Here is a 115,343-nt window from a genome sequence, read left to right as displayed (position 1 = left end):
GTTCGCTCAGCCTGTTCGACGCGGCGACCGACGTCATTTTTGTCCGCAACGATGTCGAGGCAGGCGGGAAGCCCTATCGAATCATCGTTGCGCGCGACGGGCAGGCTGTCCCTGCGGGCGCCGAAATCGTCCGCACGAATCACGATCGCGGGATCGCGCTGATCCGTCTTCTGCTGAAAGACCCCACGGAAATCGGTGCCCTCGATGCAGTCCGGCGCCAATCGTCGTGCCGGACGGTCACAAATCCGAAATAGGGGGTTGCGCCCCCGCCAAACGGGTCTTAAAGGCGCCTCTCCACGCACCCGTAGCTCAGCTGGATAGAGCATCAGACTACGAATCTGAGGGTCGGACGTTCGAATCGTTCCGGGTGCGCCATTTCCTTCCTCCCCTGATTTGAGAGGTGGGAGTGAAGGGTTTCTCTCACATCGACAATCGATTGAGCAGGCGCAAGCCGCTCGCTTGTTTCGGACACGGCCGGCTTGCATGTCGCCACGTCCGGGACGCGCGGCGACATGCGTGGGCCAAAGCTCGCGCTACATTTTGAAGCTGGCGCGAACGTAATAATAGCGACCGGGAAGATCGTAAGCGGTCGGATCGAAATTGTTGAGGTCGCAGCTGATGCAGCCCGGCGCCTTGACGTTGAACAGATTGTTCACGCCCAGCGCAAAACCGAACGCATCGGGCTCGTCCTCCGGAAACCAGCGCAGCTGGAAATCGGTATAGAAGCGCGCTTTCATCCGGTTGTCGTCGGCAAGGGGCTCGCGGATTGCCGAGACGTAACGGCCGGTCAGCGTCGCGCCGATCGATTTGCCGTCCCAGTCGAGGATGCCGACCGACTTCCATTTGGGGAAGGTCTGGCTGGGGCTGCCCTGCTCGGTTCCCTCGCGGCTGACGACGAGGCGGCCATCCGCGGTCGGCACGATCACATCATATTTCGTCAGGATCGTGTTGTTCCAGGTAAAGCCGAACCGGCCGGCCGAGGTCTCCTGCGTCCGGTACGTCAGATTGAGGTCGATGCCCTTGGTCCGGATCCCGGCGATATTCTGGAGCAGCCCCTCGACAAAGGTAAGCTGGCCGCCCGGTGCGCGGGTGACGAGTGCGCAGGCGTCTGCATCGGCCTGACCCACGCACTGCGCCAGCGTGATTTCGGCATTCACCGCCTGGATCGCACCCTTGATCTTGATGTCGTAATAATTGGCCTCGAGCGACAGGCCGGGGACAAAGCCCGGACTATAGACGCCGCCGAAGATCCAGCTACGCGAGCTTTCGGGGGCGAGGTCCTGATTGCCGCCGACGAGTACCGAGATCTGGGGATTGGCCTGAGCATAGCCCGCCGCGGGAACGCCTTGCGCGATGCAATTGGCGCGCACGGTCGTATTGTTGTTCCAGTTTTGCCCTGCGGTGGTCGAGGTCGAGCAGGGATCGTTGATCGACTGGTCGAAGCGCGACTGGGTGCCGAACAATTCACCGATCGACGGTGCGCGGAAGCCTTCGGCATAAGACGCGCGGAGACGGATATCCTGCACCGGCTTCCAGTTGACGCCGCCTTTCAGCGTCGTCGTCGAACCCGAAGTCGAATAATCCGACCAGCGCACCGCGCCGGTCAGTTCGAGCAGGTCGAAGAAGGGCGTATCGGCGAGGATCGGTGCGCTGAGTTCGGCATAGGCTTCCTTGACATTATAGCTGCCGCGTGTCGGCAGCGCCGGAATGTCCGAGCTGAAGCCCGCCGCGACGATCGGGTCTGGGTCGAAGCTGCCTTTCAGCTTGCGATATTCGACCCCGATCGCGACCCCGAGCGGCCCGCCCGGCAGGTCGAACAGGCTGCCGGTGACATTGGCCGAGGCACTGAACGTCGACTGGCGGCTGCGGTCGCGCTGATTGAACATCACATAGTCGAGCATCGGCTGGGTGATCGACCCGACCCCGCCGAAGATGTTGAACGGTACGCATTCGCCGGTGCAGTCGGCGACCGGGCCGAGCGCGCGGCGCAGGCGATCCGAATTGATATTGCCATACATCGTCTGCTTCGCCTTGTTCCGGCCATAGGCGGCATTGACGTCCCAATACCATTTGCCGCCGCCGACATCGAAGCTGCCGTCGAGCGTCGCAACGCCGTAGATCGTGGTCACCGTCTGGTTGAACCGGCGCGGGCCGCCCTCGACGAAGCGGCGATAGACGAAATCGGTGTTGCTCGCATCGAGCGTCACGCCGAACGGGTTGAACGGGTTGGTCGCATCGACGGTGATCGCGTCGAGCACCGGCGTCAGCCCTGCGGCAACGCCGAAGCCGAAGGGCAGGGGCGCGGCCTGGTTCTTCGACTTGCGCTGGTTCCAGATCCCGCGGACCGAAAAATTGATGCTGTCGCCGAGTTCCTGCCGTGCGTTGACGAAGGCGCCATAACGTTCGACCGGAATCTGCAGATAGTTGAATGGGCCGAAATTGAAGCGGTCGGCGTCGCCAAACGCCTTGAAATCGCTCGCCGGATCGGTTGGATTGCCGGGATTATAGACCGGTGTGCGGCCGATCACCGGACCGCGCAGCGTCAGGTCGTTGCCGAACACCGCGAACCGGCCAAGCGGGACAAAGCCCGAGCAGCCGCCGTCGAGGCAGGTGTCCGAATAGGGGGCAGGGAAGCGCGAGATTGCGCGGCTGCCCGCGAGAACCCCGTCTTGCTCGACATAGTTGGCGCCGACGACGATCTGCGTCGGGCCTCGACCGTTGCCCCAGCTGACCTGCGCGCTTTTGGTGAAGCCGTCGCCCTGGCCATAGCCACCAACCTGCGCGCTGGCGCGGAGGCCCTCTTGGCTGCGCTTGGTGATGATGTTGACGACCCCCGCGATCGCGTCGGAACCATAAATCGCCGAGGCGCCGTCCTGCAGCACTTCGATCCGCTCGATCGCGCTTTCGGGGATCGAGTTGAGGTCGGTGGAGCCGGGTACGCCGCTTGCCGACGCGCCGTTCACATAACGGATGCCGTCGACGAGAACGAGCACGCGGCGCGAGCCCAGATATCGGAGGTCGATTTCGGCCGCGCCCGCGCCGACGCCGCCGCCGTCGGGCGGGTTGCCGAGGTTGCCGCTGTTGTTGAACTTGCTGTTGAGCCCGCCGCCCGAACTCGGAAGGCGCTGGAGGACGTCGTTGACCGAATTGAGGCCGGTTTTCGCAATATCTTCCTGACCGATATGCGCGATGGGCGCGTCTTGGTCGAGCGGGTCGCGGCGGATGCGCGATCCGGTAACGACGATGGTTTCGCCGGACGTTTCCGCAGCGCTATCCTGCGGGATTTGCGCCGATTGCTGCGCGTTGCCGGGTGAAGCCCCCACCATAGCCGCCGCGATCGCGATGCCGGCCGTCCCTGACCGGGCAAAAATCTCGAATTTGGTCATGATCCTCTCCTCCTGTTATTTTTCAGGCATATGCGAGCGGTCCCCGGACCGGGCCCGACGACCTCAGCTGCAACGCTCCTGAACAGGGTTAGGATGAGAGGGGGATACGAATAGCGGCGCACTGTGGCGTGAAGGTCACAGTGCCTTTGCCGCGATGCGCGCGCCCTTGTCATCAATCCGCTATGTTTTCTTCATCAAATGGAAATGGTCGCGTCATGCCGCTGACGCGGCGCGTTCCTATTCGCCGCCCCGATAACAACACCTCATTGGGGAATCGCAAAAAATGAAATCGTCTCTCCCGAATTTCCGGGCCGCTTTGCTGTGCTCGGTGGTCCTGATCTCCACGCCGGCCCTCGCGCAGTCCGAAACGTCGGCCGATCCCGCGCTCGAAACCGAAGCAGGCATGGACGGCGATTCCATCGTCGTGACCGGCCAGCGCCGCGCGCAATATGAGGCGACGGCAGAAAAGCGCGATGCTTTCATCGTGATGGATGCGATCTCGTCGGACGATATTGGCAAGCTGCCGGACCATAATACGGCTGCCGCGCTGCGCCGCATTCCGGGCCTGTCGGTACAGGAAGATCAGGGCGAACCGCGCTTCCCCGTGCTCCGCGGCCTGCAGTCGACCTATAACCGCACGACCGTCGACGGCGCGCTGGTGTCGGGCGTGGACTCGACGGGCCGCACGGTGCCGCTCGACATCATTCCCTCGGTGATGGCGGCGCGGATCGAGGTCATCAAGACGGTGACCCCCGAAAATGACGCCAATGCCATCGGCGGCATCATCAACATCGCGACGCGCAGCGCCTTCGATGCGAAGCGCGCCTTTTTCAACGGCGTCGCCTCCTACGGCGTCTATGAACAGAATGGCGACGTGCGGAACAGCAAGCCGTCATATCGCGTGGCCTTTGCCGCCGGCACGACCTTTGGCGCGAATGACGAATGGGGCATCGTCATCGGCGCCAGCCAGGAACAGCTCGACTACGACATCCCGCAGATCGAAGTCGCAAGCCCCTCGGTGCGCGAATATACGGCGGGCGGAACGGCGGTGAATTCGGGCGATCCAACAGGTAACGGCATTCAGGTTCCGACGCAGCACCGCCTGTTCTGGTACAACAACACCAAACAGCGCACCGGCGGCAATGTGAAGCTCGAATGGCGCCCGTCGGACCGTTTCCGCTGGGAGCTTTCGGGCGTCGTCGCGCGCACCGAGGATGATGAAGAGCGGATCGAATATCGCATCGAACCGCTCGGCAATGTTGCGAACCAGACGCCGACCAGCGGCGATTTCGCGCGCGGCCGCATCATTGTCCAGCTCAACCAGCCGATCACCAAGCGCCTCGTCGCGCTCGGCCGCACCGCATTCGACTGGGATGCCGGCGAAAAGCTCAAGGTCGACGGCGACGCGGTCTTCTCGCTCGGCCGCCTCCGCGTCCCCAACGAAAGCATCGAATTCCGCACTCGCGACGCCGTTGCTGCGCGTTACGCCTTCCATTACGATACGTCGGACTTCTATCCGGTGTTCACCCCGACCAATGCGGCAGCTGCCGTCGATCCGGCGAACTTCTACCTCCAGCAGCAGCGCAGCGACCTTCAGAAGTCGCTGGAGAAGAGCGGCCAGTTCCGCCTTAATTTGACCTGGGGCGACGACAGCTACGACGGCGGCTTCAAGATCAAGACGGGTGGTGTCATCCGTCTGACCGATCGCGAGAACAGCAACCCTCGCACCGACTATAAGGCGGCGAGCGGCTTCGACTACGCGCTGGACGAGGTCGTCACCGACGGCCCGACCAAGCCGATCCAGGGCCAGTTCTATATCCCGATCCGCATCGATGCCGGCGCCTTCCCCGCTTTTTACGAAGCGAACAAGGGCAGCTTCACGACGACGGTCGCCTCGGCCGCGGGGACATACGATGTCAGCGAAGATGTCTATGCCGCCTATCTTCAGGGCAGCACGCGCATCGGCAATGTCACGTTGCTCGGCGGGCTGCGCTATGAACGCACCGATATCTCGTCCAACGCCTTCCGTGCGGTCGGTTCGACGCTGACCGAGATCACGACCGACGGCAGCTATGACAATTGGTTGCCCAGCTTTCATATCCGCTGGGATGTCGCCGATCGTTTCGTCGTGCGCGGAGCTTATACCAACACGATCGGTCGCCCCGACTATGGCTCGATCGCCGCGACTGAGACGCTCAGCTTCGATGGCAGCCAGCCGACGCTGTCGCGCGGCAACCCCGGACTTAAGCCGCGCGAGAGTCGCGGTTTCGACCTGTCGTTCGAATTCTATCCGAAGGACGGCGTAATTTCGGCCGCGCTCTTCCACAAGAAGATCAAGAACGAGATCTTCACCCTGTCCAACGTCGAGCGGATCGATGTGGGCCGCGGGGTCGAGGATGTGCTGGTGTCCGAACCGCGCAACGCCGAAAGCGCAACGATCCAGGGGCTGGAACTCAACCTGCAGCAGGCGCTGACCTTCCTGCCCGATCCGTTCGACGGCCTTGGCGTCAGCGCGAACGCGACCTTCCTCGACACGAAATTCACCTTCCTGACGAGCGTCGGCCCCCGCGTTACCGGCCTGTTCCTTCAGCCCGACACGGTCTGGAATGCGTCGGTCTATTATCAGAAGGACAAGTTCGAGGCGCGGCTGTCCTATAATTATATCGGCGGCTTCCTCGAAACGATCAACGACACCATCCCGAACGCCGATCAATATTGGAAAAGCCGCGGGACGCTCGACGCGAACATCAACTTCCGCCTGACCCCGAACTTCACGCTCTATGCCGAGGGCCAGAATCTGACCAACAAGGGCCGCCGCGAACTCGTCGGGCCGGGGCAGGCCTATCTCCAGGAATCGGCCGAATATGGCCGGACCTTCTGGTTCGGCGTGGCGGCGAATTTCTGATGCTCGGCCTGCTGCTGCTTCTCGCATCGACCGCCACGGCGCCTTCCCCTGCGGTTCCGCAGGGTGAGGCTGCCGAGACCGTCCGCCGCATTCCTGCCGCCGAAGCGCGGCAGGGCGTGGCGGCCGGCCCGGCGGGCATCTATGCCGTCGCGAACTGGACGATCGCGCGCTACGACCGCAAAACCGGCGAACGTTTGAATATGTGGGAGGGTGAGCCCGCGCGCTACCCGCACATCAACAGTTGCGCGCTGCTCAAAGGCGAGCTGGTATGCGCGGCATCGAACTTTCCCGCCGTGCCGCACGCGAGCTCGGTCGAGATCTTCGATCCGGTGACGCTGGCGCACAAGCGCACGGTGTCGTTGGGGCAAGGCACCGGCTCGCTGACCTGGGTCGACTGGCACGACGGCCATTGGTGGGGCATGTTCGCCAATTACGACAACAAGGGCGGCGAAGCGCCCCGCGACCACCGTCACACCACGCTGGTCAAATTCGATCCCGAATGGCGGCGCACCGAAAGCTGGGCGTTGCCCGCGACGATCCTCGAGCGGATCGCGCCGATGAGTATCTCGGGCGGCGGGTTCGGACCCGACGGCAATCTGTGGCTGTCGGGGCACGACCTTCCCGAGCTTTACGTCACCCGGCTGCCAAAGGGTGGCGCGACGCTCGACCACGTCGCAACCGTCCCGATGGAGGCCGAAGGACAGGCGATCGACTGGGACGAAAGCCGGCCCGGCATATTGTGGGGCATCAGCCGCAAGGGCCGGGCCATGCTGGAGATGCGAGTTCCGGGTTTGAAGCAATAGCAAGCGGGTGAAGTCTTCGAGCCTCTATGCCCGGGGCCACGCGCGTTCGAAGCTTTCGGCCCTAGGGCCGGCAGCTTCCAGAAGGCCAGCGGGGCCCCGGTTCACGGCAAATCCATAAGCAGAATTTCGGCTTCGGTATCGGCCCTGATGACCAGGCTTATTTCCTCTGTCATCGCCGCGCCATCGCCGGCCCGCATTTCCGTCCCGTTCAGGATGACGATTCCCTCGACAAGCTGAATCCAATATCCGCGGTGCGGGTCGAGTTCTCGTTCGATCTGGGCACCGTCGTCGAGCCGTGCGATCGCCATCATAGCGTCCTGGCGCAGCGTCAGCGATGCGTCGCGACCATCGCCGCTCGCGATCGTGATCCAGCGATTTCGATCTCCGGCGGCGAAGGACTTCTGCTCATAGGATGGCGGCCCGCCGAATTCGGCGGGGATGATCCATATCTGGAGCAGGTGGGTGCGTTCGTCGGAGCTCGGATTGCGTTCGCTGTGGCGGATACCGGTCCCGGCGCTCATCCGCTGGACCTCGCCCGCGCGGATGATGGCGCTGTTGCCGAGGTCGTCGCGATGCTCGACGGCACCTTTCAGCACGATCGTGACAATCTCCATATCCTCATGACCATGCTCGGGCAGGCCGGCGCCGGGGACGACCCTGTCCTCGTTGAGCACTCTGAGCGCGCGGAAACCTATATGTTTGGGATCGTTGTAATCGGCGAAGGAAAAGCTGTGATGGGCGTCGATCTGCCCGCCCTGATGGCGGCCGCGCGCGCCGCGGTCCCTGAAACGGATCATCGTCATTCTCTCCAAAGCAAGCGCCGCCCGTCGGGTAGCGCTCCGGTCATTGTCAGGCGACATCGACGAGGACGATTTCGCGGTCCTCGATCGTCGTCACGCCTGGCACGTCCATATCACTTATCTCGGCATCGTCTTGCGCAGTCTCGAAAATCGCTGCGAGCTATCGAAAACCACTAAATGCAACAGCTTGCAACTTGGTCCCCGGGGGCCGGGACCGGCAGGAAGGATGGCGATCGGGAGGGGCGCGGCATGCGTTCGGGAACCGGTCGCATCTACCCTTCCAGCCTTGAGGTACGATCGATGACCAAATCATTTTCCGCTGCGCGCCGGCATCGCGCCGGGTTGCTTGGCGCAACCGCCATAGTCGCGCTTTCGTTCACCACCCCGGCCTCGGCCCAATGCGCTGACCAGCCAGACGGGACCACGATTTGTTCGGGTGACAATAGCAGCGAGCAAAGCGTCAACAATGGCGCCGGCGCGGTCACGGTGACCACGACGCCGGGCTTCGGGATCGACAGCCCCGACAACGGGCTGCTCATATCGGGTGCGGGATCGCTCATCTATAATGACGCCAATGCCTCGACCATTATTGGCCGCGGACGCGACGGGATCGCGGTCGGCAATGGCGGCGGCGCATCGCGCGTCGAGATCCGCACCGCCGGAGACGTGACTGGCGGTGGCCGCGCGGGGATCATCACAAATAATCTGGGCACCGGTGGTGTGCTCGTCGAGGCGACGGGCACTGTCACCGGCGCGCAAACTGGCATCACCATTGTCGCACTGGCCGGCAGCGGCGGCGATTCCGAGGTAATCTCGAACAATGTCGCCGGCGGTACATCGGGCATTGCCGTCGAAAATCGCGGCGGCACGGGCGCCATCCGAATCACTTCGACCGGCACGGCTAGCGCGACCGGCAGCGAAGGTTTTGCGATCGTCGGCTTCAACAGCGTGCAGGGGGCTGGCGGCGATATCGTGATCGCGGCGAACAATGTTGCGGGCGTCGGCGGCGGGATCAATGTCAGCAATCTGGGCGGCGGATCGACCGATATCACGGTAAACGGCGCGGTTGATGTCGCCAGCCGGCAGGGCGTCTCGGCAGGAAATGGCGCGACGGCGCAGGATCTGATCGTCACGACGCGCGGCGCTGTCACCGCAGGGGCGAGCGCGATCTCGGTCAGCAATATTGGTCGAGGGCAGACGATCATTACTGCCGAGGGCCAAGTGCTCAGCAACAATACCCGGCCGCAGGAAAGCGCAATCAGCGGCAACGGCCTGAACATCGTCACCGGGGGGAGCGCGGGTGATGTGATGGCGAATGTTGCGGGCGTCGAAGGGCGCGCCGGCATATTGATCCGCAACCTCGGGCAGGGGGCGGCGACGCTGACCGCGACGGGCCGCGTCGAAGGGCGCGAAGGGCGCGGCGTCGAGATACTTTCCAGCTCGACTGCGGGGGCGATCAGCGCCAATCTGGCCGCCGTTACCGGCGCGACCGACGGCGTTATCGTCACCGCGCAAGGCAATGGTCCGGTCGACCTGGCGATAGCCGGGCCGGTCGTTGCGGGCGACAATGGCGTGCGCGTCGAACTGGCGAGCAACGGTGTCGGCGATGTCAATGTCGCGGTGAACGCGGTGACCGGAGGGAGCAACGGCGTCACCCTGACCGCGCTCGGTGCGGGCGATATCGCGCTCGAAGCCACGGGCGAACTGACAGGTACCGGTGGCACCGGCCTCATTATCTTCGGACGCGGCGCGGTCGATGCCGATGTCGTCGACGTGACCGGGATCAACGGCGTCGTCATGAGCACATCGGGCAGCGAGGGGAGCATCGATTTCACCTCGACCGGTACGCTGACCGGCACCGGCAGCGACGGATTGTTCGTCTCCAGTTCGGGTGCGATCCGCATCGACGCGACCAACAGCACGGGAGCACGTAACGGCCTGACGATGAGCTTTGGCGGACCGGGCGAGGCGGTGCTGCTGGTACGCGGGACTGCAACCGGCGACACCAATGGCGTTCGTGCGACGACATCTGCCGATGCGACGGGCAGCCTGTCGCTCGACGTCAACAATGCCGCGGGCGGGGAGTATGGCGTATCGATCGTGACGCGCGGTCTTGGCGGCGGTGGCGGCGGAGGGCCGCAACTGCTGCGTATCGCGGCGCTCGACGCAGTCACAGCCGGCGGCGCGACGCTGGTCACGCGCGGCACCGTAGAAGGCGGGATCGCGGCGATCGACGCCGGCACCGAAAGCGGGCAGGGATTCGCCCTGACCAACGAAGGCACCATCCGCAATCGTAGCGGGGCTTCGGCGGATCTCGCCATTCAGGCTTCGGGCGGTCCGGTGGAGATTCTCAATAATGGGACATTGCTTGGCACGGTTCGGCTCGACGCGGGGATTGTTGCGCCCGAACCTGAGCCGGAACCCGAGCCCGAGCCCGAGGATCCGGGTGAAGGCGCCCTCGGTCGCGCGGCGCGCGCGGGCTTCGTCATCGCCGAGGTTCCCGATATCGAGGCCAGCCATCGCTTCACCAATGCGGGGACATGGAATAGCATCGGCGGGGTCAATGTCTTCGGCGGCGCCGACGACATACTCAACAATGTTGCGGGCGGCCGGCTGATCGGCGGCGTGTCGGCGGCGACCGCCGAGACGACGACCTATTCGGGGCTCGAAACGCTGGCGAACAGCGGGACGATCATCATGATCGACGGCGGCTTCGGCGATGTCGTGCAGACGACCGGCGATGCGAGCTTCGCCGCCGGATCGGTGCTGGCGGTCGATGCGGGCGGGACGGGATCGGACCGCTTCGTCGCCGATGGTGCGACCACGATCGAAGCGGGCGCGCGGTTGCAGGTCAGCAATCCGCAACCGCTCGTGATCGGCACCCGATACACGGTGTTGGAATCGGCGGGCGGCGTGACGGGCAGCTTCACTTTCGACGACGCCTTTCTTTCGGCCTTCCTCGGCTATCGTCAGGGCAATACGCCGACGACGATCTTCATCGAACTGGCGCGTCTGCGCGCGTTCGCCGCGGCGGGGTTGACGCCCAACCAGATTGCGGTCGGTTCTGCGCTCGACGGGCAGGCGGCCAGCGATCCGCTTGCTGCAGCGGCGCTGTTGCTATCGACCGATGCCGCCGCACAGGCGGCGTTCGACGGGCTGTCGGGCGAGGTGCATCCCGCCGTCAGGACCGCGATGGTCGAGGACACGCGCCTGCCGCGCAACGCGGTGCTTGAGCGGCTGCGCGAGCCGCAGGGCGGCGCGGTGTGGGGCCAGCTCTTCGGCAACTGGGGCAAGAACGACGGAAGGGGCGGTACCGCCGACCTCGACCGCGATACGATCGGCGGGGTGCTCGGTGCCGATTTCGGGGTAGGGGACAAGGCGGTGCTCGGCGTCGCCGGGGCCTATCTCGAAACCGACCTGACCCTTGCGGCGCGCGCCAGCGATGCGAAGCTCAAGAGCTTCCACATCCTCGGCTATGCGGGCGGCAGCTTCGGCGCGCTCTCGCTGAAGGCCGGCGGCGGCTATGCGAGTTACGACATCGACACCGACCGCTTTACCGCCTTTCCGGGGGCCGGCGAGACGCTGCTCGGCGCTTATGACGGATCGGTGATCCACGGTTTTGCCGAGGCGGGTTATCGTGTCGCGCTTGGCGGCGGCTATGTCGAACCTTTCGCACAGCTTGTTGCCATCCGCGCGAAGACCGACGGCTTTGCCGAAACGGGCGGCAGCGCGGCGCTGACGGGCGTCGGCGAAAAGGAAAAGGCACTCGCCTCGACGCTTGGCATGCGGTTCGAAACCGCGCGGGTGGGCGCCTTTTCGGTCGCCGGCATGGCGGGGTGGCAGCACGGGTTCGGCACGCTTGAACCCGCCAGCCGGCTGCGCTTCGCGACCGGGCCGGCCTTTTCGGTCGTCGCGGCCGGCCAATCGCGCAACGCCGGGGTGGCCGCCATCGAGGGGCGTTTCCGGCCGAGCGAACGGATCAGCGCCAGCATCGGCTATGACGGCGTGATTGGGTCGGCAGGACAGGATCACAGCATCAAGGCTGGGCTGCGGATCGCCTTCTGACTCCGGCCCGGTCTCCGTCTGGCGGCGGGGACCGGGTTTGGATTGCGCGACCTGTTGCAGTGCGGCATAGCCAAGTCACGTGTTTCCGGTCGAATCCATCTATGATGCCGCCGCCGATGAGCGGCTGTTTCCCGATCTGCTGCGGCGGATCGTGGATCATTTCGGCGCGCAATCGGGCTTTCTCGGCTGGATGGGCGGTGCCAGCGGCGCGGGGTTCCAGGCCGAATATGGCAATGACCCCGCCTTCCTCAAAAGCTATGTCGAAACCTATGCGCCGCTCGACACGCTGCGTCCGGCGCTGATGGAAACCGCCGAGGGCGAACCGCGCCCGGCCTGGCCGCTGCTGCAATCGCCCGAGATACAAGCGAGCCGCTTCTACCGTGAATATATCGCGCCGCAGCGGATCGTCGACAATATGGCGACCAACCTGATCAAGCGCGACGGAATGTTCGCGACGATCGCCATCCTTCGCACCGGCGATGCCGCGCCTTTCGATGCCGGCGATATCGACGCGATGCGGCTGCTGGTTCCGCATCTGCGGCGTGCGGTCTATCTGTCGAGCCACCGCATCGGACAGGCCGACCTCATTTCGGCGTATCGCGAGGCGGCGGAGGGCGCGCGCGACGGGCTGGTGTTGCTTGGGGACGACGGGCGCATCCTCGACCTTGGCCCCGAAATCGGCCGAATGACCGGCTTCGGGTCGATCGAGGCCGCGGCGCGGTCGGCCTTTGGGCGGGCGCTTGCACGGGCGGCGCATGACGGAAAACCGATCCTGCACGAATTCACCTTCGATGGCCGGAAGGTCCGCCTGCTGCTCGCCGCGCGTTCGCTGTCGCGCAACCGCTATGGCGATCTGGGAGCGGGGCCGGGCCCCGCCCACGCCGTCAGCGTAACCGAGGTCGATCGCCGTTGGGGTCTTGCCTATGACGCGATCGCGGCCGCGCATGAACTCACCGCAGGCGAAACGCGGGTGCTGCAGGACGTGCTGACGCATGGCGAGATGATCGGAACCGCCGATCGACTGGGTATCGCCCGCGCGACCGCGCGCAGTCACCTGCACCGCATCTATGCAAAGACGGCAACCTCCGGTTTTCCCGACCTTTGTCTGTTCGCCCATCGGTTCATCGTAGCGGCGCCCTGACGCCTAAACAGATGATGGATGCAGGCTTGCGTCCGATCGCATAGGTCCCCCGCGCAAGCGATCCTTGGCGTCCGCCAGCGCAGAAGGGGTGGGTTCAGCGTGTTTTCGTTCGTCGTCCGACCTGTCCGTCCGTGACAGCCAGCAGCAAGTCCGCGGCCGCCCGCATCGACGGCTGGAAATCGATCGGGGCTCATTTCGGACGCGACCGGACCACCGCGATTCGCTGGGCGCGCGAGCGCGGCCTGCCCGTCCACCGTCTTCCGGGGGGGAAGACGGGGACGGTCTATGCGCTGCGCGACGAGCTCGATGCCTGGGCCGCGAGCTTACGCGACCCAAAGCCCGCGGACCGGGTATCGACCGCCGCTCCCGGCCGGCCATTATGGCAGCGTCCGGGGGCGGCGGCTTCGCTTTTGCTCCTTTTGGCAGTTGGCGCGGGGTTGTGGACGATGACCCAACCGGCGTCGTCGGCGCGCGCCATCGCCGCCGCGCCCGTGCTGCCGGTCGATCCCGGTGTGGCGCAGCGCTTTCTCGAGGCGCGCGACCTCGTCGCCGACAGGAATGCAGGATCGATCGAGCGCGCGATCGAAACGCTGCGCACGGTGACGCGCGACGACCCTGGCTATGGGCCCGGCTATGCCGCGCTGGCCGAAGCGCTGATCCTGTCGCGCGAATTCGGCAGCCGGAGCGATGCCGACGCCTTTCCGGAGGCGCGGGCGGCCGCGCTCGATGCCCTGCGCCTCAGCCCGTCGCTCGCCTCGGCCCAGCGCGTCAATGGCTTCGTCGCTTATTGGTGGGATCGGGATTTCGGTGCGGCCAAGCGCTATTTCGAACGGGCGCTGGCCCTCGCGCCGAACGACGCAAACGGCCATTTCTGGTTCGGCAACATCCTCGCCGATCATGGCGACGGGAAGGCCGCCCTGACGCATCTCAACGATGCCCGCACGTTGTTGCCGGGTTCGGTCGCGATCCAGACCGATCTCGCCTGGGCGCAATGGTCGATGGGCGACGAAGCGGCGGCGGTTGCGGCGCTGACCGACCTCGAACAGCGGCATGCCGACTTTGCGGTGATCCACGATTGCCTGAGCGTCATCCACCTTGCGAAAGGCGATTATCGGGGCTTCGTTACGGCGCAGCAGAGTTTTGCCAAGCTACGCCAGAATGCCGAACTTGCGGGGCGAATCGAGGCGGTCGGCGCGGCCCTCGACGAAGGCGATGCCCGCGCGCATGCGGTGCTGATGGAGCAGGCGCTCGCCGACCTCGCGGCGGGAGACCTCCGATCACGCGCCTGGCCGAGCTTCCTGCTCTCTGTCGCGGGTGACCGGGCAGGGCTTGTGCAGATGCTTCATCAGGCGACCGCGCGCCGCGAGCGTTGGGGTGACGCGGGTCTGGTCCGTTCGATCGCGGTCAAGTGGCAGGGCGACCCCGGCGTGCAGCGGCAACTCGAAGTCCTGACGGCTTCCTGAAGACTGTCATCCCGCCTCGCCGATCGGCAACGGGGCGGCTGATGTTGCCGGCCCGAATGCCGTCGACGAAAGTATCGGCAGTGGTCAGAAGCGCGCGTTGACGCTGACCCAATAGCTGCGCGCCTTGTCCTTGTTGTTGTAGTGATCGATGTAGGTCGGCGTATAGGCACCGTTCACCGGCTGGCCGAAGTCGACGTCATAGGCACGAAAATCCTGGTTGAGCAGGTTGTTCACCCGGCCACTGAGCGTCAGATGGTCGTTCAGCCGATATTGCGCGCCAAAGTTCAGCACCGTGTAGCTCTTGTAATAGAGATGCTCGCCGTTGACGCCGAGGCCGCGATAGCGGCGCGAGCGATGTTCGGTCGAGAGCTGCGCCGACAGGCCGTCGAGCGGTTGCCAGTCGAGCGTCGCGTTCGCCATATGCTTGGCCGACTGGGTCAGCGGCTGGCCCGCGGACGCGCCCGTCTGCTGCTTGCTGTCGGTGTAGGTGTAGTTGGCGCGGATCGACAGGCCGTCGAAGAATTCATAGCGGCCCGCGACTTCGGCGCCCTTGATCCGCGCCTTGTCGACGTTGAACGGGATGCTGATCGTGCTGCCAAGTCCGAGCACGGCATAATAGTCGCCGAGGTTGGCGCAGGGGCGCACGAAATTGGTTAACGCGCACGGCTGGACGATCGTCGTGTCGATCTTGTCCTTGAACTTGTTGTGGAACAGCGTGACGTTGAGCCCGCTCGCCGCTGTCGGGTTCCAATAAAGCGCGACCTCGCTGTTGACGCTGGTTTCGGGCTTGAGGTCGGGATTGCCGATGAAGGGGCTGGTGCCCTGACCGCCGAAGCCGCGAATGCCGTCATAGAGGTCGGTGGTCTTCGGCGTCTTGTAGCCGGTGCTGACCCCGCCCTTGATCGTCAGGGTCGGCGTGATCGTGTAATTGGCATAGAGGCGCGGGCTGAAGTGGCCGCCAAAGAGATTATGGTTGTCGTAGCGGACGCCGCCCGTGATGCTGAACCCTTCGAACGGGGTCCAGTTGTCCTCGGCGAACAGCGACCAGATGCGGTGGTCCTGCACCGCTTCGATCCCGCCGACCGCTGCCTCGAGGCCGAAGACGCCGTCGTCGAGCGTGCCGTCGATATATTGGCCGCCGAGAACGATGTTATGCCGTCCGGCCAGGTCGACCGGGATGTCGATACGGCCATCGACCGTATATTGTGCGCTTTCGAGCGTGCGCAGCGGGCGCGGCAGGAAGGTGCTCGCGGCGAGCGCGCGGCGCTCGGCGGTCGGCATACCGGCATAGGGCCCGGTGCCGCTGAACATCTGCTGCAAGAGCTGACGTTCCGCCACCGAGAAGGGCATGGTGCGCCCTTTGTTGTTCGTTTCGATATAGGCGAGCGACAGGAAGGCGCGCGCGAAGCCGAAATCGCCATTATAGGTGCCGGCCCAGGACAGGCGATCGAACACCTGCTCCTCGGTATAGCCGACGCGCGGCTGGACGATGCCGCCGCTGGCGCGCCAGATGCTTTCGATGCCGTCGAGCGTTCCCAGCGGATAGGTGATCACGCCCGTGTCGGGATCGACGATCGGCGTGTTGTCATAGACCTGCTTCGAATAGTCGATGTCGAAGATGAAGCTGTGGTCGTCCGACGGGGTGAAGGTCAACGAACCGCCGTAGGCGCGGTTGGTGTTGCTGACCGTCTTGCCGCCGCCGCCAAAGCCCAGGCCGCGGACGTGCGACACGCCGGCGGGATCGACCACCGGCGCGAAATCGGGCTCGGACGGGTAGCGCTTGTAATAGGAACCGCGCAGCTTCAACCCGATGAGGCCCGGGACGATCGGCCCGCTGACCGCCGCGTCGAACGTCATGTCGTCGCCGAAGTCGGTATCCTCCTGGATGCTGCGGCCAAAGGTCGCCGAGCCGGTCCAGCGGTCGAGCACCTTCTTGGTGATGATGTTGATGACGCCGCCGAGCGCGTCGGCGCCATAGAGGGTCGAGGCGGGACCGCGGATGACCTCGATCCGTTCGATCGTGTCGAGTGGCGGGATATGGTTGAACTGGTTGCCGCCAAAGCTGTTGGGATAGATGTCGCCATGGTTATTCTGGCGGCGGCCGTCGATCAGGATCAGCGTATAGTCCGAGCCCATGCCGCGGATGCTGATCGTGCGCTGCCCTGTCTTGTCCGACGTTTCGCCGACGTCGACGCCCTCGATATCGCGGACCGCGTCGATCAGCGTCATATAGGGGCGCTGGCGCAGCTCTTCGGCCGTCACCACGGTGATGCTCGCGGGGGCGTCGGTGATTTTCTGCTCATAACCCGCCGCGGTGACGACGATGTCCGATCCGGCGGGCGCTTCGTCGCCGACATTCGCGGCGGCGGGGGCGGCCATCAGGGCGGCAATGGCGGCAAAACAGGCGCCGCCGCAAAGGCGGATGGTGGAGCGATTGAAAGCGGTCATGGTACCCCCGATAATGCGAATGATTTGCAAAAAGATCGGTGGCGCAACTGATGCGGACGCCGGTTGGGGTCAATTGGGAAGTGGCGCCGACGGCGCGCTTGCAACACTTTGTTACAAATGGTGCCGGGATTCAGCCGGCCAATGCCTCTCCGCGGGGCAGGGAGAGGCTGACGCCGAGGCCGCCGAGCGGGCTGTCACGGAGCGTCAGCGAGCCGCCCATCAAAACCGCGGCCTTGTGCGCGGCGGCCAGCCCGATCCCCGCGCCGCCGCCCGAACGTGCTTCGTCGAGCCGTCGGAACGGCAATAGTGCTTCATCGCGTCGATCCGGCGGAATCCCCGGGCCGTCGTCGTCGATTTCGATCGCAAAGCGGCCCGGGCCATCCACACGAAGCGTCAATTCGACAAGCCCGGCATGGCGCTGCGCGTTGTCGATCAGATTGGCAAGAATGCGCCTGATCGTCACCGGCCGCGCGGTGACCAGAAATTCGTCGGGACCGTGATAGCGGATATTGCCGCCAAGATCGGTGGCTGTATCGACCGCCGTCGCAACCAGTGCGGCGACGTCGATCAGCCGCGGCAATTCGTCCTCGCCGCTGCGAAAATAGGAGAGGGTGCTTTCTATAAAGCTCTCCATTTCCCCCAAGTCCTCGTTCATCGCATCGCGGGCGTCCTCGTCGCCCAACAAGGCGGCGCGAAGGCGAAGGCGTTGGATAGGGGTGCGCAGGTCATGCGATACGGCGACAAGCGCCTGCGTCTGGTCGTCCATCGCGCGGAGAAGCCGATCCTGCATCGCCGAAAAGGCGGTCGCGACGCGGCGCACCTCCGCTGGCCCGTCGATCGCAATCGGGCTCGCGTGGCCGCCGGTCGTCCGGTCGGCCGCAGCGGCAAGATCGCTGAGCGGGCGAACAAGGGCGCGGATCATGACAAGCGCCACGCCGAGCACTACGGCGACAAGAAGCAGGTGGAGGAGAATGACCAGCCGCGGGTTCGGCGGCGCATCAAGATAGGGGCTGAGGCGAAAGGTGATGAAGCTGCCGTCGGCAATCTGGAGCGCGCCAACGAGGTCGCGTTCGCCGCGTTCGGCTGATGGCATCAGCGTCAATCGCAGCTCGTGCGCCGCCAGCTTTGGCGCAGCCTGGACGATGCGCCCACGCAGGGTCTGTAACTGGGCGAACGATGCGCTGAAGTCGGTGATGACGGTGCGGGGCACCCAATTGAGCGACAGGTCACCCTCGGCAAGGTCGCGCAGCCGGTTGCCACGGTCGCGCGGGTGGAGCGCCAATGCGACGTCTTCGGCCGCGACAAGCCGGTTGGCGATGTTCCCGATTTGCTGGTCTGAGAGAAGCTCGCGTTCCTGCCATTTCTGAAGCGCGAGATTGCCGAGCAGTTCGAGAAGGATCGCGGCAACCAGGACGAGCAGGATGCGTCCGACCATCGCCTCCGGAAGACGCAGGCGCATGAGGGCTAAGTCACGACGACATCGGCGGCGAGCATATAGCCGATCCCGCGCACTGTCCGGATGAGCGGGCGGATCTTGCGGCTGTCGCCGAGCTTCCGACGCAGCCGGCTGACGAGCACGTCGATGCTGCGGTCGGTCGAAGAGCCGATCCGGCTGCGCGACAGTTCGAGCAGCCGCTCGCGCCCGATCATGCGCTGCGGATTGCGGAGCAGGGCGATAAGCAGATCCTGCTCGGCGGCGGTCAGGTCGACCTCCGCACCCGATGGCGCAAGCAGCTCGCGGCGGCGTGCATGATATCGCCACCCGGCGAATTCGAAGCGCTCGGGGACCGGCGCGTCGAGCGGAGCATGCGGATCGCGCATCCGGCGCAGGACAGCGCGCACCCGGGCGAGCACTTCGGACCGGCCGAAGGGTTTTGCGATATAATCGTCGGCGCCCACATCGAGCCCTGCAACCCGGTCGCTTTCCTGACCCCGCGCGCTGATCATGATGATCGGCACATGGCTCTTTTCGCGGACCATCTGGCACAGGTCGATGCCGCTCTCGCCGGGCAGCATGACGTCGAGCAGGATCAGGTCGATCCGTCCTGCACGCATGATCGATTTGAGTTCGGTCCCGTCGCGCGCGCCGCTCACTTCATACCCGCTTTCGCGCAGGATACGCGCCAGCAACGTCCTCACCCCGGCGTCGTCGTCGACAACGACAATATGATAGGCAAGCGACGGCATCGCATCGGCAAGACGCATCGGTGGTGCATGGCTGATCGCGAGGTCCGGCAACAATATGGTCCTAAAGTCCAGTTTGGTGCGCACGCCTTAAGCATGTCCAAGCCGCGCTGGCGAGAATTATGATAACTATTCGCATTATTAGAGCTGGGCAAAGGTCGGCCCCATTGGGTCATAAACCGATCGGTACGCCTTTCGCCACCGCTCTTCCAACGAGGCCAGGCCACCAATAAAAAAGGAGGCGCAGTCCGATTACCGCGCCTCCTTAATCAAATCGCTTTTCCTGTAGGATCAGCCCTTGCAGGGACCGATGTTGGTGCTGGTGACCTGCATCTGCATTTCCATCTCACCACCGCCCATCAGCGACTTGCCCTTCGACGTCACAAGGACGTCGGTCTTCTTCGCGTCAAGCGTGCCGGCAAGCGCGAGTTCGACCTTTTGCGCGCCCTGTGTGCAGGTGCCCGCGACGTCGATCTTGCCTTCGCCGATCTGGTTCTTGTTCCAGGTGCAAGCCTCGCCATAGCCCTTCGACAGCGCGCCGGCGACATCTTCCTTGTCGGCCTGTTCCTGCGTGAGGCACTGTTCGGTGCCGCTTGCGGCTGCGAGCTGCTTCGACATCTGATCTTTCACATTGTCGGGAACGCCGGGCATCTCGAACTTGACCAGCTTGACGTCGGTCTTCCAGTTGCCCGCTTCGCGCTTCACGGTGCCCGCCGGCGTTGCCGCCTTGTCTTCGCTCTTGCCGCAGCCGCCCAGTGCCAGCGCCGCGCCGATTGCGGCGACCGTCAGAAACTTCTTCATGCCTCGATATTCCTTTGATTGTTGCTCTTGGGTCCCCCGAGAGGTCGCAGCCGCTTAACGCCCCAAGCGGTTGCGGGGGCGCATTTATCAAGATTTCAATGCGATGCACGCATAAAGTTAGAAGCCTATCCACCGGCGGATCGAGCGCGGTTGCGCCGATTTCAGTTGCCGGCGGTCACGGCCGGGAGGATTGTCAACGCAGGGCGGCGGCCAGTCCGCCGGCGTTGACGTGTGGCGGCAAGGTCGCCCGATAGTCGCCGACGGCAAGCAGCAAGCCTTCGATCTCCGCCGAAACGATCCTGATCCGGAAATCGTCGCGGCCATCCGGGCTTCCCTTGAACTTGAGATCCCATCCATCCCCGCGGTCGATGGCCGCTCTCAGCGATGTCTCGTCGACCGAGAACATCAACCGCATCGTAAGCGCGCAATCGCCGGCGAAATCGCTGTTGGGGCACATGCTGTCGTCGCCGCGCCGGGCGTAATCGAGCGGCCGCACGACAAGTTCGTTATCATGATCGGCGAAATGGACCGTGTCATAGAGCCGCTGCGAGCCCCGATATCGAAGGAACTGGTGGACTTCGAACCGGGTTTCGCCGGTGCGTTTGTTGACGTGGGCTTCGACATGGCTGTCGAACGAAGCCGAGCTCGTCAGCCGCTGTTCCTTGCGAAATCCCTCGCGGGTCGAGATGATAGTTATATATTCCAACTCGTCGTCGTCGATCGTGACTTTGGCGCGGAATGCGTCCGCATCCATCTTTGCGAGTTGCCTCGGTACTACCGGCGTGTTCGCCATTGCGGGCGAAGCCAGCACAAATGTCGCCAAGCCGAGCGTCAGGCTGGAAAAACGCACAAATAGCTCCTCAAAGACCATGAAGTGGGCGGGGTGCCGCCATGGCCCGAGCCGATATCGGGCGTACAATGCAGCCGGGTGTCGCCTGCGTAAGGAAATATTGCTGAACGCCGGGACGGGAGGGTCAGGGTCGGTTCGTCCCGATTTCTTGCTGCAAAGATATGTCCGTTCGTCTTGCGGCAAACGAGGCTCTGTGCGTCGATCCGGCGTCGATGCGCGAAAATTATATATTTCTTTCAAATTTCTGCGGCTCATCTTTATTGTCATATCGCCCGGATATGGCCGCCGCATCGCGGCAGCCCGCGCTGGAATATGTTGTAAGGAAATGTTTCTATTCCCCTCCATGCACTGGAAGGGCGGCGCGTCGTCCCTATCTGTGTGACAGGTCGCCTGACCATTTGCTCTCCCGGGCTTGCACACCTGAACTCTACGAACGAACGGCACAGATTTTTCTATGACTGCCTCTACAATCTTGATCGTTGAGGACGATCCCGCGTTGCGCACGCTCACCGCACGCGCGCTTCAGCAAAATGGTTATCAAGTCCGACCTGCGGCTTCTGCGCCCGAAATGTGGCTGGCGCTCGATGTCGGAGCGGTCGATCTCGTGCTGCTCGACATCATGTTGCCCGGCACCAGCGGTCTCGATCTCTGCCGTCAGTTGCGCCAACAGAGCGAAGTGCCGATCATTTTCGTCAGCGCCAAGGGCAGCGAGACCGATCGGATCGTCGGGCTCGAACTGGGGGCTGACGATTATCTTGCGAAGCCGTTCAGCACGCGCGAGCTGACCGCCCGCGTCCGCGCCGTCCTCCGCCGCGGACGGCTCGACCGCCAGCATGGTAAAGCGGGGCAGCAGATCGCCAGTTTCTCGGGCTGGACCGTCAATTTTTCGAGACGCGAATTGCATTCGCCGACCGGTGCTATCGTCGAGTTGACGGGCGCGGAATTCGATCTCTTGTCCAGCTTCCTCGAAAATCCCCAACGTGTCATCGCGCGTGAGCGATTGATCGAATTGTCGCGGACGCGGCTTGGCGAAGCGTCCGATCGCAGCGTCGACGTCCTCGTCAGCCGCTTGCGGCGCAAGCTTTCGCACAAGGATGCAAGCGCACCGATCATCACCGTTCGCGGCGTGGGCTATATGTTCAATGTCGAAGTGTCGCGTCGGTGACCGACGCCATACGGCCGTCGCTCGGGCTGGTCGGGCGGATATTCCTGATCCTGCTGCTCGCGATCACGCTCGAATTCACCGTCAGCACCTTTCTGCATGAGCGCGCCGGACAACTACGCGTTGAAGAGGATGAAGCGCACCGCGTCGCCGAGCATCTGGCCGCGGCAAGCCGCCTGCTGAATGCGAGCCCTCGTAGCGATCGTCCCGAACTGGCGGCGCGGTTGTCGAGTGAAACCTTCATTGTCGAATGGCACCCGAACAGCCTTCCGCTGATGCCGATGGCTGCGCCGCTCAATGAGATGCGAACGCAGATTATCGGATGGGAACCGGCCCTGGGGCACGAGAATTTGCGCCTGCATTTGAAGGAGCCGGGACGTAACGGCAAGGTTACCGGGCAACTCTCGCTGGCCGACGGTAGCTCGCTCGAGTTCAGGGCGATGCAACTCGTCGATCCTTCCCGGTTGCGGATCAACCGGTTCCTCCTGGCGCTCGTTCCCGCGATTGCGCTGATCCTGATCGGCGGCCTGTTGCTGCGCCGTGTTCTCTCTCCAATGCGGATGCTGACACGCGCTGCCGTGCGCATTGGCGAGGGCGACGCGGTGGTCCTCCCCGAAGTCGGCGTGTCGGAGATCCGGCGCGTGATCGCCGCCTTCAATGAGATGCAGGCGCGCATCCATCAGCTGATCACCGACCGGACGGAGGCGCTCGCTTCGGTCGGTCACGACTTGCGTACACCGCTTTCCCGGCTGCAGCTCCGCACCGAAGCGATCGACGATCCGTTCTTGCGCCACTCGATCCAGAAGGATGTTGGCGAAATGGAGGCGATGGTCGCTTCGCTTCTCGCCTTCTATGGCGGCGATAGCGATCCCGAAAAGCCCGTGCAGACGGACATTGCGGTGATGGCGGCCACGATCGTCGACGATGCTTCGGACATGGGCGATCTCGCGACTTATGACGGGCCGGACCATCTCGAGATCGTCGTGCGTCCTTTGGCGCTCAAGCGCGCGCTGTCCAACCTCGTGGAAAATGCGATCAAATATGCAGGCGGGGCAGAGGTCACTCTTCGAACGGAGAACGACCGGGTCATTCTGTGCGTCGAGGACGACGGACCGGGCATTCCCGAAGAGGAACTGGAACATGTGCTCCAGCCGTTCGTCCGGCTGGATCTGGCGCGGAGCCGCGATACGCATGGTCTGGGTCTGGGCATTCCGATCGCGCGGCGGGTGGCGCAGAAAGAGGGCGGCATGTTGCGCCTGTCCAACCGGACGACAGGCGGGCTGCGGGCCGAGATCGATATCCCGCTCGGCTAAACGAGCGGAAACACTTCCTTACAACCGGAAACATTTGCTTACATAAGTGCTGCATCGCAGCAAAATTCGGACCCTAACTCCTGCTTCGCGCCGCCTCTCCCTTCGGCGCCAAGCAAGGAGTCCCCTCGGTGAACGAGCTGATCGGTCGCGTCTTTTCATTCGAAAAGCAAACTTTCCCCAATCAAAGCAGCCTCTATGGACGTCTCGCCAGCGACGGACAAAGTCCGAAGGCGCTGATGATATCCTGCGCGGACTCGCGCATCGTCCCCGAACATATCATGCAGGCGGAGCCGGGCGATCTGTTCGTATGCCGCAACGCCGGCAACATCGTTCCGCCCTTTGCGACGCAAAATGGCGGCGTCTCTTCGACCGTGGAATATGCGGTCGCGGCACTTGGTGTTCGAGACATCATCGTGTGCGGTCATTCGGACTGCGGCGCGATGAAGGCGCTGGCCGTCAACCAGGATCTGAGCGGCATGCCGAATGTGGCGGCATGGCTGCGTCATTCGCATGCCGCGCACAAGGTCGTGACCGACGGTTATCCGGTCATGGACGACGTTCAGCGAATCCGTGCGGTTTCGCTTGAAAATGTGGTTATCCAGCTTGCCCATCTGCGCACGCATCCCGCAGTCGCTGCGGGCCTCGCGCGCGGAGAAATCGCACTCCACGGCTGGTTCGTCGATATTCATGCGGGCTGCATCCTCGGCCTCGACGGTGCGACCGGACGCTTCATGCCTTTGCGTGAAGACGCTCCGCTGCCTGTCGCTTTGCCGCATGCATCGCGGCGCGCCGCGGATTTCGCGGAAGCAGCGGAATGACCATCGCGATGCCATCGCTCGGCAAGACTTTCTCGCGCGATTTCACCGCCTCGATCGTCGTCTTTCTGGTCGCGATGCCATTGTGCATGGGGATCGCGATCGCCTCGGGGGTGCCGCCCGAGAAAGGACTGATAACCGGTATTATTGGTGGCATCGTCGTCGGAGCGCTCGCCGGGTCGCCGCTGCAGGTCAGCGGGCCGGCGGCGGGTCTTGCCGTCATCGTATTCGAGATCGTTCGCGACCAGGGGCTTTCAGCCCTTGGTCCGATCCTCGTTCTGGCCGGGCTTATTCAGGTCGCGGCCGGCGTGTTCCGCCTTGGCGGCTGGTTTAGGGCTATTTCGCCTGCCGTCGTCCACGGCATGCTCGCGGGCATCGGCCTGTTGATCGTGCTCGGACAGTTCCATGTGCTTTTCGATGCGAAGCCGCTTCCGGGTGGGATCGAGAATCTCGTGGCAATGCCCGGCCGTATCCTCGGACTCACGCCCGGCGGCGGGGCGCTGGCTGCCTTTGCCGTGGGCATATTGACCATCGCGGCGATGCTGGGGTGGGAACGTTTGCGTCCGCAGAGCCTTCGCCTTGTGCCCGGCGCCCTCATCGGCGTGGTTGCGGCCACCTTGGTCGCCTACGGCTTCGGGCTCGACGTCATTCGCGTCGATGTTCCGCAATCGATCGTCGGTGCGGTTACTCTGCCCGACGGGGGTATGCTTCAGCGTTTTGCCGAGCCCGCCCTGATCGCGACGGCCATTGCGATCGCATTTATCGCGAGTGCCGAGACGTTGCTCTCGGCGGCGGCGGTCGACCGGATGCACGATGGGGTGCGCACCGACTATAACAAGGAATTGCGCGCGCAGGGCGTGGGCAATCTGCTTTGCGGCGTTGCCGGTGCCCTTCCGATGACCGGCGTGATCGTGCGCAGCTCGGCCAACGTGCAGGCCGGCGGTGCCACGCGGCTTTCGACCATCCTGCACGGCGTATGGATACTCGGGTTCGTCGCGCTATTGCCGTGGCTCCTGCGCGAAATCCCCATGGCCGCACTTGCGGGCGTGCTCGTCGTCACCGGCGTCAAGCTCGTCAGCTTCGATCATGTGAAGCATCTGTTCAACCGCTATGGCCCGCTTCCCGCGATGATCTGGGCGGGCACATTCCTGATGGTCGTTACGACCGATCTGCTGACCGGGGTGCTAGTGGGTCTCGCGCTGTCGATGCTCGAACTCGTGCCGCATCTCCGCAGGCTCCGCCTGCGCACCGATCAGCGGCAGGAGGGCGAGACGCGAGAGGTCGTGCTCGATGGCACAGCCACCTTCGTTGCGTTGCCCAAGCTGACGGCCATCCTCGATGACCTGCCGGCGGCGGGACGGTTGAGGCTGAATGTCGAACGGCTGAAGCACATCGATCACACCTGCGCCGAGATGCTCGAAGAGTGGATCAAGCGGCGGCGCAGCTCGGGTCTCGTTGTCGAGCTTCAGGGCGCGACGGGACGACTGGAAAGAATGGCCGTCGCCGCATGACAATTTCCTCGTCGGTGCGCTGCATCGCGGCGCGCCGGCGAGGAATCCTCTTGGAGGTCGCGCGCGGCTGGAGCAGGCGCTGCAAATGCCAGGAAGTCGGCTGCCTCGTCTGCTTTCCAAACCCGCCGCCTTCCTGTAGGGCGAGCGGGTGACCGATTGTGCGACCTGCGTTGTCCGAAACCGTGCGATTTGCGCGAGCCTGAACCCCGCGGAGCTTGCCGCGCTGGGCAAGATGGGGCGTCGGCAAAAGGTGCGCGCCGGCCAGACCCTGCTATGGGAAGGTGATGGCGCACCCGTCGTCGCCAATGTCCTCGAAGGCGTGCTCAAGCTCGTCGTGTCGACTGCCGACGGGCGCGAACAGATCGTCGGCGTTGTCTTCGCCTCGGATTTCATCGGCCGGCCGTTCGGCAAGGAAAGCCCGTACAGCGTCACCGCGATGACCGATGCCGAAGTCTGCATTTTCAACCGCAATAATTTCGACGAGTTTGCGAGCGCACACCCCGATCTCCAGCAGAAACTGCTCCGCCGCACGCTGGACGAACTCGACCGTGCGCGTCACTGGATGATGCTGCTCGGGCGTAAATCGGCGTCGGAGAAAGTCGCGTCCTTCCTGCTCGAAATGTCCGAACGCCTGACGGGGCAGGGATGCCAATCGGGCGCGCGCGACGGGTTCGAATTGCCGTTCGGACGCCAGCAGATTGCCGATATCCTCGGCCTGACGATCGAAACGACGAGCCGCCAGCTCACGAAAATGCGAGCCGACGGCGTCGTCGATTTGCCCTCGCGCCGCGAGATCGTGATCAACGACCGCGCGGCGATGGTGGATATGGCCGGATAGGGCTTTCGCTCAGAAGCGGAAGGAAGCCCCGGCGCTGATCACCCACGGATCGAGTTTGTGCCGCGTTTTCAGCACTTCGGTGCTGCCGGCATACCAGGTCGCGGTCGGGCGCAGGAAATAGCGCTTGGCGTCGATCGACAGCGCCAGCCCCTTGTCGTTCACCGGGATGTCGATGCCCGCCTGTAGCGCGGCGCCGAGCTTGTCGCCCATCTTCTGCCGTGTCGCTCCCAAAGAGCGCGTCGTTGCGCCGGGCTTTTCGTCGATGAAGATGAAATAGCTGGGCCCCGCGCCCACATAGGGCCGCACGCCGCCATCCTTGCCGAAATGATATTTGAGCGTCAGCGTCGCGGGCACGATCTTCGCGTTCGATACCAGCGTCGCACCGTTCAGCGCGCCGCGCCCGCCCACGTCATGCTGCGTCACCCCCGCGATCGTTTCGAGCGAGATATTGTCGGCGACGAAATATTCGATCGCGACCGTCGGCGTGACATTGTCGTCGGCCTTGCTCTGCGTGCCTGCGGGAAGGCCGATGAGGTCGGTCTTGACGTCGGTGATCTTGCCGTCGGGCGCGACATAAGTCGCGAACAGCTTGAACTGGACGTCGCCCGCCTTGGCGGACGCCTGCCCGGGCAGTGCGAGCGCGGCGGCGATTGCAACGAGCGGGAGAGCTTTGGTTTTCATGGGATCTACCTCCTGTTTGGGTGGCGCATCCCTGCGACGAGACCGCAGCGGGCGCATTGATGCGGCGCAACAAGTTCGTTGATCCCGATCAATGTTTCGCGGCGCGCCCGCGTCCATGGCGGTCCCGAACCGCGTAGCCGCACGGCCGCGCCAAGCAGGGACAGAGATATGGACGGTCTGGTAACAAAGGCGGGAGGCTGGCTGGGATTGACCCTGCTCGCGCTGGTGATGGCGGCGCTTGCGGTCGATGCGCCGTTCGCGGTGCACATGATCATCGTCGCGTTGGCGTGCCTCGCCATGCTGTGGGCGACCGTCACGCGCGCCGATTATGGCGCCCTGACGCGCGGCCTGCTGAAGATGCCCGCCGATCAGGGCGTCTATGACGATGATCCGATCCGCTGGGGCGTCATCGCGACCTTGTTCTGGGGCGTCGCGGGGATGGCGGCCGGCCTGTTCATTGCGCTCCAGCTCGCCTTTCCGGCGCTCAACCTCAATCTCGAATATACGACCTTCGGGCGCCTGCGGCCGCTGCACACCTCGGCGGTGATCTTTGCCTTTGGCGGCAATGCCCTGATCGCGACGAGCTATTATGTCGTCCAGCGCACTTGCCGCGCGCGGCTCGCCTTCCCGACGCTCGCGCGTTTCGTTTTCTGGGGATACCAGCTCTTCATCGTGCTCGCCGCGACCGGCTATCTGATGGGCGTCACCGCGGCCAAGGAATATGCCGAGCCCGAATGGTATGTCGATCTGTGGCTGACGATCGTCTGGGTCGCCTATCTGGTGGTCTTCGTCGGCACGATCGTGAAGCGCCGCGAACCGCATATCTATGTCGCGAACTGGTTTTACCTCAGCTTCATCGTCACCATCGCGATGCTCCACATCGTCAACAATCTGTCGATGCCCGCCAGCATCTTCGGGTCGAAGAGCTACGCCGCCTTTGCCGGGGTGCAGGATGCGCTGACGCAATGGTGGTACGGGCATAATGCGGTCGGCTTCTTCCTGACCGCGGGCTTCCTCGCGATGATGTATTATTTCGTGCCGAAGCAGGCCGAGCGGCCGGTGTACAGCTATCGCCTGTCGATCATCCACTTCTGGTCGCTGATCTTCCTCTACATCTGGGCGGGGCCGCACCACCTTCATTATACCGCGCTGCCCGACTGGGCGCAGACGCTGGGCATGGTCTTTTCGGTGATCCTGTGGATGCCGAGCTGGGGCGGCATGATCAACGGGCTGATGACGCTGAACGGCGCGTGGGACAAGATCCGCACCGACCCGATCATCCGCATGATGGTGATGGCGCTCGCCTTCTACGGCATGAGCACCTTCGAAGGCCCGATGATGTCGATCAAATGGGTCAACTCCATGTCGCATTACACCGACTGGACGATCGGCCATGTGCATTCGGGCGCGCTCGGCTGGAACGGCATGATCACCTTCGCCTGCGTCTATTATCTCGTGCCGCGCCTGTGGGGCCGCGAGCGGCTCTACAGCCTGCGCATGGTTAATTGGCACTTCTGGCTCGCGACCGTGGGGATCGTTTTCTACGCCGCTTCGATGTGGGTCGCGGGCATCATGCAGGGGCTGATGTGGCGCGAATATGGCGCCGACGGCTACCTCGTCTACAGCTTCGTCGAAAGCGTCGCGGCGATGCACCCGATGTACCTGATCCGCGCCGCGGGCGGGGCGATGTACCTCGCGGGCTTCCTGATCATGGTCTTCAACGTCTGGGCAACGCTCGGCGGCAGGGTCCGCACCGAAAAGCCGATGACCGAAACCCCGTACAACGCCGCGGCGGACCGTCCGCTCGCGCCCGTCCCCGCCGAATAAGGAGCCCGGATCATGGCCACCAAACCCGCCAAAAAGGGCTTCAGCCACAAGAAGATCGAGCGCAACGTGACCTTGCTCGGCGCGCTCGCGCTGCTCACGGTCACGATCGGCGGTATCGTCGAGATCGCGCCGCTCTTCTGGATCGACAACACGGTCGAGAAGGTCGAGGGGATGCGCCCCTATACCCCGCTCGAGCTCGCCGGGCGCAACATCTATATGCGCGAAGGCTGCTATACCTGCCACAGCCAGATGATCCGTCCGTTCCGCGACGAGGTCGAACGCTACGGCCACTACAGCCTCGCCGCCGAGAGCATGTACGACCATCCGTTCCAATGGGGGTCGAAGCGTACCGGACCCGATCTCGCGCGCGTCGGCGGCCGCTATTCGGATGAATGGCACAGGGCGCATCTGGTCGACCCGCGCAGCGTCGTGCCCGAATCGATCATGCCGCCCTATGCCTTCCTGGCAGACCGCGACCTCGAAACCGGCGACATGGCGAACGACCTGACCGCGCTCTATCGCGTCGGCGTTCCCTATACGAAGGTCGATATCGAAAAGGCGAACGAGGACATCAAGGCGCAGGCCGATCCCGACGCCGGCGCGGGCGACCTGCAGAAACGCTATCCAAAGGCGCAGGTCCGCGACTTCGACGGCGACCCCGCGCGGGTGACCGAGATGGATGCGCTGATCGCCTATCTCCAGATGCTCGGCACGCTCGTCGACGTCGACAAGGCTGCGCCGCAGGAACGCCCCGGCGAAACGGAGGCGGCGCGATGAGCTACGACGCGCTTCGCCATTTCGCCGACAGTTGGGGGCTGCTCGCCATGACCCTGCTGTTCCTCACCCTCATCGCCTGGCCGTTCCGGCCGAGCGCGCGCGCCCGCAACGACGAGGCCGCGAACATGATCTTCAAGGACGACGAGCATGGCTGACCTGAAACAGCGCATCGACGAAGCGACCGGCACGAGCACGGTCGGTCACGAGTGGGACGGGATCGAGGAATTCGACACCCCGATGCCGCGCTGGTGGCTCTGGACCTTCTACGCCACGATCGTCTGGGGGCTCGCCTATGTCGTCCTCTATCCGGCGTGGCCGATGGTCGACAGCGCGACCAAGGGCGTGCTCGGCTGGTCAAGCCGCGGCGACCTTGCAAAGGAAATGGCGGCCGACGCCAAGCGCCGTGCGCCGATGGTCAACGCGATCGCTGCGACCGCGATCGCCGATCTGCCGGCCAAGCCCGAACTGATGCAGGCGGCGGTGCAGGGCGGTGGCGCGGCGTTCCGCGTGCATTGTGTCCAGTGCCATGGTGCCGGAGCGGCAGGGGTGAAAAATCTCTATCCCAGCCTGACCGACGACGACTGGCTGTGGGGTGGCGATCTGGCGGCCATCGAATATACGGTGACGCAGGGCATCCGGAACCCCGATCACAAGGCAACGCGCACCAGCCTGATGCCCGCTTTCGGCCGCGAAGGCATTCTCGATGCGGCGCAGATCGGCGATGTCGTCAGCTTCGTCCGCACGCTCAGCCGTCAGGAAAAGCCGAGCGCGTCGTCGGCGCGTGGCGCGACGCTGTTTGCCGACAATTGTGCGGTCTGCCACGGCGCGGGCGGCGAAGGCGGGCGGCAGGTCGGCGCGCCGAAGCTGACCGACGCGATCTGGCTCTATGGCGGCGATCGCGACAGCCTGACCGCGACGATCAACCAGCCGCGCAACGGCGTGATGCCGCGCTGGGGAGGCCGGCTCGATCCGGTGACGATCAAGATGCTGTCGGCCTATGTCTATTCGCTGGGCGGCGGCGAAAAGGGGCTGGCGCCTGCCGCCGAGGGGACGGGAGCCGATGGCAAGCCCTGAAGACCTCTCCGGCCAGCCGGCTCCGCTCTATGAAGCGCGGAAGGGCGTTTACCCGAAGGCGGTGAACGGTCCCTTCCGCCGCTTCAAATGGGCGATCATGGCGGTGACGCTGGCGATCTATTACGGCACGCCGTGGATACGCTGGGACCGCGGCCCCTATGCGCCCGATCAGGCGGTGCTCGTCGACCTGGCGAACCGGCGCTTCTACATGTTCCAGATCGAAATCTGGCCGCACGAATTCTATTATGTCGCCGGTCTGCTCATCATGGCGGGGATCGGGCTGTTCCTCGTCACCAGCGCTGTGGGGCGCGCCTGGTGCGGCTATGCCTGTCCGCAGACGGTTTGGACCGACCTGTTCCAGCATGTCGACCGGCTGGTCGACGGCGATCGCAATGCGCAGGTCCGGCTGGCCAACGGTCCGTGGACATTCGAAAAGACCGTAAAGCGTGGCGCCAAATATCTGATCTATCTCGCTATCGCCTTCTGGACCGGCGGCGCGTGGATCATGTATTTTGCCGATGCGCCGACGCTCACGCTGGATTTCTGGACCGGGCAGGCGGCACCCGTCGCCTATGGCACCGTCGCCGTCCTCACCGCGACGACCTTCATCCTTGGCGGTTTCCTGCGCGAACAGGTGTGCGTCTATATGTGCCCCTGGCCGCGCATCCAGACCGCAATGATGGACGAAAAATCGCTGCTGGTAACCTATAAGGACTGGCGCGGCGAACCGCGCGGCAGCGTCAAGAAGGCACAGGCGCATCCCGACGCGTTCGGTGACTGCATCGACTGCAACCAATGCGTCGCGGTGTGCCCGACGGGGATCGACATCCGCGAAGGGCCGCAGATCGGCTGTATCACCTGCGCGCTGTGCATCGACGCCTGCGACGGCGTGATGAAACAGGTCGGGCGCCCACGCGGGCTGATCGACTATTGCACGCTCGACGATGCGGCGACCGAAAAGGCGGGGGGCATCGGACAGCCAGTTCGCAAGACGCTGACCCGTCCGCGCACGTTGATCTATTTCGGCGTCTGGACCGCGATCGGTGCGGCGATGCTCTTCTCACTCGGTCAGCGCACACGGCTCGACCTCGCCGTGCAGCACGAACGAAGCCCACTCTACGTCCAGCTTTCCGACGGGCAGATCCGCAACAATTACACGCTGAAGCTGCGCAACATGGAAACGCGGCCGCGGCGGGTTGCGGTGAGCGTGAGCGGTCTCGCCGGTGCGGCGTTGTGGACCGACGCCGGCTCGCGCGAAAATGCCGGGCAGCGCGTCGAACTGGCGCTGCCCGCCGACAGCGTCACGAGCATCAAACTCTTCATCGCGGCGCCCGGCACCGGCCCGGCGCGGCAGGATTTCACAATCAGCACGCGCGGGCTCGACGGCGATCCGCGCGGTGACAGCGACACCATCCAGTTCGACCGGCCGGAGACGGGACAATGACCGACACACGCAAACCGAAGACCTTCACCGGCTGGCACATGGCCGCGATTCTCGTCGCCTTTTTCGCGGTGGTGATGACGGTCAATTTCACCATGGCACGCTTCGCCATGTCGACTTTCGGCGGGAAGGTGGTCGAGAACAGCTATGTCGCGAGCCAGCGTTATAATGAATGGCTGAAACGCGCCGATGCGCAGGCGCGGCTGGGTTGGGACAAGAGCGTCACGCTCGATACGGATCGGCACGTCGTGCTGACGATCCGCAAGGACGGCCGCTTGCTGGACGGCATTCAGGCCTCCGCGACGATCAATCACCCCGTTGGGCGCACCGCGCCCGTCGCGCTCCGTTTCGAGCCGGCGACGGGCGGCGTGCTGCGCTCGGTCGAGCCGCTGGTGTTGGGGCGCTGGCGGCTCGACCTCATCGTCCGTCGCGGCGCCGACGAAGCCCGCTACCGCGAGGATATTCAATGAACGCCACCGCTCTCGTCGAACGCGACTTCGCGGTGCCCGACATCCGCTGCGCCGGCTGCATTGCAAAGCTCGAGCAGGGGCTGGTGCGTGACAGGCGCATCGCCGCCGCGCGCGTCAATTTCACCGAAAAGCGCGTGCATCTTTCCTGCACCCCCGACACCGACATGCCCGACCTGATCGGTGCGTTTTCGAACCTGGGGTTCGAAGCGCACCCGATCGGGACCGGACCCGACGAAGCCGATGCCGAAGCGGAAACCAGCCGCGAACTGCTGCGCGCTGTGGCGGTGTCGGGCTTCGCGATGATGAACATCATGCTGCTGTCGGTGTCGGTCTGGTCGGGTGCGACGGGCGCGACGCGCGACCTGTTCCACTGGCTGTCGGCGGCGATCGCGCTGCCGACTGTCGCTTATGCCGGACGCCCCTTTTTCCGCTCGGCGTGGCGGGCGCTCCGCTACGGTCGCACAAATATGGACGTGCCGATCAGCATCGGCGTCGCGCTCGTCTGCGCGATCAGCCTGTACGAGACGGCGACTAGCGGCCCGCACGCCTATTTCGACGGTGCGGCGATGCTGCTCTTTTTCCTGCTATGCGGCCGCTGGCTCGACAGCGTGATGCGCGATCGCGCGCGCGGCGGGGTGACGGCGCTGCTGCGCAACATGGGAACCGGCGCGATGGTGCTCGGCGACGATGGTCGCAGCCGCTGGGTCGATGCGACCGCGCTGGAACCCGAAATGGTGATGCTCGTCGCGGCGGGCGAGCGGCTGTCCGCCGACGGTGTGGTCATCGGCGGGACCAGCCAACTCGATCTGTCGCTGCTGACGGGCGAAAGCGCGCCGCAATCGGTCCGCCCCGACGACAGGGTCCACGCCGGCACCTTGAATCTCGACGCACCGATCCGCGTGCGCGTGTCGGCGGCGGGCGCCGACACCGCCATCGCCGACATCGCGCGCCTGATGGGCGAGGCGGCGCAAGGCAAGTCGCGCTATGTCCGCATCGCCGACCGCGCGGCGCGGCTCTATGCGCCGGCGGTGCACTGCCTTGCGCTGATGGCGTTTGCGGGGTGGATGGTCGCAGGCGTGGGTTGGCATCACAGCCTGCTGATCGCGGCGGCGGTGCTGATCATTACCTGCCCCTGCGCGCTCGGGCTGGCAGTTCCGGCGGCGCAGATCGTCGCGGCAGGCGAATTGATGCGCGCCGGCGTACTCATCAAGGACGGATCGGCGCTCGAACGGCTCGCCGAGGTCGATCGCGCGCTTGTCGACAAGACCGGCACGCTGACGCTTGGACGTCCCGAGGCAATCGGCCTCGAACGGTTCGACATCGGCGTGAAGTCGCTGATCCTCGCGCTGTCGCAGGCGAGCCGACACCCGCTCAGCGAAGCTTTGACGCGGGGATTGCAGACGTTCGACGTCCGGCCCGCCGAAATGACGTCGATCCGCGAAACGCCCGGTTTCGGTATCGAGGCGCTTTGGGGCGATCGCGTCGTGAAGCTCGGGCGGCCGCAGGATGTGGGTCTTGGCGACGCGCTCGCGACCGAGTTGTCGGTCGATGGAAGGGCGGTCGCGACGATCCGTTTTGCCGACCGGCTGCGGCCCGACGCCGCCGAGGCGATCGGTGCGCTGGCAGGGCAGGGCATCGAGGCGATGATCCTGTCGGGTGACCGCGCCGAGGCCGTCGCACCGGTAGCGCGCCAGCTCGGGCTGACCGCGCAGACGGGGATGAGCCCGCAGGACAAGCTGGAGGCGATCGAACGCCAGGTCGCGCTCGGCCGCAAGGTGCTGATGATCGGCGACGGCCTCAACGACGGACCGGCACTTGCCGCCGGTCATGCCTCGATGGCGCCGGGATCGGCGAGCGACGTCGGCAAGAACGCTGCCGACTGTATCTTCCTCGGCGACCGGATGATGCCGGTGGCGCAAACCGTGCGGATGGCGAGGCGGACGCAGGCGATCGTGCGGCAGAACTTTCTGCTCGCGATCGGCTATAATGTCATCGCGGTGCCGCTCGCATTCCTCGGCTTCGTGACGCCGCTCGTCGCCGCGATCGCGATGTCGGGTTCGTCACTGATCGTCGTCGGCAATGCCCTTCGTCTGAAAGGGGCGATCCGATGAACGGGCTGGTCTTCCTCATCCCGATTGCCCTCGGGCTCGGGCTGCTCGGGCTCGCCGCTTTCTTCTGGTCGCTCCGCAAGGGGCAGTTCGACGATCTCGACGGCGCGGCGCTCCGGATCTTCGTCGAGGATGAGGAGGAGGCGGCATGACGGCACGCCGCGCCTTTCTCGTTTTGGGCGCTGCGGCGCTCATGCAGCCGCCGGTCGCTGCCGATGCGCGAATCCTGTTCGTGCCGTCGTGCGGCGGCGTGGGCCATCGGATGATGGTGCCCGGCGATCCTGTCGATCCCGACCAGCGCCGCGACTGCGCCAAGGCGTGCCACGCCGTCACCGACCGGCGAGGAAAATCGGGCGGCGACAAAAAGGGATGTTGCTGACCGCCAATGTTGATCCCGGTCAATGTTCGGGCAGAGGCGCCGGCCTAGAAAGCGTCCATGTGGTCCTATCATCCCGATCTGCTCGCCAAGCCGGTGCCGCGTTACACCAGCTATCCCACTGCGATGGAATTTACCGACGATGTCGGCGCCGACGATTATGCGCGGGCGCTTGACGGCATCGAGGCGGCAACGCCGATCTCGCTCTATGTCCACATCCCCTTTTGCGAGCAGATTTGCTGGTATTGCGGCTGCAACACCGGGGCGGCGGGCCGCAAGCAAAGATTGGCGGATTATCTCGTCGCGCTGCGCGCCGAAATTGCGCTCGTCGCAAAGCGGCTCGGCGGGCGCGGGAGGGTGCAGCGCATCGCGTTCGGCGGCGGCAGCCCCAATGCGATCGCGCCCGTTGAACTTGTCCGGCTGCTCGACCGCATCCTCACCGTCTTCGACGCGCATCGTCCCGAGGTGTCGATCGAACTCGACCCGCGCGGTTTTTCCGCCGAATGGGCGCTGGTGCTTGCGGCGGCGCACGTCACGCGCGTCAGCCTCGGCGTACAGACCTTCGCGCCGCATGTTCAGCAGGCGATCGGCCGCATCCAGCCGCTGTCGCATATCGAGCGTGTCGTTGCCGCGCTCCGTTTGCGCGATATCGATGCGATCAATTTCGATCTGATGTACGGACTGCCCGGCCAGTCGCTCGCCGACCTCGACGCCACACTCGATGAAACGATCCGCCTCGAACCGAGCCGGATCGCCTTGTTCGGCTACGCCCATCTGCCCGACATGATCCCGCGCCAGCGGCGGATCGATGCCACGAACCTTCCCGATCAGCGCCTTCGTTTCGAACAGGCCGCACATGGATATCGGCGCCTGACCGATGCTGGCTATATTCCGGTCGGTTTCGATCATTTCGCGCGAGCGGACGACCCGCTGGCCGTCGCGGCGGCGGCGGGGCGGGTCAACCGCAATTTCCAGGGGTTCACCGACGATGACGCGCCGGTGCTGCTGGGCTTCGGGGCGAGCGCGATCAGCCGCTTTCCCGACCTGATCGTCCAGAATGAGAAGCGGGCAGGGCCGTACCGCGATATGGTGGGTGAAGGCCGCCTGACCGCGGTACGCGGCGTCGCGATGGACGATGCGCAGCAGGTGCGGGGAAAAAATATCCGCGACATTCTGTGCAGCGGCCGGACCCGCATCGGAATGGATCGCGGGGAGCATGTGCGGAAGATTCTGGCCGATTACGAGCGTCGCGGTGTCGTCGAATGGGACGCCGACGATCTGGTGATCCGCGGTGAAGGCCTGCCCTATGCGCGCCATGTCGCGGCACAATTCGACAGCGTCAGGGGAGCGATCTGATTTAACGGCGACTTGATATTTTGCGTTCCTAAAATGGGGCACTGCCCGTAAGAGACGCATGCAGCCCCTGTCGGGCGGCTAACCAAGAGGCCACGTCCTCGCCCGCATCATATGTGGGCTTTCAAGTCCGGGACGGCCCGGCAGCCTTTGAAGGAGGGCTGTCATGGCCTGGATTTATCTTACCATCGCCGGAATTTTCGAAGTCGTGTGGGCCTTTGCGATGAAGCAGTCGGACGGCTTCACGCGGCCCGCGCCGACGGCGATCACCATCGCGGCGATGATCGTCAGTTTTGCGCTTCTGTCGATGTCGATGAAGGCGCTGCCGCTGGGCACCGCCTACACGATCTGGACTGGGATCGGCGCGGTTGGCGCATTTCTGGTCGGCATTTTCGTGCTCGGCGAACAGGCGAATGCGATGCGCATCGTCGCCGCGCTGCTGATCGTCAGCGGGCTGGTGCTGATGAAGCTGTCGTCGCCCGCCTGACGATCCATTCGTTTCAAACGAGGATATGACAGATGCCGGGGCGCGGCCGGACGATGCCGCGCGTCGCACGCACGAGCGCGCTTTCGTCGACACGCGTCGCGTCGGCCAGCTCGACACGGAAGCGGCCGTGCAGGGCATGGACGGTGCGGACATTGGCATCGCCGCCGAGCGCGCCGACGATATCCGCCGGGAGCCCCGACGCATCGGTGCTTCCGGTGACCTTCGGCATCTGTGTGGCAGCAGTCGCTGTGCCGCTCCACGCCAGCGCGCCGCGGATTTCTTCGGCGACCAGGTCGGCGATCGGGCCGAGCACGACCTGCGCGGCCTTTTCCGACGGACGGATGATCCCGCGTGCGCCGAGCGCGGAGAGCGCAGCATCGTCGATGGCCTGACTGTCGGCGACGATCAGGCGAAGGCGCGTTGTGCAGGCATCGACGCTGACCAGATTGGCGGCTCCGCCGAGCGCGGCGACAAAGGCTTCGCCACGGGCTCCGCCTGCGGATGCCGTGGCGGCTTCGGTGACCGCTCCCTTTTCGCGGCCAGGCGTCGCAAGGTCGAAGCGGCGGATGAAGAAGCGAAACAGGCCATAATAGAGCGCGGCATAGGCGGCGCCCACCGGCAGCAACATCCACGGCCGTGTGGCGAGGCTGAAGTTCAGGACATAGTCGAACAGTCCCGCCGAAAATCCGAAGCCGAGTTTCACGTCGAGCGCGTTCATCAGCGCCATCGCGGCGCCCGTCAGCAACGCGTGGATTGCATAAAGCAGCGGCGCGACGAACATGAAGGTGAACTCGATCGGTTCGGTCACCCCGGTCAGGAAGCTGGTGAAGGCGAGGCTGAACAGCATGCCGCCGACCGCCTTGCGCCGCTCGGGCCGCGCCTCGTGATACATGGCGAGGCATGCGGCAGGCAGGCCGAACATCATCACCGGGAAAAAGCCGGACATGAACGCCCCCGCGGTGGGATCGCCCGCGAAGAAACGCCGCAGGTCGCCGGTCGCCCCCTCGAAATCGCCGACGACGAACCAGGCGGCATTGTTGATGATATGGTGCAGCCCGGTGACGATCAGCAACCTGTTGAGTACGCCATAGACGAAGAGGCCGGCGCCGCCGCTCTCGACCACCGTCCGGCTCGCCGCGTCGATCGCGCCGCTGATATGCGCATAGCCATAGCCGAGCACCGCCGCGAGGAGCAGCCCCGCGACGCCGCTCGCGATCGGAACGAAGCGCCGGCCGCCGAAGAAGGCGAGATATTCGGGGAGGGCGATCGTGGCGAAGCGATTGTAGAAATTGCCGCCGATCAGGCCCGACAATATGCCGATGGGCACCTCGAGCTTGTCGATCTGCGTCAGCGACCAGTTTTTCGCAGCGAGCGCCGCCGCAGCCTCCGGCAAACCCGCACCGATGTCGGGCGGCGCGATCAGAAAGGTCTGTGCGCCGGTGGTCGTGACGAGGTAACAGACGACGCCTGCGAGCGCCGCCGCGCCATTGCCGTCGCGCGCAAAGCCGATCGCGACGCCGATAGCGAACAATATGCCGAGGTTTTCGAAGATCGCTGCGCCTGCCGCCGAGATGAAGGCGATGTCGAGCAGGTCGGGCTGGCCGATGCGCAGCAACAGGCCGGCGATCGGCAGCACCGCGATCGGCAGCATCAGCGCGCGGCCGAGCGGCTGCAACGTTTCGAGCATCTTCCTCATCGACGTGTCTCCTCGAAAGCACGGGCGAGCGCGCGAACCTCGGCCGCCGATTTGCATTGCAGCGCGAGCTCGGCATGCGCGCGGGCTTCGATCAGGCTCAGACCGCGCACGATCTGCTTTGCCTCTGCGACGAAGCCGGGAACGGCGGAGAGTTCGGTGACGCCGAGCCCGATCAGAATCGGCAACGCGGCGGGATCCGATGCGAGCCCGCCGCACACGCCGACCCAGCGCCCGCGCGGAATGACCAGGCGGCAGGTTTCGCCGATCATGCGGAGCACCGCGGGGTGCATCGCATCGACCCCGGCAGCGACGGCCGGGTTGCCGCGATCCATCGCGAGGACATATTGGGTGAGATCGTTGGTGCCGATAGACAGGAAATCGGCCTCGGCGGCGAGCAAGTCGGCGATCATCGCCGCTGCCGGAGTCTCGACCATCACCCCGACTTCGACCGGCGTCGCGATGCCCATTTTGCCGCGGAGCCGGTCGACCAGCGCGCGAACCTGTCGCAGCTCGTCGATGCCAGCGATCATCGGGATCATGATCTTGCACTGGCCGACGGGCCCGACGCGCAGGATCGCACGGAGCTGTGTCTCGAGCAGCGCCGGGTGGGCGAGCGCAACCCGGATACCGCGCTGCCCGAGCGCGGGATTTTCCTCATCCGCAATCGGAATATACGCGGCCGGCTTGTCGCCGCCGATGTCGAGCAGGCGGATGATGACCGGCTTGCCCGCCAGCGCGTCGGCAATGCCTTGATAGGCGGCGTGCTGCTCGTCCTCCGATGGTGCGGTGTCGCGTTCGAGAAACAGGAACTCGCTGCGGACGAGCCCGGACCCTTCGGCGCCCTGCGCGGCGGCGAGCGCGGCATCTTCGGCCGTGCCGATATTGGCGAATATTTCGATGCGTGTGCCGTCGGCGCTGTGGCACGAATCCTTTGCCGCCGCCTGTGCCGTGGCGCGCCGTGCATCGCGCTTTGCAAGCCGCGCGGCGAAGGCGTCTGCGTCGGCGGCCCCTGGATTTGCGGTCAGATGGCCCAACTCGGCATCGAGCAGCAGCGGCGTGCCGTCGTCGATCTTGTCCAGCGTCTCGCCCATCGCGACGAGCGCGGGCAAGCCGAGCCCGGCGCACAGGATCGCGACATGCGAGGTCGGGCCGCCACGAACGAGACACAGGCCCGCGGGTTTTGCTGCCGCGACGGCGAGCAACTGCGACGGGAGCAAATCCTCGGCAACGACGATCGCCCCGGCCGGAACCGCGGCGCCGTCGAGCGACGTGCCGGTCAGCGCCGAGAGCAACTGCCGCTCGATATCGACAAGATCGTCGATGCGTTCGATCAGATGCGCGTTGCCCGTCGCGCGGATCGCGTCGATCTGGTCGTGGATCGCGCCGCGCCATGCAAAGCCCGCGCTACGTCCTTCGGCTATGCGTTTTTCCGCGCCTGCGAGCAATTCGGGATCGTCGAGCAGCGCCAGATGCGCGTGCATGATCGCCGCGACGCTGCCCTCGGCACTGTCGGCTTGCATCACCATTTTGCTGCGCACATCATCGCGTGCGGCGCGAAGGGAGATGCGCTCTGCATCCGCGTCGGCGCCGTCGCGCGCGATGGCGATGTCGACCTGTCGCAGCCGCGCCGCCGGGCCCATCGCAAGGCCGGGCGAAGCGATCACGCCGCGGGTCTGCCCGGCGCGCAGCATCGGCGCTTCAACCGGCGTCACCGCAGCGACGGGTGCAGCCGTCGCGCTTTCGCCCATATCGGTTGCCAGAAGCGCGACGATCGCCGCCAGTGCCGCTTCGGCATCGTCGCCGCGCGCCTGCACGAGAACCTCGTCGCCAAAGCCCGTCCCGAGCGCGAGAAGCGCCACGGTGCTCCGCGCATCGCCGCGCTTGTCGCCGTTGAGAAGGTGGATATCGGCTTCGAAACCGCGTGCCGTCTCGCCGATCCGCGCGGCGGGACGGGCGTGAATGCCGTGCGGTAGCGACAGTGTCACCGCCTGCTCGACCACCGTTCCGTCATCCGACCGGCGCCGCGCCTCGGCTTCCACCGGGACGAGCGTCATCAGCGCTTCGCATTCCCCGATCGAACAGTCGACGGACCGGCGGCTGATCGCAAAGGCGTCGGCATTGGTCACGATGACCGGCGTGATCAGGCTGGTGGCCGCGAGCGCGACGGCGTCGAGATCGAAGCGGATCAGCGGATCGCCGCGCGACACTGCGGCGCCGATCGCGACCAGCGGCGTGAAGCCTTCGCCCTTCAGCATCACCGTATCAAGCCCGATGTGGATCAGCACCTCGGCGCCTTCGGTGCTGCGCAGCGAAATCGCGTGCCCCGCATCGTGAAGCGTCACAACCTCGCCGTCGAATGGTGCGACGACGGTATCGCTCAGCGGCTGGATCGCCACACCGTCGCCCATCATGCGTTGGGCGAATACCGGGTCGGGAACGCTGTCCAGCGTCGTCGCCCATCCTCTGAGCGGAGAGGTGATGATCAGGCTCATCGGTTCATTCCCCAAAACTTTCGCCGCTTGTCGCGCAGCGGCTTCTATCATTGGCCCTTCAAACAGGGATTAGGCGGCCTCGGAAACAGTCCGCCCGCCGATCCATGTCGTGCGCGGGGTCAGTCCCGCGTCCATCCATACCCAGTCGGCGCGCTGCCCGGGCGCGATCGCTCCGATGCGGTCGCGCAGCGACAGGAAGGTGGCGGGTGTCCCGCTCGCCATCGTCGACACGTCCGGGACCGGCAGACCGGTCACTTGGGCCGTCTTGCGCAGCGCCGAAGCCATGTCGAGATGCGTTCCGGCAAGCGTACCATCCTCGAAGATGCAGACGCCGTCCTTCACCGCGATGCGCTTGCCCTGCAACATGAACTCGCTGACGTCCGTGCCGACGCTTGGCATCGCATCGGTGATCAGCATGATACGCTCCTTGCCTTTTGCACGGACCGCCAGCCGCACGACTGCCGGGTGGAGGTGGACGTCATCGACGATGAGGCCGCAATATACGTCGGAATCGAAAGCCGCGCCGACCGCGCCCGGATGCCGGTGGTGCAGCGGCGACATCGCGTTGAACAAATGGGTGAAGCCGGTGAGCCCCGCGCCGATCGCGCGCTGCGTCTCGTCATAGGTTGCGTCGCTGTGCCCGGCGCTCACGATCACGCCGTGGCGAACGAGGGTGCGGATGTCGTCCTCGTCGCAGAGTTCGGGAGCGAGCGTCAGCATCACGCGCCCGCGATGCGGCGCGGTCAGCGTCGCCAGCGTGTCGGTGTCGAGGCGGCGGATGCGATGCGCCTCGTGAATGCCGCGCTTCACCTCGTTGATAAACGGGCCTTCGATATGGATGCCGACAACGCCGGCTACGCCTTGCCCGATCGCGGTATCGACCGCGGCGAGCGCCGCCGCGATCTGCGCGGGTGTATCGCTTATCAACGTCGGCAGGAAAGCGGTCGTGCCGAAACGTGCGTGCGCAGCACCGATCGCTGCGATCGCCTCGACATCGACCTGGTCGTTGAAGAGCACACCGCCGCCGCCGTTGACCTGTGTGTCGACGAAACCGGGAAGCAGCCAGCCGCCGTCCAGATCGATCTCGCGATCGGCGGGCGTGCCGCCGACGGGCGTGACCGCCGTGACGATGCCATCGGCGATCATTATGTCCGCATCGCCGGTGGGACCATCCGGCAGCACGACCTGGCCGTTATGAAAACGAAAGATCATAAAGTCTCGGTAACCTTGTTGAGATGCGGAGGCGAGTCGGGGTTGTGGCCACGCGCCAGCGCCAGCGCGCTCGCCATGCGGTAAAAGCTCTGGATCAACAGGATCGGCTCGATTGCCGGGTGTGCCGCTATCGCGGGGAGGTCGCCGCCCGCCGGATCCGCGAGCAATACGGTCGCACCGCGCCCGCGGAACTCGTCGGCGATACTGCGAACGCTTGCGGCGGCGCGGTCGGTGCCGCCCAGCGCAAGGACATGAAAGGCATCGCCGACAATCGCCATCGGGCCGTGACGCACCTCGGCGGCGCTGAAGCTTTCGGCATGGAGGCCCGAGGTTTCCTTGAATTTGAGCGCGGCTTCCTGCGCGGCACCAAGCCCGTAGCCGCGACCAAGGACGAACAGGTTCGCAGTACCCCGAAAAGCGTCGATCGCGGGCGACCAGTCGAGCGCGAAAGCTTCCGCAAGCTGGCCGGGCAGCGCGGTCAGCGCGTTTTCGAGCGCATCGTCCTCGGTCCATGCCGCGACGAGAGCCGCGATCGCGGCAAGCGAGGCGATATAGGATTTGGTTGCCGCCACCGACCGTTCGACTCCGGCGGAGAGCAGGATCACGACATCGGCCAGCTGTGCGAGCGGCGAGTCTTCGGCGTTGATCAGTGCAACGACAAAGGCTCCGGCATCGCGCTGCTGTTCGACCGCGGCGAGCAGGTCGGGGCTCTTGCCCGACTGTGAAATTGCCAAGCATAAGCGGTTTCCGGCCAGCGCGGGCGCATCGTAAAGCGAGGCGATCGACAGCGCGGAGGACGCGGTCGGCGTCCCCGTCATCGTCTCGATCAGATATTTGGCGTAGGTCGCAGCATGATCCGACGAGCCGCGTGCGCAGGTCACGACGGCAGCCGGCGGGGCAGTGCGAAGGCGCCGGCCGATCGCACCGAACGCCTCGCGATTCGCCTCCAGCATTCGTGCGACGACGACCGCCGCTTCGCCTGCTTCCTGCTCCATCAGTGTCGGTCGTCCGTCCGATGCGGCGTTCGACGTCATAATATCCTGTCTCCCGGTCGGCGGTGCGCCGCCACTCGCTATATTGGTACTATATAGGTTATATATGTCTCATCAAGATGTATGTTTGGGATGAGCGAATTTTCGTGATCCGGCTTCTTTGGCGCCAATATTCTGTTGCGTTCTGGATGCCCGACGCGTCGGAAGAGTGTCCGCCGTAGCGGTTCGGCTGTTCCGGGAATTGGTCTTGTCCGGCGCGCTGGAGATAGATGTCCGGCGCTGCGCGATGCTTGCGGCGTTTAGCCGTTCAGTTCGGCGACGACGTCATAGGCGTCGCCGCGGTAATAGCTTTGGGTGAATTCGGCGGTGCGCCCGTCGGAGAGGAAGCCGCGCCGTTCGATGAAGAGTCCCGGCGTGCCGCTCTCGATCCCCAATATTTCGGCCTGCTCGGCAGAGAAGGCGACCGCGCGCAGCCGCTGGAGCGCGCGGACGGGCAGGTGGCCGGCCGCTTCGAGCGCCTCGTAAAGCGATGCGCCGACCGTCTCGACCGATGGCAGGCAATAAGCGGGGATCGTCGCATATTCGAGCGCCATCGAGGTGTCGTCGGCATAGCGGATGCGGTGGAAGCGATAGACGAGCGAGCCGGGCGAGAGGCCAAGCGACAGCGCTTCCTCCGGCGTCACTGCGCCCGTGGTCTTGCTGATCCACTTGCTGTGCGGCTTGCGTCCGCGCGACACCATGTCCTCGGAAAAGGAGGTGAGCTTCGAAAAGCTCTTCTCGACGCGCGGCCGGGTGACGAAGGTTCCCGCGCCGCGTCGCCGGGTCACGATGCCGTCGGCGACCAGCCCGTCGATCGCCTTGCGCACCGTGATGCGCGACACGTCGAATTCCTCGGCCAGGTCGCGTTCGGTCGGGATCGCCTCTTCGGCCTTGACTACCTGTCCTTCGATCGCGTCGCGCAGGATCTTCTGCAACTGGAGGTACAGCGGCGTCGGATCATCCTTCTGAAGCGGGCCCACGCGTGCGATCAGTGACAAGGATGTTGCTCCACCATTGCGAAGGACGCGGTCGGCAGGACCGGCTTCTCCTTCCCATGTGTTGCATTGGTATCGTCGCGTCAATCCTGCTGCGAGCTATTCGCATGGCCGTGGTGCCAACATATGGCTGGCGGTTCGGTCGCCGGGGCCTTGGTGCGCTGCGCAATCGCGATGAGATCCCGCATCGAGAATGGGTGGTTCGGCGACTTTGCGATAATACTAATGTAAAACCAATAGCGAAGGTCTCAGCCGGATATTCGTCAATTTATCCCGAAATGCCTCGTTATATCTCAAGAAATCGGTAAATTCGAAAGACGTTGACCGTCGTGAGGACGCATGACAAATTAGATACAAATTATGAAACGGGAGAATGGAATGCGGGTCGCGGCGTTGACGGGGATCGCGATGGCCGCGCTGGCCACATCGGCCGTGCAGGCTGCCGCCGAGGCGCCGTCGCAGGCTGCGCTCGATCGTCTCGCTGACACGCTCGATTACAGATATCGGGTGATCGACAACGGACCGACATGTCCGGCGGGCATCGAGGCCTGTTTCCTCTCCACGATTACACTGACGATCCCCGACAACCTGCCGGCCGACGTCCCGACCAAGGGGCTCGCGCTCTATTTCAGCTTCGTCAACCGCCTGCCGCGCGTAGAAAGCGACATCTTTGCGCATCGGCTGATCAACGGCGATGTCCAGCAACTGACGCTGAAACCCGGCGCGGCGCTGCGCCCCGGCGCGAAGCATGAAATCAGGCTGTGGGGCGTGGGGTCCAATTTCTCGAAGGCCTTTGGCATGCCCAATGCCTATCTGGTCGCCGACGGTTTGAAGCCGCGCACGATTGCCGCAACGCGCCCGGCGATCGACCCCGAAACGGGACTCGAAATCCTGCCCTTCGTTGACCCGATGACCGATGAGGCAAGGCTTGCGACGAAGGGCGGCGCCGACAGAACACGCTGGCTGACCCCCGAACGCGCCTTTGCCTTGCAGGCCGACCGGCAGGCGTCCGTAACGACGGGAATCGCGATCCTGCCCAAACCTTCAAAAGCGGTGCAGGGCAAGGGCGTCGCCATCGACCTGAGCCGCGGACTGGCGGTCACGCTGCAGGGCGTTGAGCACGCCGATATCGCACCGGCGCTCGCCGCATTGGGTGTGGCGAAGGGCGTGCTGCCGTTGACCATCCGGGTCGACGCTTCGGCGGTCGGCAAGCCCGAAGCCTATATTCTCGATGCAAAGGAATCGGGAATCGCCATCACGGCGCATGACGTCGCAGGGGCAAGCCATGCGCTGCGTTCGCTGGCGCAGCAGGCGATGTTCGACAAGGGTAAGCTCAGGCCGCTGCGTGTCGAGGACGCCCCTGAATATCGTTTTCGCGGCCTCCACATCGACCTTGGCCGCAACTTCCACAGCCGCGAAGAGATATTGAAGCTCGTTGAGGCGATGGCGGCGTACAAGCTCAACAAACTCCACCTCCACCTCGCCGACGACGAAGGCTGGCGGATCGAGATTCCGGCTCTGCCGGAACTGGCGGCGATCGGGTCGAAGCGTTGCCATGACCTTGCAGAGAAGACCTGTCTGTTGCCGCAACTTGGCGCAGGGCCCGACGGGACAAGCAGCGTCAACGGTTACCTCGGCGTCGCCGACTATGTGGCGATCGTGAAGGCGGCCGCGGCACGGCAGATCGAAGTGATCCCGTCCATCGACATGCCCGGTCATTCGCGTGCCGCGATCAGGGCGATGGAAGCACGCTATGCGCGTCTGGCCGGCGACGGCAAAAAGGCCGACGCCGAGGCGTACCGGCTGATCGATCCCGCCGATACGACCGAATATCGCAGCATCCAGAATTATAGCGACAACACGCTGAACGTCTGCCTGCCCGCCACCTATCGCTTCGTCGATACAGTGGTCGACGCGCTCGCCGACATGCACAAACAGGCGGGGGCGCCGCTCAAGACCTTCCACCTCGGCGCCGACGAAACCGCGGGTGCGTGGGTGAAATCACCGGCGTGCAAGGCGATGATCGCCGACAATGGCAGAGATGCGGGCAAGCTTACCCCGCGTTTCATCGAGCGTGTGAGCCGGAGCCTTGCCGTAAAGGGCCTCGAAACAGCCGGATGGAGCGACGGCATGGGGCACACCGACGCCGCCGCGATGCCCCGAAAGGTGCAAACCAATATCTGGGGCGTTCTACACGCCGGCGCGATCCGCGAGGCGCACGACCAGATGAACCGCGGCTGGGACGCCGTGCTCTCAATCCCCGACCTCGGCTATTTCGATATGCCCTATGCGCCGAACCCCGAAGAGGGCGGCTATAACTGGGCCTCGCGTGGTGTGGACCCCTATCAGGTGTTCGGCTTCATGCCCGACAATCTGCCCGCCAACGCCGCGACGATCCGCAACATCCAGGCCGAGGGCAAGGCGATCGAAGACAGGCCGGTGTTGCAGCCGGGACACCGGGTTGCGGGATTGCAGGCACAGCTATGGAGCGAGACGATCCGCACCGACGCGCAGGTCGACTATATGCTCTTTCCGCGTCTGCTCGCGCTCGCCGAGCGTGCGTGGAGCCCGGCGCCATGGACCCCGGCCTATCAGGCGGGTGCCAGCTACGAATGGGGCGACAAGCGCGTCGACGCCGCCAAGCTGAAGGCGGGCTGGCAGGATTTCGCCGGGCGCGTCGCTGCGCAGTTCCCGCAGCTCGAACGGATGGGCGTCGCCTATCGCGTAGCCCCTCCGGGCGCGCAGATCGCGAAGGGCAAGCTTGAGGCGAACAGCATGTTCCCCGGCACGACTATCGAATACCGGATCAACGGCGGCGCATGGACGCGCTATGCCGGGCCGGTGGCGGTCAGCGGTGCAGTCGATCTGCGCAGCCGTTCCACCGACGGCAAGCGCGCCAGCCGCACGGTTCGGGTCGAGCCTGCCGGCTAGGCCGCCTTCATCCACACGACGAGGGCAAAGCGCGTCGCCTGTGCTGCCAGCGTGCGGTGCGGGGTGAAGCGGTCGAGGAACAAGGCCGTTCCCGCAGGGCACTCTGGCTGTACGCGCGGCAATCCGGCGAGCCGCCATTCGGGAATTTCATACCCGTCGTCGCCTTCGCTCGCGAGCGGGGCGGGCTGGCGCCGCGCCGCGATCTCCAGCCCGCCGTTCGCAGGGCCGGCATCGCTCAGCGGGATCCACGCGGTCACCACGACCTTGCCGCATCCGGTGCCATCGTCGCGCGCGACGTCGCTGTGCCACGCGTGGCGGTGCTCGGGAAAACAGGCGATGCTGGCGCGGACGCGGACGATCTTGCCCGCCAGCGCCCGCCCGCTCAGCTCCTCGGCGACTGCAATCAACCGCGGATCGTTCGCCAGCGCCTGCAGCCGTTCGCCGCGATGCGCGTCGGTGCACAGCGCGACGCGCAGCAGATTGGCGACGCTGCGCTCCCTCGCGTAAATCCGGTCGATCCGCTCGGTCAGCGGCGCTTCGGGACAGCTCTGTTCGAAGGGCAGGTAAAGTGCTCCGGCCATCCGGTCGATATGCTCGGCAATGTCGCCCGCCGCCGCGCTGACCCGCTCGGAGTCGAACAGCGATACCGCCGCATAGCCCTCTTCGGCGAACTGCACTGCGGTCATCGCGCGCGCCCGAAGGTCGTGATCGTCGGCCATTCGCCGCTGGTTTCCACGCGCGCGTCGATGCCATAGACCGCGCGCAGCCGTTCGGCCGTCAGTACCTCTGACGGCGTCCCGTCGGCGACGATCCGCCCTTCGTCGATCAGGAGCAGCCGGTCGCAATAGCGCGCCGCCATCGTCAGGTCGTGGAGCACCGCGATCACCAGTCCGCCGCTATCCGCCTCGGCGCGCAGCATGTCCATCACGTCGATCTGGTGCCCGGGATCGAGGCTCGCGAGCGGTTCGTCGGCGATCAGCGCCGGGGCCTCGACCGCCAGTGCGCGGGCAAAAAGCACGCGCGCCCGCTCGCCGCCCGACAATTCGGTCGCGATCCGGTCGCGGAGCTCGATCACATCGGCACGCTCCATCGCGCGCTCGATTGCCGCCGTATCGGCGTCCAATATCCGCGACATCGGCGCAAGGTGCGGCAGGCGCCCCAGCCCGACGAGCCGCTCGACGGTCAGCGGCCAGTGCAATGTCTGACCCTGCGGCACATAGGCGATCCGCCGCGCGAGGTCGCCGCGCGGCATCGCCGCCGCCTCGACGCCATCGACGCGTACCGAACCGCTCGGGGGCACCAGCGCGAGCATCGCGCGCGCGAGCGTCGACTTGCCTGCACCATTCGGGCCAACGATCCCGGTCAGTGTGCCGGGAACGAACGCGGCGCTGACGTCGTGGACGACCGCGCGGCGGCCGAGCGTGACACCGACATGATCGAGGGTGAGGGTCACCATAGCCGTCGCTCCCGCATCAGATGGACAAGGAAGACCGGGACGCCCAGGAAGGCCGTGACGACGCCGAGCTTCAACTCGTTCGTCGTCGGGATGATCCTTACCCCTAGGTCGGCAAGCGTCAGCAGCGCCGCCCCGCCGATCGCCGATGGCAGCAGGATCGCCGAAGGGCTGCGGTCGGTCAGCGGCCGGATCAGGTGCGGCACGATCAACCCGACGAAACCGATCGCGCCCGATACCGCGACGGCGCCGCCGACGCCGATCGCGGTGCCGATCAGCAGTCGCAGCCGGGTACGGCGAAGGTCGGTGCCGAGGGCCTGCGCGGCATCCTCGCCGAGCGTCAGCGCGTCGAGCGCGCGCCCGTTCCACAGCAGCATCGCGCCGCCGATTGCGATGCACGGCAATGCGATCCACACATGATCGAACGACCGGTTCTCGAGGCTGCCGAGCAACCAGGTCATGATTTCCATCGCAGCAAAGGGGTTGGGAGACAGGTTGAGCGCGAGGCTGGTCCCCGCGACCGCCAGCGTCCCCACCGCGATCCCCGCAAGGATCAGCGTCAGCGGGCTTTCCGCCCTGCCAGACAGGATGAAGAGCAAGGCGAGCGACAGCAAGGCGCCGCCCGTTGCGAGCAACGGCAGCACAATTGGGTGGATTTCGGCCAGCCCGAAATAGATCGCCGCCACGCCGCCCAGCGCTGCGGCGTTCGACGTGCCGAGCACCGACGGTTCGGCAAGCGGATTGCGGAGATAACCCTGCAACGCCGCACCGGCGAGCCCGAGCATCGCGCCGACGCCCAGCGCGAGGATGGTACGAGGCAGGCGGAGATCGAAGAGGATGATCGACGCCACCTTGTCATCGTTGCCGATCGCGGCATCGACGAGCCGCGCCACCGACAGATCGACAGCGCCGAACAGCAAGGATGCGACCGCGGCGACCAGCGTCAGCGCCGCCAATGCAGCGATCAGCGACCAGCGGGGCAGGGCGAAACGGCTCATGCGCCTTTTCCTTCGAGTTTCGCGATCTGTGCCGCCATGCTGCGCGCCGCCTGCGTGTAGGCGGGGCTTCCGCACACGGTCCACGCCTGCGGCACGCTGATGCGCGGAATGTCCTTGAGCGCGGGATGATGCAGCATTTCGCTTCCCTGATCGGTGACCGTGTCGGTCGCGCTCTCGACGATCAGAAAATCGGGCTCGGCCGCGACCATTTCCTCGATGCTGAGCTGCGACAGCGGCGGTTTGCCGAGCTTGCCGGCGAGATTGACCAGCCCGACGCGCGTCATGAGTTCGTCGATCAGCGTGCCTGTGCCCGTCATATAGCCGCGGCGCTGATAATAGGCAGCGACCCGGCCCTTGCCCGGTTTCGGCAGTCCGGCCAGTTCGCCCTGCATTCGCGCGATCAGCGCATCGCCGCGTTCGGGATGCCCGACGGCGACGGCGGTCTGGCGGATCGACGTATAAATCTCATCTAGCGTGTTCGCGGTGGCGAGATCGAGCAGGGGATAGCTCTGCTCGGGTAGCGCGCGGAGGGCCGCACTGCGGCTCGCGGGCATGCCGACGATCAGGTCGGGCTCGATCGCCAATATCTGTTCGGCCGAGTTGCTGAGCAGCGGGATACCCGCCGCCTTTGCGGCTTCGCCCGACATTTCGATATCGGTCGCATTCTTCGTCAGCCCGGCGATCTGCTCGCGGTCGGCGAGCGCGAGCACGAGCTGGTCGGCGCAAAGGTTGATCGACACGATGCGCTGCGGGACCGCAGGGGCCTTCGCGGGCGGGGCGGGGGAGGCTGCCCAGAGCAGCCCTGCGCCGCCGAGCAGCGCCGCAGCCAAAAGGCTACGCCGCCGCATCAGAATTCGATCCCTTTCTGCGCCTTTACATTCTGCTCGCGGAACGGATGTTTTACCTGCGCCATCTCGGTGACCAGATCGGCCGCGTCGATCAGCGCTTCGGGCGCGTTGCGGCCGGTGATGATCACATGCGTCATATGCGGCTTCGCCTCCAGCGCCTCCAGCACCTCGTCCACCGGCAGATAGTCGTAGCGCAGCACGATGTTGAGCTCGTCGGCGATTACCATCTTATAGCTCGGGTCGGCGATCATCCGCTTGACCTCTTCCCAGGCATCGCGCGCCACCGCGATATCGCGACTGCGGTCCTGCGTATCCCAGGTGAAGCCTTCGCCCATCGGCTTGAATTCGATCAGGTCGAGAAAGCGGTCGAACACCGCTTTCTCGCCCGTCGCCATCGCGCCCTTCACGAACTGGACGACGCCGACCTTCATGTCGTGTCCGATCGCGCGGATCGCCATGCCGAGCGCGGCGGAGGTCTTTCCCTTGCCGGGGCCGGTGTGGACGATCACCAGCCCCTTTTCGACCGTCTTCGCCGCGACCTTCTTGTTCTGCGCGGCCTGGATCTTCTTCATCTTCGCCGTGTGCTCGGCGTCGGTGCGCGCTTTCATCAGAAGCGCGCCCGCACACCGCCATAGGCGGCGCGGCCATAGGTGCCGTAATTGAAGGCGGTCGCATAATCGGCGTCGAACAGATTGTCGACGCGGCCGTAAATCTCGAAATGACCGCCCACGGGGAAGGATGCCCGGATACCGGCGAGTGCATAGCCGTCGAGCGGCACAGCATTCGCCGCATCGTCGAAGCTGTCGCCGACCATCGTCAGCGTCGCGCCGGTCGACAGGCCGAACGACCAGTCATAATCGGCCGACAGGCTGATCGCATTTTCGGCGCGGCGGGGCAGGCGCTTGCCGTCGAACGCCGGGCGCCCAGAGCGGTCGCGCGCGTCGATATAGCTGTACGACGCGGTGACGTTCAGCGCATCGACGGGCTTCAGCGCCAGCGTCGCCTCGATCCCCTTGGCGCGCGTGCGGTCGATATTGCCATAGGTGAAGGTCGCGTTGTCGTAGTTGATCTGGTGGGTCGTGTTGCGCAGGAACGCCGTCAGCGAGATCAGCGCGCGGCCGTCGGCGAGGCTCTGGTCGATTCCGACATCATAGCTTTCCGACCGTTCGGGGCGCAGCGCGCTATTGCCGCTGAACGCGTCGTAGAGCTGATACAGCGACGGCGCTTTGAACCCCTCGCCATAGCTCAGCCTGAAATTGGTCGCGCCCGCGTTCGGCGAATAATTGGCGTTGGCGCCGAACGTCGCCGCACCGCCGAACTGGTTGTGATCGTCGTGGCGGACCCCGCCCGACAGCGACAGCCCGGTAAAGGGCTGGACGATCCCGAGCGCATAGACGCTGTCTATATTGGCCTTCTGGCTGTCGGTCGAACCGAAGCCGAAGAAGTCATAGTCGGGGCGTTCATGCTCGTAACCGAAGATCAGCTTCGCTTGGCTGGCCGGCGTCACGACGCCCTGATATTCGAACCGCAAATTGGTGCCCGAATAGCCGTAATCGGGTGCGGTGCCGCGCACGAAATAATAATCGCGCTCGTTGCGCATCCACGTCACCGCCGCGCGGCTGGTGAAATTGCCGTCGAACAGGCCAAGGTTCAATCCGGCATAACCGACATATTGGTCGAGCTTGGCGACGTCGGCGCTGTCGGCGGGGGCGCCGAAAAAGCTGTCATAATCGAGGTCGGCGTTGATGTAATAGCCGCGCAGGTCGAGGCTCAGCACATCGCTGAACGCGACCTTCAGCCGCGCGTTGCCTGCGAAATTCTTGTATCCGTCCTTCTCGGTGCCGACCGCTGCCGACGAAATTCCGTCGGTGCGGAAATAAGCGCCGCCGATCCCGCCGGAAATCGCGCCGGCAGTACCCGAAACATCGGCCTTGGCGTTGAGCGTATCGCTATACCCATATTCGGCCGATGCGCCCGCGGCGAAGCCTTCGGCCGGGGTCGCGGTCATCAGGCTGACGACGCCGCCGATCGCCTGGCTGCCGTGCACGACCGAGTTCGAGCCGCGTAGTATTTCGATGCGGTTGATGTTGCCGGTCAGCAGGTGGCCGAAATCATATCCGTCGCCGATGCCGCTCGGATCGTTGACCTTGACCCCGTCGATCAGCACCAGAGTCTGCGTCGTCTCCGCGCCGCGCAGCGAAATTCCCGCGACCGATCCCACGCTGCCCGTGCGATTGAAACGGACGCCGGGCGTCGTCGCGAGCAGGTCGACGATGTCGGTGGTCTGGCGCCGCTCGATCGTGTCGGCGTCGATGATCGTGATCGCCTGACCGACTTCGTCGCGCGATTGCTCGATCCCCGACGCGGTGACGACGATATCGTCGCGGTCGCTGCCGGCGGTTTCGGCAAGGGCCGGCGTCGCCGTAGCCAGTGCCAACAGGGAAATGGTCGCAAATTTCAACATGGGTAGGCCCCCGCACGCCGACAACGAAGGCGGAGCCTGTCGATACGCATGCGCGATCGACCGGTGCCGGCGGCGCAAGTGGCGTCATGGCCTGCGACCCCGGTACCGAGGCGGCTCCAGCCACCTGGTCGTCGCTCGACGGAAACCTCCGTGCCGCGGCCTTTCCCTGGGCCTTGGCATTGAGCGACCCACGCCGGCAGGTCTCCTGGCTCGCGGGTCAGGGCTCGGTGCACGCCTTCCCAGGTGACCCCAGTGGCTGGTCCGAACGCTTCGGACCGGTGCATCTCGCTCGCCGCTTACAGTTGCAGGGACAGCCTCGGTTTCGATGCACCTTCCGGCGCGCCTACCGCGTTCCCTATTAAGCCCTCTCGGGCACCGGTGCGATCATGCGCGGGACAAGCCCCGCACGCGCCGCCCATAGCGCAGCCGCGCTTTTTCGCAATGGCTATTGGCGCGCGACGATCATCGCCGCGCCGACCCCCAACGCCCCCGTCAGCACGACAAGGCCATATTGGCCTTCGCACGCATCGAGCGCGTCAAGCAGGGTCGAGGTGAGGATCGCGCCGCTCGCGCCCATCGGATGGCCTTTCGCGAGGTGTCCGCCGCTGACATTGACCCGCCCCGGATCGGCACCGCGGTCGCGGTGTAACTTGGCAATGGTGACGGCAAAGGCCTCCATGAACTCGATCCGGTCCATATCGTCCAGTGTCAGCCCGGCGCGCGTCAGCACCTTGTCCATCGCGGCGAACCCCGCGGTCAGCGAGGCTGCGGGATCGCCGCCGCTCTCGGCAAAGGCGACGACCCGCGCGCGCGGGGCAATACCGAGCCCTTCGCCGCCGATCAGCGCAAGCCCCGCGCCGTCGCAGATCGGCGGTGCGTGTGCGATGCTGTGCAGCGGCTCGAAGGTCGCGCCTTCGAGCGCGCCGGCATATTGCGCCTGCAATTCGCCAAAAGCGGGTGGCGCGGCCGCGAGCGATTCCGCCGTGGTTTGCGGGCGGATGCATTCTTCGCCCGCCAGTGGTCCGGTGGCGATGCGCGAGGCCTGCAGGGCGGGATCGGCTTCCGCCGCCGCCGCTTTCTGCTGCGAAGCGAGCGCCACAGCATCTAGTTCGGCACGGCTGATGTCTTCAGCATTCGCAAGACGGTCGGCCGCGAGCACGGGCGGCACGAAACGGGCGCGCGGCGGCAATTCGTCGTTCGTATAGAAACCCGCGCGATCGCCCAGAAAGGGTGCGCCGCTCATCGACTCGACCCCGCCCGCGAGGATGTGCGTCGCTTCGCCGTTCGCGACCTTCGCGACCGCCTGACCGATCGCCGACAGTCCCGACGCGCAATAATTGTTGAGGCTGTGTGCCGCGGTCGTGTCGGGCAGGCCGGCATGCAGCTTTGCCAGCATCGCGATATGCCCGCCCTGCGCGCCACTCTGCGTGACGCAGCCGAGCAGCAGGGCGTCGGGCGTTGCCGCGATATCGCCGCAGCGCGCGGTCAGCGCCGCTGCCTGCTGGCGCACCAATTCCTGCGGGCTCAGTGCGGCAAGCCCGCCATCGGGTCGCGCCTTGCCACGCGGCGTGCGCACCGCGTCATAAAGATAGACGTTCAACGGGTCAGACGCCGACGACGAAGCTGACGGCGGTCGTCGCGCTGCCGCCGACGTTGAAGGTCGCAAAGTTGCGCGCGCCTTCGACCTGATAGTCGCCCGCGTTCCCCGTGACCTGCCGCCAACTGTCGAGCAGCATTCGCACCCCCGTCGCGCCGACCGGATGGCCCAGCCCGATCAGCCCGCCCGACGGATTGACCGGTAGCTTGCCGCCGAGGGCAATGGTGCCGTCCTCGACCGCGCGCCAGCTTTCGCCGGGTTTGGTGATACCGAAATGGTCGATCGCCATATATTCGGTGATCGAGAAACAGTCGTGCACCTCGACCCCGTCGCAGGCGTAGATGTCGGGCATGTCGGCGCGGCGGAGCGCGTCCATCATCGCTTTGCGCACGCTGGGGAAAACATAGTCACCGCCGCGGCTGTCGGCGACCTTGGTCGAATAGAGCAGGGGGGCGGTGGCGTGGCCCCAGCCCTTGATGCGGGGGATGGAGTCGAGCGGGATGCCGCGGCGCTTCGCATAGGCTTCGGCAACTTCGCGCGAGGCGAGGAAGATCGCCGCCGCGCCGTCGGTGACCTGCCCGCAGTCGGACTTGCGAAGGCTGCCTTCGATCAGCGGATTGACCGCGTCATTCTCGCCGAGATGATCGTCGGTGACTGCCCAACCGCGCGTCTGCGAATAGGGGTTCTTCTTGGCGTTGGCGAAGTTGTTCGCCGAAATGCCGCGCAGATGCGCACGATCCAGCCCGAAGCGCTCCTCATATTCCTCGGCAACGCGCGCGAACATATACGGCCAGAGATAGCGCGCCTCCTGCGCCTCGCGGCCCGCCCATGCGGCGGCACCGAGATATTCGGCGGCGCGCTGGCCGGGAACGTTGCGCATCAGCTCGATCCCGAGCACCAGCGCGAGGCCGTAGCGTTCGGCCTCGATCTCGGCTGCGGCGGCGAGGATCGCGATGCTGCCCGACGCGCAGGCGGCCTCGTGGCGCGATGCGGGGATGCCCGCGAGGTCGGGGTGAACATGGCCGAAGAAGCCGCCGAGCTGGCCCTGTCCCGCGAAGAGTTCGCCGACGAAATTGCCGACGTGGGCAGTTTCGACTTCTTTCGGCTCGATACCCGTTGCGACAAAGGCCGCTTCAGCGACATCGCGGAACAGCTCAAACAAGCCGCCGCCCTCGCGTTCGAGATTGCGCGAGAAATCGGTCTGCGCGCCGCCGAGGATGAAGACGTCTTTCGCCATGTCAGGCTTCCTTTTCGAGAGTGGCGAGCGCCATGTCGCGCACTTCGCTGCGCATCACCTTGTTGGTGACGTTGCGCGGCAAGACGTCGAAGCGGAACAGGCGTTCGGGCAATTTGAACACCGCGAGGTCGTGCCCGCGCAGATAATCGGCGACCTCGCCGATCCCGACATCGTCGGCGCCGCGCGGCACATAGGCGAGGCCGATACGCTCGCCCATCGTCGGATCGGGGAGCGAGAATACGCACGCCTCCGCCAGCAGCGGATGGCCGCCGAGCAGCTGGTCGATCTCCTCGGGCGAGATATTCACCCCGCCGCGGATGATCAGATCCTTGCAGCGCCCGACGAAGCGATAGAAATCGCCGCCCTCGGCGATCTCGAACAGGTCGCCGGTGCGAAACCAGCCGTCGTCGGTAAAGGCCTCGGCAGTGCGGTCGGGAGCGTTGTGATAACCCTCGAACAAGGTCGGGCCGCGGATCTGCAACTCGCCTGATACGCCGTCCGCCTCGATCGGATCGCCGCCGCCGGGCGGGACGAGCCTGCTTTCGATATTCGGGGCTCGGCCCTCGCCATAGGGGCGCTGATAGGTGCCGCGGCGGGGAAACAGGCTCGCGCGCTTGTCGGGGTCGGGCATGTCGCCCTCGCCGGTGATGAAGCTCATCCCCTCGTTCGACCCGAATACGTTGACGATGATAATGCCAAGCCTTTCCTGAAACCCACGCACCATCGCTGGCGCGAGCGGCGCCGAGCCCGAGGCGATGACGCGCAGGCTGGAGAGGTCGACCGAAGCGAGCAGCGCTTCATTCTGGAGCAGCATGTTGAGCACCGCTGGCGGTGCGATCGTCAGGCTGGGGCGTTCGGTCGCGATCTGTTTGAGGTATATGCCGGGATCGAAGGGATGGTGCAGCACCATCGTTCCCGCGCTGGTCAGCCAGCACATGGTGATGCCGCCGATGCTTGCCATATTGATGAGCGGGAAGGGGTTGAGAAGGACGTCGCCCGGTCCGACCTTCATCGCTTCGTATCCGGCGCCCGCGACCGCGATCCAGTGATTGTGGCTGCGCGGCACGCCCTTGGGCACGCCGGTCGTGCCCGAGGTCCAGCAGATGGTGAAGATGTCGTCGGCATCGACCGGGTTCGCCGCGACATGCGCGGCAAGGGCGGCTTCGTCGCCTTTTGCGGCCGACAGGTCGAGCGCACCCGAAGGCGGGTTGGGGCCGAAGGTCATCAGCGCGATGCCGTTCAGCAGCGGCTGTGCTACGCCGACATGGTCGCATCCCTTGACCGTCGTCGCGCAAACGAACGCCTTGGGCCGAACGACGCCGATCATCCCCTTCAACTCATGGCTGCGATATTGCACCGCCGCCGGGCTGACGATCGCGCCGATTTGCGCGGCGGCGAAATATAGTGCGACGAATTCGCTGATGTTCGGAAGCTGGACGAGCAGCACATCGTCCTTGCCGATGCCTGCGACGATCAGGGCGCCCGCGATCCGGTCGACCTCTGCCTCAAGCTCGGCATAGGTCAGCCGTTGCGGCTCGCCGAAAGCGAAATCGCGGCGATTGGGCGCATCGACCAGCGCCAGCCGGTCGGGGTGCTCCACCGCATTGGCGAAAAACAGGTCGGCAAAGGTCTTGTCGCCCCACCAGCCGCTGTCGCGATGCCGTCGCCTTTTATCCTCTCCCGCGACGATCATCTCAGGCGGCCAGCACGCTGTTCGGACCCATGCCGATATCGTCGCCGCTCGCCCACACCGTGTGTGTTCCCGAGCAGATACGCTCGGGCAGGATGATCCGGCACACCGGCCCCGCCGCGACATTTTTCGCGTCGATCAGCACGCATTCGGATCGGTCGGTTTCTAGGTCGGCGATGAAGGAGACGAGATAGCCGTCATCCTCGTCCTTCGCATCGATGCGCGGCGCGAAGGGGGCTTCGCTGCCGAAGCGGCCCGGGCCGAATTCATATTCCTCGCTGGTGCCGGCGTTCAGGTCGTGCTTGACGAGGCCGCGGAACAGGAACCAGCCGGGCTCGGGGATCGCGCTGTACGCGTAGCGATAGGGTTTGCCCGCATAGCGATGGTTGAACATGCCGAATTCGAGGTCGCGGTCGTCGAGCCGCTGCTCGGTCGTTTTCCCGGTCTTGAGGTTGAAGCGCCAGCGGTGAAGGCGCGGCTTCAGGAGACCCTGATCGAGATAGGCCATCATCCGCTCGAGCCCTTCGGGCGCGTTCGGATAGGATTTCGGCATCGGCTCTTCCTGATAATAGCCGTCGAGAATGATCTCGTCGCCTTCCTCCCACGCGTTGAGCCAGTGGAGCGTGTAGGTCGGTTCGGCCTCGAACCAGCGGATGTCTTCGGGCTGGCCGTGGCGCGGGATGATTGCGAAGCGCGTCTTTTCGTCGGGATGGAACTGGACGACGTGCAGCTTCCGCTCGAGCAACTCTTCGTTCCAGTAGAGCGGCATGTCATTGAGGATCGTATAGTTCTCGGTGAACGCCATGTCGTGCGGCAGCCGCGGACCGGCGAGCGGCACCGGGATATAATGCTTGAGCTTGTTGTCCGCTCCGACGACCCCATAATGCATGTAAGGTGCGTGCTTCGAGTAATTGAAAAACATCAATTCTCCGGTCGCCAGATCGACCTTGCAATGCGCCGAAATGCCGTCGAGCGGTACCCAGCTTTCGGTGCCATATTGTTCGAGCGTGAAGGGATCGAGCCGATAGGCCTCGCCGCATTGGTAGAAGGTCGAGATGATCTTGCCCGCATGGATCGCGACGTCGGTCGACGAAGAATCCTTAAGCCACTCCTGCGCGCCCCAGCCGTGGCGGGTCGATTTGTGCGGCGGCTCCATCAGCCCCGCCCACAGCGAGCGGCCGGCTTCCTTCTCGGCCTCGAATCCCTTGGTGCGCACGAAGCGGCTGCGATAGCTGGCGCGGCCGTCCTTGAACGAGATGGCGTGGATGAAACCGTCGCCGTCGAAGGGGTGATAGCGCCCGATCGGTTCGTGGATCTGGTTCTCGCCGGTGCGGACGTAAACGCCGTCGATGTCGGTCGGGATATTGCCGATCACCTCTGCATCGCCGTTCGCGAAGATCGCGTTCCACTCATTATAGGTCGGTCGCCATGCGTCCTTCATATAGGGGTGGTCGTTCGGCTGGATCGTGGTGCGGATCGTGTCGACGAGCTCGGCGGTCATGCGGGGACTCCTTCGGCGGCAGCAAAGCGCGGCCTTGCGGCGGCGGCATCATATTCTTGAACAAGGCGGTCGACGATGGTCGCGACGGGTTCGACCCCGCGAACAGCGCCCACACCCTGTCCGGCGGACCAGACATTCTTCCACGCCTTGGCGTCATCCTGTGCGTCGGAAAAGTTCGGGCGCTTGTCTTCGGGCATGTTCGCCGGGTCGTAGCCTGCGGCGATCAGGCTCGATTTCAGCCAGTTGGCGGTGACGCCGGTGATGCCCTTCGACGGGACAATATCCTCGGCACCCGCCGCGACGACCATATCCTTATAGGGCTGGACCGCCATGCTCTCGGCGCAGGCGATCAGCGAGGTACCGAGATAAGCAAGGTCGGCGCCCAATATTTCGGCGGCGCGCACCGCATGGCCGGTCGAGATGGCACCGCCGAGCACGAGCGGCCCGTCCCAGAACTGCCTTACCTCCTCGACGAAGGCGAAGCCCGCGGTCGCGCCGGTATGCCCGCCCGCGCCCGCCGCGACGAGCACGAGACCATCGACTCCGGCCGCCGCGGCCTTGCGCGCAAAGCCGACCGAATTGACGTCGGCGAAGACGAGTCCGCCATAGCTGTGGATTTCCTCGACGACGCGCGCCGGGCTACCGAGCGCGGTGATCACCAGCGGTACCTTGTGGCGCACGACGCAGGCGAGGTCTTCGGGCAGGCGGCTGTTCGACGGATGGACGACGAGGTTGACCGCCCAGGGCGCCGCCTCGGGATCGTTCGACAAGGCGGCGTCGATCCGGCTCACCCAATCTTCAAGGTCCGCCGACGTGCGCGCATTGGGCGCAGGGAAGCTGCCGATCACGCCCGAGCGCGAGGCGGCGATCACCATTTCGGGGCCCGAGACGAGGAACATCGGTGCCGCGATCGCGGGCAGGCGCAAATTGCGCGTCAGCGCCGGTGGAAGGCCGTGTTTCGGCACTCTTAATCCTCTCTCAAATTATCTGACTTGCATAACGATACTTAAAGCCGGTATGAGTCGCAAGGCCAGAAAAACATCGCGGGACCAACCTGACGATGGTGGGAGGGAGAGAGTTTCATGAAAAAGCATTTGGTCGCGCTGCTCGCTGCATCGGCGCTCGCCAGCCCCGGTATCGCCTTTGCGCAGGACACCGCGCCCGCCGAGGACCAGGGCGGACTCGAAGAAATCATCGTTACCGCGCAGAAGCGCGCCGAAGGCCTGTCGGACGTGCCGATTTCGATCTCGGCGGTCAGCGGCAAGCAGGTCGAAAGCTACGGGCAGACCAACCTCGAACAGATTTCCTCGTCGGTCCCGAACCTCAAGATCACCCAGACCGCGATCGCCAACCGCATCGCGATCCGCGGCATCGCCTCGGGCGACAACAAGGGTTTCGAACAGTCGGTCGCGATGTTCGTCGACGGCGTCTATTACGGCCGCGACCAGCTCTCGCGCCTGCCGCTCGTCGACATGGAGCGCGTCGAGGTGCTGCGCGGCCCGCAGCCGACCCTGTTCGGCAAGAATGCGATCGCGGGCGCGGTCAACATCACAACACGCAGCCCGACCGACGAATTCGAAGGCTCGGTCAGCGGCCTCTATGAATTCAACCACAAGGAATTCCAGCTCACGGGCGTCCTCTCGGGGCCGCTGAGCGAAGGGATCGAGGCGCGCGTCGTCGGCTATCACCGCTCGATGGACGGTTATTTCTACAACCAGAAGCTCGATCGTGACGAGCCGAACGTCGACGAATATTATTTCCGCGGCAAGCTCGAACTCGACAAGGGCGGGCCGTTCGCTGCCGAATTGAAGCTGGAATATGCCGATTTCGAAATGAAGGGACAGCCGCGCGACGTGTTCGGCGCGGTCGGCAACTACAACACCGTCTTCCAGGGTCCGTTCTTCGTCAGCACCACCCCCGACTATGTCCGCGAAGACAATGGTTATGAGAGCAAGAACAAGGTTTTCGGCGCGACGCTGAACGCCGATCTCGAAGTCGGCGAGCATACGCTGACCTCGGTTTCGTCGCTGCTCGACTACAAGACGCGCGAGATCGTCGACGTCGATTTTTCGGGCATCAGCTTCCTCGACGGAACGAACCTCCGCGAGGATTATCGCCAGTTCAGCCAGGAACTCCGCCTGACCTCGCCGGGCGGCGAGGCGTTCAACTATATCGCGGGCGTCTATTATCAGCATGCCAAGCTCGACGTGCAGGACTTCACCCGCTTCAATTCGACCTTCCTCGCCCTGGGTGCGCCGTTCAACGCGCTGGGCGATACGCGCAACGACCGCGATTATGCGCAGAAGTCGGACCTGATCTCGGCCTTCGCACAGGGCGAGCTGTCGGTCACCGACCAGCTCCGCATCACGGCGGGCGCGCGTTTCAACCATGAGAAAAAGAGCGGGAGCCGCAGCCTCGCGATCGTGCAGGGGCCGCTCAACACCTTCAACCCCTTGATCGTTGCCGCCACCTTCCGCGCGCTCAATATCGAGGCGCACAGCGTGTCGGGCAAACTCAGCGAAGACAGCTTCAATCCGATGGTCAACGTCCAGTATGACGCAACCGACGATCTGATGCTCTATGCGTCTTACGCGAAGGGCACCAAGGCGGGCGGGTTCGACATCCGCTCGAACTCGCTTCCGGGTTCGACCACCGTCGCAAAGCCGGGCGCCTTCATGTTCGAGGACGAAAGCGCCGACAATTTCGAGGCGGGCCTCAAATACAAGGGCCGCAATGTCGCCTTCAACCTGTCGCTCTATCGCACCGATTACAAGGATCTTCAGGTCAACATCTTCGACGGTACGCTGAACTTCAACGTCCGCAACGCCGCCGAAGCGCGCACGCAGGGTGTCGAGGCCGACTTCCGCGCGGCGCTGGCGCAAGGGCTGACGATCAGCGGCGCGGTCGCCTATCTCGACTTCAAATTCTCGAACTTCACCGACGGCCAATGCTATTATCTGCAGACCCCGGGCGCGAACGGTTTCTGCGACTATTCGGGCAAGCGCAATGCGCTCAGTCCCAAATGGTCGGGCAACCTCAACCTCGACTATACGACGCCCGTCACCACCAACATGAAGGTGGCGTTCAACGTCAACGCGGACTTCTCTTCCTCCTATATCGCGTCTGCGAATCTCGACCCCCGCACGCATCAGGACGGCTATGTGAAGCTCGGCGCGCGGCTTGCGCTCGCGCAGGTCGACGATCGGTGGGAGGTCGCGCTGATCGGCCGCAACCTGACCAACCAGCGCATCCTGCAAACCGCGAGTTCGATGCCGCTCGCGACCACGATCACGCGCAACGCCGGCAATGCCTATAACGGCATCGTTGATCGTCCGCGCACGATTGCGGTGCAATTGACCGGGCGCTTCTGATGCGAGGGGGAGGGCGGCCCAGCACCGCCCTCCTGCCGCAGGTGCCAGCCTTGCCGGTCACCCGGGCTTCGTTTAGGGGCGGGGACAGTGAGGACGGCTGATTTGAAACACGATCGCACGATCAGGGCCTGTTCGATCTGGCGCGCGCTCGATGTCGTCGGCGACGTTCCGGTGCTGCTGCTGATGGAGCAGGCATTTCTTGGCACGCACAGCTTCGACGAGTTTGTCGCGCGCACGGGCCTCGCGCGCTCGGTGGTGAATGGCCGTCTCAAAAAGCTGGTCGAAGAGGATTGCCTTGCCAAAGTGCCCAAAAAAAGTGGGCGGGGCTTTCACTATGTGCTCACGCAAAAGGGGCGCGACCAGTTTCCCAACGCGCTGATGATGCTGCGCTGGCAGCATAAATGGGAATCGGACAGTCGCGATTTCCAGGTCCGTCTGCACCATGCCACGTGCGGCCATGCGACCGAGCCGGTGCCGGCCTGCCGACATTGTCATGCGGAAATCGACCCGCGCGACGTCGACTGGCGCGAGGGACCGGGGCTTGCGCAGGTGGTACCGCACTATGAACGCCGCCGCTTCAATGGCGAGATCGGCGCGCGGCGGCCGGGCGGACGGCCGCTCGTCGATACGATGATCGAATTGTTCGGCGACCGCTGGGCGACGCTGGTCGTCCGCGCGATGTTCACGAGCATCAACCGCTTTGACGATATCCAGCGCGATACGCTGATGGCGACCAATATCCTGACCGGTCGTCTCGAACGGCTGGTGCGGCAGGGGATTTTGAAGACTGTCCCTTATTCGGCGCATGCAGACCGCGTCGAATATCGGCTGACCGCGAAGGGCCGGGATCTCTATCCCGTACTGCTCGCGCTGCTGCAGTGGGGTGATCGCTGGTTCTCCGACGAACGCGGCCCGCCGCTGTTGCTCACCCACCGTCCGTGCGGACACGATCTGAACATGGTCGCAGCGTGCAGCCATTGCGGCGACGAACTGCAACTGTCGAACAGCCGCTTCACGATCGACACCGCCGGCTGACGATCAGGGCAGCAGCCGGCCCTCGTCGCGGTGGGGCATCGGAGCGATAAAGCGCAGGACGAGCGCCGACAGCAGAAGCCAGCCCGCCGATCCGAGGATCGCCGCCGGCAGCGAACTGAGGTCCGCGACCAGCCCCATCGCATAGGCGCCGAGCGCCATCGCGCCGAACGTGACGGCCTGATAGATCGACAGGCACCGGCCAAGGATTTCCTCGGGCGATCGGAGCTGCATCGCGACATTGAGCGTCGTCAGCGTCGACACCCACGCGGCGCCCGCAACGAATGCGGCCATCATCACCGGGGGCAGGCTGGCGGTCAGCGCAACGGGGACCATCGCGGCGGCGAAGACGAGCGAGGCTGCGGTCACCACGCGGTCGCTTCCCCAGCGGCGCCGCGCGGCGCCGACCCAAAGTGCGCCGAATATCGACCCCGCGCCGAACGCCGCGAGGCACAGGCCATAGATGATCTCGGTCCCGTGCAGTCGGTCGCGGACGAGCGAGGGGAGCAGGGCTTGGAACCCCGCAGCGCCGAAACCGAACGCAAAGCCGCGGATCAGCACGCGGCGTACGGGATCCGAATGTGCGCAGAACCGGATGCCGGCGGCGATGGCGGTCAGCATGGGCGTGCGGCGCGGAGGAACGGTTTCGGGATGCCAGCGCAGCAGGACGACGATCAGCGCCAGATAGCTGAGCGCATTGAGGCCGAAGGCGGCGGCGGTGCCGACGATCGCCACCAGCATCCCACCAAGAGCCGGGCCCGCGCTGCGTGCAAGGTTGAACGCGATGGTGTTGAGTGCGATCGCCTGTGGCAGATCTTTCGGCCCGACCTGCAATCGCACCGATGCCTGCCACGCCGGGCCGTTGAGCGCCGTCCCGCATCCGACCGCGAGGGTGAAGAAGAGCAGCGTCAACGGCGAGATCGCATCGAGATAGGTCGTGAGCGTCAGCAGGGCGGAGACGATCAGCATTCCTGTCTGCGCCGCGAGCATCACCCGCCGCCGGTCGAAATTGTCGGCAATCGCCCCGGCGAAGATACCGAGCAGCATGATCGGGATCGTCGCGCCCGCCTGCACCAGCGCGATCAGCAGATGCGATTGGGTGAGTTCGGTCATCAGCCACGCCGCCGCGACCGACTGGATCATCGACCCCATGTTCGAGGCGAGGTTCGCGACCCAGATCGCCCGAAACGCCGGATAGCGGAACGGCGCGAGCGCGGAAGGCGGGGGGGCGTGTCGGGACTCACTTGGACGCGGGTAACCCGCCCCGCCACCCTCGGCAAGACCGGCTATTCGGTCAGGTCGACCGCCGCGTACCTCATTTCGCCAACCATATCTTGATCCATATTCTGGAACCCGGTGCCTTCGTCGTCCTGCTTTCCGGTGGATCCGCAGGCACGCGAAATAATCGTTCGTCACCCACTGGCGCGCGCGGGCGCGACTGGTTACATGGGCCGCCACCAAACGAATCGCGCGTGTCGCCCCGCATCCGGGGCAGGCGCCGCCCGCACCAGAAAGTGGCGACCCATGGAAATCATCACCGGCCTGACATTCGACGATGTGCTGCTGGTCCCCGGCGCGTCGGATATCCTGCCGTCGGATGCCAATCTGTCGACCCAGCTGACGAGCGAGATCAGCCTCAATATCCCGATCCTGTCGTCGGCGATGGACACGGTGACCGAGGCCGACATGGCGATCCTGATGGCGCAGATCGGCGGCATCGGCGTTCTCCACCGCAACCTCACTGTCGAGGAACAGGCGGCGGCGGTGCGACAGGTCAAGCGCTTCGAAAGCGGCATGATCGTCAACCCGATCACCATCACCCCCGACGCGCCGCTCTCCTACGCCACCGCGCTGATGGCGCAGCACAAGATCTCGGGCATTCCCGTCGTCGAAACCGGCGGCAAGCTGGTCGGCATCCTCACCAACCGCGACGTCCGCTTCGCCGACAATCCGGGCCAGCCGGTGCGCGAGCTGATGACCGCCGACAATCTCGCGACGGTGCGACCGGGCGTCGGGCAGGACGAGGCACGCAAGCTGCTCCACCAGCGCCGCATCGAAAAGCTGCTCGTCGTCGATGACGATTATCGCTGCATCGGCCTGATCACCGTCAAGGATATGGAAAAGGCGGTCAATTTCCCTGATGCGACCAAGGACGGCAGCGGCCGCCTGCGCGTTGCCGCGGCGACCAATACCGGCGATAGCGGCGTCGAGCGTGCCGAGGCGTTGCTCGAAGCCGAATGCGACCTGATCGTCGTCGACACCGCCCACGGCCACAGCAAGGGCGTCGGTGCGACCGTCGAGCGTATCAAGAAACTGTCGAACCGGGTTCAGGTGCTTGCCGGCAACGTGGCAACGGGCGATGCGACGCGTGCGTTGATCGACGCGGGCGCCGACGGTGTGAAGGTCGGTATCGGCCCGGGCTCGATCTGCACGACGCGGATCGTCGCTGGCGTCGGCGTGCCGCAGCTCACTGCGATCCTCGACAGCGTCGAGGCTGCGGCCAAGCTCGGCGTCCCGGTGATCGCCGACGGCGGCCTCCGCACCTCGGGCGACGTCGCCAAGGCGCTGGCGGCGGGCGCATCGAGCGTGATGGTCGGCTCGATGCTTGCGGGCACGAGCGAGGCGCCGGGCGAAACCTTCCTCTATCAGGGGCGCACCTACAAAAGCTATCGCGGCATGGGCAGCGTCGGCGCGATGGCGCGCGGCTCGGCCGACCGCTATTTCCAGCAGGACATCAAGGACCAGATGAAGCTGGTTCCCGAAGGCATCGAGGGCCAGGTTCCCTTCAAGGGCCCGGCGAAGGACGTCATCCACCAGATGGTCGGCGGCGTGAAGGCGGCGATGGGCTATACCGGCAGCCGCACGCTGGCGGACTTCCGCGAGCGCGCCAAATTCGTGCGGATCACCAACGCCGGCCTGCGCGAAAGCCATGTCCACGACGTCGCGATCACGCGCGAGGCGCCCAATTATCCTGCGGGCTGAGGCCGGCCGGTGACGCCCGCAGCGCGCATTCAGGCGTCGATCGAGATCCTCGACGCGATCGCGGCGGCCGCGCGCGAGGGCGGCCCGCCCGCCGACGCGATCTTCGCCGAAGCGATGCGCGCGCGCCGCTATGCGGGGTCGAAGGACCGCCGCGCGATCCGTGCCCATGTCTATGACGCGATCCGTGCCGTGCGCTCGGCGCCCGCATCGGGCCGCGCCGCTATGCTCGCGCTTGTCGATGCGCAGCCTGAACTTGGCGAGCATTTCGACGGCTCATCCTATGGTCCCGCACCGATCGCCGACGACGAGCCGCGCGCCGAAACCGGGCTCGCCGCAGAGGCGCTGATCGACCTCTTCGATCCGCTCATCGACGGCAATGAATATGAGGCGATGTTGGCGCGCGCGTCGCTCGACCTGCGGGCCAACCGGATCAAGGCGACCCGCGACGATCTGGCCGTGCTGTTTCTAGACGGCGAAGCGATCGAGGGCGCTCCGGACGGCTGGCGGCTGCCATCCGAAACGGCGGCGGTGCAGCATCCCGCCTATGCCGAGGGCCGCTTCGAGGTGCAGGACGCCGCGAGCCAATATGCCTCCGCCGCGCTCGACGCGGCGCCGGGGCAGCCCATCGTCGATCTTTGCGCCGGCGGCGGCGGCAAGACGCTCGCCATCGCGTCGCTCACCGCGAACGACGCCGAAATCCTCGCCTGCGACACCAACCGCGCTCGGCTCCAGCAATTGCCGCCGCGCGCCGAACGCGCCGGTGCCACGCGCATCGAAACGCGGCTGCTTAATCCGGGCAAGGAAGCCGAGATGCTGGCCGACTGGCAGGGCAGGGCGGCGCGCGTCTTCGTCGACGCCCCCTGTTCGGGGAGCGGGACATGGCGCCGCAGCCCCGAGCTGCGCTGGCGGCTTACCCCTGCGCGCCTCGAACGCCACCTTGCAGATCAGGCGAAGCTGATCGACATCGGTGCCGATCTTGTGGCGCCGGGCGGCAAACTCCTTTATGCTGTCTGTTCGATCATCACGCGCGAGGGGCGGGCACAGGTGGACGATTTTCTGAACCGGCATCCCGGCTGGACCGCCGACGTCGACATCCTTCCGGACGGTATCGGCCGCCCCGCAGGTGCCGGATTTCTGCTGACCCCGGCGCGCGACGAATGCGACGGATTTTTTCTCGCACGGCTGACCGCACCATGTTAGCATCGCCTGTAATGAAGCGATGGGAGAATGCGATGCGCGTTGGCTTTCTGGCTCTGACAGCAGGTGTGATCCTCGCCAGCCTGCCCACCGCATCCGATGCGCAGCGCGCCGACAACGACATCTTCCCGCGTTCGATCGCGCTCCAGCACGAAGGGCAAAAGGCGCAGGAAGCCGGCGAACTCGATTCCGCGATCGACTTTTATGAATCGGCGCTCGCCGCCGACCCGCGTAACCGCTCGGCGATCATCGCGCTCGCACAGGTCGCGCGCGCGCAGGGGCTGCCGGGCAAAGCGATCGGCCTCTACCGGGAGGCGCTCGTCCTCGAACCCAATGATATCGTCGCGCTGACCGGGCAGGGCGAAGCGCTTGCCGACAAGGGCGCGCTTGAACTCGCGCGCGAAAAACTCGCCGAGGCGCAGCGTGTGTGCGGCGAAAAATGCCCGCAGGTCGCAGCGCTGGAAAAGGCGATCGCGTCGAGCGCGTCGAAACGGGTGGTCGCGGCCGAAGTGCTGGTGCCGAAGCCTGTCGTCGCGACCGTCGGGACGACCAGCAACAAGAACTGACCGGGCTCAAGCCCCCAGCGCGCGGGCGAGTGCGACCCACTCGCCGACGCTGACCGTCTCGGCGCGCCGCGTCGGTTCGATTCCCAGCGTCTCGGCGGCGGCGACCGCACCCTCGAGCCCCTTCAGGCTCTGCCGCAGCATCTTGCGCCGCTGGCCGAACCCCTTTTCGGTGAGCTTCGACAGCAGCTTCGGGGCGATGCCTTCGGGCTGGTCGGCCGGCGTCACATGGACGATCGCGGACATGACCTTGGGCGGCGGCGTAAACGCCGAACGATGGACTTTCATCGCGATCTTCGCGGACGAGCGCCACTGTGCGAGCACCGCGAGCCTGCCGTAGGCGTCGGTCCCGACCGGCGCGACGATGCGCTCGGCAACCTCGAGCTGGAACATCAACGTCAGCGACAGCCAGCGCGGCGGCCACTCGGCAGGTTCCAGCCAGCGCGTGAACAGCGCGGTGCCGACATTATAGGGCAGGTTGGCGACGATATGATATGGTTCGCCGCCGGTCAGCGCGTCGACATCGACCGCCATCGCGTCGTCGGCGATCACCGTCAGTTGCCCCGGAAAGGCATCGCCAAGCTCGGCGAGCAACGGCAGGCAGCGGTCGTCGCGCTCGACCGCGATGACCTTTGCGCCGGCACGCAGCAGCGCTCGCGTCAGTCCACCGGGCCCCGGCCCGACCTCGAACACCGTCGCGCCGTTCAGATCGCCGGGAATCGCCGCAATCCGGTCGAGCAATTGCTCGTCGAACAGGAAATTCTGTCCCAGCGCCTTGCTCGCCTGCAGTCCGTGCGCGCGCACGGTCTCGCGCAGCGGCGGCAGCGGCGTCTGCGGCTGGACCGTCACTTTGCCGGTGCGAAATTGCGTTCGCGTGCTGCGGCCATCCGCGCGGCCATTGCGATCGCGGCGATCGTCGGCCCCGGATCGGCCTGTCCCGTACCCGCGATATTGAATGCGGTGCCATGGTCGGGCGAGGTCCGGATGATCGGCAGCCCGAGCGTCAGATTGACGCCGTCGTGGAAATGCAGCGCCTTGAACGGCGCCAGCGCCTGATCGTGATAGCCGCAAAGCAGGGCATCATATTGGTCGCGGATCACCGGGGCGAAGAGGGCGTCTGCCGCGACCGGCCCGTCGACGACGATCCCTTCCTCGGCCAGCTGCGCCACCGCGGGGGCCATGATGCGCTCCTCCTCGCTGCCGAGCTGCCCACTCTCGCCGGCGTGCGGGTTGAGCCCCGCAAGCGCGAGACGCGGTGTCTCTATCCCGAAGTCGCGGCGCAGTCCGCGCGCGACGATTCGCGCCTTGGCGACGATCAATTCGCTCGTCAGCCGCTCGGGCACGTCGGCGAGGGGGATGTGCACGGTCAGCGGCACGACGCGCAGGCTCGGGCCCGCCAGCATCATCACCGCATTGGTGGCGGCCACCCCGCAACGCTCGGCGATGAATTCGGTCTGTCCTGGATGCGTGTAGCCGATGCCGTGGAGCGCATATTTCGATACCGACCCGGTAACGAGCGCCGAGCTGGCCTGATTGCGCGTCAGCCCGATGCCCGTTTCGAGCGCATGGAGCGCGCAGGTCGCCCCCGCGGGCGTCGGCGTGCCGGGGGTCAACGGGCCGCTGTTCTCCAGATGCCAGACGGGCAACGCGTCGTTAAAGGCGCGCACGACCTCGTCCATGTCGCCAACGCGTGCGACCGGCCCGTCCCAGACGGCCTCGATGGCAGCGATATCGCCGATCGCGACAAAGGGCGGCAGGTCATGTTCGCGACGTGCCGCCCAGGCGCGGGCGGAAACTTCGGGGCCGACGCCGGCCGGGTCACCCATGGTGACCGCGATCGGCTGTCGATAATTCGGAACCGTCATCAGCTATATTCGATCACGGCATCCCGACGCAGGTCGCGCAGATAGCGCTGGGCCCGCTTGTTGACCTTGTCGTCGAGCAATTTCTGCTCGATCTGCTCGAGGTTCGGCGCGGTCGCGGTCTGCGGCATGTCGCGGCCGCACAGCACGAGGACGCTGACGCCTTCGTTCGCGGCGCCAAAGGGCTGCGTCGTCTGGCCGATCTGCAGGCTTGCCAATGTGGCTTGCAGCGGTGCCGGAAGCGCGCGCATCTCGATATTGTCGCGCGATACGACGTTCGCGCCCAGGCTCTGCGCGACGGCGTCGGCCGCGCCGCAACCGGCGATGCCCCGCGTCTTTTCGGCGAAGGCGCTCGCCATCTCGGTCGCTTTCGCCGGGGTCGTGCCTGCGGGGAAGTCGAGCGAAATCTGCTTGAGGCTGAGGATCGCGTCGCGCGGATCGGCGGTCAGCACCTGACGTCGGTCGATCATCAGCATGATCGACACACCGCCGGGCACCTCGACCGGACCGACAAGCTGGCCCGGCTGCATCTGCGTCGCGGCTTCGCCCATCGAACCCGGCAGCTGCCCGGCTTTCACCCAGCCGAGGTCGCCGCCGACGACCGCGGTCGAAGCTTCCGAAAACTGGCGTGCATAGGCGGCAAAGCTGCCACCCGCCTGCAGCGCCTGAATGATCTTCTGGGCATTTTCGGACACCGCTGCGGCGGTCTCGGGGGTTGCCGACAGATAGATTTCGCCAAGGTGGAATTCATCCTGACCCTTGGAATTGATCAATTGGTCGGCGACGATCTTGACCTCTTCGGGCGAAACGTTGGTCGTCGACTGGATGTTGCGCGAAAGCAGGCGGTCCCAGGCGAATTCGCCCCGGATCTGTTGCTTAACCGCCGCCGCCGACGATCCCTTGGACGTGAGATAGGTCGAAAACTGGTCGGGTGTTTGTTTGAAACGCATCGCAAGCCGCGCGAACTGGTCGTTGACGACATTCTCGTCGATCGTGATATCGGCCGCTTTCGCTTCCTGGATCTGCAATTTCTCGTCGATCAGGTTGCTGAACACCTGGGTGCGCAGCCGCTGGATTTCCTCTGCCGGCAATTCGACATTGTTGTTCGCAATGCGGATCAGCGCCATCCGTTGCTCGATGTCGGTTGCCGTGATGATCTCTCCGTTCACCGAAGCGGAAGGGCGATAGACGTTGGGCTTGGCGTCGCCGTAAAGCTGCACATTGCCGGGAATGTTGAGGCTGGTCGTCGGAACTTCGCTGTCGGCAACGGTCTGCGCCAGCACGGGCGTTACACCGACGGCGGCCAGTGCGATCAGGCCGGTCATGGTCGAAAATTTGGTCATCTTTACCCTATTCGAGAAAGTCCGGACGCTCCGTATCAGCGGAAACGCCCGATGGTCCAGCGCAATCCGCCATGGGAGCCATTTGATGCCCGCGAATACGCCCGCAACGCTGAACCTAGGCTGAGCGAACGGGCTGCGGTTCCGGGGTGGCTTCCAGACATTCGTCACCCCGGACTTGATCCGGGGTCCATGATTTCAACGCCGCGATGGATCTCGGTTCAGTCGGGGATGACGATGATGGAGAGGGCAACCAACGCTCGACAGCCGTCAGAAGCCCAGATTGCGGAACGCGATACGGAACGAGAAGCTGTTGCCGCGCCGCGCGTCGCCCGTGTCGGCATAATCGCGCCGCCAGGTCAGTGCGATCGACAGGCACTCATCGTCATAGGCGACGCCCAGCCGGTGGCGAATCGGCTCGAATCCGTCGGCACCGCTCAGCGGATCGTCGCTTTGCTGGGTCAGGTCGACGATTGCCGAGCCGAAGATCGACCAGTTTTTCGCGACCGCGACGCGCCCGCCGACACGCGCTTCCTCGCGATCCTGCAAATCCTCGCCGAGCAACAAGATGTCGCGGTTGAGCCGCGAATAGCCGAGCACGGCATAGGTCGAGCGGCCGCCGATCGTTGCGTCGAATTCGTTGCGGCGAACCGCCAGATTGTCCTTGTCGAGCCGGAAACGGTGGGTCAGGCGCAGGAAATCGCGATAGGCAATCGTCGTGCGGCCGACGATGTCCGACGTCCGGTCGGTCAGCCCCGTGCCGTCGGGAAACAGGCTGGGCTTGTCCGACAGGCGATAGCTTTGGCCGACGACGCTGTTGATGTTGAAGCCGGGCCGGCTGTAATTCCATTCGACACCGTAAGTGACGCGCGCGCCGTCCTCGAACCGGTCGTGGCCGTTGAACCGGTTGATCGCGAACAAATTGCTGTCTTCAAGGTCGAAGGCCCGCGAATCCTCGTTCGGGATATCCAGATTCTTGATCGGCGGCGTCGCGACGACCTGAATACGGGGGGTCAGCGTCTGCGTGCCGCCTGCAAATTCGCCGATGAAGGGCCAGCGCATATCGGCGGCGACCGCGGCGATCCCGCGCGCCTGCCAGCCCGATTTGCCGCGATAGCCGGGAATGGCGGTGAGCAGATTCTCGTCGCTGTGATAAACGTCGCCGCGCACCAATGCGGTCAGCGTGACTTCCTGACCCAGCCCCGTCAGGCCGCGCAAATCCCAGCGTGCGCCGGCAAAGGCGCGCTGCGTGTCCTGGCCGGCGGTGCGCCCGATCGCCAGCGTGTTGAGCTGGAGTTCGAACTGGCCGCCCAGCACCGGGTCGGCGAAGCGCTGGCGATAATCGATAACGGGCAGCGCGATCGCCTGCTGTCCTTGCACATCGTTGACGCGCAGCGTCTGCGTCGCCCAGCCCGCGATCGACATGTAGCTATTGCCGCCGATCCGCTCGAGTTCGAAGGTCGAGCGTAGCCGGTCGTCGCGACTGATGTCGTACCGGCGCATGAAGGTGCGGTCGGTCGCGATGCGGCCCGAATAGGTGAGGCTCCATCGCGGGTCGAACTGGAACTTGCCGGCGCTTTCCAGATAGCCGCGAAAACGCTTCTGGGTGTCCGGATCTTCGCCGGTCAGCGGGACCAGCGAGCCATAAGTGGCATAACCGTTGATGCGGAACGATCCGATATCGGTCAGCGCGCGGAACTCGCCTTCGATCATCGGCGCCGCGCTTGTGTAAAGATGCGGGGTGATCGTGATGTCGCGGTCGGGCGCGAGGCGCAGATAATAGGGGACCGCAATTTCGAACCCGTTGCTGCGGTCGAGCCGGATTTCGGGGACGAGGATGCCGCTTCCCGCTTCGCTGTTCGCCGGGTGACTGAGGCCGGGCAGGGGGATCAGTGGCAGGCCGAAAATCTCGACCCGCGCACCCTTGTAGCGGATCTTGTTCTTCGTCCGGTCGTACATCACCTTGACCGCGCGAATCTGCCAGCTCGGATTCTTCGGGCAACCCGATTCATCCTCGACCGGACAAGGCGTGTAGGCGGCGTTCTCCAGCTCGATATTGCCATTGTCGAACCGCGTGCCCCTGATCGCGGCAAGGCGCGATCCATTGTCGAGCACGACGAGCAGGTTTTCGACGACGCCGTCGCGCAGCGTATCGGTCAGTTCGATCTTGTCGCCATAGGCGGTGTCGCCTTCGGGATTCTTGATCGTGACATTGCCCTCGGCAAAAACCTTGCCGGTCTGCCGGTTCCAGGTGACCTTGTCCGCGCGCATTTCGATCGCTTCGCGGTTCATCTGGACATTGCCCTCGGCAACGACGACTTCGCTGTCGCTGTCGTAATTGAGGTTGTCGGCGGCAAATCCGATCTGTTCCTCGCCCTTTACATCGGGCGCGTCGGACGCGGCGGGGGCGATATCGGGCGTTTGCAGGTCGGGCTGCGCTGCGACATCGGCCGGTCGGGTCATTTCCTCGCTGGTCTGGGCCAGCACCGGGCACGCGATCAGCGCCGCACTGCTTGCGGTCGCCAGCCAGAAGGGCCGTGCGCGCGCCGTGTGTTGGAACAAAGCCCAGCTCATTTGATATCTTTGTCCCACACCTTATCTTGCGTCCACCCGGACTGGACCGGCTGCTTTGTTTTTGCAACTCGCAGGCGAAACCCCTATCGGTCCGGCACGTTCCAATCAATCATCGCATAAGAAAGTTAAGGCATGGACATTCAGTTTGTCGCGCAAATCGATGCGTCTGCCGACGTTGTCGCGTTTCCGGTCCGCAAGGGCGAAGCCGGCGCGCTCGGTGCGCTGCTCGGCGCCGCTGCGGCGCAGGCGCGCTTCGACGGCGCGGCGGGCACGATCGCCGAAACCGCGGCGATCGACGGCGCGCAGGCGAAGCGTCTGCTGCTCGTGGGCATCGGCGAGGGCGGCGAGGCGGATCTCGAGCGCGGCGGTGCGGCGCTGACGGCCAAGTTGCAGACGAGCGGCGTCGCTCACGTCCATGTCGATTTCGCGAGCGCGGGCACGAGCGATGCCGACGACGTCCTGGCCTTCGCGATGGGCGCGCGCCTGCGCAACTGGCGCCTCGACACCTATCGCACCCGCCTTGCCGACACCGCGAGGCCCAGCCTCAAGACGGTGACGATCGCCTCGCCGCACACCGACCTTTCGGGCCGTTGGGCCGAAAATGAAGCGATTGCCGACGGCGTCGCGCTGACCCAGACGCTCGTCGCCGAGCCGCCGAACATCCTGTATCCCGAAACCTTCGTCGAACGCTGCCAGCACCTCGCCGACCTTGGCGTCGAAATCGAAGTGCTCGACGAACGCCAGATGAAGGCGCTCGGCATGGGTGCGCTGCTCGGCGTTGCGCAGGGCTCGACTCGCCCGCCGCGCCTGCTCGCTATGCGCTGGAACGGCGGTAATCCAGGCGACGCGCCCGTCGTCTTCATCGGCAAGGGCGTCACCTTCGACACCGGCGGCATCAGCATCAAGCCCGCCGCCGGCATGGACATGATGAAGTGGGACATGGGCGGCGCGGGCGCTGTCGCGGGCGCGATCAAGGCGATCGCCGGCCGCAAGGCGAAGGCGAATGTCGTCGGCGTCGTCGGCCTCGTCGAAAATATGCCGGACGGCAATGCGATGCGCCCCGGCGACGTCGTTTCCACCATGTCGGGCCAGACGGTCGAGGTGCTCAACACCGACGCCGAGGGCCGCCTTGTCCTCTGCGACGCGATCAGCTGGGCGCAGAGCGCCTATGATCCCAAGGTGATCGTCGACCTCGCGACCCTCACCGGCGCGATGGTGATCTCGCTCGGCCACGAATATGCCGGCATCTTCGCCAATGACGACACGCTCGCGACCGACCTGATCGCCGCGGGCGAGGCCAGCAACAACAAGCTGTGGCGCTTCCCGCTGTCGCCCGCTTACGACAAGCTGATCGACAGCCCGATCGCCGACATGAAGAATATCGGCCCGCGCGAAGGCGGCTCGATCACCGCCGCGCAATTCCTGAAGCGCTTCGTCGACGAGGGCGTCGCCTGGGCGCATCTCGACATCGCGGGCATGGCGTGGGCCGACAAGGACGGCCCGGTGTGGGCGAAGGGCGCGACCGGCTACGGCGTGCGCCTGCTCGACCGCTATATCGCCGCCAACCACGAGGGCTGAGCAGTACAGGGCAGGGGAGCATGGCGCGCGTCGACTTTTACCGGCTGACCCGCGACCCGGTCGAACGGGTGCTCCCCGCGCTCGCTACGCGAATCCTCGCGAACGGCGACCGGCTGCTCGTGGTCGCCGCGCCCGCAATGCAGCGGCAGGCGATCGACGAGGCGCTGTGGACGCTGCAACCCGCCAGCTTCCTGCCGCACGGCCACGCGGGGTCGCCCGACGAGGAGATCGAGCCGATCCTGATCGCGGGTACGCTCGACCCGTCCCCGCCGAACCGCGCCAGCCACCTCGCGCTTGCCGACGGCGAATGGCACGAGGAGGCGTTCGGATTCGAGCGCACCTTCCTCCTCTTCGACAACAGCCGCATCGACGACGCCCGTGCGCTCTGGCGCACGCTCGCCGCGCGCGAAGATGTCGACAACCGCTTCTGGAAACAGGACGAAAACGGCCGCTGGTCCGAAGGGCCCTGACGCCGCGGCGCTCTGTCCTTGCAGTGCAGCAAAAGCGCGGCTAGAGGCGCGCGCATCATATAACACACCAATCAGGAGCTTCCCCATGGCGGTCACTCGCACTTTCTCGATCATCAAGCCCGACGCCACGCGTCGCAACATCACCGGCGCCGTCACCAAGATGCTCGAAGACGCCGGCCTGCGCGTCGTCGCGTCGAAGCGCATCCACATGACGCGCGAACAGGCCGAAGGCTTCTACGCGGTCCACAAGGAACGCCCCTTCTTCGGCGAACTTGTCGATTTCATGATCAGCGGCCCCGTCGTCGTCCAGGTCCTCGAAGGCGAAAACGCGATGCAGGCGAACCGCGACATCATGGGCGCCACCAACCCCGCGAACGCCGAGCCCGGCACGATCCGCAAGGAACTGGCCGAAAGCATCGAGGCGAACACGGTCCACGGTTCGGACAGCGACGAGAATGCGGCGATCGAAATCGCTTACTTCTTCAAGCCCGAAGAAATCGTCGGCTAAACGACACACGCCGCAAGGCAAGGAAGAGGCCGCCGGAGCGATCCGGCGGCCTTTTTTGTTCAGTCGAGCGCCGCCCGCGCCCAATGGAAAGCGGGCAGGTCGACCGACGCCGCCGGGCGGCTCGATTTGGCCGCCTCGCGCAGCACCTGCACCGACGCCGGCCGGCATTTCTCGTCGAAGCCGGGGAAACGAACCAGCGTCGCCGGGGTCTCCTCGTCCTTTTCCTCATAGGTGCCGCACATCACGATCCAGAAGCCGATCGTGCGCAGCTTCTCCGTCGCCGCAGGCCGGTTGTCGAACGCGATGAACGAATAGGGGGTCGGATCGACGGTGCCGTCCTCGGCGGGCGACTTGTCCGATTCGAGCTGGACGATCGCGATATCGCCGTTCGACACGATCACGGCGTCGCGCGGGACCGCCTTGGTGACGATCCCGCTGTTACCCTCGCGCGCGAACCATTGTCCGTCGCGGTGTACCGCCCATTCCGCGCAGTCGGGCCATTGCGAGACGGGCCGGGCGGTATCGACGGCGCAATCCTTCTCGTCATCGAGTTCGGGCATCAGCCACACGCCATCCTCGAATTGCGGCGCGCCAGCGGTATCGGTCTGCTCGAGCATCGGCTTGTCGGAAACGGCCATGCCGCAGCCGGAAAGCATGAGGATCAACAGGCCTGCGAAAAACCGCATCGTCAAAACTCCTCGGCAACCCCCATCAGCCCCGCCAGCTTCTTCGGCGCAATCGCGAGCCAGCTCTTGCGCAGCCATTCGCCGATCGCATCCCAGTCGGTATCGCCAAGGTCGAGGCGGATGCCCACCCAACCGTCGCCGAAATAGGCGGGCCGGTAATAGCGGTCTTCGTCGAGTTCGATCAGCATCGCCTGCTCCTCGGCGCCGCTGATCTTGACCAGCAGCGCGATCTTGCCGTCGCCGTGATGATCCTCGGTAAAATAGGCGAATTTCTTGCCCTTCACGATCCCGAAGCAGGGCATGCCGTGCGACACCACCTCGTCGGCCTCGGGCAGCGCCATCGCGAGCTCCCGGACGCGCCCGAGCAGATAGTCGGGCGACCGCTCGCGCGTCACGAAGGCGGCGAGCGTGGCGGGATAAAGCTGATGCTCGGCGAACTGGACGCGCCGCGCTAGCGTCTCGACCGTATCGCCGGGCAGGATCGCGACCGGCGTCTGCGCCAGCACCGGGCCGTCATCGACGCCCGGCGTCACGATATGGACGCTGCATCCGCCGAATTTGTCGCCAGCGTCGATCGCTTGACTGTGCGTGTTCAGGCCTTTGTAGAGCGGCAGCAGGCTGGGATGGATGTTGAGCATCTTGCCCGCCCAGCGACCGACGAAATCGTCGGAAAGGATGCGCATATAGCCCGCAAGCGCGACGAACTCGGCGCCGGCGGCGCGCAGCTGCTCGTCGACCAGCGCGTCGAACGCATCACGGTTCATGCCCTTGTGCGATAGCGCCCAAGTCGCGATTCCCTCGGCGTCGGCAATCGCTAGCCCCGGCGCGTCGGGGTCGTTGCTGCCGACGAAGACCAGTTTATAGGGGCAATCGGTCGCCTTCGCTGCGTAAAGCAGCGCTGCCATATTCGTGCCCGCACCCGAAATCAGGACGGCGACACGCGCTTTAGCCATTATGCGTTGCCGACCACGCGCCCATCGCGCTCCATGTTTCGGCGCTGCCCGTCACGGTGCAGCCCTTTTCGCCTTCGGCGATATGACCGATGCGGAACGCCGTCTCGCCGGCGGCTTCGAGCGCTGCGGTGACTTCGGCGACATCGCTCTCGGCCACGACGACCGCCATGCCGATCCCGCAGTTGAAGGTGCGCGCCATCTCTTCGGGCTCGATATTACCCTGCGCCTGCAGGAAGGCCATCAGGCGCGGCTGCTCCCAGGCGTCGGCATCGACATGAGCATGAAGGGTTTTCGGCAGGATACGCGGGATATTCTCGAGCAAGCCGCCGCCGGTGATATGCGCGAGCGCATGGATTTTGCCGGTCTTCACCAGCGGCAGCAGGCTCTTCACATAAATGCGCGTCGGCGCCATCAGCGCGTCGATCAGCAGGATAGTCTGGTCGAACAGCGCGGGGCGGTCGAGTTTCCAGCCCTTGTCGGCGGCAAGGCGCCGCACGAGCGAGAAGCCGTTCGAATGCACGCCCGACGAGGCGAGGCCCAATATCACGTCGCCTGCCGCAAGTTTGTCGGCGGTCAGCACCTGGTCGCGCTCGACCGCGCCGACGCAAAAGCCGGCAAGGTCATAATCGCCGTCCGAATACATGCCCGGCATCTCGGCGGTCTCGCCGCCGATCAGCGCGCATCCGGCCTGCTTGCACCCCTCGGCAATGCTCGCGACGACTTCGGTCGCGACATCGTTGTCGAGCTTGCCCGTGGCGTAATAATCAAGGAAAAACAGCGGCTCGGCGCCCTGAACGATCAGATCATTCGCGCACATCGCGACCAGGTCGATGCCGACCCCGTCATGCTTGCCCGATTCGATGGCGAGCTTGAGCTTGGTGCCGACGCCGTCATTCGCCGCGACGAGCAGCGGATCGTTGAACCCCGCCGCCTTCAGGTCGAAAAAGCCGCCAAAGCCGCCAAGGTCGGCGTCGGCACCGGGTCGGCGCGTCGCACGGGCGAGCGGGGCAATGGCACGGACCAGCGCGTTGCCGGTCTCGATCGATACGCCGGCCTGCGCATAAGTGTAGGAGCCGGGTTGGTTGTGCTTGGAATCCATGGCACGCGCGACTAACGGTTCCAGCCGATAATTGCCATGATTTCCTTGTCGGGGCCCGCGCTTTTGGGCAAAGCATAGAGAAGATATGATTTCGGCCGCTTTCCCGCGCTTCGCGCCCCGCCTGTCCCTCGATGCCATTCGCCCGCGCGACTGGCGCTGGGCCGCGCTTTTCGGCCTGTTTTTCGCGATTTTGCTCGTCGGCGTGGTCGAGGGGCAGATCAGCCGCGGCGATCGCGGAATCACTCCGATCAACAGCAGCGGCGATTTTCTCGCGAGCGGCATCATGGTCGATGTGACCGGCGACAATGCCGATGATGCGCGGACCAAGGGGTGGCGCGAGGCGCAGCGCCTCGGCTGGAAGCAACTCTATCGCAAATTGAACGGCAGCGATGGTCCCGCGCTCACCGATTCGGTCCTCGACGGCATCGTCACTGCGATCGTTGTCGAGGAAGAACAGATCGGCCCGCGCCGCTACGTCGCAAAGCTCGGCGTCCAGTTCGACCGCGTGCGCGCCGGACAGATTCTGGGCGTCAGCGGTCGCACGCTGCGTTCGCCGCCGCTGCTCGTTATCCCGGTCTACTCGATCGACGGCATCCCGCAGGTGTTCGAACAGCGCAGCGCATGGCAGCGCGCATGGGCCGAATATAATACGGGGCAGAGCGCAATCGATTATGTCCGCACGGCGGGCACCGGCGCGGATACCTTGCTCCTCAATTCGGGGCAGACCGGCCGCCGCGGCCGCGTCTGGTGGCGCGTCATCCTCGATCAATATGGTGCGGCCGATGTTCTCACGCCCATCGCGCGCGTCGAATATTCCTATCCCGGTGGCCCGATCAAAGGCTATTTCACGGCGCGTTTCGGTCCCGACAGCAAGCTGATCTCCAGCTTCACGATGACCGGTCCCAGCCCCGCGGCACTTCCTGACATGATGGAAAAGGCGGTGGCACGCATGGATCGCATCTATATCGACGCGCTGGCATCCGGCGTGCTGCGCACCGATACCTATCTCGTTCTTGAAAAGCCGGTCGAACGGGAAGACCTGCCCGAAGAGGCCGCGACCGACACGGATGTGCTGCCGAGCGAAACCGACTCCAGCGTACCGACCACGGCGGCCGTGGGCGTACAGAGCTTCACCGTCCAATATAGTTCGCCCGACGTCGATTCGGTCACCGCGACCGAGCGTTCGGTGGCGGGCGCAGCCGGCGTCCAGTCGGCTTCGACCACCAGCCTTGCGCTGGGCGGCACGTCGGTGATGCGGGTCAGCTTCCGCGGCGACATCGCCGCGCTCAAGGCCGCACTCACTGCGCGCGGGTTCAAGGTGCAGGAAGGCGGCGGACAGCTCAGGATCAGTCGCTGATGGCACGCCCATCGGGACAGATCGCCTTGCCGCTCGACTGGAGCGCAGGGGGCAGCAACGACGGCCCGCTGATCGTCGGGACCAGCAATGCCGACGCCGTGCGCTATCTGCGCCATGTCGCAACCTGGCCGGTCCGCACGGCGGTGCTGACCGGGCCGCGGGGTTCGGGTCGAAGCCTGATCGGCCGGCTTTTCGTCAGCGACACCGGCGGGCGCGTCATCGACGGGCATGACAGCGTATCGGAAGAAGAGATTTTTCATGCGTGGAATGCCGCGCAGGCCAGCGGCGAGCCGCTGCTGATTATCGCCGATGCGCCGCCGGCGGACTGGAATGTCGCGCTCCCGGACCTGCGTTCGCGTCTGGCGGCCGTGCCTGTTCTGACGATCGGAGACCCCGACGACTGCCTCGCACGCGACCTGATCGAAGCGATCTTCGCGCAGCGCGGCATGGCGCTCGCGCCCGGTGTCGCCTCCTATATCGTTCCGCGGATGGAGCGCAGCTATGCGGCGATCCACCGCATCGTCGCAGCGCTGGATGCCGCGTCGCTCGAAAAAGGCGGCGGCATTAGCATTCGTCTTACTCGTGAAACATTACTGTCACAGGGGCTCATCGATCCCGATTTGCTCGAAAGACAGGATGAAGCACAATGTCGATAGCCGGCGGCCCCCTACGCGCTGACAATGATGCCGATACCGCGGCGACCCCGCCCAGCTTTGGGCCTGAACGTTTCTTCAACCGCGAACTCTCCTGGCTCGCCTTCAACCGGCGGGTGATGGAGGAGGCGCGCAATCCGGCGCATCCGCTTCTCGAGCGCCTCCGCTTCCTGTCTATTTCGGGCAGCAACCTCGACGAATTCTTTATGGTCCGCGTCGCGGGTCTCAAGGGGCAGCAGCTTCAGGGGATCGACGATCCCTCCGCCGACGGCCGCACGCCCGGTCAGCAACTTGCCGAGATCGAGGCAGAGGTGAACCGCCTCGTCGACCAGCAGCAGAGCGAATGGCAACTGCTTCACAAGTTGCTCGGCGAACAGGGCATCGTCGTCCATGGCACGGGGTCGGACAAGGATGCACTCCGCACGGCGCTGCGCCAATATTTCATCGACCAGATCTTCCCGATCCTCACGCCGCAGGTGCTCGACCCGGCGCACCCGTTCCCCTTCATCCCGAACCGCGGTCTCGGCGTCATTTTCGACCTGCAGCGCAAGGCGAGCGGCGAGACGATCCGCGAACTGGTGATGATCCCCGCATCGCTCGCGCGCTTCGTGCCGGTGCCGGGACAGCCGGGCGCCTTTGTCCCGATCGAATATCTGATCGAGATTTTCGGCGACCTGCTGTTTCCGGGCTTCACGATCCGCTCACTGGGCGTGTTCCGCATCATCCGCGACAGCGATATCGAGCTTGAGGAAGAGGCCGAGGATCTCGTGCGCCTGTTCCGCACCGCGATCCGCCGCCGCCGCCGTGGCCGCGTTATCCTGCTCGAACTCGAAGCCGATATGCCCGGCGAAATCGCCGAAGTGCTCAACGCCGATATTCAGGGACATGAGGCGATCGTCGCCAAGATCGGCGGCTTCATCGGGCTCGCGGCGCTGTCGGCACTCGTCGACGTCGATCGCCCCGACCTCAAATTCCCCGCCTATTCGGCGCGTTTCCCCGAACGAATCCGCGAACATGGCGGCGACTGTTTCGCGGCGATCCGGTCGAAAGACATCGTCGTCCACCACCCCTATGAAAGCTTCGATGTCGTCCTGTCCTTCCTGCGACAGGCGGCCGCCGATCCCGACGTCGTCGCGATCAAGCAGACGCTCTATCGCGCCGGCAACCAGTCGCCCGTCATCCGCGCGCTGATCGAGGCGGCCGAGGCGGGCAAGTCGGTCACCGCGGTCGTCGAACTCAAGGCGCGCTTCGACGAGGAGCAGAATCTCCTTTGGGCGAACCAGCTCGAACGCGCCGGGGTGCAGGTCGTCTACGGCTTCATCGAGTGGAAAACGCACGCCAAGATTTCGATGGTCGTGCGCCGCGAAGGGCAGGGCTATCGTACCTATTGCCACTTCGGCACGGGCAATTATCACCCGGTGACCGCGCGCATCTATACCGATCTCAGCTTCTTCACGGCCGATCCGCGCGCGGGGCGCGATGCGGCGCAGCTGTTCAACTATATCACCGGCTATGTCGAACCCGAACGGCTCGATCTTATCACCATGTCGCCGCTCAACATGCGCGCGCATCTCAGCGAGCTGATCGACGCCGAAACCGCCGCGGCAAAGGCGGGGAAGCCGTCGGGCGTCTGGGCCAAGATGAACAGCCTCGTCGATCCCGATATCATCGACAAGCTCTATGAAGCGAGCGCGGCGGGCGTGCCGATCGAACTGATCGTGCGCGGCATCTGCTGCCTGCGTCCCGGCGTGGCGGGCCTGTCGGAGACGATCCGCGTCAAATCGGTCGTCGGCCGCTTCCTCGAACATAGCCGCGTCTGGGCTTTCGCCAACGGCGCCGCGCTGCCGCACCGCGGCGCAAAGCTCTACATCAGCAGCGCCGACTGGATGCCGCGCAACTTCGACCGCCGGGTCGAATATATGATCCCGATCGAGAATCCGACCGTCCATGACCAGATATTGGACCAGGTGCTCGTCGCGAACCTGATCGACAATGAACAAAGCTGGATTCTCGGGCCCGACGGCACCTCGGTGCGCGTGGATCCGGGTGATAAGCCGTTCAATCTACACCATTATTTCATGAACAACCCGTCGCTGTCAGGCCGCGGAACCGCGCTTCACAAGCGTCAGGACGTCCCGACACTCGCGTTCAACGTGCGCGAAGATTGAGAAGATAGACTTGGGCCTTCTACGCAAATCCAAACAGACGATCACGCGATCCGCGGTCATCGACATCGGCTCAAACTCGGTCCGCATCGTCGTCTATGAAGGCCCGGCGCGTGCGCCTGCGGTGATCTTCAACGAAAAGGTTGCCGCTGGTCTCGGTCGCGGCCTTGCGATCGATGGGCGCATTGCCGCCGAAGACGCCGAGCGCGGGCTCGTCGCGCTCCGCCGCTATGCGTTGCTCGCGAAGCATATGGATGTGAAGGACGTTCAGTGCGTCGCTACCGCTGCGGTGCGCGATGCGGCGAACGGTCCCGACTTCATCGCCGCCGCGGCGGAGGCGGGACTCAAGATACGGCTGTTGTCGGGTGAAGAAGAGGCTGAGGCGGCGGGCTACGGCGTGCTCGCGGCTATACCCGACGCGCACGGTGTGGCCGTCGATCTTGGCGGCGGGAGCCTCGAACTTGCGGAGGTGTCGAACGGCAAGGTCGGTCGCCGCGCCTCCTTTCCGCTGGGCGTGCTGCGCCTGCCCGCGCTTCGCAAGGACGGCGATCAGGCGTTCGAGCGTGCCATTCGGAAGATGCTTCGCTCGGCGGACTGGCCCGACGGGCTCAGCGGGCAGCCGCTCTACCTCGTCGGCGGTTCCTGGCGCGCGCTCTCGCGTCTCGACCTCGAACTCACACGCGATCCGCTCGCGGTGCTCGACCAGCACACGCTTCCCCGCAGCGCACTCCGCCGCCTGATTCGCGCCTCGAAGCGGCTGAGCTTCGAAGAATTGCGCGCGATTCCCGGAATGGCGTCGAACCGCGCCGCGGCGTTGCCCGATGCGGCGGCGTTGCTCGCGGCGCTGGTCAATATCCTCGACGTTCCCGAAATGACGATATCGTCGTCGGGGCTTCGCGAAGGGCTGCTTTATCAGGTGCTCGACGCGGAGACGCGGGCACAGGATCCGCTGATCGTCGCCGCCGAATTCGAAGGCCGCCGCCTGGCGCGCTTCGCTCCGCACGGCCGCGCTATCGCCGAATGGATCGCGCCCTTGTTTGCCGATGAAGCCCCGGCCGACAGCCGCGTTCGTCTTGCCGCCAGCCTGCTCAGCGACGTCGCCTGGTCGGCGAACCCCGATTTCCGGGCCGAGCGGGGTACCGAAATCGGCCTGCACGGCAACTGGCGCAGCATCGATATCCCGGGCCGCGTCCTTCTCGCGCGTGCGCTTTATGCGGGCTTCGGCGGCGCGGACGCCGAATTTCCCGCGATGGAGGGTCTGGTTTCGGCCGAGCGGCTGACACGCGCCCGACAATGGGGTCTTGCGATCCGTCTCGCGCAGCGTTTGACTGGTGGGGTGGAGGCGCCGCTGAAGGCGAGCGGAATCGCGCTGGTCGACGGCAAGCTGAAACTTTGCCTCGATGCCGGCTGGCATCATCTGGCGGGCGAATCGGTCGAGCGCCGCCTGCGCGTTCTCGCACAGGCGCTCGACGCCAAACCCGAACTCGTGCTGCTTTAAACCTCGGCTGCGGTCGCGGCGTCGATCTCGCTCATCACCAGCTTGCCGTTTTTCACGGCAAAGCCCATCCGGCCCTCGACGAGATCGAGCGCCGCATGGCCGAACACGTCGTAGCGCCAGCCCTGCATCATCTGGATGCCCTCGCGCGCGCCCGCAGCCAATGCTTCGAGGTCGTCGCTGCGCGCAATCAGCCGCGCCGCGACATTGAGTTCGCGCGCGCGGATTTTCAGAAGCAGTTTGAGGAGGTCCGCGACGAGCGTTCCTTCCTTGCCAAGCCCGGGGCCGCGCGGCGCGCGATCGGGCATGTCGTCCTTCGACATCGGCTTGGCATTGGCGATCGCGTCCATCAGTCGGCCGCCGATGTCATTCGTGCGCCAGGTCGCCGACAGCCCGCGGACGCGGCCCAGACCATCCTGATCCTTTGGCGGATGCGCGGCGAGGTCGGCGAGCGTCTCGTCCTTGACGATGCGGCCGCGCGGCAGGTTCTTGTTCCGCGCCTCGCGTTCGCGCCAAGCGGCGAGAGCCTGTAGCCGGCCGAGAACGTCGGGCTTGCGCGTCGGCACCTTGATCCGCTGCCAAGCCTTGTCGGGGTCGACGCTGTAATTGGCAGGATCGGCAAGCTTTTCCATTTCCTCGTCGAGCCAGTGACCGCGGCCGGTCTTGATCAGCTTGTCGAGTATCATCGGGAAAATCTTGGCCAGGTGCGTCACATCGCCGACGGCGTAGTCGATCTGGCGCTTGTCGAGCGGACGGCGACTCCAGTCGGTGAAACGTGCGCCCTTGTCGAGCTGGAGCCCGATCCACGCCTCGACGAGGTTCGAATATCCGACCTGTTCGGCCTGGCCGAGCGCCATCTGGCCGATCTGCGTATCGAAGATCGGGTGCGGCGTCTTGCCGGTCAGGTTGAAGATGATTTCGACATCCTGCCCGCCTGCATGAAAGACTTTCAGCATGTCCTCATTGTCGACGAGCAGGTCGAGCAGGGGCTTGAGATCGATGCCGGGCGCCATCGGGTCGATCGCGGCGGCATGGTCGCGGTCGGCCACCTGGATCAGGCAAAGCTCTGGCCAGAAAGTGTTTTCGCGCATGAATTCGGTATCGACCGCGATGAAATCGCTGTTCCGAATGAGGTCGCAGAATTCGACGAGCGCGGCGTTGGTTTCGATCAACGGATGGACTTGCATAGCGCGCCTATACAGCTAGTTGAGAGGAACGGGCAGGAAAAATTGCCCATAATCGCGCGTTGCTCTTCGGGTCGCGGAGCCGGAACACCGGCAGCCAAAAAAACGGCGCAAAAAGACGAAGGGATTTGGGGCATGATGTGGCTCGGTTGGGCGCTCGCCGCGCTCGGTTTTGCGTTGCTTTTCGGTCAATATGCCGCAGGGCAGGCGGATATCTTTCTCTCGATCGCCAATCCGCGACCGCTCGATGAGGAATCGATGGTGGTCACGCTGAAAGGCTGGGGCTTCGCCAGTCAGGCGGCGGAGCCCTTTGTGACCCCCGAATCCGATCACGGGCTCTGCGATGTCCGGGTCTTCGCGACGCGGCGCCAGATGCTGGTGGCGATATCGACCTTCGGCTTCCTGCGGCCCGTCACCGTCGCGTGGCGCGCGCACGCCGGTATCCTGCCGCTGGGAGACGCGTGATGCCGATCGTCAGGCTCGGCGATGAAGGCCGTTGGACCAATTATCACGGCACCGGCACCTGCGAAGGGGCAACGCGCTTCGCCTTGCGCAGCGGCGATGCGGTGCGCGGACGCGATGAAATAGCGATCGCCGCCAAATCGGTGCAGGACTGGCTCAAGCAGGCGGCTGCCGCGAAGCGCCGCGTCCGGCCGCTTGGTGCGGGATGGTCGCCGTCGAACGTCAATATCAGTTCGCAAAGCTGGCTGCTCCATACGCGCCGGTTCAACCGTTGTTTCAGGATTGGCGCGGGTGACGTGCGGCCCGGTATCGATGCGTCGGCTTTGATGCTCGTCGAAGCGGGCGCGCTCGTCGACGAAGTTTCGGACAAGTTCGAGGAACAGGGCAGGTCGCTATGGACCAGCGGCGCGGGCAATGGGCAGACTTTTGCCGGCGCCTGCGCCACCGGTACGCACGGTTCGATGATCGCGCGCGGCGGCATCCAGGACCATATTCGCGCGGCGCAGATCGTCACGCCCGGAGGTGTCTATTGGATCGAACCGGGCGCAGGCGTGATGAGCGATGCCTTCATCGCCGGGACGGGTTCTGCGGTGCTGCGCGACGACGCGCTTTTCGCTGCGGCGCAGCTTCCTGTGGGATCGTTGGGGATCGTGACCGCGCTGGTCGTCGACAGCGTCCCCAAATTCCTCGTCCGCCCGATCCAGAATCTGCGCAAGGTCGATTGCGCGGCACTCGACTGGCTCGCCGTAGGCAATTTTCGTCGGTTTTCTGCAGCCTATGCGCTCGATCGGGATCCCGATTTCGTGCAGATGATCGTCAATCCCTACAAACCGTTCAAGCGTCCTGCCATGCTGCGCTTTCTCTATTGCGAGCCGTGGCGCGAAGATTACCCGCGCGCCACTCCGGGCCAACTTGGCGCGGGCTATGATGCGCTCAGCCTGCTGGGGCGATTGCTCAATGATTATCCGTGGGCGCGGGGGCCGTTGCTGCAATTCGCGATGAAACAGGGCTATGCCAGCGGCCCCGACGTCGATGCGCCCACCGTCTACGGCAGTTGGGGGGAGGGGCTCGACACGCATCGTCCTTTGGCCGATCTGTTCAACGCCTCGGTCACCATCGATCGCTCCGACCTTGCACGCGCCTTCGAGCGCATCTGCGCCGTTTATGCCAAGCACGGCGGCTCGACCGTCGTCACCGTCCGCTTCATGGAGCGCGCGCAGGGCTTGCTCGCCCCGGCACGCTTTGCGCACAACGCGGTGATCGATTTCGACGGCCCGCGCAGTCAGCGCACCGCCGATGCCTATGCCCGCGTCGTCGAATGCCTCGATGTCGAAGGGGTCGGCTTTACGCGGCATTGGGCGAAAAGCTGTCGCCTCGATGCCGCGCGCGTCGCAGCCGATTATGGCAATGATTTTGGTCGTTGGCGCGCCGCTCGCGACCGACTGATGCCCGATCCGGCGCATCGTGCCTTGTTCGGTAGCGAGGTACTGGACAGCCTTGGACTGACCTGCTGATTTGGCCTTCTACCCTTGACAAATGGCGCTCCGATCTGCCTTAGCGCGGCCATAAATATCAACTTTTCGTTGATCTGCTTCATCATTGAAAGACGAGAAAATGCACGCCTATCGCTCCCACACCTGCGCAGATCTTCGCGCCGCCAATGTCGGCGAGGAAGTCCGTCTTTCGGGCTGGGTGCATCGCACGCGCGAGCATGCGAATGTGCTCTTCGTCGATCTTCGCGACCATTACGGGATTACCCAGATCGTCGTGGAGACCGGTTCGGACCTCTATCCCGTCGTCAACGCGCAGGGGCCGGAGTCTGTCCTGACCTTCACCGGCAAGGTTGCGGCGCGGTCGCCCGAGACGCTGAACGCGAAGCTGGCGACGGGCGAGATCGAGATCTATCCGAGCGCGGTGACCGTGCAGTCGTCGGCGGACCGCCTGCCGCTTCCGGTGTTCGGCGAGACCGAATATCCCGAGGAAATCCGTCTCACGAACCGCTTCCTCGATCTGCGCCGCGAGCGGCTGCACAAGAATATCGTGCTGCGCTCGAACGTGATTTCGTCGCTGCGCCGCCGGATGATCGATCAGGGCTTCACCGAATTCCAGACGCCGATCCTGACCGCGAGCAGCCCCGAGGGCGCGCGCGACTATCTCGTCCCCAGCCGCGTCCATCCCGGCAAATTCTATGCGCTGCCGCAGGCGCCGCAGATGTTCAAGCAGTTGCTGATGGTCGCGGGCTTCGATCGCTATTTCCAGATTGCCCCCTGCTTCCGCGACGAGGATGCGCGCGCCGACCGTTCGCCCGGCGAATTCTACCAGCTCGATTTCGAAATGAGCTTCGTTACCCAGGACGACGTCTTCAACGCGATCGAACCCGTCCTGCACGGCGTGTTCGAGGAGTTCGCCGATTTCGACGGCAAGGGCCGCACCGTGTCGCCGTTGCCGTTCCAGCGCATTCCGTACCGCGAATCGATGCTGAAATATGGCAGCGACAAGCCTGACCTCCGCAACCCGTTGCTCGTCCATGATGTCGGCGATTTCTTCAGGGGCTCGGGCTTCGGCCGCTTCGCGACGATGGTCGAGGAAGGGCAGGTCGTCCGCGCCGTCGCCGCCCCCGAAACGCACGAGAAGAGCCGCAAATTCTTCGACGAGATGAACAGCTGGGCGCAGTCGGAAGGCTTCCCGGGTCTCGGTTATGCGACGCAGAAGGACGGGGTGTTCGGCGGCCCGATCGCCAACAATCACGGTCAGGAGGGCATGAAAGCCATCGCCGACGCGATGGGCCTCGGCCCGAATGATGGCATCTTCTTTGCCGCGGGCGTCGAAGGCAAGGCGGCGAAGCTCGCCGGCCTCGCGCGCACGCGCGTCGCCGATCAGCTCGACCTGATCGACAAGAGCCGCTTCGAATTCTGCTGGATCGTCGACTTCCCGATGTTCGAGGCCGACGAGGACACCGGCAAGATCGACTTCAGCCACAATCCCTTCTCGATGCCGCAGGGCGAGATGGACGCGCTTACGAACAAGGATCCGCTCGATATCCTCGCCTATCAGTATGACATCGTCTGCAACGGCGTCGAACTGTCGTCGGGTGCGATCCGGAACCATCGTCCCGACATCATGTACAAGGCGTTCGAGATTGCGGGCTATTCGCAGGCCGACGTCGACACCAATTTCGCGGGCATGATCAACGCCTTCAAGTTCGGCGCACCGCCGCATGGCGGTTCGGCGCCGGGCGTCGACCGCATTGTGATGTTGCTCGCCGACGAGCCGAACATCCGCGAAGTGATCGTTTTCCCGATGACGCAGAAGGCCGAAGACCTGATGATGGGCGCCCCGGCCCCGGTCAGCGAAAAGCAGCTGAAGGAACTCAGCATCCGCATCGTCGACGGTCCGAAGAGTTAAGGCATGAGCGAACCCCGGGAGCACCGGCTGGAAACGCCGGAAGGCGATATCTGCTGGTTCGAATGGGGTGAGCGGGGGCAGGGGCCGTCGCTGCTGCTGCTCCACGCGACGGGCTTTCACGCCCGGCTGTGGGATCAGGTCGTTGCGGCATTGCCCGCGGGCGCGCATGTCATTGCGCCCGACCATCGCGGCCATGGGCGGAGCTTTCGTCCGGCGACGCTCGCCAATTGGGCGGCGACATCGGACGTGCTGCTGCCGCTGCTCGACGGGCTCGGCGGGCATCCGATCATCGGCTGCGGCCACAGCATGGGCGCCTATGTGCTGACACGGCTCGCGTCGCAGCGGCCGGCGGCGTTCGCCCATCTTATGCTCATCGATCCGGTGATCATGGCGCCTGCCTTTTACGAGGGCGAGGCGGCCAAGCCGATCGCCGATCCCGCCGACCATCCGGTCGCCCGTCGCCGCAATAGCTGGTCGAGCGCGGAAGAAATGCGCGCACGTTTCGCGGACCGGCCGCCTTATGCGAATTGGGATCCGCGCGTGCTGGCCGATTATTGCACCTATGGCGTGTTTCCGGCGGCGGACGGGGAGGGGCTGGAACTTGCTTGCCCGCCGGCGCTCGAGGCATCTGTCTACCAGAATGCTCTGCGCACGAACCCGCACGAGTGGCTCCATTATCTCGCGGTTCCTTCGACTCTGATCCGTGCCCCGACCGGTGAGCGCGGTGGCGAACTCGATTTCTCGCTGAGCCCGACATGGACCGGTCTCGGTCCCGCGATCGGAGCCGAGCGCGACGAATTATGGGCCGAGCATAGCCATTTCATCCCGATGGAAAATCCGGCGCGCGTCGCGTCGCTGCTCGCCGCGCATCTCTGACACTTCCCGCTTTGACAGGCGCGCGGGGCTGCGATAGCCCGGCGCGGGGTTCTTGTCGGGGGGTGAGATGTTCGACACGCGACTGGCGCTGGCCGCCGCTTCTCTTTGTTTCGCTTCGCCCGCGGCGGCCGAGACGCTGACCATCATCGGCAGTGATCCGGCCAGCGCCAACGTCAACGACCTGCTCCGCATATCGGTCGAGCGGTTCGAGGGCGAGGATGGCGGGGCGTTCGCGCAGCAACTCGAGGCCGAGCTTGGCGGCGCGCAGTTCGATGGCCGCGCTTATTACCGGGTCATCGCACCCGAATCGAACGCGCCGACCGACGGCCTCGTCACAGGCACGACGCGTGCCGGCGTCGAAGAGGCGCCCGTGACCGAAAAGCGCAAGCGCTGTGTCGAGCCCGATCCCGCCGACAAGAAAAAATGCCTGAAGGAAGACGAGGTCGATATCCGCTGTCGCCGCCGGACGATCACCGTCGCGACCACCGCACGGCTTGTGGCGATCGGCGACGGTTCGGTGCGTTACACGCGCCCGCTGAACGCCCGCGACCAGATCACCTATTGCCCCGATCGCGCCGCATCGCGGTCGGTCGACGACTATATCGAGAGCGTTCAGCGCGATCATGTGAAGGCGATCCGCCGCGACCTCGCGCCGCGCGACTATTCGCTCGACGTGCGTGTCGAGGAAAGCACGAAGGGGCTGGCGAAGCCGGCGCAGGCGGCGTTCAAAAATGCGGTCCGCCTGACCAAGAGCGACCAGCCCGGCGCGTGCGCGGCATGGACCGCGCTGACCCGCGACGCCGAACCGACGGCTGCGCTTGCTTTCAACCTGGGCCTTTGCGCCGAGATGCAGCGCGATTTCGATAAGGCGATCGACTGGTATGGCGAGGCGCAGCGACAGGGGCTGCGCAGCAGCGCGATCCCCGAAGCGCTGGAGCGTATCGAGGGTAACCGCCGCGCGCTGGCCGACTGGGACGCGCGCAAGCGCCTGATCGGACGCGAATGAGGAAGCGCGTGAGGCCTGTCCCGGAACATGACAGTGGCGGATCGGGCTTGGTGGGATGCCTCCGCATAGGTTAGGAGGGCATATGAGCATTTCCCTGTCCGACTATGAAACCGGCGCCAAATATGATGTCGACTATTCCGACACGATCGCGGCGCTTGAGGATCGGCTCGAACGCTTGCAGGCCGCACATATCATCCACGGCCAGCGCAGCATCGTCATGTTCGAGGGATGGGATGCGGCGGGGAAGGGCGGCATCATCCAGCGGCTCACCGCCTCGCTCGATCCCCGCTATTTCGAAGTGTGGCCGATCAGCGCGCCCAATGAGGAAGAAAAGGCGCGCCATTTCCTTTGGCGCTTCTGGAAACGCCTGCCCGGAAACCGCGAAATCTCGATCTTTGACCGCAGCTGGTACGGCCGTGTTCTTGTCGAGCGCGTCGAGGGCTTTGCGACCGAAGCCGAATGGCGCAAGGGTTATGACGAGATCAACGAGTTCGAGGCGCAACTGACCGGCAGCCGCACGAACCTCGTCAAGCTGTTCATCCACATCACGCAGCAGGAGCAGGACGAGCGTTTTGCAGCGCGGCTCGACGATCCGTGGAAACGCTGGAAGACCGGCACCGAAGATTATCGCAACCGGTCGAAGCGCAAGGATTATCTCGCCGCGATGGAAGAGATGTTCGCGCAGACGAACACGCGCTGGGCACCTTGGAAAATCATCGACGGCAACAACAAGAAGGCCGCACGCATCGCCGCGCTGACACATATCATCGACACGCTCGAAGCCGCGGTACCGATGACCCCCACCGAGCGCGACCCCGCAGTGGTCAAACTCGCCGCCAAGGCGTTCGGCTACAAGCCGAAGGACTAGCTATTTAGCCCTGCTTGGCTAGCAATTTCGGCTCCGGTTGCTACATATGGTGAAATGAGCCGCGCTAAGAGATCCGATGACTGGGGGTTTCCCCGCTGGCGCCCCTATGGCTCTTCGCGCGAGACGCAAAAGGTGCGCCTCTGCGATCGCCACGGTTGCACCAACCCAGGCAATTGCCCCGCACCGAAATCGCCGAACAGTCCCGAACGCTGGTATTTCTGCGAAACCCACGCTGCCGAATATAATCGCGGCTGGGATTATTTTGCCGGCCTTTCCGCCGAAGATGCGGCGGCGCGCGCCGCCGAAGAGGCTCGCGGCGCCAACAGCTATGCCCGTGCGCAGCATTATGCGTGGGGCGGATCGGGCGACGGCAGCCGCAGCGCCGACGAAATGCGGGCGCTTGAAATCCTCGACCTCGAGCCCGACGCCGACTTCGAGGCGACCAAGAAGGCGTGGCGCAATCTTGCCAAGGAATGCCATCCCGATGTGAAGCCGGGCGATGCCGAGGCCGCAAAACGCTTTGCTGCGGGGCAGGCGGCGTTCGAGGTGCTGAAGCAGGCCGAAGAGCGCAAAAGCTGGAAACCGGCATAGCTGCGGCGCATCGTCGGTCGGTCGGCGGCGCGCAAAGCCTTAAAAAGGCTTTCAATATCAGATTGCTGCGGCCATTCTTATGACATGCTCCTGCTCGCTATGACGCTCGCCTCCTCGCAACTCCCCGCTTTCAGCCCCGGGTTGGCCGCCGCACAATGCGTCGACGAGAATGATGCGCATGATTTCGACGCGCAGGCGGAGTGCCTAAAAAGCCTGATCCGCGATCATCGGGAGGTGTCCGCGGTCCATCGGTTTGCGAAGCCGGTCCTCCGCGCAGAGATCGATCGCTGCGTCACCGACTACAGCGATGGCGAAAAGTCCGACTGGAACATGATCCAGATTTGCGCAAACCGCGACGAAGCGTCGTTGAGGGAGACGTCGCTGGGCAACACCCGCTTCGATGCGGAGCGTGCGCGTGTCCGGTGTGCGAAAGAGCAGAAGGAGGACCGGCCGGACCTCGTCCTCGAAGACTGTTTCAAATATGAAATAATCGGTGCCCGGAATTTCACGCTATTTCAGGCGATCTATCCCGACGCGGCCATCCAGTCCTCTTTTCGGATCTGCCTCGAACGCTGGACGGCCGACAACCTCACCGATTGGGGTATGGTGTTCTACTGCGCGCAGGATCAACTGGACGGCCTCGAGCGGCTGGCGCCACGGGGGAACCGATAGGCGCCCGACGAACGACTGCCGTATCGATTACTTGTAAACGCAAGCGTCCAGCCCGTCGCGGCGCACTTGTCCGACGCGGGCCGTGATCGTGTTGCCATAGCGGCGGGTGAAGCCGGACGGGCTCACCGCTTCGCGCTTTTTGGGGAGCGGCAGGATCGCGGCGATGCGCGCGGCTTCCTTTGGCGTCAACTTGGCCGCGCCATGCTTGAAATAGCGCTGGGCTCCCGCCTCGACGCCATAGGTGCCGATGCCGGTTTCAGCGACGTTGAGATAGACTTCCATGATCCGGCGCTTGCCCCAGATCTTCTCGATCAGAAAGGTGAACCAGACCTCGGGCACCTTGCGGACGTAGCGTGTCCAGCCGCTGCCTTGCCACAGGAAGACATTTTTTGCGGTCTGCTGGCTGACGGTCGATCCGCCGCGCATGCGCTTACCCTTGGCGTTGCGCTCGATCGCTTGTTCGATCGCATCTCGGTCGAAGCCGTCGTGGCTGCAGAATTTGCCGTCCTCGGCGGCGATCACCGCGCGCACCATATTGCGGTCGATGCCCGACAGGCTTGTCCAGTCCTTCGTGATCCCGTTGCTGTCGGCCAGCATCGTGAAGGTTACGGGCGGCGGCACGACGGCGTAGATGAGCACCCACAGCACCGACGCCGCGATAAACCAGAACAGCCATTTGAACGGTCGAAGATACCAAGGGAGCTTGCGCTTCGTCTTCGCACGGGGAGGAGTTGCCATGCGGGCAAATTAGCCGCTTGCGGTTTCGAGGCAAGCGGCGCTTGATCTTGCGGAGCAAAATACTGTCATCCGTGCGAAGGAAATATCGGCATGTTGCTTCGACCCCTCTTGCTGCTGGCGGCCGCGACGGTCGCTGTGCCGGCTTTTGCGGACGAGGGACACCGCGAGCTTTGTCCCGACCGGCCCGGGCTCGGTACGCCCGCCTGTACGGTCGAGCCGGGGGTGCTGCTGTTCGAGATCGGCCTCGCCGACTGGACGCTCGATCGCTCCGTTGACAGCCGGAGCGATAGCTGGACCTTTGGCGACGCTCTGCTGCGTGCAGGACTGACTCCGTCGCTGGAGGTGCAGATTGGGTGGACGATGCTGGGCCACATACGCGACCGCGACCGGGCGACGGGTGACGTGACCCGTCGGACGCGAACCGGCGACATGACGCTCGCGCTGCGGCAGAATTTGAGTAACCCGGACGGGTCAGGCTTTTCGATCGCGCTGATGCCCTATGCGACGCTGCCGCTGGGCGGGAAGGGGGTTGGCGCGGGCGATTGGGGGGCGGGACTGCTCGCGCCGGTCAGCTTCGACCTTGGCGCCGTGTCGCTGGGTTTCACGCCGCATGTCGACGCCGCGGTCGATAGCGACGGCGACGGTCGGCATACAGCTTATGGGTCGGTCGCCGGGGTGGGGCTCGATGTGTCCGACGATGTTTCGATGACGGCCGAAGTGTCGCTAGCCCGCGACGAGGACCCCGACGGTCATACGACCGAGGCGCTCGCCGGCCTCTCCGCCGGCTGGCAACCCGATGCCGACAGCCAATGGGATTTGGGCGCCAACATGGGCCTCAATCGCAACAGTCCGGATATCGAACTCTATTTCGGTTTCGTGCGGCGGTTCTGAATGCCGAAGCTTGGTATCGGTGCGGAACGGCGGCTTAGGAGTGGGAAGCAGACGTTCTCACCTTCGTCATTCCCGCGAAAGCGGGAACCCAGAGCGGCCGTCGGCTGGCCTATCGCTGGGTTCCCGCTTTCGCGGGAATGACGAGGTGTAGGAGGCCTACCGTCAGCAACCGGTCGTTTTCAGTTTCTCGTCATCCCGGGCTTGATCCGGGACGCGCCTTCCTCCCGCCTGACGTTGAAAAGACAAGGCAGGCCCCGGGTCGAGCCCGGGGTGACGAAGAGGGTGATGTCCGCTTCCGGTCGAAACCGGCCTCAGCTAGTCGGCGGCTCGCCGTCGGTTCTGTCCTTCTCGACGCTGCTCGCATCGGCGGCGAGCGAGCGCATCTTCGCCTCCGTCGCGGCGTCTCTTCCGCTCAGCACCAGCCAGGCCATTACGGCGGCGGCGATCAACGACAGCAGCGCCAGCCAATATCCTATTTCCCAATGAACCTCGATCATCGCAAGCGCCGCGCGGTCCATGCTGCCGTTGGCCCCGTCCTTCGCGGCTTCGGCCATGATGGCATCCTCGCTGTAGCGATATGTGCCGACGAGGATTAGCGCGATCGCGGTAACCGAGGTGCCTAGTACCGGCTTGGCAACTTCGCGCCCCTTCAGGAAAAGCAAGATCAGCCCCGTGGCAATCGCGAGCAGCGCCAAAATCAGCCAGAGGTTCAAGGAGGCGCCGTCGCTTGCCTGCGAGGCCTGACCCATTGCGGTGACGCGGCCGAACGCGAGGCCAAAGCCGCTCGCTTCGACGAGTGTCTGGTTGGAGCAGCTGACCGTCATCCACGGCAGCAAGAAGGCCAATAGTGCGATGCCCTTGGGAACCCGGATCCATTTCCACATGATATATCCCCCTTCGGCCAAGCCGGGGGAAGGCTAATCCTTTGCGCCCGTGAGTCAAATCACGGGCGCAACGGCCGGGCTGCGATCAGGCGCCGACCAGCCGGCGGTCGCCCGCAAGCTTGAGCATCGCCTTCTGCAGCTTTTCGAACGCACGCACCTCGATCTGGCGGACGCGTTCGCGGCTGACGTCATAGACTTGGCTCAAATCCTCGAGCGTCTTGGGATCGTCGGTCAGGCGGCGTTCGGTCAGGATGTGGCGTTCGCGTTCGTTCAGCGATTCCAGCGCCTCGTTCAGCAGCGAATGGCGCACGTCGCGTTCCTGTGCCTCGGCGACGCGCTCATCCTGCAACGGACCCTCGTCGCCCAGCAGATCCTGCCACTGGCTGTCGCCATCCTCGCCCATCGGAACGTTCAGCGAGGTGTCGCCGCCCATCGACATGCGACGGTTCATGCTGGTGACTTCCTCCTCGGTGACGCCGAGGTCGGTCGCGATCTTGGTCAGATGTTCGGGCGACAGGTCGCCGTCTTCGAACGCCGCGAGGTTGTTCTTCATCCGGCGAAGGTTGAAAAACAGCTTCTTCTGGGCGGCGGTCGTCCCCATCTTCACGAGGCTCCACGAGCGCAGGATGAATTCTTGGATCGAGGCGCGGATCCACCACATCGCATAGGTGGCGAGGCGGAAGCCGCGTTCGGGGTCGAATTTCTTCACGCCCTGCATCAGGCCGATATTGCCTTCGCTGATCAGCTCGCTGACCGGCAGGCCATAGCCGCGATAGCCCATCGCGATCTTGGCGACGAGGCGGAGGTGCGAAGTAACGAGCTGCGCCGCAGCTTCATTGTCGCCATGCTCCTGGAATCGCTTCGCGAGCATATATTCCTGCTCGGGGGTGAGCAGGGGGAATTTGCGGATTTCGGCCAGATAGCGGTTCAGGCTCGCCTCACCGCCGAGTGCGGGCACTGTTGCCGGAACGTTGCTTTTGTTAGCCATGGGTAGAAACTTCCCTTATTTTCAGAGGAGAAATATGCCGCGGTTGGGTCCGGCGGTCAAAATAGATTTTCATTCGAAACCTAAACGCGCAATTCATCGATCAGTTCCCGCATGTCGCCTGGGAGTTCGCTGTCGAGCGCGATGTCGTTACCGGTCACCGGATGAATAAAACCCAAATGGGCGGCGTGCAACGCCTGACGTACGAAATTCCGCGCCCGAAGGATATCAGACAAAGGTTTACGTGCGCGGCCGTAGACGGGGTCGCCGACGAGCGGATGGCCGATATGCGCCATATGGACGCGGACCTGATGCGTGCGTCCGGTTTCCAGCCTGCATTCGACCAGCGTCGCATTTTTCAGCGGCTCGATCGTCCGGTAGTGGGTGATCGCATGCTTGCCGCGTCCTTCGGCGACGACCGCCATCTTCTTGCGGTTCGTGCTCGACCGGCCGAGCGCCGCGTCGACGGTGCCGTTCGCGGGAACCGGCCGCCCGGTCGCGATCGCGAGATAGCGGCGGTCGATGCTGTGCGCGGCGAATTGCTTTGCGAGCCCTTCGTGCGCCTTGTCATGCTTTGCCGCGACGATCAGCCCGCTCGTATCCTTGTCGATGCGATGGACGATCCCGGGACGCGCGACGCCGCCGATCCCCGATAGCTGGCCCGCGCAATGATGGAGCAATGCGTTGACCATCGTGCCGTCGAGATTGCCCGCAGCCGGATGGACGACCATGCCCGCGGGCTTGTCGACGACGATCAGATGCTCGTCCTCATAGGCGATGACGAGATCCAGATCCTGCGCGACATTGTGCGCGGGCGCGGCGACGGGCAGGCGGACCTCGATCGTCGCCGGCGCGGCCGCCTTGGCCGACGGATCCCACAGGATATTGCCGCTCGCGTCGAAGACGCGGCCGCCCTTGATCAGCGTCTTCACTCTTTCGCGCGAAAGATTGGGGAGGGCTTCGGCCAGCGCCCGGTCGAGCCGCAGCCCGGCCGCACTGTCCGCCAGCGCCACGGTCAAAATGTCGTCTTCCCCCTGCATTGACCGCGATGTGGGTGCGAGACACCGGATTTCAAGGGTCACGGCCTGCCGTATCGCGCTTGTCTCGGCCGATTCCGTGGCTTAGGGAGCAGGCGCGAGCCGGAAATGTCCGGCCTTGCGGGGAGCCTGTCAATTCATGTCCGACGATCGCGTCGATTTCGCCTCGATGCTGGCCTCGCGCCTGTGTCACGATCTTCTGAGCCCTGTCGGCGCCTTTGCCAACGGCCTCGAACTTCTCGCCGACGAGAAAGACCCCGCGATGCGCGAGCGTTGCTTCGAGCTGCTCGAACAGAGCGCGCGCACGTCGGCGAACAAGCTGAAGTTTTTCCGCCTCGCCTTTGGGTCGGCGGGCGGGTTCGGCGAGCTTGTCCCGGCGGACGAAGCGAAGTCCGCGATACATGGCATCATCGGCGACCGCGCGATCGAGCTCAACTGGATGATCGGGACCGATCCGCTGCCCAAGCCGGCGGTGAAGATCATCCTCAACCTGTCGCTGCTGCTCGTCGATGCGCTGGTGCGCGGCGGGCGGCTCGATATCGGTTGCGAAAAGCAGGGGGACGCGATCGAGATCGCGCTGCATGTCGAGGCAGAGCGCATCTTCCTCGACGCTGACGTCGAGCGCATCCTGGCCGAAGGCGAGGGCGCGAGCCCGATGACCTCGCGCACCGCGCCCGCGGTGCTGGTGCAGGCGGTGGCGCGGCAGAATGACGGGACGGTCATGCTCGCCCGCGAAACGCCGACTTCGCTGCTGGTCGGGGCCGTCCTGCGCGGCCGCGGGTAAAGCCACTTTTAACCATTGTCCGCCATGGTGGAGCCTCGTTTTTTGGGGCGCACCGGTACGGCGATGGACGATTTGCTGAATGACTTTCTCGCCGAAACGGCGGAAATCCTTGCCGATGCCGGCGGGGCCATCGTTGCATGGGAAGCCGACCCCGCCGACCGTGCGCAGCTCGATGCGATTTTTCGCTCGGTTCATACGATCAAGGGAAGCTCCGGTTTTCTGGCACTGCCGCGCGTCACGGCGCTGGCGCATGCCGCCGAGGACGCTCTTGACCAGGTCCGGCGCGGGAACCGCGTGGCGGACGCCGCACTGGTCACGGGCGTACTCGGCATTCTCGACCGCCTGAGCGACCTTTGCGCGGCGTTGGGACAGAAGGGCGATGAGCCCGCCGGCGACGATCGCGATGTGATCGGGGCGCTTTCCGATCAGGACATGCCAGATAACGCGCCGTTCGAGGTCGCCGGCGTTCCCCTTCGCCGCGAAGATGATTTCGGCACCGACATGCAAAGCTGGCGCTCGATCCGGGTGCCGCTTCCGCTGCTCGACAGCGTGATGACCGGCGTTACCGATATCGTTCTCGCGCGCAACGAATTCGCCCGGATGCTGAGGGAATCGGGCGCCGACCTGTCGGTCATCGCATCGTTCGACCGCCTGTCCGATTCCATCGCCGGGATGCGCCAGTCGGTCAGCCAGATGCGCATGCAGCGGATCGACAAATTGTTCGCGCCGCTCCCCCGCATCGTCCGCGACCTTGCGCAGGAGATGGGCAAGAAAATCGCGTTCCAGACGAGCGGCGGCGAGGTCGAGCTCGATCGCGAGATGATGGAGAATATCCGCGATCCGCTGATCCACATCGTCCGCAACGCGATCGACCATGGCGTCGAATCGCTCGAGGACCGGGTGGCGGCGGGCAAGGATATCACCGCGACGATATCGGTCTCGGCGCGCCAGTCGGGCAATCAGATCGAAATCGAGGTGCGCGACGACGGCCGCGGGCTTTCGCCCGATGCGCTGATGGCAAAGGCCATCGCCTCGCGCCTGCTGACCGCGACCGAAGCGCGGGCGCTCGGGCCCAAGGAAAAGCTCGACCTGATCTTCCGCCCCGGCTTTTCGACCGCCGCGAAGGTCACCTCGATCTCGGGACGCGGGGTCGGCATGGATATCGTGAAGGCGAATGTCGAGAGGATCGGCGGCGTCGTCGAACTGCGCAACGAAGAGGGCAGGGGGCTGACGATCCTGCTTCGCGTCCCAATGACGCTGACGATCATTTCGGGGCTGATGGTGCGCGCGGCGGGGCAATATTTTGCGATTCCGCGCGGTGCGGTGCGCGAAATCCTGCTCGAAAGCGGCGATACGGTGCGGATCGACCAACTTGGCGGCGGCGAACTCGCGACCGTGCGCGGCGAACAATTCCCGCTCCTGCGCCTCGAGACTATATTGGGCCGCGCGCGCGACGAAGCCGACGACAGCGACGACCGCGCGCTGGTGATCGTCCGTCCGGGGCAGGGCCAAAGCTATGCGCTCAGCGTCGCGGCGATCCATGATCACGAGGAACTGGTGATCAAGCCCGCAGCACCGATGATCATGGCGACCGGGCTCTACGCCGGCACGACGCTGCCGGACAATGGCCGGCCGGTGTTGTTGCTCGACGTCCAGGGTCTGCTGGCGACGGCCGCGATCGACGCCAACGAAGCGGGCCGCAGCCACAACAGGGCGGCCGAGGCTGAAGCCGAAGCCGAAGCTGCGCGTAATGCCGTGCAGCTCCTGCTGTTCCGCGATATGAACAAAAGGGTCCGCGGCGTCCGCCTGTCGGTCATCGAACGCGTCGAGGAAGTCCCGACGTCGGCGTTGTTCGAAAGCGCGAGCAGGGTACAGGCCAAGATCGGCAACGATATTTTCCCTGTTCATGCGGCGGCGCTTCCGGACGGCGAGGGGACGCTCAAGCTCCTTCGCCTCTACGACGGCCAGTCGGTGCTCTGCTATCCGATCGCCGAGGTGATCGACATCGTTCGCTTGCCCGATGTCGTACAGCCGTCTGCGGCGCCTGGCCTCATCGCCGGCGTCGTACTCGTCGGCGGCGATCCGGTGGAACTGATCGATCCCTTCTGGCTGATGGAGCAATATGCCATCGATGCACCCGTGTCCGCGCAGCGTCAGCCGCTCTGCCGCCTTGCCGACGACCATGACGGCTGGGGCGACAATTTCCTCGCGCCGATCTTGCGAAGCGCCGGCTACCGGGTGATTTCGGGCGACGATGCGTCAGGCGAGATGCCCGATGTCTTGCTGTACCTTACCGAGGACGGCGCGGCCGCCAACGACGCGAACAGCTCGGTGCCCATGATCCGCCTGCGCACGTCGGTCGCGGCAACCGGGCCCGACGACGAAACCGTCTATCGCTATGATCGTCAGGCGCTGCTCGACGCGCTGCAACGCCGCGTCGGGGGAGTGGGCGCATGATGGAAAAACTCTATCTGATCGCACGCATTGCCGACACGCGCGTCGCGCTGCGCAGCCGCGCAATCAATTCGGTCGTGACGGTTGGCGCGCCGGTCGAAGTGCCCGCCGCGCCGCCACATGTCGCGGGACTCTTTGCCCTGCGCAGCCGTGTTTTCACGCTGATCGATCCGCATGTCGTTGTCGGGCTGCCTGCGGTACCCGTCGTCCCGGGTCAGCGAGTGATCGTCGTCGATGTTGCGGAGCATGGCTATGCCCTGCTCGCGGACGAGATCGAGGACGTGTGTTTCATCGAGGCGCCCGAGACGCGCATTGCCGGAAAACTGCTACCCGGCTGGGCGCGCGTTGCCGATGCGATGATCGAGCATGAAGGTGCTTCGCTGCTTGTCGTCGACCCATCGCATTTTATCACGCTCCCGGCCTTAAAGGCGGCATGATTTCGGCCGTTTATTAACGGGCTGCACACGCCTTCACCGTAAACATGCCCAAATCCCGGGGGTCGGAGTTAATCGAATGTCGAAATCTTGTCTGGTGGTCGATGACAGCAAAGTCATTCGTAAGGTCGCGCGCCATATTCTTGAAAGTATGGCCTTTGCTGTCGACGAGGCGGCCGATGGGCAGGAGGCGCTGACCTTTTGCCGCGCCAATCGTCCCGACGTCATCCTGCTCGACTGGAATATGCCGGTGATGAGCGGAATGGAGTTTCTGGGGGCGTTCAACGACCTCGATTATGGGCATGAAGAGCGCCCGCGCGTCGTTTTCTGCACGACCGAAAACAGCATCGACCATATCCGCGCAGCGATCGAGGCCGGCGCGGACGAATATGTCATGAAGCCGTTCGACCGCGAAACGCTTGAAGGAAAGCTGCAGCTCGTCGGCATCGCCTGAGGTTTTTATTGAGGTTTTTCGGTGGCTCGACCGCAACCCCTTATACCCGACCCGGAGCCGAAAGCCCGCACCGTGCGGGTGATGCTCGTCGACGACAGTCTTGTCGTCCGCAGTATCCTCGAACGCATTGTCGATCAGCGGCCGGGGCTCGAGATTTGCGCATCGGTCGCCTCGGCGCATGATGCGCTCGATTATCTGGCGCGCGAGCCGGTCGATGTTGTCGTGCTCGATATCGAAATGCCGGGGATGAACGGGATCGATGCGCTGCCCCATATATTGGAGCGCGCCGAAAAGGCGCGCGTGCTCATTCTTTCTTCGAATTGCGTCGAGGGCGGGCCAGCCGCGATCGACGCGCTCGCGCTCGGTGCCAGCGATACGCTCGCCAAACCCGGCCGCGGCAGTTTTTCGGGGCGTTTCGCCGAAGTCCTGACCGAGCGGATCATGACGCTGGGCCATCGGCGCGACTTCCCGGCGCCGGTCCCGATTGCCGAGCGGCCGACGCCTTCGCCCGCCACGCTCGCGATCGACACCGATCAGCCGATCGAATGTATCGCGGTGGCCGCATCGACGGGCGGCATCCCCGCCTTCGCCAATTTCCTGGCGAACCTCGATCCGCGGATCACGGCGCCGATCCTGCTGACCCAGCATCTGCCCGACGCTTTCATGGAATTTTACGCGAAGCAGATCGCGACGATGACGACGCGCCGCGTGCGGGTTGCAGCGGCAGGGATGACCGTCGAACGCGGCTGTATCTATCTTGCTCCGGGCGACGCGCACCTAATCGTCGTTACCAGCGGCCGCCGGGCCGAAATCGCGCTCGATCGCCGCGTCATGGATAATGGCTGCTGTCCGTCGGCCGACCCGATGTTCGATTCGGTCGCCGACGTCTATGGCAGAGGCGGCGTTGCCGTGATCTTGAGCGGCATGGGCCGTGACGGGGTGATCGGTGCGGCGCGGCTCAAGGACGCCGGCGGGACGATTTTCGCGCAAGCCCCCGAAAGCTGCGTGATCTGGGGAATGCCGGGGGCGGTCGCGAAGGCGGGCATCGCGGCGGCGACGCTCAACCCCGACGCAATCGCGCTGATGCTCGGCAGCTTCCTTCCCGGACGGCGCAAGCCATGATGGGCGGGACGGCCAGCGAGTCGGCATACCGCGTCCTGATGGGGGTACTGGAATCGCGGACCGGGCAGACGCTGTCGCCGAACCGTATCTGGCGGATCGAAATGTCGCTAAAGCCCGTCATGCATCGCCACGGGATCGCCGATCTCGATGCGCTGGTTGCCGCGCTCGTGACGTCGAACAGCCGGCAGCTACTCGACGACACGGTCGATGCGATGCTGAACAACGAGACCTATTTTTATCGCGAATATAGCGTGTTCGACGAAATAGCGGCGACAGCGCTTGAGCAGATTCGCGAGATCAACAAGCTGCGCCGGCGGCTGACGATCTGGCATTGCGGCGTATCGACAGGGCAGGAAGCCTATTCGATGGCGATGCTGATCGCCGAGCAGAGTGCGAAATGGGCGGGCTGGCAGATCGATATCGTCGGCACCGATGTCAGCTATCACGCGATCTCCCGCGCGCGCGTCGGGCTTTACAGCCAGTTCGAGATCCAGCGCGGCCTGCCGGTGCAGCGTATGGTGCGCTGGTTCGATCAAACCGAAGGCGGCTGGCTCGCCAAGGCCGACCTGCGTCGCCGCGTCGATTTTTCGGTGCAGAATATGCTCACCGATCGGCCGCCGCTTGGCTGTCCCGCCGATCTGATATTCTGCCGCAACCTGCTTCTCTATTTTTCGGCACCGATGCGCCAGAAAGCCTTTGCGCGGCTCCGCGCGATGGCGGCGCCGCAGAGCTTCCTCGTCCTTGGTGCGGGCGAAACGGTCCTTGGGCAGACCGACCAGTTCGTCGCAAGCCCCCGTCTGCGCGGCCTGTACGAACCCGCCGACCAGCAGGTACGTCGCCCTCCGGTCTCTCCCTCGCTGGCCGCCTGACTTGCTTTTTGCGCGTCGCTGGCGCAATCGACGAACAGGCAAGCACAGGACGGGTCCCCGGAGCGCATGAGCGATTTTATCGAACGCTGGTCCCCAAATTTCGACGAGCGCGCGCTGGCTGTATCGATGATCGTACTCCACTATACCGGTATGAAGAGCGGCGCTGAAGCCCTTGATTGGCTTGCCAATCCCGAAGCGAAAGTGTCGGCGCACTATGTCGTCGCCGAAGATGGCCAGATCACGCATATGGTTCCCGAGGACAAGCGCGCCTGGCACGCGGGCAAATCGCACTGGCGCGGGGTCAGCGACATCAATTCGGCGAGCGTCGGGATCGAGATCGTCAATCCCGGGCATGAATGGGGCTATGTGCCCTTTCCCGATGCGCAGGTCGCGTCGGTGGTGCGTCTGGTGCATCTGATCAAGGACCGTCACGCTATCACGCGTGGCAATGTGGTCGGCCATTCGGATATCGCGCCGACGCGCAAGCAGGATCCGGGCGAATTGTTTCCGTGGGAAGAACTCGCGCGCCGCCGCCTCGCACTGCCGCGCCCGACCAAGAAGCTCACCGATCCCCTATGGACCGACGCGGGGTTCCTGCTCGCGCTCGAACGCTTCGGTTATGACGTGACCGATGGATTTGCGGCGACGGTCGCTTTCCAGCGCCGTTTTCGTCCTGAACTGATCGATGGCACGATCGATGGCGAATGCCGCGCGATCCTTCTCGCACTGTTGCTGCCCCAGCCCGAAGGAGCGTCAGGCAAGCCTTAAGGATAAGCCCGACAAGCTCCGGATATTTCCATTGGAGACCGTCACAGGGCTGTTGCAAATAAGTCACAAAACAGACCGAAAATCCTCGGCCGGGTCAAAATCTCTTTACGGACTCATGTCAAAAGCCCATCGCCCGCCACCGGGAGGGCGACGCTGAGGTGAGATCCTCCTCAAGTGCCGTCCTTGTCCGATTCTGCCATGAAGCAGCGAGGAAAACTGCACTGTGAAAAAAGCCAATCTCCCCCTTTTGAAATTGACCGCCGCACCTTTCGTGCTTGGCGCTGCGATGATTTCGATCCCCGCCTATGCACAGGACGCCGACGTCGCTGATGACGCTGGCGCGGACACGATCGTCGTCACCGGCTCGCGCATCGCGCGCCCCGACCTCAGCTCGTCGGTTCCCGTTTCGGTCATCGGCCAGGAACAGATCCAGCAGACCGGCGCCGCCAACATCCAGGACGTGCTGAACGAACTGCCGTCGGTCGGCCAGAACATCAGCCGCACCTCGTCGAACTTCTCGACCACCGGCAACGGTATCGCCACCGTCAACCTGCGTAACCTGGGTTCGGCCCGCACGCTCGTTCTCGTCAACGGCCGTCGTTTCGTCGCCGGCCTGCCCGGCACGTCGGTCGTCGACCTCAACACCATCCCGACCGACCTGATCAAGGACGTCCAGGTCGTGACCGGCGGCGCGTCGGCGGTTTACGGTTCGGAAGCCATCGCGGGCGTCGTCAACTTCATCCTCGACGACAAGTTCGAAGGCATTCGTTTCCACGGACAGGGCACGATCAGCGACGAAGGCGACGCGGGTCGTTATCTCGCCAGCCTGACCGCGGGTACGGCGTTTGCCGACGGCCGCGGCCACATTGTCGTCAACGGCAGCTATGACCGCGACAACGGCTTGCGTTCGCGCAACCGCGGCTTCTCGGCGAACGACGTTCCGAACCGCAGCTCCTTCGCTCAGCAGGGTCTGTTCAGCCCCGACGGTTCGTTCGCCCCCGGCGGCGCAACCTTCACCTATGGCCCGGGCAATGTCCTGAAGCCGTATGAAGGCGCAAACATCGACGGTTACGACCGTAACCAGGATCGCTACCTTGGCGTTCCGGTCGAGCGTTATCTCGTCACCGGCCTCGCCAGCTACGAACTGTCGGACAACGCGACGCTGTTCTTCGAAGGCAGCTATGCCAAGAGCAAGTCGCGTTCGAGCCTCGAGCCGCAGGCGGTTGCCGATACCGACCTCGTCAACGCCGACGGCACGCCCTATGCGGGCATTCCCATCACGAACCCGTTTATCCCGACGGCAATTCGCGATGCGATGATTGCAGAAGGCGTCACCTCGCTGCCGTTCCGTCGCCGTTCGAACGATATCTTCGATCGCAGCAACAAGAACGACCGCGAAACCTGGCGCGCCGTTGCCGGCCTGCGTGGCAGCTTTGCCGAAAAGTTCGACTATGAACTTTATTACGGCCATGGCGAAACCAAGGATTACACCCGTTCGGGAACGATCTTTGGCCCGCAATATGTCAACGCGCTGAACGCTGTCGCCGGTCCGAACGGCCCGGTTTGCAGCATCAACGTCGATGCCAATCCGAACAACAATGACGCGGCTTGCGTGCCGATCAACATCTTCGGCTTCAACACGGTTTCGGCCGCTGCTGCCGATTATGTGACCCGTGGCGGTCAGCTGTCGGAATATCGCGCCAAGGTGAAGCAGGACGTCTTCTCGGCGTCGGTTTCGGGCGAAGTGTTCGAGCTTCCGGGCGGTGCCCTGAGCTTTGCAACCGGCTTTGAATATCGCCGCGAACGCAGCAGCGAAGATTTCGACGATGCGACCAACCTCGGCCAGACGCTCGGCAACCTGCTGACCGACACCCGCGGCAAGTATAATGTGAAGGAAGGCTTCCTCGAAGTCGTCGCGCCGATCCTTTCGGAGCGTCCCTTCTTCCATTATCTCGGCCTCGAAGGCGCCGTTCGCTATTCCGACTATTCGACGGTCGGCGGTGTGTGGAGCTGGAAGGCTGGCGGCGAATGGGCCCCGATCCCGGATATCCGTTTCCGCGGTATCTATTCGGAAGCCACCCGCGCGCCGAACATCTCGGAACTCTTCTCGGCTCAGAGCGAAACCTTCCCCGCGATTGTCGACCCGTGCGACCAGCGCGAAGGCAATGGCGACGGTGCGCCGATCTCGGTTCCCGGTGGCAGCCTGTCGGCGGCATGCTTGGCCATTCCGGCTATCGCAGCGGCAGCCAATGCTGGCGGCTTCGTCTATTCGACGGCGCAGATCCAGACGATCAACGGCTTCCTGGGCGGCAACCCCAACCTGCGTGAAGAAACGGCAAAGACCCTGACGCTCGGTGCGGTGATCCAGCCGCGCTTCGTTCGCGGTCTCAGCCTGACGGTCGATTACTACCGTATCAAGCTGAAGAACGCGATCGGCATCATCGGTCAGCAGACGTCGCTCGACGAGTGCATGACCGGTAGCGGCGACGCGCTGTTCTGCGACAACATCACCCGCGACGCGACCGGCCGTGTCACCCAGGTTGACGCGTTCAACCTGAACACCGGTTCGTTCCTCGTTTCGGGTATCGATACGCAGGTCAAGTACAGCACGACCTTCGGCGAAAGCGGTCGTTTTGACCTGGCGGCCTTCTGGACGCACCTGCTCAAGCAGCAGCAGACGTCGTTCCCGGGCGGCCCGACGCAGAAGGAAGTCGGCCAGCTTGATTGCTACAGCTGTGGCCGTCTCGGCACCGGTTTCCGCGACAAGGTCAATGTTTCGGCAACGGTTGGCTGGGACAATGTCTCGCTCAACTGGCGCGTGAACTATCTGTCGTCGGTCGTCGACGACCTGACCGCCGCCGCGCCGATCAGCACGGGTGCCTATTGGTATCACGATGCGCAGCTGCGCTTCAGCCTCGACGACAAGAAGAAGTATGAGTTCTACCTGGGCGTCGACAATGTGTTCGACAAGAAGCCGCCGCGGTTCGGTGACACGAACCCTGTGACCTTCCCGGGTGCGCAGACTTCGGCAACGACCTACGACCTTTATGGCCGTCTGTTCTATGCCGGTGTGGACTTCCGCTTCTAAGCGGCGTTCGTCCCGGTTCGCCGGGACCAGCAGAACAGAGAAGGGGCGGCTCCTTGCGGGCCGCCCCTTTTTCTTTGGCCTCAGCCCAGCACGTCCGTCAGCACGCGCTGCCAGTTCCCGCCCATCACCTTGTCGATATCGCGCGAACGAAAGCCCGCCTTGTCGAGCGCCGCGGCGATGGTGGCCATGCGGTTGATATTGTTGAGCTCGGGGATCACAACATGTTCGGGCGTCCAGACGAAACCGGCGATCTTCTGTTCGCGCATTGCTTGCCACCAGGGCAGATATTCCTTCACGCCCTCCGCATTGTTGTTGTTCAGCGCGACGAGATTGGTCTGGCCCGTCATCGGGAAGTCGTTGGAAATTCCGACAGCATCGATGCCCGCGACATTCACGACGTGCCGGATCTGCGCGATCAGATGATCGACGGTCGGAACGGCGTCGCGCGTCAGCCAGAAGCTCATCATGAAAATCCCCATCATGCCGCCCTTGTCCGCAATCGCTTTGATCACGGTGTCGGATGCGCAGCGGGGATGATCGACGATCGCCTTGCAAGCGCCGTGCGACAGCAGGATCGGCGTCGTGCTGAGCCTTGCGGCGTCCAGCATCGTCGGTTCGGACCCGTGCGAGACGTCGGGGACGATGCCGACACGGTTCATTTCCGCCAGCCCTTCGATGCCGAGCGGGGTGAGGCCGCTCCACTCGCGTTCGAGCGCGCCGCCGGCGAAAAGATTGTTGTTGTGGTGCGTGAACTGCAGGACGCGCAGGCCCCGGCGATGAAAATCGGCGATGCGCGTCAGATCGGTGTCGACGGGTTCGCACGACTGGAACTGGAGGAAGGTCGCGCAACCGGGGCGCGAGCCGATGTCCGACCCCTTGAGCGCGACGAAGGCTTCCGGTCGGTTCGCGAGCCGCTTCACGGCCGCGTCGAGCGCGGCGCTGCATTTTTCGAAGGTCCGAAGATAGCGCGGCACATTATCCTTGTCGCGCACCTCCTCGATTTCCGAAATGTCGCATATCATTCCGCCGAGTCCCGCAGCGCGGAGTTCGGCGAGATCTTCGGGGAGGAAGCTGAGGCCGTCCGTCATCAGCCTTGGCCGTTTGGCCGCATGGGCGCCAAAGCCGTGCGCCGCCGCGACGGCGGCACCGGCGGCAAGAAAGGCTCTGCGATTGATCTTGGGGAGACGGGGAGGCGTCATTCTTCACTCCTGAACGGTCTGATGGCCGGATTGGTGGTCGTTCCATACGACCGCTAGCGGACAAAGCGCGAGGCCTTTCGTCGCGCTCGCCAATGGCGGGCAATCTTGCTATAAAGGATGCGCCAGAGGGTCGGGCGATCGCCGCTTTCGCAAGAAGGGGGAGGAAAGTCCGGGCTCCACGGAAATCACGGTGCCGGATAACGTCCGGCGGATCGGGCTTTGGCCAGGTTCAGGGAAAGTGCCACAGAGAGCAGACCGCCAAAGGCTTCGGCCCGGCGAAAGGTGAAAGGGTGCGGTAAGAGCGCACCGCGCGGACGGTAACGGACGCGGCACGGCAAACCCCACCGGGAGCAAGGTCGAATAGGGACGGTACGGATTTATCCAGGGCTGATTCCGGCCCAGCCGTCCGGGTTGACTGCTTGAGCGTTCGGGTAACCGTCCGCCTAGAGGAATGATCGCCTATCCCCCGTCAAAAGGGGTGGACAGAACCCGGCTTACAGACCCTCTGGCACTCTCTCCCCAAAGGCCGCGCGGGAACCGCGCCGCGACGGGCCGCGTATTAGGCGGACCAGAAAAGGAGACGAGCCATGAAAGTCGTCGATGATCATGTCGAGGTAACCGAGACCGAGGCGAGCAGCGGCGTAAAGGGGCATAATGTCCGCTATGTGCTGGCTTTTTCGCTGATCGCGGTGATTATCGTCCTGTCCGCGATCTGGATCATTCCGGCGCTGTTGCAGCCCTGACAGGCATTATTTCGCTTTGGTGACGGAGACGAGCTCTTCCTCGGCGCCCGGTGTGTCCTCCATATAGATCGTCCGAACCGGACGCGTGAACTTGCGCGTGTAGAGCTTGTCGTAGGCGCGATCTTCGCCGGTCCCGGTGATCTTCAGCAAGGTCGTGATCGTATCGCCGGTCGCGACATTCCAGCTCATCTCATTCCCGTCATGGGCATAGGTGCGGCTGTAGACCGTGGCATCGAGCCCGATCAGGCGCATTCGCGGACCATCTTTCGTCGTTGCGGCACGATAACGGTAGATTGCCGACAATGCGGTCGTACCGCCGGTCAGGTCGCGGATCGTCAGCACGCCCTTGCTGATCGAGAGCCCGGCAGGGCCCAGCCGATCGGGCTCGAGCTTGAAGCTGCCGGCCGGCTGGTGCCCCAAGTCGAATTCGGCGCGGTAGCTCAACTGGACGTGGAGTGTTCGTGCGTCGGGGCTCGCGACGACATAGGCCGTGTCGGGGTCGCCATCGCCGTTGAGGTCGCCATCGACCCGCGTTTCGATCTCCTCGCCCATCTCGAGCCAGTCGTTCAATATCGCGTCGGATATCGGCTGCATCGGCTCGCGCGCAGGCGCCGCATGTGCAACGCCGCCAAGCATAAATGCGGCAATCAATCCCATGCTTCGCATTATGATACTCCCACCCGTCGCAGCCAGATTATCATTTACTAGCGCGGCGTCCAGCGGACGTCGGTGATTGTGCGCACAACGTTGCACCGAGCCTTGGCGGCTTAGGGGTGGTAAGCGGTCATATCGACCGAGTTTCTCAAAGGCCGGAGGTTATAGCTTACAAGGACTGTGACTTCTTGGGCGAATAGAGGCTGGCAAACGGGGCTTCGTCCCCGTCGAGTGCACTCGGCGGCCAGCCGTCTTTCCCGATCGGAGCGATCGCTGCTGAGAACGAAAATCCCACTCCTTGCTGGACGCAACGAACCACTTCCAAGCTCGACGGAGCCTCTGACCGAGCATAGATCGGGAAATACACATAATCTACGTGCGTCCAAGAGCGGTCAATCGTCACTATATCTGCGCCGCAATGCCAAACCGCATCCGCCAAAATGGGTGCTGAAGGGAGGCATAGACCAGCAGGATCAGGAAGGTAATTTCCTTTGCCATCTTTGCAACGCACCGCGCCTGGGATCTTCCCTCCCGTAAACTCCGTGATGCTGAGAACAACATAACGTGGTGTCGATGGCGCGGCGTGAGGTTCCCTGTTGCACCCCGCCAACGACACAATGATACCGCACATTATTAAGATGCGTTTCATGTCAGCGGCGCCTTTCACATGTTTCATGGAGCATTCTCAATGAAAGAGCGAGCGGCTGCAACCGGTCGTTAGCGAACAGGATCAATTGGCCGGATATCTGACCGCCATGATTTCCCATTCCTTGGGTCCGGCAGGGAGCTGCACTGTGCGCAAATCACCGATCGCGGCGCCGCGCAGCGCGCGGGCGAGGGGGCTGTTCCAGCCGATCCGGCCTTCGCCCGCCTCGGCCTCGTCGTCGCCGACGAGCGTGACGATGCGGCGGGCATCGTCGTCGTCGGCAAGCTCGACGGTGGCGCCGAACCAGATGCGGCTCTTGTCGGGCTGCTCGGCGGGATCGACGACGCGGGCCGCCTTCATTCGGCGGGCGAGAAAGCCCAGCCGCCGGTCGATCTCGCGCAGCCGCTTGCGGCCATAGATATAATCGCCATTCTCGCTGCGGTCGCCATTGCCCGCCGCCCAGCTGATCACCTCGACCAGCTTGGGGCGCTCGTCGCCCAGCAACGCGTCATATTCGGCGCGCAGCGCGGCATAGCCCACCGGGCTGATGATGTTCGTCTTTTCCCCCGCCACGAGAAGCGTCAGCCGGGCGTGCGCTTGCCGAGGTAGAAGCTCAGCGGCGCCTGTGACCGCGATCCGCTGCCATCGCGAAGCGTGTCGTAGACGACGGCATTTTCTAGCACGCGCTGGACGTAATTGCGCGTCTCGAAGATCGGGATCGCCTCGATCCAGTCGATCATTTCGATCCCGCCGCCGCGCGGATCGCCATTGGCACGCAGCCATTTGTTCACATTGCCCGGGCCGGCGTTGTACGCCGCGACCGCCAGCGGATAGCTGCCGCCGAAATAGCGCAGCATCTGCTGGAAATAGGTCGATCCCAGCATCATGTTATAATTGGTGTCGGTGGTCAGCGACCCCGCATCATAACTCATGCCAAGCTTGCCCGCGACTTCGCGCGCGGTGCCGGGCATCAGCTGCATCATGCCGCGCGCGCCGGCGTGGCTGACCGCGGCGCGATCGAACTGGCTTTCCTGCCGGGTGATCGCATGGATGAAGGTCCAGTTGCTTTCATGCCCTGCGGGGACGCGGACGGTCGGGAAACCCGACACTTCGACCGCGTCGAGGCTGTTCGCCTGCGCGCTGCGGCCGATCATCACGCCGAGGTCGGGGCGCCCGATCTGCGACGCGAGCTTGCCGGCAAGAACATGGTCAGCGGGCGACGTCGCTTTTTGCGCGAGCGCGCGCAGGAACAGCGACTGCTCGCGCCATGCGCCGATTTCGCCGAGCGCCCTTGCGGCGCGCACCAGCCGGTCGTCCTCGAACGCGCGCCGTTCGTCGTTGCTGACCTGGATGGTGGGGTCGGGCGTCGGCTTGGGCTGCGGGCGATTGAGCCGCTCCAGCGCCAACTGGCCGTAAAACTGGTCATAATGCTGCGCCGCGTCGGCGAAATGCGCGTTCGCGGTGCTGGAATTTCCGGCGGCGAGCGCGGCGCGGCCGGCCCAGTAAAAGCCCTTGGTGCGCGTCTGCGCCGAGCGGGCGGCCTCGCCATAGGCGCGATACAGCCGCACCGCTTCGGCGGGGCGACGGAGATCGCGATATGCCAGTTGTCCGGCGAGCCAGGCGAGCGACGTGTAATCGTCGCGCACGCCCAGCGGCGTTTCGCGGATCACCGTCCCGGCCGGGAAGGCGTCGTCGAGCTGACGTGCGATATTGTAGGCGGTCGACTTGTCGCCGCCATCGCTCGCCTGCCGCGCGTTGGTGAGCAGCGTTTCGAGCCATTCCTCGGGGTCGGTTGGCGCCTTTGCGAGCGAGCGCGGCGCTGCGAGCAGCGAGCGGGCTTCGCCGACGCGGCCTGCCTTGCGCAGCCAGGTTGCCTTGTCGGTGATATAGCCTGCGTCGGTGCGCGTCAGCGACGGGTTCGCGCTTTCGACCGCCGAGGCCTGAAAAGCGGCGTCGACCGATGCGTTGCGCATCGCGAGCCTAGCGGCAAAAACGCTCCGCTTGTCGGGCGACGTGTAGGCGAGCTGGCGGCTTGCAGCCGAGGTGGCGCCGAGCCAGAGCAACCGGTCCATGCGCGCATCATGGTCGGCGGGCGTGATCGCACCGGGGAACATGCCGAGCGCGCGGCTGGTCTCATAATCGTCGAGCGGGCCGCTCGTCCACGCGCGGCGAACCGCTGCGGCGGCGTCCTCGCGGCGCCCCGACGCGTTGAGCGCGAGCGCATAGCGAAGGTGCCCGCTTGCGGTCTGCGGCGGATAGGCCTGGAAATAGGCGAGGGTACGCTGCGGATCGTAGCTGTCGAGCGAGATCGATTTTTCCGCGCGCGTGCGCATCTTGTCGTTGTCGGGCCAGCCCTTGTTCGCCATCAGGAAGCGCGAAAGCTGGTCGAAAGAGGCCCCGGTGTTCGCCGACAGCCGCCGCCATTCCATCACCGCATCGCCGACCGGGCTGGTCGAAGGTGGCGGGCCCGATGTCGCCGCCAGTCCCATCTGGGCGCGATACCAGGCCATTTGCTCGGGGGTCAGTTCGCTGGCGTGGGCAGCCGTGGGAAGGAGAAGGGCCGCGGCGAGCGCGAGGCGGGAGATACGGGTCAGCGAAATCATACCGGCCATAGTAATGCCAAACTCCTTGCGGGGCGCTGAATAGACGTCCAATAGCGGCGCGCTGGCCGGATTCTATCGGTCAGAGCGGGGTATTGTAAAGGAGCGGAGCATGTTTTCGGGTTCGATTCCCGCTTTGGTGACGCCATTTCGCGATGGGGCGTTCGACGCGCCGACCTTCGCGCGTCTTGTCGATTGGCAGATCAAAGAAGGCACCAGTGCGCTGGTCCCGTGCGGAACGACCGGCGAAAGCCCGACGCTCGGCTTCGACGAACATTATCAGGTGATCGATACCTGCCTTGAGGCAGCGGCCGGGCGCGTGCCGGTGATTGCGGGTTGCGGGTCGAACGACACCGCGACAGCGATCCGCCACATGCGTCATGCACAGGCGTCGGGCGCGGCCGCGGCGCTGATCGTCGCGCCCTATTACAACCGCCCGAGCCAGGACGGGATGATCGCGCATTTCAAGGCACTCGCCGACGCCAGCGACCTGCCGATCGTCGTCTATAACGTCCCCGGCCGCACCGTCGCCGACATCAGCGCCGAGACGCTTTGCAAGCTCGCCGAAATCCCGAGTATCGTCGCGATCAAGGATGCGAGCGGCGACCTTGCGCGGGTGACTGCGCACCGCGCCGGTGCTGGCGCCGACTTTTGCCAGCTTTCGGGTAACGACGACCTCTGGCTGGCGCATGCCGTCATGGGCGGTGCCGGTTGCATCTCGGTCACCGCCAATGTCGCGCCGCGGCTCTGCGCCGATTTCGCCGCCGCCTGCGCCGCGAACGAGTGGACACGTGCGCGGACGTTGCACGAGCGTTTGTTC

95 protein-coding genes, 1 tRNA gene, 1 other RNA gene and 1 riboswitch (2 of these 98 cut by a window edge) are annotated in these 115,343 nt (G+C 64.7%); of the genes, 56 read left to right on the top strand and 41 right to left on the bottom strand.

All coding sequences use genetic code 11. The features are described 5' to 3' along the window. Together BLW56_RS01035 and BLW56_RS01030 are read left to right on the top strand one after the other, a co-directional pair. Window positions 1–254, top strand: partial view of a DUF1254 domain-containing protein gene (locus BLW56_RS01035; RefSeq protein ID WP_093508828.1) — the final stretch only. It extends 274 nt beyond the left edge of the window; only the last 254 of its 528 coding nucleotides appear in the window; its start codon lies off the left edge, out of view; it ends in the stop codon at window positions 252–254. Between the two features lie 44 nt (window positions 255–298). After that, window positions 299–375: transfer RNA gene (locus BLW56_RS01030), tRNA-Arg, on the top strand. A gap of 158 nt (window positions 376–533) precedes the next feature. Here the strand turns inward: BLW56_RS01030 and BLW56_RS01025 are convergent. After that, entirely contained in the window at window positions 534–3,386 is a 2,853-nt protein-coding gene (locus BLW56_RS01025) for a TonB-dependent receptor (protein ID WP_093508827.1), read from the bottom strand. A 328-nt stretch (window positions 3,387–3,714) separates the two neighbouring features. On the opposite strand from BLW56_RS01025, the gene BLW56_RS01020 reads away from it, so the two are divergent. Both BLW56_RS01020 and BLW56_RS01015 read left to right on the top strand, forming a co-directional pair. After that, window positions 3,715–6,291: a TonB-dependent receptor gene (locus tag BLW56_RS01020; protein ID WP_218140471.1), complete on the top strand. Its 2,577-nt coding sequence runs from the start codon at window positions 3,715–3,717 to the stop codon at window positions 6,289–6,291. Further along, window positions 6,291–7,094 carry a hypothetical protein gene (locus BLW56_RS01015; RefSeq protein WP_093508825.1) on the top strand — a complete coding sequence of 268 codons (804 nt, stop codon included), beginning with the start codon at window positions 6,291–6,293 and terminating at the stop codon, window positions 7,092–7,094. Before BLW56_RS01020 ends, BLW56_RS01015 begins: the two co-directional genes overlap by 1 nt. A 101-nt stretch (window positions 7,095–7,195) precedes the next feature. Here the strand turns inward: BLW56_RS01015 and BLW56_RS01010 are convergent, their stop codons facing one another. Beyond that, window positions 7,196–7,891 carry a pirin family protein gene (locus BLW56_RS01010; RefSeq protein ID WP_093510717.1) on the bottom strand — a complete coding sequence of 232 codons (696 nt, stop codon included), beginning with the start codon at window positions 7,889–7,891 and terminating at the stop codon, window positions 7,196–7,198. A gap of 303 nt (window positions 7,892–8,194) precedes the next feature. Between BLW56_RS01010 and BLW56_RS01005 the strand changes: the two genes are divergently transcribed. From BLW56_RS01005 to BLW56_RS00995, 3 genes are all read left to right on the top strand, one after another. Beyond that, window positions 8,195–11,959: an autotransporter outer membrane beta-barrel domain-containing protein gene (locus BLW56_RS01005; RefSeq protein ID WP_177175747.1), complete on the top strand. Its 3,765-nt coding sequence runs from the start codon at window positions 8,195–8,197 to the stop codon at window positions 11,957–11,959. Window positions 11,960–12,038: 79 nt separating this feature from the next. Further along, entirely contained in the window at window positions 12,039–13,100 is a 1,062-nt protein-coding gene (locus BLW56_RS01000) for a helix-turn-helix transcriptional regulator (RefSeq protein WP_093508823.1), read from the top strand. A 131-nt stretch (window positions 13,101–13,231) separates the two neighbouring features. Continuing rightward, window positions 13,232–14,563 (top strand): tetratricopeptide repeat protein, encoded by a 1,332-nt coding sequence (locus BLW56_RS00995; protein ID WP_093508822.1) that lies wholly within the window; start codon window positions 13,232–13,234, stop codon window positions 14,561–14,563. Window positions 14,564–14,647: 84 nt separating this feature from the next. Here the strand turns inward: BLW56_RS00995 and BLW56_RS00990 are convergent, their stop codons facing one another. From BLW56_RS00990 to BLW56_RS00970, 5 genes are all read right to left on the bottom strand, one after another. Further along, window positions 14,648–17,011 (bottom strand): TonB-dependent receptor domain-containing protein, encoded by a 2,364-nt coding sequence (locus BLW56_RS00990; RefSeq protein WP_093508821.1) that lies wholly within the window; start codon window positions 17,009–17,011, stop codon window positions 14,648–14,650. Between the two features lie 130 nt (window positions 17,012–17,141). Beyond that, the gene (locus BLW56_RS00985; protein ID WP_093508820.1) at window positions 17,142–18,470 is read right to left on the bottom strand and encodes an ATP-binding protein; all 1,329 of its coding nucleotides are present in this window, start codon (window positions 18,468–18,470) and stop codon (window positions 17,142–17,144) included. 5 nt (window positions 18,471–18,475) lie between these two features. Beyond that, on the bottom strand, window positions 18,476–19,198 hold the full coding sequence (locus tag BLW56_RS00980; RefSeq protein WP_093510716.1) for a response regulator transcription factor: 723 nt from the start codon (window positions 19,196–19,198) through the stop codon (window positions 18,476–18,478). 288 nt (window positions 19,199–19,486) lie between these two features. Continuing rightward, window positions 19,487–19,996: a DUF3617 domain-containing protein gene (locus tag BLW56_RS00975; protein WP_093508819.1), complete on the bottom strand. Its 510-nt coding sequence runs from the start codon at window positions 19,994–19,996 to the stop codon at window positions 19,487–19,489. A 193-nt stretch (window positions 19,997–20,189) separates the two neighbouring features. Then, the gene (locus tag BLW56_RS00970) at window positions 20,190–20,846 is read right to left on the bottom strand and encodes a hypothetical protein (RefSeq protein WP_143043321.1); all 657 of its coding nucleotides are present in this window, start codon (window positions 20,844–20,846) and stop codon (window positions 20,190–20,192) included. A gap of 454 nt (window positions 20,847–21,300) precedes the next feature. On the opposite strand from BLW56_RS00970, the gene BLW56_RS00965 reads away from it, so the two are divergent. From BLW56_RS00965 to BLW56_RS00945, 5 genes are all read left to right on the top strand, one after another. Next, a complete protein-coding gene (locus BLW56_RS00965) occupies window positions 21,301–22,011 on the top strand; it encodes a response regulator (protein WP_093508817.1) in 711 nt (236 codons plus the stop codon). Then, on the top strand, window positions 22,008–23,321 hold the full coding sequence (locus tag BLW56_RS00960) for an ATP-binding protein (RefSeq protein WP_093508816.1): 1,314 nt from the start codon (window positions 22,008–22,010) through the stop codon (window positions 23,319–23,321). Before BLW56_RS00965 ends, BLW56_RS00960 begins: the two co-directional genes overlap by 4 nt. A gap of 128 nt (window positions 23,322–23,449) precedes the next feature. Further along, window positions 23,450–24,139, top strand: coding sequence for a carbonic anhydrase (locus tag BLW56_RS00955; RefSeq protein WP_093508815.1), 690 nt, complete (start codon window positions 23,450–23,452; stop codon window positions 24,137–24,139). Next, complete coding sequence (locus BLW56_RS00950; RefSeq protein WP_256203245.1) at window positions 24,136–25,647, top strand: SulP family inorganic anion transporter; 1,512 nt, start codon at window positions 24,136–24,138, stop codon at window positions 25,645–25,647. The genes BLW56_RS00955 and BLW56_RS00950 overlap by 4 nt, the downstream gene beginning before the upstream one ends. Window positions 25,648–25,795: 148 nt before the next feature. Further along, entirely contained in the window at window positions 25,796–26,485 is a 690-nt protein-coding gene (locus BLW56_RS00945) for a Crp/Fnr family transcriptional regulator (protein WP_093508814.1), read from the top strand. A 9-nt stretch (window positions 26,486–26,494) separates the two neighbouring features. Here BLW56_RS00945 and BLW56_RS00940 read toward each other — a convergent pair whose 3' ends face one another. Further along, entirely contained in the window at window positions 26,495–27,166 is a 672-nt protein-coding gene (locus BLW56_RS00940) for an OmpW/AlkL family protein (protein ID WP_093508813.1), read from the bottom strand. A gap of 168 nt (window positions 27,167–27,334) precedes the next feature. Between BLW56_RS00940 and ccoN the strand changes: the two genes are divergently transcribed. From ccoN to sugE, 11 genes are all read left to right on the top strand, one after another. Beyond that, window positions 27,335–28,993 (top strand): cytochrome-c oxidase, cbb3-type subunit I, encoded by a 1,659-nt coding sequence (ccoN, locus tag BLW56_RS00935; RefSeq protein WP_093510714.1) that lies wholly within the window; start codon window positions 27,335–27,337, stop codon window positions 28,991–28,993. A 12-nt stretch (window positions 28,994–29,005) separates the two neighbouring features. Continuing rightward, a complete protein-coding gene (ccoO, locus tag BLW56_RS00930; RefSeq protein ID WP_093508812.1) occupies window positions 29,006–29,770 on the top strand; it encodes a cytochrome-c oxidase, cbb3-type subunit II in 765 nt (254 codons plus the stop codon). Continuing rightward, window positions 29,767–29,925, top strand: a complete 159-nt coding sequence (locus BLW56_RS00925) for a cbb3-type cytochrome c oxidase subunit 3 (protein WP_093508811.1) — start codon at window positions 29,767–29,769, stop codon at window positions 29,923–29,925. The genes ccoO and BLW56_RS00925 overlap by 4 nt, the downstream gene beginning before the upstream one ends. After that, a complete protein-coding gene (ccoP, locus tag BLW56_RS00920) occupies window positions 29,918–30,844 on the top strand; it encodes a cytochrome-c oxidase, cbb3-type subunit III (protein WP_093508810.1) in 927 nt (308 codons plus the stop codon). The genes BLW56_RS00925 and ccoP overlap by 8 nt, the downstream gene beginning before the upstream one ends. Beyond that, window positions 30,831–32,288 carry a cytochrome c oxidase accessory protein CcoG gene (gene ccoG, locus BLW56_RS00915; RefSeq protein WP_093508809.1) on the top strand — a complete coding sequence of 486 codons (1,458 nt, stop codon included), beginning with the start codon at window positions 30,831–30,833 and terminating at the stop codon, window positions 32,286–32,288. The genes ccoP and ccoG overlap by 14 nt, the downstream gene beginning before the upstream one ends. Then, on the top strand, window positions 32,285–32,755 hold the full coding sequence (locus tag BLW56_RS00910) for a FixH family protein (protein ID WP_093508808.1): 471 nt from the start codon (window positions 32,285–32,287) through the stop codon (window positions 32,753–32,755). Before ccoG ends, BLW56_RS00910 begins: the two co-directional genes overlap by 4 nt. After that, window positions 32,752–34,866 carry a heavy metal translocating P-type ATPase gene (locus tag BLW56_RS00905; protein WP_093508807.1) on the top strand — a complete coding sequence of 705 codons (2,115 nt, stop codon included), beginning with the start codon at window positions 32,752–32,754 and terminating at the stop codon, window positions 34,864–34,866. Before BLW56_RS00910 ends, BLW56_RS00905 begins: the two co-directional genes overlap by 4 nt. Beyond that, window positions 34,863–35,015 carry a cbb3-type cytochrome oxidase assembly protein CcoS gene (gene ccoS, locus BLW56_RS00900; RefSeq protein WP_093508806.1) on the top strand — a complete coding sequence of 51 codons (153 nt, stop codon included), beginning with the start codon at window positions 34,863–34,865 and terminating at the stop codon, window positions 35,013–35,015. The genes BLW56_RS00905 and ccoS overlap by 4 nt, the downstream gene beginning before the upstream one ends. Then, window positions 35,012–35,242 (top strand): hypothetical protein, encoded by a 231-nt coding sequence (locus tag BLW56_RS00895; protein WP_093508805.1) that lies wholly within the window; start codon window positions 35,012–35,014, stop codon window positions 35,240–35,242. Before ccoS ends, BLW56_RS00895 begins: the two co-directional genes overlap by 4 nt. 57 nt (window positions 35,243–35,299) lie before the next feature. After that, the gene (gene hemN, locus BLW56_RS00890) at window positions 35,300–36,595 is read left to right on the top strand and encodes an oxygen-independent coproporphyrinogen III oxidase (RefSeq protein WP_093508804.1); all 1,296 of its coding nucleotides are present in this window, start codon (window positions 35,300–35,302) and stop codon (window positions 36,593–36,595) included. A gap of 163 nt (window positions 36,596–36,758) precedes the next feature. After that, window positions 36,759–37,079, top strand: coding sequence for a DMT family transporter (sugE, locus tag BLW56_RS00885; RefSeq protein ID WP_093508803.1), 321 nt, complete (start codon window positions 36,759–36,761; stop codon window positions 37,077–37,079). A gap of 13 nt (window positions 37,080–37,092) precedes the next feature. Here sugE and nagE read toward each other — a convergent pair whose 3' ends face one another. The 5 genes from nagE to BLW56_RS00860 all read right to left on the bottom strand — a co-directional run bounded on the left by nagE (window position 37,093) and on the right by BLW56_RS00860 (window position 44,508). Further along, on the bottom strand, window positions 37,093–38,775 hold the full coding sequence (nagE, locus tag BLW56_RS00880) for an N-acetylglucosamine-specific PTS transporter subunit IIBC (protein WP_093508802.1): 1,683 nt from the start codon (window positions 38,773–38,775) through the stop codon (window positions 37,093–37,095). Next, window positions 38,772–41,267 (bottom strand): phosphoenolpyruvate--protein phosphotransferase, encoded by a 2,496-nt coding sequence (gene ptsP, locus BLW56_RS00875; RefSeq protein WP_093508801.1) that lies wholly within the window; start codon window positions 41,265–41,267, stop codon window positions 38,772–38,774. Before ptsP ends, nagE begins: the two co-directional genes overlap by 4 nt. Window positions 41,268–41,336: 69 nt before the next feature. After that, a complete protein-coding gene (gene nagA, locus BLW56_RS00870) occupies window positions 41,337–42,479 on the bottom strand; it encodes an N-acetylglucosamine-6-phosphate deacetylase (protein ID WP_093508800.1) in 1,143 nt (380 codons plus the stop codon). After that, window positions 42,476–43,513 carry an SIS domain-containing protein gene (locus BLW56_RS00865; RefSeq protein ID WP_093508799.1) on the bottom strand — a complete coding sequence of 346 codons (1,038 nt, stop codon included), beginning with the start codon at window positions 43,511–43,513 and terminating at the stop codon, window positions 42,476–42,478. The genes nagA and BLW56_RS00865 overlap by 4 nt, the downstream gene beginning before the upstream one ends. Window positions 43,514–43,770: 257 nt before the next feature. Continuing rightward, entirely contained in the window at window positions 43,771–44,508 is a 738-nt protein-coding gene (locus BLW56_RS00860) for a GntR family transcriptional regulator (RefSeq protein WP_093508798.1), read from the bottom strand. 357 nt (window positions 44,509–44,865) lie between these two features. On the opposite strand from BLW56_RS00860, the gene BLW56_RS00855 reads away from it, so the two are divergent. Then, window positions 44,866–47,436 carry a family 20 glycosylhydrolase gene (locus tag BLW56_RS00855; RefSeq protein WP_256203244.1) on the top strand — a complete coding sequence of 857 codons (2,571 nt, stop codon included), beginning with the start codon at window positions 44,866–44,868 and terminating at the stop codon, window positions 47,434–47,436. Here BLW56_RS00855 and BLW56_RS00850 read toward each other — a convergent pair. From BLW56_RS00850 to BLW56_RS00800, 11 genes are all read right to left on the bottom strand, one after another. Beyond that, the gene (locus BLW56_RS00850; protein ID WP_093508797.1) at window positions 47,433–48,155 is read right to left on the bottom strand and encodes a hypothetical protein; all 723 of its coding nucleotides are present in this window, start codon (window positions 48,153–48,155) and stop codon (window positions 47,433–47,435) included. The genes BLW56_RS00855 and BLW56_RS00850 overlap by 4 nt on opposite strands. Next, window positions 48,119–48,892, bottom strand: coding sequence for an ABC transporter ATP-binding protein (locus tag BLW56_RS00845; RefSeq protein WP_093508796.1), 774 nt, complete (start codon window positions 48,890–48,892; stop codon window positions 48,119–48,121). Before BLW56_RS00845 ends, BLW56_RS00850 begins: the two co-directional genes overlap by 37 nt. Further along, complete coding sequence (locus tag BLW56_RS00840) at window positions 48,886–49,887, bottom strand: FecCD family ABC transporter permease (protein WP_093508795.1); 1,002 nt, start codon at window positions 49,885–49,887, stop codon at window positions 48,886–48,888. The genes BLW56_RS00845 and BLW56_RS00840 overlap by 7 nt, the downstream gene beginning before the upstream one ends. Continuing rightward, complete coding sequence (locus tag BLW56_RS00835; protein ID WP_093508794.1) at window positions 49,884–50,735, bottom strand: ABC transporter substrate-binding protein; 852 nt, start codon at window positions 50,733–50,735, stop codon at window positions 49,884–49,886. The genes BLW56_RS00840 and BLW56_RS00835 overlap by 4 nt, the downstream gene beginning before the upstream one ends. Beyond that, window positions 50,735–51,343, bottom strand: a complete 609-nt coding sequence (cobO, locus tag BLW56_RS00830; RefSeq protein ID WP_093508793.1) for a cob(I)yrinic acid a,c-diamide adenosyltransferase — start codon at window positions 51,341–51,343, stop codon at window positions 50,735–50,737. The genes BLW56_RS00835 and cobO overlap by 1 nt, the downstream gene beginning before the upstream one ends. After that, window positions 51,343–53,199: a TonB-dependent receptor plug domain-containing protein gene (locus BLW56_RS00825; protein WP_093508792.1), complete on the bottom strand. Its 1,857-nt coding sequence runs from the start codon at window positions 53,197–53,199 to the stop codon at window positions 51,343–51,345. The genes cobO and BLW56_RS00825 overlap by 1 nt, the downstream gene beginning before the upstream one ends. 177 nt (window positions 53,200–53,376) lie before the next feature. Then, window positions 53,377–53,594: riboswitch (cobalamin riboswitch) on the bottom strand. A 50-nt stretch (window positions 53,595–53,644) separates the two neighbouring features. Further along, entirely contained in the window at window positions 53,645–54,799 is a 1,155-nt protein-coding gene (locus tag BLW56_RS00820; protein ID WP_093508791.1) for an acetyl-CoA C-acyltransferase, read from the bottom strand. Between the two features lie 4 nt (window positions 54,800–54,803). Next, entirely contained in the window at window positions 54,804–56,033 is a 1,230-nt protein-coding gene (locus BLW56_RS00815) for an acetyl-CoA acetyltransferase (protein ID WP_093508790.1), read from the bottom strand. Between the two features lies 1 nt (window position 56,034). Beyond that, window positions 56,035–57,726, bottom strand: a complete 1,692-nt coding sequence (locus BLW56_RS00810) for a class I adenylate-forming enzyme family protein (RefSeq protein ID WP_093508789.1) — start codon at window positions 57,724–57,726, stop codon at window positions 56,035–56,037. A 1-nt stretch (window position 57,727) separates the two neighbouring features. Beyond that, the gene (locus tag BLW56_RS00805; protein WP_093508788.1) at window positions 57,728–59,224 is read right to left on the bottom strand and encodes a carotenoid oxygenase family protein; all 1,497 of its coding nucleotides are present in this window, start codon (window positions 59,222–59,224) and stop codon (window positions 57,728–57,730) included. Continuing rightward, window positions 59,221–60,189, bottom strand: a complete 969-nt coding sequence (locus BLW56_RS00800; protein WP_093508787.1) for an NAD(P)H-dependent flavin oxidoreductase — start codon at window positions 60,187–60,189, stop codon at window positions 59,221–59,223. Before BLW56_RS00800 ends, BLW56_RS00805 begins: the two co-directional genes overlap by 4 nt. A gap of 117 nt (window positions 60,190–60,306) precedes the next feature. On the opposite strand from BLW56_RS00800, the gene BLW56_RS00795 reads away from it, so the two are divergent. Beyond that, window positions 60,307–62,595: a TonB-dependent receptor gene (locus BLW56_RS00795; RefSeq protein ID WP_093508786.1), complete on the top strand. Its 2,289-nt coding sequence runs from the start codon at window positions 60,307–60,309 to the stop codon at window positions 62,593–62,595. Window positions 62,596–62,697: 102 nt separating this feature from the next. Next, window positions 62,698–63,630 carry a winged helix-turn-helix transcriptional regulator gene (locus BLW56_RS00790; RefSeq protein ID WP_093508785.1) on the top strand — a complete coding sequence of 311 codons (933 nt, stop codon included), beginning with the start codon at window positions 62,698–62,700 and terminating at the stop codon, window positions 63,628–63,630. Window positions 63,631–63,633: 3 nt separating this feature from the next. On the opposite strand, the gene BLW56_RS00785 is transcribed toward BLW56_RS00790, so the two are convergent. Next, a complete protein-coding gene (locus tag BLW56_RS00785; RefSeq protein WP_093510712.1) occupies window positions 63,634–64,917 on the bottom strand; it encodes an MFS transporter in 1,284 nt (427 codons plus the stop codon). 234 nt (window positions 64,918–65,151) lie between these two features. Between BLW56_RS00785 and guaB the strand changes: the two genes are divergently transcribed. From guaB to BLW56_RS00770, 3 genes are read left to right on the top strand one after another with little or no spacing between them, the layout of a single operon-like run. Next, window positions 65,152–66,609 (top strand): IMP dehydrogenase, encoded by a 1,458-nt coding sequence (gene guaB / locus BLW56_RS00780; protein WP_093508784.1) that lies wholly within the window; start codon window positions 65,152–65,154, stop codon window positions 66,607–66,609. Window positions 66,610–66,618: 9 nt separating this feature from the next. Then, complete coding sequence (locus BLW56_RS00775; protein WP_093508783.1) at window positions 66,619–67,809, top strand: RsmB/NOP family class I SAM-dependent RNA methyltransferase; 1,191 nt, start codon at window positions 66,619–66,621, stop codon at window positions 67,807–67,809. 32 nt (window positions 67,810–67,841) lie between these two features. Then, complete coding sequence (locus BLW56_RS00770) at window positions 67,842–68,372, top strand: tetratricopeptide repeat protein (RefSeq protein WP_093510711.1); 531 nt, start codon at window positions 67,842–67,844, stop codon at window positions 68,370–68,372. Window positions 68,373–68,378: 6 nt separating this feature from the next. Here BLW56_RS00770 and rsmA read toward each other — a convergent pair whose 3' ends face one another. From rsmA to BLW56_RS00750, 4 genes are all read right to left on the bottom strand, one after another. Continuing rightward, window positions 68,379–69,218, bottom strand: a complete 840-nt coding sequence (gene rsmA / locus BLW56_RS00765) for a 16S rRNA (adenine(1518)-N(6)/adenine(1519)-N(6))-dimethyltransferase RsmA (RefSeq protein ID WP_256203243.1) — start codon at window positions 69,216–69,218, stop codon at window positions 68,379–68,381. Next, complete coding sequence (gene pdxA, locus BLW56_RS00760) at window positions 69,215–70,234, bottom strand: 4-hydroxythreonine-4-phosphate dehydrogenase PdxA (protein ID WP_093508782.1); 1,020 nt, start codon at window positions 70,232–70,234, stop codon at window positions 69,215–69,217. Before pdxA ends, rsmA begins: the two co-directional genes overlap by 4 nt. Then, window positions 70,234–71,574 carry a peptidylprolyl isomerase gene (locus tag BLW56_RS00755; RefSeq protein WP_093508781.1) on the bottom strand — a complete coding sequence of 447 codons (1,341 nt, stop codon included), beginning with the start codon at window positions 71,572–71,574 and terminating at the stop codon, window positions 70,234–70,236. The genes pdxA and BLW56_RS00755 overlap by 1 nt, the downstream gene beginning before the upstream one ends. Window positions 71,575–71,841: 267 nt before the next feature. Next, window positions 71,842–74,145: an LPS-assembly protein LptD gene (locus BLW56_RS00750; protein ID WP_093508780.1), complete on the bottom strand. Its 2,304-nt coding sequence runs from the start codon at window positions 74,143–74,145 to the stop codon at window positions 71,842–71,844. Between the two features lie 132 nt (window positions 74,146–74,277). Here BLW56_RS00750 and BLW56_RS00745 point away from each other — a divergent pair, with 132 nt between their 5' ends. The 3 genes from BLW56_RS00745 to ndk all read left to right on the top strand — a co-directional run bounded on the left by BLW56_RS00745 (window position 74,278) and on the right by ndk (window position 76,701). Beyond that, window positions 74,278–75,723 carry a leucyl aminopeptidase gene (locus BLW56_RS00745; protein ID WP_093508779.1) on the top strand — a complete coding sequence of 482 codons (1,446 nt, stop codon included), beginning with the start codon at window positions 74,278–74,280 and terminating at the stop codon, window positions 75,721–75,723. Between the two features lie 20 nt (window positions 75,724–75,743). After that, window positions 75,744–76,193: a DNA polymerase III subunit chi gene (locus BLW56_RS00740; RefSeq protein ID WP_093508778.1), complete on the top strand. Its 450-nt coding sequence runs from the start codon at window positions 75,744–75,746 to the stop codon at window positions 76,191–76,193. A gap of 85 nt (window positions 76,194–76,278) precedes the next feature. After that, window positions 76,279–76,701, top strand: a complete 423-nt coding sequence (gene ndk, locus BLW56_RS00735; protein WP_056371231.1) for a nucleoside-diphosphate kinase — start codon at window positions 76,279–76,281, stop codon at window positions 76,699–76,701. A 59-nt stretch (window positions 76,702–76,760) separates the two neighbouring features. Here ndk and BLW56_RS00730 read toward each other — a convergent pair whose 3' ends face one another. The 3 genes from BLW56_RS00730 to purM are packed head-to-tail and all read right to left on the bottom strand — an operon-like array spanning window position 76,761 to window position 79,439. Beyond that, window positions 76,761–77,387: a hypothetical protein gene (locus BLW56_RS00730; RefSeq protein ID WP_093508777.1), complete on the bottom strand. Its 627-nt coding sequence runs from the start codon at window positions 77,385–77,387 to the stop codon at window positions 76,761–76,763. A 2-nt stretch (window positions 77,388–77,389) separates the two neighbouring features. Next, window positions 77,390–78,340 carry a phosphoribosylglycinamide formyltransferase gene (purN, locus tag BLW56_RS00725; RefSeq protein WP_093508776.1) on the bottom strand — a complete coding sequence of 317 codons (951 nt, stop codon included), beginning with the start codon at window positions 78,338–78,340 and terminating at the stop codon, window positions 77,390–77,392. Next, window positions 78,333–79,439, bottom strand: coding sequence for a phosphoribosylformylglycinamidine cyclo-ligase (purM, locus tag BLW56_RS00720; RefSeq protein ID WP_093508775.1), 1,107 nt, complete (start codon window positions 79,437–79,439; stop codon window positions 78,333–78,335). The genes purN and purM overlap by 8 nt, the downstream gene beginning before the upstream one ends. A gap of 85 nt (window positions 79,440–79,524) precedes the next feature. Here purM and BLW56_RS00715 point away from each other — a divergent pair, with 85 nt between their 5' ends. Genes BLW56_RS00715 through BLW56_RS00700 form a run of 4 tightly spaced genes read left to right on the top strand, consistent with a single transcriptional unit; the run spans window position 79,525 to window position 85,112 of the window. Further along, window positions 79,525–80,796 (top strand): hypothetical protein, encoded by a 1,272-nt coding sequence (locus BLW56_RS00715; RefSeq protein ID WP_093508774.1) that lies wholly within the window; start codon window positions 79,525–79,527, stop codon window positions 80,794–80,796. Next, window positions 80,796–81,452: an HdaA/DnaA family protein gene (locus tag BLW56_RS00710; protein WP_093508773.1), complete on the top strand. Its 657-nt coding sequence runs from the start codon at window positions 80,796–80,798 to the stop codon at window positions 81,450–81,452. The genes BLW56_RS00715 and BLW56_RS00710 overlap by 1 nt, the downstream gene beginning before the upstream one ends. Then, window positions 81,443–83,617, top strand: coding sequence for an RNA degradosome polyphosphate kinase (locus BLW56_RS00705; RefSeq protein WP_093508772.1), 2,175 nt, complete (start codon window positions 81,443–81,445; stop codon window positions 83,615–83,617). Before BLW56_RS00710 ends, BLW56_RS00705 begins: the two co-directional genes overlap by 10 nt. 10 nt (window positions 83,618–83,627) lie before the next feature. Then, window positions 83,628–85,112: a Ppx/GppA family phosphatase gene (locus BLW56_RS00700; protein ID WP_093508771.1), complete on the top strand. Its 1,485-nt coding sequence runs from the start codon at window positions 83,628–83,630 to the stop codon at window positions 85,110–85,112. On the opposite strand, the gene rnd is transcribed toward BLW56_RS00700, so the two are convergent. Continuing rightward, the gene (gene rnd, locus BLW56_RS00695) at window positions 85,109–86,296 is read right to left on the bottom strand and encodes a ribonuclease D (RefSeq protein ID WP_093508770.1); all 1,188 of its coding nucleotides are present in this window, start codon (window positions 86,294–86,296) and stop codon (window positions 85,109–85,111) included. The two genes, BLW56_RS00700 and rnd, sit on opposite strands and share 4 nt — an antisense overlap. A gap of 132 nt (window positions 86,297–86,428) precedes the next feature. On the opposite strand from rnd, the gene BLW56_RS00690 reads away from it, so the two are divergent. The 8 genes from BLW56_RS00690 to BLW56_RS00655 all read left to right on the top strand — a co-directional run bounded on the left by BLW56_RS00690 (window position 86,429) and on the right by BLW56_RS00655 (window position 94,173). Then, window positions 86,429–86,758, top strand: a complete 330-nt coding sequence (locus tag BLW56_RS00690; protein WP_093508769.1) for a hypothetical protein — start codon at window positions 86,429–86,431, stop codon at window positions 86,756–86,758. Further along, window positions 86,758–88,269, top strand: a complete 1,512-nt coding sequence (locus BLW56_RS00685) for an FAD-binding protein (RefSeq protein WP_093508768.1) — start codon at window positions 86,758–86,760, stop codon at window positions 88,267–88,269. Before BLW56_RS00690 ends, BLW56_RS00685 begins: the two co-directional genes overlap by 1 nt. 100 nt (window positions 88,270–88,369) lie before the next feature. Beyond that, entirely contained in the window at window positions 88,370–90,160 is a 1,791-nt protein-coding gene (gene aspS / locus BLW56_RS00680) for an aspartate--tRNA ligase (protein ID WP_093508767.1), read from the top strand. Window positions 90,161–90,163: 3 nt separating this feature from the next. Beyond that, on the top strand, window positions 90,164–91,036 hold the full coding sequence (locus BLW56_RS00675) for an alpha/beta fold hydrolase (RefSeq protein WP_093508766.1): 873 nt from the start codon (window positions 90,164–90,166) through the stop codon (window positions 91,034–91,036). A 67-nt stretch (window positions 91,037–91,103) separates the two neighbouring features. Continuing rightward, window positions 91,104–92,042 carry a hypothetical protein gene (locus BLW56_RS00670; protein WP_093508765.1) on the top strand — a complete coding sequence of 313 codons (939 nt, stop codon included), beginning with the start codon at window positions 91,104–91,106 and terminating at the stop codon, window positions 92,040–92,042. An 82-nt stretch (window positions 92,043–92,124) separates the two neighbouring features. Next, window positions 92,125–92,910 (top strand): polyphosphate kinase 2 family protein, encoded by a 786-nt coding sequence (locus BLW56_RS00665; RefSeq protein ID WP_093508764.1) that lies wholly within the window; start codon window positions 92,125–92,127, stop codon window positions 92,908–92,910. Window positions 92,911–92,964: 54 nt separating this feature from the next. Further along, complete coding sequence (locus tag BLW56_RS00660; protein WP_093508763.1) at window positions 92,965–93,501, top strand: J domain-containing protein; 537 nt, start codon at window positions 92,965–92,967, stop codon at window positions 93,499–93,501. Window positions 93,502–93,585: 84 nt separating this feature from the next. Beyond that, window positions 93,586–94,173 (top strand): hypothetical protein, encoded by a 588-nt coding sequence (locus BLW56_RS00655; RefSeq protein WP_093508762.1) that lies wholly within the window; start codon window positions 93,586–93,588, stop codon window positions 94,171–94,173. 27 nt (window positions 94,174–94,200) lie between these two features. On the opposite strand, the gene mtgA is transcribed toward BLW56_RS00655, so the two are convergent. Next, on the bottom strand, window positions 94,201–94,911 hold the full coding sequence (gene mtgA, locus BLW56_RS00650) for a monofunctional biosynthetic peptidoglycan transglycosylase (protein ID WP_093508761.1): 711 nt from the start codon (window positions 94,909–94,911) through the stop codon (window positions 94,201–94,203). A gap of 90 nt (window positions 94,912–95,001) precedes the next feature. Between mtgA and BLW56_RS00645 the strand changes: the two genes are divergently transcribed. Next, entirely contained in the window at window positions 95,002–95,802 is an 801-nt protein-coding gene (locus BLW56_RS00645; RefSeq protein WP_093508760.1) for a transporter, read from the top strand. A gap of 311 nt (window positions 95,803–96,113) precedes the next feature. Here the strand turns inward: BLW56_RS00645 and BLW56_RS00640 are convergent, their stop codons facing one another. From BLW56_RS00640 to BLW56_RS00630, 3 genes are all read right to left on the bottom strand, one after another. Then, window positions 96,114–96,686, bottom strand: coding sequence for a hypothetical protein (locus BLW56_RS00640; RefSeq protein ID WP_143043319.1), 573 nt, complete (start codon window positions 96,684–96,686; stop codon window positions 96,114–96,116). Between the two features lie 85 nt (window positions 96,687–96,771). Beyond that, complete coding sequence (rpoH, locus tag BLW56_RS00635) at window positions 96,772–97,674, bottom strand: RNA polymerase sigma factor RpoH (protein WP_093508758.1); 903 nt, start codon at window positions 97,672–97,674, stop codon at window positions 96,772–96,774. An 80-nt stretch (window positions 97,675–97,754) separates the two neighbouring features. After that, the gene (locus BLW56_RS00630; RefSeq protein WP_177175746.1) at window positions 97,755–98,711 is read right to left on the bottom strand and encodes an RluA family pseudouridine synthase; all 957 of its coding nucleotides are present in this window, start codon (window positions 98,709–98,711) and stop codon (window positions 97,755–97,757) included. 136 nt (window positions 98,712–98,847) lie between these two features. On the opposite strand from BLW56_RS00630, the gene BLW56_RS00625 reads away from it, so the two are divergent. The 8 genes from BLW56_RS00625 (at window position 98,848) to BLW56_RS00590 (ending at window position 108,681) form a co-directional block, all read left to right on the top strand. Then, window positions 98,848–99,492, top strand: a complete 645-nt coding sequence (locus tag BLW56_RS00625) for a histidine phosphotransferase family protein (RefSeq protein ID WP_093508757.1) — start codon at window positions 98,848–98,850, stop codon at window positions 99,490–99,492. Between the two features lie 63 nt (window positions 99,493–99,555). Continuing rightward, on the top strand, window positions 99,556–101,949 hold the full coding sequence (locus BLW56_RS00620; RefSeq protein ID WP_093508756.1) for a chemotaxis protein CheA: 2,394 nt from the start codon (window positions 99,556–99,558) through the stop codon (window positions 101,947–101,949). Next, the gene (locus tag BLW56_RS00615; RefSeq protein ID WP_093508755.1) at window positions 101,946–102,383 is read left to right on the top strand and encodes a chemotaxis protein CheW; all 438 of its coding nucleotides are present in this window, start codon (window positions 101,946–101,948) and stop codon (window positions 102,381–102,383) included. Before BLW56_RS00620 ends, BLW56_RS00615 begins: the two co-directional genes overlap by 4 nt. Before the next feature lie 76 nt (window positions 102,384–102,459). Then, complete coding sequence (locus BLW56_RS00610; RefSeq protein WP_062183028.1) at window positions 102,460–102,834, top strand: response regulator; 375 nt, start codon at window positions 102,460–102,462, stop codon at window positions 102,832–102,834. 72 nt (window positions 102,835–102,906) lie between these two features. Next, window positions 102,907–103,956 carry a chemotaxis-specific protein-glutamate methyltransferase CheB gene (gene cheB / locus BLW56_RS00605; protein ID WP_256203242.1) on the top strand — a complete coding sequence of 350 codons (1,050 nt, stop codon included), beginning with the start codon at window positions 102,907–102,909 and terminating at the stop codon, window positions 103,954–103,956. Further along, window positions 103,953–104,825 (top strand): CheR family methyltransferase, encoded by an 873-nt coding sequence (locus BLW56_RS00600; RefSeq protein ID WP_256203241.1) that lies wholly within the window; start codon window positions 103,953–103,955, stop codon window positions 104,823–104,825. The genes cheB and BLW56_RS00600 overlap by 4 nt, the downstream gene beginning before the upstream one ends. Before the next feature lie 66 nt (window positions 104,826–104,891). Next, complete coding sequence (locus tag BLW56_RS00595; RefSeq protein ID WP_093508752.1) at window positions 104,892–105,593, top strand: N-acetylmuramoyl-L-alanine amidase; 702 nt, start codon at window positions 104,892–104,894, stop codon at window positions 105,591–105,593. A 253-nt stretch (window positions 105,594–105,846) separates the two neighbouring features. After that, window positions 105,847–108,681: a TonB-dependent receptor domain-containing protein gene (locus tag BLW56_RS00590; RefSeq protein ID WP_256203240.1), complete on the top strand. Its 2,835-nt coding sequence runs from the start codon at window positions 105,847–105,849 to the stop codon at window positions 108,679–108,681. An 80-nt stretch (window positions 108,682–108,761) separates the two neighbouring features. On the opposite strand, the gene BLW56_RS00585 is transcribed toward BLW56_RS00590, so the two are convergent. Beyond that, the gene (locus BLW56_RS00585; protein WP_093508751.1) at window positions 108,762–109,880 is read right to left on the bottom strand and encodes a membrane dipeptidase; all 1,119 of its coding nucleotides are present in this window, start codon (window positions 109,878–109,880) and stop codon (window positions 108,762–108,764) included. Between the two features lie 122 nt (window positions 109,881–110,002). Between BLW56_RS00585 and rnpB the strand changes: the two genes are divergently transcribed. Further along, window positions 110,003–110,393, top strand: an RNA gene (gene rnpB, locus BLW56_RS00580) — RNase P RNA component class A. Window positions 110,394–110,467: 74 nt separating this feature from the next. Beyond that, complete coding sequence (locus tag BLW56_RS20485) at window positions 110,468–110,623, top strand: hypothetical protein (protein ID WP_177175745.1); 156 nt, start codon at window positions 110,468–110,470, stop codon at window positions 110,621–110,623. Between the two features lie 6 nt (window positions 110,624–110,629). Here the strand turns inward: BLW56_RS20485 and BLW56_RS00575 are convergent, their stop codons facing one another. The 3 genes from BLW56_RS00575 to BLW56_RS00565 all read right to left on the bottom strand — a co-directional run bounded on the left by BLW56_RS00575 (window position 110,630) and on the right by BLW56_RS00565 (window position 114,535). Beyond that, entirely contained in the window at window positions 110,630–111,289 is a 660-nt protein-coding gene (locus BLW56_RS00575) for a hypothetical protein (RefSeq protein ID WP_143043318.1), read from the bottom strand. A gap of 718 nt (window positions 111,290–112,007) precedes the next feature. Continuing rightward, window positions 112,008–112,496, bottom strand: a complete 489-nt coding sequence (gene greB / locus BLW56_RS00570) for a transcription elongation factor GreB (RefSeq protein WP_093508749.1) — start codon at window positions 112,494–112,496, stop codon at window positions 112,008–112,010. A gap of 8 nt (window positions 112,497–112,504) precedes the next feature. Next, the gene (locus tag BLW56_RS00565; RefSeq protein ID WP_093508748.1) at window positions 112,505–114,535 is read right to left on the bottom strand and encodes a lytic transglycosylase domain-containing protein; all 2,031 of its coding nucleotides are present in this window, start codon (window positions 114,533–114,535) and stop codon (window positions 112,505–112,507) included. Between the two features lie 100 nt (window positions 114,536–114,635). On the opposite strand from BLW56_RS00565, the gene dapA reads away from it, so the two are divergent. Next, a protein-coding gene (gene dapA, locus BLW56_RS00560) for a 4-hydroxy-tetrahydrodipicolinate synthase (protein ID WP_093508747.1) crosses the window boundary here: on the top strand, window positions 114,636–115,343 show its 5' portion. The gene runs 168 nt beyond the window's last position; only the first 708 of its 876 coding nucleotides appear in the window; its start codon is at window positions 114,636–114,638; the stop codon falls past the right edge of the window.

Origin of the sequence: Sphingopyxis sp. YR583, assembly GCF_900108295.1 — a bacterium.
Classification (GTDB): domain Bacteria; phylum Pseudomonadota; class Alphaproteobacteria; order Sphingomonadales; family Sphingomonadaceae; genus Sphingopyxis.
This window is presented reverse-complemented; position numbering and strand designations above follow the sequence as displayed.

Excerpts from the sequence above, each read along its gene's own strand:
- BLW56_RS01025 (WP_093508827.1), bottom strand. The coding sequence starts at position 3,386 with ATGACCAAATTCGAGATTTTTGCCCGGTCAGGGACGGCCGGCATCGCG.
- BLW56_RS01015 (WP_093508825.1), top strand. The coding sequence starts at position 6,291 with ATGCTCGGCCTGCTGCTGCTTCTCGCATCGACCGCCACGGCGCCTTCC.
- BLW56_RS01010 (WP_093510717.1), bottom strand. The coding sequence starts at position 7,891 with ATGATCCGTTTCAGGGACCGCGGCGCGCGCGGCCGCCATCAGGGCGGG.
- BLW56_RS01005 (WP_177175747.1), top strand. The coding sequence starts at position 8,195 with ATGACCAAATCATTTTCCGCTGCGCGCCGGCATCGCGCCGGGTTGCTT.
- BLW56_RS00990 (WP_093508821.1), bottom strand. The coding sequence starts at position 17,011 with ATGACCGCTTTCAATCGCTCCACCATCCGCCTTTGCGGCGGCGCCTGT.
- BLW56_RS00985 (WP_093508820.1), bottom strand. The coding sequence starts at position 18,470 with ATGCGCCTGCGTCTTCCGGAGGCGATGGTCGGACGCATCCTGCTCGTC.
- BLW56_RS00980 (WP_093510716.1), bottom strand. The coding sequence starts at position 19,198 with ATGCCGTCGCTTGCCTATCATATTGTCGTTGTCGACGACGACGCCGGG.
- BLW56_RS00975 (WP_093508819.1), bottom strand. The coding sequence starts at position 19,996 with ATGAAGAAGTTTCTGACGGTCGCCGCAATCGGCGCGGCGCTGGCACTG.
- BLW56_RS00965 (WP_093508817.1), top strand. The coding sequence starts at position 21,301 with ATGACTGCCTCTACAATCTTGATCGTTGAGGACGATCCCGCGTTGCGC.
- BLW56_RS00950 (WP_256203245.1), top strand. The coding sequence starts at position 24,136 with ATGACCATCGCGATGCCATCGCTCGGCAAGACTTTCTCGCGCGATTTC.
- BLW56_RS00940 (WP_093508813.1), bottom strand. The coding sequence starts at position 27,166 with ATGAAAACCAAAGCTCTCCCGCTCGTTGCAATCGCCGCCGCGCTCGCA.
- ccoN (WP_093510714.1), top strand. The coding sequence starts at position 27,335 with ATGGACGGTCTGGTAACAAAGGCGGGAGGCTGGCTGGGATTGACCCTG.
- ccoO (WP_093508812.1), top strand. The coding sequence starts at position 29,006 with ATGGCCACCAAACCCGCCAAAAAGGGCTTCAGCCACAAGAAGATCGAG.
- BLW56_RS00925 (WP_093508811.1), top strand. The coding sequence starts at position 29,767 with ATGAGCTACGACGCGCTTCGCCATTTCGCCGACAGTTGGGGGCTGCTC.
- ccoP (WP_093508810.1), top strand. The coding sequence starts at position 29,918 with ATGGCTGACCTGAAACAGCGCATCGACGAAGCGACCGGCACGAGCACG.
- ccoG (WP_093508809.1), top strand. The coding sequence starts at position 30,831 with ATGGCAAGCCCTGAAGACCTCTCCGGCCAGCCGGCTCCGCTCTATGAA.
- BLW56_RS00910 (WP_093508808.1), top strand. The coding sequence starts at position 32,285 with ATGACCGACACACGCAAACCGAAGACCTTCACCGGCTGGCACATGGCC.
- BLW56_RS00905 (WP_093508807.1), top strand. The coding sequence starts at position 32,752 with ATGAACGCCACCGCTCTCGTCGAACGCGACTTCGCGGTGCCCGACATC.
- ccoS (WP_093508806.1), top strand. The coding sequence starts at position 34,863 with ATGAACGGGCTGGTCTTCCTCATCCCGATTGCCCTCGGGCTCGGGCTG.
- BLW56_RS00895 (WP_093508805.1), top strand. The coding sequence starts at position 35,012 with ATGACGGCACGCCGCGCCTTTCTCGTTTTGGGCGCTGCGGCGCTCATG.
- hemN (WP_093508804.1), top strand. The coding sequence starts at position 35,300 with ATGTGGTCCTATCATCCCGATCTGCTCGCCAAGCCGGTGCCGCGTTAC.
- sugE (WP_093508803.1), top strand. The coding sequence starts at position 36,759 with ATGGCCTGGATTTATCTTACCATCGCCGGAATTTTCGAAGTCGTGTGG.
- nagE (WP_093508802.1), bottom strand. The coding sequence starts at position 38,775 with ATGAGGAAGATGCTCGAAACGTTGCAGCCGCTCGGCCGCGCGCTGATG.
- ptsP (WP_093508801.1), bottom strand. The coding sequence starts at position 41,267 with ATGAGCCTGATCATCACCTCTCCGCTCAGAGGATGGGCGACGACGCTG.
- nagA (WP_093508800.1), bottom strand. The coding sequence starts at position 42,479 with ATGATCTTTCGTTTTCATAACGGCCAGGTCGTGCTGCCGGATGGTCCC.
- BLW56_RS00865 (WP_093508799.1), bottom strand. The coding sequence starts at position 43,513 with ATGACGTCGAACGCCGCATCGGACGGACGACCGACACTGATGGAGCAG.
- BLW56_RS00855 (WP_256203244.1), top strand. The coding sequence starts at position 44,866 with ATGAAACGGGAGAATGGAATGCGGGTCGCGGCGTTGACGGGGATCGCG.
- BLW56_RS00850 (WP_093508797.1), bottom strand. The coding sequence starts at position 48,155 with ATGGCCGACGATCACGACCTTCGGGCGCGCGCGATGACCGCAGTGCAG.
- BLW56_RS00845 (WP_093508796.1), bottom strand. The coding sequence starts at position 48,892 with ATGGTGACCCTCACCCTCGATCATGTCGGTGTCACGCTCGGCCGCCGC.
- BLW56_RS00840 (WP_093508795.1), bottom strand. The coding sequence starts at position 49,887 with ATGAGCCGTTTCGCCCTGCCCCGCTGGTCGCTGATCGCTGCATTGGCG.
- BLW56_RS00835 (WP_093508794.1), bottom strand. The coding sequence starts at position 50,735 with ATGCGGCGGCGTAGCCTTTTGGCTGCGGCGCTGCTCGGCGGCGCAGGG.
- cobO (WP_093508793.1), bottom strand. The coding sequence starts at position 51,343 with ATGAAAGCGCGCACCGACGCCGAGCACACGGCGAAGATGAAGAAGATC.
- BLW56_RS00825 (WP_093508792.1), bottom strand. The coding sequence starts at position 53,199 with ATGTTGAAATTTGCGACCATTTCCCTGTTGGCACTGGCTACGGCGACG.
- BLW56_RS00815 (WP_093508790.1), bottom strand. The coding sequence starts at position 56,033 with ATGGCGAAAGACGTCTTCATCCTCGGCGGCGCGCAGACCGATTTCTCG.
- BLW56_RS00810 (WP_093508789.1), bottom strand. The coding sequence starts at position 57,726 with ATGATCGTCGCGGGAGAGGATAAAAGGCGACGGCATCGCGACAGCGGC.
- BLW56_RS00805 (WP_093508788.1), bottom strand. The coding sequence starts at position 59,224 with ATGACCGCCGAGCTCGTCGACACGATCCGCACCACGATCCAGCCGAAC.
- BLW56_RS00795 (WP_093508786.1), top strand. The coding sequence starts at position 60,307 with ATGAAAAAGCATTTGGTCGCGCTGCTCGCTGCATCGGCGCTCGCCAGC.
- guaB (WP_093508784.1), top strand. The coding sequence starts at position 65,152 with ATGGAAATCATCACCGGCCTGACATTCGACGATGTGCTGCTGGTCCCC.
- BLW56_RS00770 (WP_093510711.1), top strand. The coding sequence starts at position 67,842 with ATGCGCGTTGGCTTTCTGGCTCTGACAGCAGGTGTGATCCTCGCCAGC.
- pdxA (WP_093508782.1), bottom strand. The coding sequence starts at position 70,234 with ATGACGGTTCCGAATTATCGACAGCCGATCGCGGTCACCATGGGTGAC.
- BLW56_RS00755 (WP_093508781.1), bottom strand. The coding sequence starts at position 71,574 with ATGACCAAATTTTCGACCATGACCGGCCTGATCGCACTGGCCGCCGTC.
- BLW56_RS00750 (WP_093508780.1), bottom strand. The coding sequence starts at position 74,145 with ATGAGCTGGGCTTTGTTCCAACACACGGCGCGCGCACGGCCCTTCTGG.
- BLW56_RS00745 (WP_093508779.1), top strand. The coding sequence starts at position 74,278 with ATGGACATTCAGTTTGTCGCGCAAATCGATGCGTCTGCCGACGTTGTC.
- BLW56_RS00740 (WP_093508778.1), top strand. The coding sequence starts at position 75,744 with ATGGCGCGCGTCGACTTTTACCGGCTGACCCGCGACCCGGTCGAACGG.
- ndk (WP_056371231.1), top strand. The coding sequence starts at position 76,279 with ATGGCGGTCACTCGCACTTTCTCGATCATCAAGCCCGACGCCACGCGT.
- BLW56_RS00730 (WP_093508777.1), bottom strand. The coding sequence starts at position 77,387 with ATGCGGTTTTTCGCAGGCCTGTTGATCCTCATGCTTTCCGGCTGCGGC.
- purN (WP_093508776.1), bottom strand. The coding sequence starts at position 78,340 with ATGGCTAAAGCGCGTGTCGCCGTCCTGATTTCGGGTGCGGGCACGAAT.
- purM (WP_093508775.1), bottom strand. The coding sequence starts at position 79,439 with ATGGATTCCAAGCACAACCAACCCGGCTCCTACACTTATGCGCAGGCC.
- BLW56_RS00715 (WP_093508774.1), top strand. The coding sequence starts at position 79,525 with ATGATTTCGGCCGCTTTCCCGCGCTTCGCGCCCCGCCTGTCCCTCGAT.
- BLW56_RS00710 (WP_093508773.1), top strand. The coding sequence starts at position 80,796 with ATGGCACGCCCATCGGGACAGATCGCCTTGCCGCTCGACTGGAGCGCA.
- BLW56_RS00705 (WP_093508772.1), top strand. The coding sequence starts at position 81,443 with ATGTCGATAGCCGGCGGCCCCCTACGCGCTGACAATGATGCCGATACC.
- rnd (WP_093508770.1), bottom strand. The coding sequence starts at position 86,296 with ATGCAAGTCCATCCGTTGATCGAAACCAACGCCGCGCTCGTCGAATTC.
- BLW56_RS00690 (WP_093508769.1), top strand. The coding sequence starts at position 86,429 with ATGATGTGGCTCGGTTGGGCGCTCGCCGCGCTCGGTTTTGCGTTGCTT.
- BLW56_RS00685 (WP_093508768.1), top strand. The coding sequence starts at position 86,758 with ATGCCGATCGTCAGGCTCGGCGATGAAGGCCGTTGGACCAATTATCAC.
- aspS (WP_093508767.1), top strand. The coding sequence starts at position 88,370 with ATGCACGCCTATCGCTCCCACACCTGCGCAGATCTTCGCGCCGCCAAT.
- BLW56_RS00675 (WP_093508766.1), top strand. The coding sequence starts at position 90,164 with ATGAGCGAACCCCGGGAGCACCGGCTGGAAACGCCGGAAGGCGATATC.
- BLW56_RS00670 (WP_093508765.1), top strand. The coding sequence starts at position 91,104 with ATGTTCGACACGCGACTGGCGCTGGCCGCCGCTTCTCTTTGTTTCGCT.
- BLW56_RS00665 (WP_093508764.1), top strand. The coding sequence starts at position 92,125 with ATGAGCATTTCCCTGTCCGACTATGAAACCGGCGCCAAATATGATGTC.
- BLW56_RS00660 (WP_093508763.1), top strand. The coding sequence starts at position 92,965 with ATGAGCCGCGCTAAGAGATCCGATGACTGGGGGTTTCCCCGCTGGCGC.
- BLW56_RS00655 (WP_093508762.1), top strand. The coding sequence starts at position 93,586 with ATGCTCCTGCTCGCTATGACGCTCGCCTCCTCGCAACTCCCCGCTTTC.
- mtgA (WP_093508761.1), bottom strand. The coding sequence starts at position 94,911 with ATGGCAACTCCTCCCCGTGCGAAGACGAAGCGCAAGCTCCCTTGGTAT.
- BLW56_RS00645 (WP_093508760.1), top strand. The coding sequence starts at position 95,002 with ATGTTGCTTCGACCCCTCTTGCTGCTGGCGGCCGCGACGGTCGCTGTG.
- BLW56_RS00640 (WP_143043319.1), bottom strand. The coding sequence starts at position 96,686 with ATGTGGAAATGGATCCGGGTTCCCAAGGGCATCGCACTATTGGCCTTC.
- rpoH (WP_093508758.1), bottom strand. The coding sequence starts at position 97,674 with ATGGCTAACAAAAGCAACGTTCCGGCAACAGTGCCCGCACTCGGCGGT.
- BLW56_RS00630 (WP_177175746.1), bottom strand. The coding sequence starts at position 98,711 with ATGCAGGGGGAAGACGACATTTTGACCGTGGCGCTGGCGGACAGTGCG.
- BLW56_RS00625 (WP_093508757.1), top strand. The coding sequence starts at position 98,848 with ATGTCCGACGATCGCGTCGATTTCGCCTCGATGCTGGCCTCGCGCCTG.
- BLW56_RS00620 (WP_093508756.1), top strand. The coding sequence starts at position 99,556 with ATGGACGATTTGCTGAATGACTTTCTCGCCGAAACGGCGGAAATCCTT.
- BLW56_RS00615 (WP_093508755.1), top strand. The coding sequence starts at position 101,946 with ATGATGGAAAAACTCTATCTGATCGCACGCATTGCCGACACGCGCGTC.
- BLW56_RS00610 (WP_062183028.1), top strand. The coding sequence starts at position 102,460 with ATGTCGAAATCTTGTCTGGTGGTCGATGACAGCAAAGTCATTCGTAAG.
- BLW56_RS00600 (WP_256203241.1), top strand. The coding sequence starts at position 103,953 with ATGATGGGCGGGACGGCCAGCGAGTCGGCATACCGCGTCCTGATGGGG.
- BLW56_RS00595 (WP_093508752.1), top strand. The coding sequence starts at position 104,892 with ATGAGCGATTTTATCGAACGCTGGTCCCCAAATTTCGACGAGCGCGCG.
- BLW56_RS00585 (WP_093508751.1), bottom strand. The coding sequence starts at position 109,880 with ATGACGCCTCCCCGTCTCCCCAAGATCAATCGCAGAGCCTTTCTTGCC.
- BLW56_RS20485 (WP_177175745.1), top strand. The coding sequence starts at position 110,468 with ATGAAAGTCGTCGATGATCATGTCGAGGTAACCGAGACCGAGGCGAGC.
- BLW56_RS00575 (WP_143043318.1), bottom strand. The coding sequence starts at position 111,289 with ATGCGAAGCATGGGATTGATTGCCGCATTTATGCTTGGCGGCGTTGCA.
- BLW56_RS00565 (WP_093508748.1), bottom strand. The coding sequence starts at position 114,535 with ATGGCCGGTATGATTTCGCTGACCCGTATCTCCCGCCTCGCGCTCGCC.